This is a genomic window from Sphingomonas kyeonggiensis (assembly GCF_030812785.1).
Taxonomy (GTDB): Bacteria; Pseudomonadota; Alphaproteobacteria; order Sphingomonadales; family Sphingomonadaceae; genus Sphingomonas; species Sphingomonas kyeonggiensis_B.
Window position 1 is genome coordinate 560,712 of sequence record NZ_JAUSTJ010000002.1, and the last position, 110,193, is coordinate 670,904.

The 110,193-nt window shown below is 67.1% G+C and carries 112 protein-coding genes and 3 tRNA genes (2 of these 115 running past the window's edge); 55 read left to right on the forward strand and 60 right to left on the reverse strand.

Translation table 11 applies throughout. The features are described from left to right. On the forward strand, positions 1-321 hold the 3' portion of the coding sequence (locus J2W22_RS12005) for a class I SAM-dependent methyltransferase (protein WP_307118489.1). 318 nt of this gene lie to the left of the window's left edge; only the last 321 of its 639 coding nucleotides appear in the window; its start codon lies beyond the left edge, outside the window; it ends in the stop codon at positions 319-321. Positions 322-461: 140 nt separating this feature from the next. On the opposite strand, the gene J2W22_RS12010 is transcribed toward J2W22_RS12005, so the two are convergent. From J2W22_RS12010 to J2W22_RS12020, 3 genes are all read right to left on the reverse strand, one after another. After that, on the reverse strand, positions 462-2,345 hold the full coding sequence (locus J2W22_RS12010; RefSeq protein ID WP_307118490.1) for a M1 family metallopeptidase: 1,884 nt from the start codon (positions 2,343-2,345) through the stop codon (positions 462-464). Between the two features lie 91 nt (positions 2,346-2,436). Next, positions 2,437-4,452, reverse strand: coding sequence for a hybrid sensor histidine kinase/response regulator (locus J2W22_RS12015; protein ID WP_307118491.1), 2,016 nt, complete (start codon positions 4,450-4,452; stop codon positions 2,437-2,439). 108 nt (positions 4,453-4,560) lie between these two features. After that, positions 4,561-5,421, reverse strand: a complete 861-nt coding sequence (locus J2W22_RS12020; RefSeq protein WP_307118492.1) for a LytTR family DNA-binding domain-containing protein — start codon at positions 5,419-5,421, stop codon at positions 4,561-4,563. Between the two features lie 144 nt (positions 5,422-5,565). Between J2W22_RS12020 and J2W22_RS12025 the strand changes: the two genes are divergently transcribed. Continuing rightward, complete coding sequence (locus J2W22_RS12025) at positions 5,566-7,500, forward strand: TonB-dependent receptor domain-containing protein (protein WP_307118493.1); 1,935 nt, start codon at positions 5,566-5,568, stop codon at positions 7,498-7,500. Positions 7,501-7,623: 123 nt separating this feature from the next. Here J2W22_RS12025 and aroB read toward each other — a convergent pair whose 3' ends face one another. Then, entirely contained in the window at positions 7,624-8,712 is a 1,089-nt protein-coding gene (gene aroB, locus J2W22_RS12030) for a 3-dehydroquinate synthase (RefSeq protein WP_307118494.1), read from the reverse strand. Continuing rightward, complete coding sequence (locus tag J2W22_RS12035; protein ID WP_307118495.1) at positions 8,709-9,248, reverse strand: shikimate kinase; 540 nt, start codon at positions 9,246-9,248, stop codon at positions 8,709-8,711. The genes aroB and J2W22_RS12035 overlap by 4 nt, the downstream gene beginning before the upstream one ends. Before the next feature lie 75 nt (positions 9,249-9,323). Between J2W22_RS12035 and J2W22_RS12040 the strand changes: the two genes are divergently transcribed. The 4 genes from J2W22_RS12040 (at position 9,324) to J2W22_RS12055 (ending at position 13,321) form a co-directional block, all read left to right on the forward strand. Then, a complete protein-coding gene (locus tag J2W22_RS12040) occupies positions 9,324-9,461 on the forward strand; it encodes a hypothetical protein (RefSeq protein WP_183994400.1) in 138 nt (45 codons plus the stop codon). Then, complete coding sequence (locus J2W22_RS12045; protein ID WP_307118496.1) at positions 9,442-11,259, forward strand: hypothetical protein; 1,818 nt, start codon at positions 9,442-9,444, stop codon at positions 11,257-11,259. Before J2W22_RS12040 ends, J2W22_RS12045 begins: the two co-directional genes overlap by 20 nt. After that, positions 11,256-12,191 carry a tyrosine-type recombinase/integrase gene (locus tag J2W22_RS12050; protein WP_307118497.1) on the forward strand — a complete coding sequence of 312 codons (936 nt, stop codon included), beginning with the start codon at positions 11,256-11,258 and terminating at the stop codon, positions 12,189-12,191. The genes J2W22_RS12045 and J2W22_RS12050 overlap by 4 nt, the downstream gene beginning before the upstream one ends. A gap of 182 nt (positions 12,192-12,373) precedes the next feature. Further along, on the forward strand, positions 12,374-13,321 hold the full coding sequence (locus J2W22_RS12055) for an acetyl-CoA carboxylase carboxyltransferase subunit alpha (protein ID WP_307118498.1): 948 nt from the start codon (positions 12,374-12,376) through the stop codon (positions 13,319-13,321). 60 nt (positions 13,322-13,381) lie between these two features. On the opposite strand, the gene J2W22_RS12060 is transcribed toward J2W22_RS12055, so the two are convergent. The 3 genes from J2W22_RS12060 to J2W22_RS12070 form a co-directional block, all read right to left on the reverse strand. After that, a complete protein-coding gene (locus J2W22_RS12060) occupies positions 13,382-13,534 on the reverse strand; it encodes a hypothetical protein (protein WP_307118499.1) in 153 nt (50 codons plus the stop codon). Between the two features lie 173 nt (positions 13,535-13,707). After that, a complete protein-coding gene (locus J2W22_RS12065) occupies positions 13,708-13,875 on the reverse strand; it encodes a Flp family type IVb pilin (protein WP_444875416.1) in 168 nt (55 codons plus the stop codon). Positions 13,876-14,007: 132 nt separating this feature from the next. Then, positions 14,008-14,199, reverse strand: a complete 192-nt coding sequence (locus tag J2W22_RS12070) for a Flp family type IVb pilin (RefSeq protein WP_307119572.1) — start codon at positions 14,197-14,199, stop codon at positions 14,008-14,010. A 61-nt stretch (positions 14,200-14,260) separates the two neighbouring features. Here J2W22_RS12070 and J2W22_RS12075 point away from each other — a divergent pair, with 61 nt between their 5' ends. Beyond that, entirely contained in the window at positions 14,261-14,668 is a 408-nt protein-coding gene (locus tag J2W22_RS12075; protein WP_307118500.1) for a (deoxy)nucleoside triphosphate pyrophosphohydrolase, read from the forward strand. A gap of 22 nt (positions 14,669-14,690) precedes the next feature. Here J2W22_RS12075 and J2W22_RS12080 read toward each other — a convergent pair whose 3' ends face one another. From J2W22_RS12080 to J2W22_RS12095, 4 genes are all read right to left on the reverse strand, one after another. After that, a complete protein-coding gene (locus J2W22_RS12080) occupies positions 14,691-14,948 on the reverse strand; it encodes a hypothetical protein (protein ID WP_307118501.1) in 258 nt (85 codons plus the stop codon). A 108-nt stretch (positions 14,949-15,056) separates the two neighbouring features. After that, positions 15,057-15,395, reverse strand: coding sequence for a hypothetical protein (locus tag J2W22_RS12085; protein ID WP_307118502.1), 339 nt, complete (start codon positions 15,393-15,395; stop codon positions 15,057-15,059). Further along, entirely contained in the window at positions 15,392-16,321 is a 930-nt protein-coding gene (locus J2W22_RS12090; protein ID WP_307118503.1) for a hypothetical protein, read from the reverse strand. Before J2W22_RS12090 ends, J2W22_RS12085 begins: the two co-directional genes overlap by 4 nt. A gap of 299 nt (positions 16,322-16,620) precedes the next feature. After that, complete coding sequence (locus J2W22_RS12095) at positions 16,621-17,466, reverse strand: methyltransferase domain-containing protein (protein ID WP_307118504.1); 846 nt, start codon at positions 17,464-17,466, stop codon at positions 16,621-16,623. Positions 17,467-17,508: 42 nt separating this feature from the next. Here J2W22_RS12095 and J2W22_RS12100 point away from each other — a divergent pair, with 42 nt between their 5' ends. The 4 genes from J2W22_RS12100 (at position 17,509) to J2W22_RS12115 (ending at position 19,710) form a co-directional block, all read left to right on the forward strand. Further along, the gene (locus J2W22_RS12100) at positions 17,509-18,279 is read left to right on the forward strand and encodes a ComF family protein (RefSeq protein ID WP_307119573.1); all 771 of its coding nucleotides are present in this window, start codon (positions 17,509-17,511) and stop codon (positions 18,277-18,279) included. Between the two features lie 34 nt (positions 18,280-18,313). Continuing rightward, complete coding sequence (gene grxC / locus J2W22_RS12105; RefSeq protein ID WP_307118505.1) at positions 18,314-18,571, forward strand: glutaredoxin 3; 258 nt, start codon at positions 18,314-18,316, stop codon at positions 18,569-18,571. 16 nt (positions 18,572-18,587) lie between these two features. Then, positions 18,588-19,049 carry a DUF1178 family protein gene (locus J2W22_RS12110; protein ID WP_307118506.1) on the forward strand — a complete coding sequence of 154 codons (462 nt, stop codon included), beginning with the start codon at positions 18,588-18,590 and terminating at the stop codon, positions 19,047-19,049. A gap of 106 nt (positions 19,050-19,155) precedes the next feature. Then, complete coding sequence (locus tag J2W22_RS12115; protein WP_307118507.1) at positions 19,156-19,710, forward strand: hypothetical protein; 555 nt, start codon at positions 19,156-19,158, stop codon at positions 19,708-19,710. Between the two features lie 35 nt (positions 19,711-19,745). Here J2W22_RS12115 and J2W22_RS12120 read toward each other — a convergent pair whose 3' ends face one another. The 3 genes from J2W22_RS12120 to J2W22_RS12130 form a co-directional block, all read right to left on the reverse strand. Further along, positions 19,746-20,102, reverse strand: coding sequence for a hypothetical protein (locus J2W22_RS12120; protein WP_307118508.1), 357 nt, complete (start codon positions 20,100-20,102; stop codon positions 19,746-19,748). Continuing rightward, on the reverse strand, positions 20,099-24,370 hold the full coding sequence (locus J2W22_RS12125; protein WP_307118509.1) for an RHS repeat domain-containing protein: 4,272 nt from the start codon (positions 24,368-24,370) through the stop codon (positions 20,099-20,101). Before J2W22_RS12125 ends, J2W22_RS12120 begins: the two co-directional genes overlap by 4 nt. A 65-nt stretch (positions 24,371-24,435) precedes the next feature. After that, positions 24,436-24,585, reverse strand: a complete 150-nt coding sequence (locus J2W22_RS12130; RefSeq protein WP_307118510.1) for a hypothetical protein — start codon at positions 24,583-24,585, stop codon at positions 24,436-24,438. A gap of 295 nt (positions 24,586-24,880) precedes the next feature. Here J2W22_RS12130 and J2W22_RS12135 point away from each other — a divergent pair. From J2W22_RS12135 to J2W22_RS12145, 3 genes are all read left to right on the forward strand, one after another. Further along, positions 24,881-24,957, forward strand: a tRNA-Arg gene (locus J2W22_RS12135). A gap of 125 nt (positions 24,958-25,082) precedes the next feature. Next, positions 25,083-26,183, forward strand: a complete 1,101-nt coding sequence (locus J2W22_RS12140) for a DUF47 family protein (protein ID WP_307118511.1) — start codon at positions 25,083-25,085, stop codon at positions 26,181-26,183. A gap of 15 nt (positions 26,184-26,198) precedes the next feature. After that, positions 26,199-27,212 (forward strand): inorganic phosphate transporter, encoded by a 1,014-nt coding sequence (locus J2W22_RS12145; RefSeq protein ID WP_307118512.1) that lies wholly within the window; start codon positions 26,199-26,201, stop codon positions 27,210-27,212. A 146-nt stretch (positions 27,213-27,358) separates the two neighbouring features. Here the strand turns inward: J2W22_RS12145 and J2W22_RS12150 are convergent, their stop codons facing one another. After that, positions 27,359-27,937, reverse strand: a complete 579-nt coding sequence (locus J2W22_RS12150; RefSeq protein WP_307118513.1) for a TetR/AcrR family transcriptional regulator — start codon at positions 27,935-27,937, stop codon at positions 27,359-27,361. 94 nt (positions 27,938-28,031) lie between these two features. Here J2W22_RS12150 and J2W22_RS12155 point away from each other — a divergent pair, with 94 nt between their 5' ends. After that, a complete protein-coding gene (locus tag J2W22_RS12155; protein ID WP_307118514.1) occupies positions 28,032-28,613 on the forward strand; it encodes a DUF308 domain-containing protein in 582 nt (193 codons plus the stop codon). An 18-nt stretch (positions 28,614-28,631) separates the two neighbouring features. Here the strand turns inward: J2W22_RS12155 and arsC are convergent, their stop codons facing one another. The 9 genes from arsC to J2W22_RS12200 form a co-directional block, all read right to left on the reverse strand. Continuing rightward, the gene (gene arsC, locus J2W22_RS12160; RefSeq protein WP_307118515.1) at positions 28,632-29,048 is read right to left on the reverse strand and encodes an arsenate reductase (glutaredoxin); all 417 of its coding nucleotides are present in this window, start codon (positions 29,046-29,048) and stop codon (positions 28,632-28,634) included. Next, entirely contained in the window at positions 29,045-29,704 is a 660-nt protein-coding gene (locus J2W22_RS12165; RefSeq protein ID WP_307118516.1) for an MIP/aquaporin family protein, read from the reverse strand. Before J2W22_RS12165 ends, arsC begins: the two co-directional genes overlap by 4 nt. Beyond that, positions 29,701-30,042, reverse strand: coding sequence for an ArsR/SmtB family transcription factor (locus J2W22_RS12170; RefSeq protein ID WP_307118517.1), 342 nt, complete (start codon positions 30,040-30,042; stop codon positions 29,701-29,703). The genes J2W22_RS12165 and J2W22_RS12170 overlap by 4 nt, the downstream gene beginning before the upstream one ends. Further along, complete coding sequence (locus tag J2W22_RS12175) at positions 30,042-30,488, reverse strand: ArsI/CadI family heavy metal resistance metalloenzyme (protein ID WP_307118518.1); 447 nt, start codon at positions 30,486-30,488, stop codon at positions 30,042-30,044. The genes J2W22_RS12170 and J2W22_RS12175 overlap by 1 nt, the downstream gene beginning before the upstream one ends. A 120-nt stretch (positions 30,489-30,608) precedes the next feature. Then, positions 30,609-31,670 carry a glycosyltransferase family 2 protein gene (locus tag J2W22_RS12180; protein ID WP_307118519.1) on the reverse strand — a complete coding sequence of 354 codons (1,062 nt, stop codon included), beginning with the start codon at positions 31,668-31,670 and terminating at the stop codon, positions 30,609-30,611. Beyond that, the gene (locus tag J2W22_RS12185) at positions 31,667-34,129 is read right to left on the reverse strand and encodes an aminotransferase class I/II-fold pyridoxal phosphate-dependent enzyme (RefSeq protein WP_307118520.1); all 2,463 of its coding nucleotides are present in this window, start codon (positions 34,127-34,129) and stop codon (positions 31,667-31,669) included. Before J2W22_RS12185 ends, J2W22_RS12180 begins: the two co-directional genes overlap by 4 nt. 58 nt (positions 34,130-34,187) lie before the next feature. After that, entirely contained in the window at positions 34,188-34,637 is a 450-nt protein-coding gene (locus tag J2W22_RS12190; protein WP_307118521.1) for a YaiI/YqxD family protein, read from the reverse strand. Continuing rightward, positions 34,634-36,361: a DEAD/DEAH box helicase gene (locus tag J2W22_RS12195; protein WP_307118522.1), complete on the reverse strand. Its 1,728-nt coding sequence runs from the start codon at positions 36,359-36,361 to the stop codon at positions 34,634-34,636. Before J2W22_RS12195 ends, J2W22_RS12190 begins: the two co-directional genes overlap by 4 nt. 353 nt (positions 36,362-36,714) lie before the next feature. Next, positions 36,715-37,554, reverse strand: a complete 840-nt coding sequence (locus J2W22_RS12200) for an SDR family oxidoreductase (protein ID WP_307118523.1) — start codon at positions 37,552-37,554, stop codon at positions 36,715-36,717. A gap of 80 nt (positions 37,555-37,634) precedes the next feature. On the opposite strand from J2W22_RS12200, the gene J2W22_RS12205 reads away from it, so the two are divergent. Continuing rightward, on the forward strand, positions 37,635-38,027 hold the full coding sequence (locus J2W22_RS12205) for a winged helix-turn-helix transcriptional regulator (RefSeq protein WP_307118524.1): 393 nt from the start codon (positions 37,635-37,637) through the stop codon (positions 38,025-38,027). A 237-nt stretch (positions 38,028-38,264) separates the two neighbouring features. On the opposite strand, the gene J2W22_RS12210 is transcribed toward J2W22_RS12205, so the two are convergent. Together J2W22_RS12210 and J2W22_RS12215 are read right to left on the reverse strand one after the other, a co-directional pair. Beyond that, on the reverse strand, positions 38,265-39,653 hold the full coding sequence (locus J2W22_RS12210; RefSeq protein WP_307118525.1) for a methyl-accepting chemotaxis protein: 1,389 nt from the start codon (positions 39,651-39,653) through the stop codon (positions 38,265-38,267). 232 nt (positions 39,654-39,885) lie between these two features. Continuing rightward, positions 39,886-41,049 carry an NAD(P)/FAD-dependent oxidoreductase gene (locus J2W22_RS12215; protein ID WP_307118526.1) on the reverse strand — a complete coding sequence of 388 codons (1,164 nt, stop codon included), beginning with the start codon at positions 41,047-41,049 and terminating at the stop codon, positions 39,886-39,888. 76 nt (positions 41,050-41,125) lie between these two features. Here J2W22_RS12215 and J2W22_RS12220 point away from each other — a divergent pair, with 76 nt between their 5' ends. Further along, positions 41,126-41,533, forward strand: coding sequence for a hypothetical protein (locus J2W22_RS12220; RefSeq protein ID WP_307118527.1), 408 nt, complete (start codon positions 41,126-41,128; stop codon positions 41,531-41,533). On the opposite strand, the gene J2W22_RS12225 is transcribed toward J2W22_RS12220, so the two are convergent. Then, positions 41,530-41,709: a hypothetical protein gene (locus J2W22_RS12225; protein WP_116840469.1), complete on the reverse strand. Its 180-nt coding sequence runs from the start codon at positions 41,707-41,709 to the stop codon at positions 41,530-41,532. The two genes, J2W22_RS12220 and J2W22_RS12225, sit on opposite strands and share 4 nt — an antisense overlap. An 86-nt stretch (positions 41,710-41,795) precedes the next feature. Then, complete coding sequence (locus J2W22_RS12230; protein WP_184167796.1) at positions 41,796-42,053, reverse strand: SWIB/MDM2 domain-containing protein; 258 nt, start codon at positions 42,051-42,053, stop codon at positions 41,796-41,798. A 284-nt stretch (positions 42,054-42,337) separates the two neighbouring features. On the opposite strand from J2W22_RS12230, the gene J2W22_RS12235 reads away from it, so the two are divergent. From J2W22_RS12235 to J2W22_RS12245, 3 genes are all read left to right on the forward strand, one after another. Then, positions 42,338-42,571, forward strand: coding sequence for a hypothetical protein (locus J2W22_RS12235; protein ID WP_307118528.1), 234 nt, complete (start codon positions 42,338-42,340; stop codon positions 42,569-42,571). Between the two features lie 163 nt (positions 42,572-42,734). Continuing rightward, positions 42,735-44,393, forward strand: coding sequence for a 2-isopropylmalate synthase (gene leuA / locus J2W22_RS12240; RefSeq protein ID WP_307118529.1), 1,659 nt, complete (start codon positions 42,735-42,737; stop codon positions 44,391-44,393). A gap of 17 nt (positions 44,394-44,410) precedes the next feature. Next, positions 44,411-45,496, forward strand: a complete 1,086-nt coding sequence (locus tag J2W22_RS12245; protein WP_307118530.1) for a site-2 protease family protein — start codon at positions 44,411-44,413, stop codon at positions 45,494-45,496. Here J2W22_RS12245 and J2W22_RS12250 read toward each other — a convergent pair. Beyond that, positions 45,493-46,620, reverse strand: coding sequence for a zinc-binding dehydrogenase (locus tag J2W22_RS12250; protein ID WP_307118531.1), 1,128 nt, complete (start codon positions 46,618-46,620; stop codon positions 45,493-45,495). The genes J2W22_RS12245 and J2W22_RS12250 overlap by 4 nt on opposite strands. A gap of 164 nt (positions 46,621-46,784) precedes the next feature. On the opposite strand from J2W22_RS12250, the gene J2W22_RS12255 reads away from it, so the two are divergent. After that, positions 46,785-47,939: a GGDEF domain-containing protein gene (locus J2W22_RS12255; RefSeq protein ID WP_307118532.1), complete on the forward strand. Its 1,155-nt coding sequence runs from the start codon at positions 46,785-46,787 to the stop codon at positions 47,937-47,939. Here J2W22_RS12255 and J2W22_RS12260 read toward each other — a convergent pair. Genes J2W22_RS12260 through folE form a run of 3 tightly spaced genes read right to left on the reverse strand, consistent with a single transcriptional unit; the run spans position 47,936 to position 49,663 of the window. Beyond that, a complete protein-coding gene (locus tag J2W22_RS12260; protein ID WP_307118533.1) occupies positions 47,936-48,286 on the reverse strand; it encodes a dihydroneopterin aldolase in 351 nt (116 codons plus the stop codon). The genes J2W22_RS12255 and J2W22_RS12260 overlap by 4 nt on opposite strands. Continuing rightward, complete coding sequence (locus J2W22_RS12265) at positions 48,279-49,043, reverse strand: SDR family oxidoreductase (protein WP_307118534.1); 765 nt, start codon at positions 49,041-49,043, stop codon at positions 48,279-48,281. The genes J2W22_RS12260 and J2W22_RS12265 overlap by 8 nt, the downstream gene beginning before the upstream one ends. Then, positions 49,043-49,663 carry a GTP cyclohydrolase I FolE gene (folE, locus tag J2W22_RS12270; protein WP_307118535.1) on the reverse strand — a complete coding sequence of 207 codons (621 nt, stop codon included), beginning with the start codon at positions 49,661-49,663 and terminating at the stop codon, positions 49,043-49,045. The genes J2W22_RS12265 and folE overlap by 1 nt, the downstream gene beginning before the upstream one ends. A 232-nt stretch (positions 49,664-49,895) precedes the next feature. Here folE and J2W22_RS12275 point away from each other — a divergent pair, with 232 nt between their 5' ends. Next, the gene (locus tag J2W22_RS12275; RefSeq protein ID WP_307118536.1) at positions 49,896-52,574 is read left to right on the forward strand and encodes a TonB-dependent receptor; all 2,679 of its coding nucleotides are present in this window, start codon (positions 49,896-49,898) and stop codon (positions 52,572-52,574) included. 234 nt (positions 52,575-52,808) lie between these two features. Here the strand turns inward: J2W22_RS12275 and J2W22_RS12280 are convergent, their stop codons facing one another. From J2W22_RS12280 to miaA, 7 genes are all read right to left on the reverse strand, one after another. Next, complete coding sequence (locus J2W22_RS12280; protein ID WP_307118537.1) at positions 52,809-53,105, reverse strand: GIY-YIG nuclease family protein; 297 nt, start codon at positions 53,103-53,105, stop codon at positions 52,809-52,811. 59 nt (positions 53,106-53,164) lie between these two features. Further along, on the reverse strand, positions 53,165-53,767 hold the full coding sequence (locus J2W22_RS12285; protein WP_307118538.1) for a TMEM175 family protein: 603 nt from the start codon (positions 53,765-53,767) through the stop codon (positions 53,165-53,167). 69 nt (positions 53,768-53,836) lie between these two features. After that, positions 53,837-54,451 carry a YceI family protein gene (locus J2W22_RS12290; protein ID WP_307118539.1) on the reverse strand — a complete coding sequence of 205 codons (615 nt, stop codon included), beginning with the start codon at positions 54,449-54,451 and terminating at the stop codon, positions 53,837-53,839. A gap of 343 nt (positions 54,452-54,794) precedes the next feature. Next, positions 54,795-55,814 (reverse strand): ketol-acid reductoisomerase, encoded by a 1,020-nt coding sequence (gene ilvC, locus J2W22_RS12295; protein WP_307118540.1) that lies wholly within the window; start codon positions 55,812-55,814, stop codon positions 54,795-54,797. 77 nt (positions 55,815-55,891) lie between these two features. Further along, entirely contained in the window at positions 55,892-56,407 is a 516-nt protein-coding gene (ilvN, locus tag J2W22_RS12300; protein WP_307118541.1) for an acetolactate synthase small subunit, read from the reverse strand. Positions 56,408-56,411: 4 nt separating this feature from the next. Next, complete coding sequence (locus J2W22_RS12305) at positions 56,412-58,160, reverse strand: acetolactate synthase 3 large subunit (protein ID WP_307118542.1); 1,749 nt, start codon at positions 58,158-58,160, stop codon at positions 56,412-56,414. Between the two features lie 81 nt (positions 58,161-58,241). Then, complete coding sequence (miaA, locus tag J2W22_RS12310) at positions 58,242-59,171, reverse strand: tRNA (adenosine(37)-N6)-dimethylallyltransferase MiaA (RefSeq protein ID WP_307118543.1); 930 nt, start codon at positions 59,169-59,171, stop codon at positions 58,242-58,244. Between miaA and serB the strand changes: the two genes are divergently transcribed. Continuing rightward, on the forward strand, positions 59,164-60,042 hold the full coding sequence (gene serB / locus J2W22_RS12315) for a phosphoserine phosphatase SerB (RefSeq protein ID WP_307118544.1): 879 nt from the start codon (positions 59,164-59,166) through the stop codon (positions 60,040-60,042). The two genes, miaA and serB, sit on opposite strands and share 8 nt — an antisense overlap. 161 nt (positions 60,043-60,203) lie before the next feature. Continuing rightward, positions 60,204-60,608, forward strand: coding sequence for an endonuclease domain-containing protein (locus J2W22_RS12320; protein ID WP_307118545.1), 405 nt, complete (start codon positions 60,204-60,206; stop codon positions 60,606-60,608). Positions 60,609-60,706: 98 nt separating this feature from the next. Here the strand turns inward: J2W22_RS12320 and J2W22_RS12325 are convergent, their stop codons facing one another. The 3 genes from J2W22_RS12325 to J2W22_RS12335 all read right to left on the reverse strand — a co-directional run bounded on the left by J2W22_RS12325 (position 60,707) and on the right by J2W22_RS12335 (position 63,238). Further along, the gene (locus J2W22_RS12325; protein WP_307118546.1) at positions 60,707-61,402 is read right to left on the reverse strand and encodes a DUF4336 domain-containing protein; all 696 of its coding nucleotides are present in this window, start codon (positions 61,400-61,402) and stop codon (positions 60,707-60,709) included. Positions 61,403-61,430: 28 nt separating this feature from the next. Continuing rightward, positions 61,431-62,222 (reverse strand): MipA/OmpV family protein, encoded by a 792-nt coding sequence (locus J2W22_RS12330; RefSeq protein ID WP_307118547.1) that lies wholly within the window; start codon positions 62,220-62,222, stop codon positions 61,431-61,433. A 68-nt stretch (positions 62,223-62,290) separates the two neighbouring features. Continuing rightward, the gene (locus tag J2W22_RS12335; RefSeq protein WP_307118548.1) at positions 62,291-63,238 is read right to left on the reverse strand and encodes an SPOR domain-containing protein; all 948 of its coding nucleotides are present in this window, start codon (positions 63,236-63,238) and stop codon (positions 62,291-62,293) included. A gap of 176 nt (positions 63,239-63,414) precedes the next feature. On the opposite strand from J2W22_RS12335, the gene J2W22_RS12340 reads away from it, so the two are divergent. The 5 genes from J2W22_RS12340 (at position 63,415) to J2W22_RS12360 (ending at position 66,792) form a co-directional block, all read left to right on the forward strand. After that, complete coding sequence (locus tag J2W22_RS12340; RefSeq protein ID WP_307118549.1) at positions 63,415-64,128, forward strand: ParA family protein; 714 nt, start codon at positions 63,415-63,417, stop codon at positions 64,126-64,128. Further along, positions 64,128-64,691, forward strand: a complete 564-nt coding sequence (locus J2W22_RS12345; RefSeq protein WP_307118550.1) for a hypothetical protein — start codon at positions 64,128-64,130, stop codon at positions 64,689-64,691. Before J2W22_RS12340 ends, J2W22_RS12345 begins: the two co-directional genes overlap by 1 nt. Before the next feature lie 11 nt (positions 64,692-64,702). Continuing rightward, a complete protein-coding gene (locus J2W22_RS12350) occupies positions 64,703-66,079 on the forward strand; it encodes an SPOR domain-containing protein (protein WP_307118551.1) in 1,377 nt (458 codons plus the stop codon). Positions 66,080-66,220: 141 nt separating this feature from the next. Beyond that, positions 66,221-66,406, forward strand: a complete 186-nt coding sequence (locus tag J2W22_RS12355; RefSeq protein WP_307118552.1) for a hypothetical protein — start codon at positions 66,221-66,223, stop codon at positions 66,404-66,406. Further along, positions 66,403-66,792, forward strand: a complete 390-nt coding sequence (locus J2W22_RS12360) for a DUF1801 domain-containing protein (protein ID WP_307118553.1) — start codon at positions 66,403-66,405, stop codon at positions 66,790-66,792. The genes J2W22_RS12355 and J2W22_RS12360 overlap by 4 nt, the downstream gene beginning before the upstream one ends. A gap of 162 nt (positions 66,793-66,954) precedes the next feature. Here the strand turns inward: J2W22_RS12360 and J2W22_RS12365 are convergent, their stop codons facing one another. After that, complete coding sequence (locus tag J2W22_RS12365) at positions 66,955-67,353, reverse strand: hypothetical protein (RefSeq protein WP_307118554.1); 399 nt, start codon at positions 67,351-67,353, stop codon at positions 66,955-66,957. Positions 67,354-67,440: 87 nt separating this feature from the next. On the opposite strand from J2W22_RS12365, the gene J2W22_RS12370 reads away from it, so the two are divergent. After that, positions 67,441-68,061: a DJ-1/PfpI family protein gene (locus J2W22_RS12370; RefSeq protein WP_307118555.1), complete on the forward strand. Its 621-nt coding sequence runs from the start codon at positions 67,441-67,443 to the stop codon at positions 68,059-68,061. A 90-nt stretch (positions 68,062-68,151) separates the two neighbouring features. On the opposite strand, the gene J2W22_RS12375 is transcribed toward J2W22_RS12370, so the two are convergent. Both J2W22_RS12375 and J2W22_RS12380 read right to left on the reverse strand, forming a co-directional pair. Further along, positions 68,152-69,345 (reverse strand): dihydroorotase, encoded by a 1,194-nt coding sequence (locus J2W22_RS12375; protein ID WP_307118556.1) that lies wholly within the window; start codon positions 69,343-69,345, stop codon positions 68,152-68,154. Between the two features lie 142 nt (positions 69,346-69,487). Further along, positions 69,488-70,477, reverse strand: coding sequence for an aspartate carbamoyltransferase catalytic subunit (locus tag J2W22_RS12380; RefSeq protein ID WP_307118557.1), 990 nt, complete (start codon positions 70,475-70,477; stop codon positions 69,488-69,490). Positions 70,478-70,582: 105 nt separating this feature from the next. Here J2W22_RS12380 and J2W22_RS12385 point away from each other — a divergent pair, with 105 nt between their 5' ends. Both J2W22_RS12385 and J2W22_RS12390 read left to right on the forward strand, forming a co-directional pair. Then, a complete protein-coding gene (locus J2W22_RS12385) occupies positions 70,583-71,404 on the forward strand; it encodes a hypothetical protein (protein ID WP_307118558.1) in 822 nt (273 codons plus the stop codon). A gap of 41 nt (positions 71,405-71,445) precedes the next feature. Then, entirely contained in the window at positions 71,446-72,021 is a 576-nt protein-coding gene (locus J2W22_RS12390) for a hypothetical protein (RefSeq protein WP_307118559.1), read from the forward strand. On the opposite strand, the gene ruvX is transcribed toward J2W22_RS12390, so the two are convergent. Beyond that, positions 72,011-72,472, reverse strand: a complete 462-nt coding sequence (gene ruvX, locus J2W22_RS12395; RefSeq protein ID WP_307118560.1) for a Holliday junction resolvase RuvX — start codon at positions 72,470-72,472, stop codon at positions 72,011-72,013. The genes J2W22_RS12390 and ruvX overlap by 11 nt on opposite strands. After that, positions 72,472-73,581: a DUF3089 domain-containing protein gene (locus J2W22_RS12400; protein ID WP_307118561.1), complete on the reverse strand. Its 1,110-nt coding sequence runs from the start codon at positions 73,579-73,581 to the stop codon at positions 72,472-72,474. Before J2W22_RS12400 ends, ruvX begins: the two co-directional genes overlap by 1 nt. Positions 73,582-73,753: 172 nt before the next feature. Between J2W22_RS12400 and J2W22_RS12405 the strand changes: the two genes are divergently transcribed. The 5 genes from J2W22_RS12405 to gatB are packed head-to-tail and all read left to right on the forward strand — an operon-like array spanning position 73,754 to position 79,060. Continuing rightward, on the forward strand, positions 73,754-75,547 hold the full coding sequence (locus tag J2W22_RS12405) for a DUF4153 domain-containing protein (RefSeq protein ID WP_307118562.1): 1,794 nt from the start codon (positions 73,754-73,756) through the stop codon (positions 75,545-75,547). A gap of 42 nt (positions 75,548-75,589) precedes the next feature. Next, positions 75,590-75,877 carry an Asp-tRNA(Asn)/Glu-tRNA(Gln) amidotransferase subunit GatC gene (gene gatC / locus J2W22_RS12410; protein ID WP_183994508.1) on the forward strand — a complete coding sequence of 96 codons (288 nt, stop codon included), beginning with the start codon at positions 75,590-75,592 and terminating at the stop codon, positions 75,875-75,877. After that, positions 75,874-77,358 (forward strand): Asp-tRNA(Asn)/Glu-tRNA(Gln) amidotransferase subunit GatA, encoded by a 1,485-nt coding sequence (gatA, locus tag J2W22_RS12415; RefSeq protein WP_307118563.1) that lies wholly within the window; start codon positions 75,874-75,876, stop codon positions 77,356-77,358. Before gatC ends, gatA begins: the two co-directional genes overlap by 4 nt. Further along, positions 77,349-77,537, forward strand: a complete 189-nt coding sequence (locus J2W22_RS12420) for a hypothetical protein (RefSeq protein WP_307118564.1) — start codon at positions 77,349-77,351, stop codon at positions 77,535-77,537. The genes gatA and J2W22_RS12420 overlap by 10 nt, the downstream gene beginning before the upstream one ends. A gap of 17 nt (positions 77,538-77,554) precedes the next feature. After that, positions 77,555-79,060, forward strand: coding sequence for an Asp-tRNA(Asn)/Glu-tRNA(Gln) amidotransferase subunit GatB (gene gatB, locus J2W22_RS12425; RefSeq protein WP_307118565.1), 1,506 nt, complete (start codon positions 77,555-77,557; stop codon positions 79,058-79,060). 29 nt (positions 79,061-79,089) lie between these two features. Here the strand turns inward: gatB and J2W22_RS12430 are convergent, their stop codons facing one another. Next, on the reverse strand, positions 79,090-79,995 hold the full coding sequence (locus J2W22_RS12430) for an acyl-CoA desaturase (RefSeq protein WP_307118566.1): 906 nt from the start codon (positions 79,993-79,995) through the stop codon (positions 79,090-79,092). Between the two features lie 85 nt (positions 79,996-80,080). On the opposite strand from J2W22_RS12430, the gene J2W22_RS12435 reads away from it, so the two are divergent. Further along, positions 80,081-80,407, forward strand: coding sequence for a metalloregulator ArsR/SmtB family transcription factor (locus tag J2W22_RS12435; RefSeq protein ID WP_307118567.1), 327 nt, complete (start codon positions 80,081-80,083; stop codon positions 80,405-80,407). Position 80,408: 1 nt separating this feature from the next. Continuing rightward, a complete protein-coding gene (locus J2W22_RS12440) occupies positions 80,409-81,029 on the forward strand; it encodes a peptidylprolyl isomerase (protein WP_307118568.1) in 621 nt (206 codons plus the stop codon). 16 nt (positions 81,030-81,045) lie between these two features. On the opposite strand, the gene J2W22_RS12445 is transcribed toward J2W22_RS12440, so the two are convergent. Genes J2W22_RS12445 through J2W22_RS12455 form a run of 3 tightly spaced genes read right to left on the reverse strand, consistent with a single transcriptional unit; the run spans position 81,046 to position 82,156 of the window. Beyond that, entirely contained in the window at positions 81,046-81,750 is a 705-nt protein-coding gene (locus tag J2W22_RS12445) for a Crp/Fnr family transcriptional regulator (RefSeq protein WP_307118569.1), read from the reverse strand. A gap of 28 nt (positions 81,751-81,778) precedes the next feature. Next, on the reverse strand, positions 81,779-81,961 hold the full coding sequence (locus J2W22_RS12450; RefSeq protein WP_307118570.1) for a hypothetical protein: 183 nt from the start codon (positions 81,959-81,961) through the stop codon (positions 81,779-81,781). A 15-nt stretch (positions 81,962-81,976) separates the two neighbouring features. Then, positions 81,977-82,156: a hypothetical protein gene (locus J2W22_RS12455; RefSeq protein ID WP_307118571.1), complete on the reverse strand. Its 180-nt coding sequence runs from the start codon at positions 82,154-82,156 to the stop codon at positions 81,977-81,979. Between the two features lie 112 nt (positions 82,157-82,268). Between J2W22_RS12455 and J2W22_RS12460 the strand changes: the two genes are divergently transcribed. Further along, positions 82,269-82,353 (forward strand) — tRNA-Leu (locus J2W22_RS12460). A gap of 73 nt (positions 82,354-82,426) precedes the next feature. After that, entirely contained in the window at positions 82,427-84,019 is a 1,593-nt protein-coding gene (tig, locus tag J2W22_RS12465) for a trigger factor (RefSeq protein ID WP_307118572.1), read from the forward strand. A 69-nt stretch (positions 84,020-84,088) separates the two neighbouring features. Here tig and J2W22_RS12470 read toward each other — a convergent pair whose 3' ends face one another. After that, positions 84,089-84,676: a DUF4328 domain-containing protein gene (locus J2W22_RS12470; protein WP_307118573.1), complete on the reverse strand. Its 588-nt coding sequence runs from the start codon at positions 84,674-84,676 to the stop codon at positions 84,089-84,091. Between the two features lie 96 nt (positions 84,677-84,772). Between J2W22_RS12470 and J2W22_RS12475 the strand changes: the two genes are divergently transcribed. Further along, positions 84,773-85,699, forward strand: coding sequence for a glycosyltransferase family 2 protein (locus J2W22_RS12475; protein ID WP_307118574.1), 927 nt, complete (start codon positions 84,773-84,775; stop codon positions 85,697-85,699). A gap of 294 nt (positions 85,700-85,993) precedes the next feature. Next, positions 85,994-88,615, forward strand: coding sequence for a TonB-dependent receptor (locus J2W22_RS12480; protein WP_307118575.1), 2,622 nt, complete (start codon positions 85,994-85,996; stop codon positions 88,613-88,615). Positions 88,616-88,817: 202 nt separating this feature from the next. Here the strand turns inward: J2W22_RS12480 and J2W22_RS12485 are convergent, their stop codons facing one another. From J2W22_RS12485 to J2W22_RS12500, 4 genes are all read right to left on the reverse strand, one after another. Continuing rightward, positions 88,818-90,155 carry a sensor histidine kinase gene (locus J2W22_RS12485; RefSeq protein WP_307118576.1) on the reverse strand — a complete coding sequence of 446 codons (1,338 nt, stop codon included), beginning with the start codon at positions 90,153-90,155 and terminating at the stop codon, positions 88,818-88,820. A gap of 3 nt (positions 90,156-90,158) precedes the next feature. Beyond that, positions 90,159-90,833 carry a response regulator transcription factor gene (locus J2W22_RS12490; RefSeq protein ID WP_307118577.1) on the reverse strand — a complete coding sequence of 225 codons (675 nt, stop codon included), beginning with the start codon at positions 90,831-90,833 and terminating at the stop codon, positions 90,159-90,161. Positions 90,834-90,931: 98 nt separating this feature from the next. After that, on the reverse strand, positions 90,932-91,969 hold the full coding sequence (locus J2W22_RS12495; RefSeq protein WP_307118578.1) for an SDR family oxidoreductase: 1,038 nt from the start codon (positions 91,967-91,969) through the stop codon (positions 90,932-90,934). After that, positions 91,966-93,261, reverse strand: coding sequence for a hypothetical protein (locus J2W22_RS12500; protein WP_307118579.1), 1,296 nt, complete (start codon positions 93,259-93,261; stop codon positions 91,966-91,968). Before J2W22_RS12500 ends, J2W22_RS12495 begins: the two co-directional genes overlap by 4 nt. Before the next feature lie 139 nt (positions 93,262-93,400). Here J2W22_RS12500 and J2W22_RS12505 point away from each other — a divergent pair, with 139 nt between their 5' ends. From J2W22_RS12505 to J2W22_RS12515, 3 genes are all read left to right on the forward strand, one after another. Beyond that, positions 93,401-94,057, forward strand: coding sequence for an ATP-dependent Clp protease proteolytic subunit (locus tag J2W22_RS12505; protein ID WP_307118580.1), 657 nt, complete (start codon positions 93,401-93,403; stop codon positions 94,055-94,057). Between the two features lie 120 nt (positions 94,058-94,177). Next, positions 94,178-95,434: an ATP-dependent Clp protease ATP-binding subunit ClpX gene (gene clpX / locus J2W22_RS12510; RefSeq protein ID WP_307118581.1), complete on the forward strand. Its 1,257-nt coding sequence runs from the start codon at positions 94,178-94,180 to the stop codon at positions 95,432-95,434. A gap of 218 nt (positions 95,435-95,652) precedes the next feature. Continuing rightward, the gene (locus tag J2W22_RS12515) at positions 95,653-96,330 is read left to right on the forward strand and encodes a hypothetical protein (RefSeq protein WP_307118582.1); all 678 of its coding nucleotides are present in this window, start codon (positions 95,653-95,655) and stop codon (positions 96,328-96,330) included. On the opposite strand, the gene J2W22_RS12520 is transcribed toward J2W22_RS12515, so the two are convergent. After that, positions 96,299-97,756 carry an NCS1 family nucleobase:cation symporter-1 gene (locus J2W22_RS12520; protein ID WP_307118583.1) on the reverse strand — a complete coding sequence of 486 codons (1,458 nt, stop codon included), beginning with the start codon at positions 97,754-97,756 and terminating at the stop codon, positions 96,299-96,301. The genes J2W22_RS12515 and J2W22_RS12520 overlap by 32 nt on opposite strands. 135 nt (positions 97,757-97,891) lie before the next feature. Here J2W22_RS12520 and J2W22_RS12525 point away from each other — a divergent pair, with 135 nt between their 5' ends. Beyond that, on the forward strand, positions 97,892-98,512 hold the full coding sequence (locus tag J2W22_RS12525; protein WP_307118584.1) for a hypothetical protein: 621 nt from the start codon (positions 97,892-97,894) through the stop codon (positions 98,510-98,512). A gap of 74 nt (positions 98,513-98,586) precedes the next feature. On the opposite strand, the gene J2W22_RS12530 is transcribed toward J2W22_RS12525, so the two are convergent. Further along, positions 98,587-100,305 (reverse strand): M1 family metallopeptidase, encoded by a 1,719-nt coding sequence (locus J2W22_RS12530; protein ID WP_373422989.1) that lies wholly within the window; start codon positions 100,303-100,305, stop codon positions 98,587-98,589. Between the two features lie 274 nt (positions 100,306-100,579). Here J2W22_RS12530 and lon point away from each other — a divergent pair, with 274 nt between their 5' ends. The 6 genes from lon (at position 100,580) to J2W22_RS12560 (ending at position 106,968) form a co-directional block, all read left to right on the forward strand. Beyond that, positions 100,580-102,976, forward strand: a complete 2,397-nt coding sequence (gene lon / locus J2W22_RS12535; RefSeq protein ID WP_307118585.1) for an endopeptidase La — start codon at positions 100,580-100,582, stop codon at positions 102,974-102,976. A 167-nt stretch (positions 102,977-103,143) separates the two neighbouring features. Further along, complete coding sequence (locus tag J2W22_RS12540; RefSeq protein ID WP_307118586.1) at positions 103,144-103,416, forward strand: HU family DNA-binding protein; 273 nt, start codon at positions 103,144-103,146, stop codon at positions 103,414-103,416. Between the two features lie 100 nt (positions 103,417-103,516). Beyond that, a tRNA-Val gene (locus J2W22_RS12545) sits at positions 103,517-103,591 on the forward strand. A 140-nt stretch (positions 103,592-103,731) separates the two neighbouring features. Further along, entirely contained in the window at positions 103,732-104,109 is a 378-nt protein-coding gene (locus tag J2W22_RS12550; protein ID WP_307118587.1) for a hypothetical protein, read from the forward strand. An 88-nt stretch (positions 104,110-104,197) separates the two neighbouring features. Then, complete coding sequence (locus J2W22_RS12555; protein ID WP_444875417.1) at positions 104,198-106,270, forward strand: M13 family metallopeptidase; 2,073 nt, start codon at positions 104,198-104,200, stop codon at positions 106,268-106,270. Between the two features lie 158 nt (positions 106,271-106,428). Next, positions 106,429-106,968: a hypothetical protein gene (locus J2W22_RS12560; RefSeq protein WP_307118588.1), complete on the forward strand. Its 540-nt coding sequence runs from the start codon at positions 106,429-106,431 to the stop codon at positions 106,966-106,968. Between the two features lie 161 nt (positions 106,969-107,129). On the opposite strand, the gene bla is transcribed toward J2W22_RS12560, so the two are convergent. Beyond that, a complete protein-coding gene (bla, locus tag J2W22_RS12565; RefSeq protein WP_307118589.1) occupies positions 107,130-108,026 on the reverse strand; it encodes a subclass B3 metallo-beta-lactamase in 897 nt (298 codons plus the stop codon). 196 nt (positions 108,027-108,222) lie between these two features. On the opposite strand from bla, the gene J2W22_RS12570 reads away from it, so the two are divergent. Further along, positions 108,223-109,107, forward strand: a complete 885-nt coding sequence (locus J2W22_RS12570; protein ID WP_307118590.1) for an EamA family transporter — start codon at positions 108,223-108,225, stop codon at positions 109,105-109,107. A 166-nt stretch (positions 109,108-109,273) separates the two neighbouring features. Further along, positions 109,274-110,193, forward strand: the 5' portion of a protein-coding gene (locus tag J2W22_RS12575) for a metal-dependent hydrolase family protein (RefSeq protein ID WP_307118591.1). The gene runs 340 nt beyond the window's last position; 920 of the gene's 1,260 nt are visible here — the first part of the coding sequence; it begins with the start codon at positions 109,274-109,276; its stop codon lies off the right edge, out of view.

Sequence of the window (110,193 nt, forward strand, 5' to 3'; positions counted from 1 at the left end):
GATCCTTATGCGGTGGTGGCGACGCAGGTGAATGCGGCGGCGAATGGCGTGGCGGTCGAGGCGCTGCATGCCGACCTGACCGAGGGGCCGGTGCCGGAGGTCGACCTGATCCTGGCGGGGGACGTGTTCTACGATCCCGAGCCGGCCGCGCGGGTCACGCCGTTCCTGGCGCGCTGCCGGGCGGCGGGGATCGAGGTGCTGGCCGGCGATCCGCGGCGGGCGCCGTTGCCGGTGGCGCGGTTGCGAGGGCTGGCGGAATATCGGTTTGCCGAGACGGATAGCGGGGTGATGCGGGTCAGCGAGGTTTTTGCGTTCGACTGAACCTGTTCGTCATCCCGGCCTTGTGCCGGGATCCACCGTGCGGCGAGTCATGGACAAGAGGCTGGATGTCAGTCGGTGCGGAACCGTGGACCCCGGCACAAGGCCGGGGTGACGGTTGGGATTGGGTTGAGGAAAGGGCGTCAGTCGTTCGCTCCCACGATCTTCGCCACGCCCGCCGCTGCATTCGGGTGGTAGCCCACCTTGGCGCCCTCGTAGAACCGCAGCGCGATCGGCTTGCCCCAATCCCCTTGCGCCATCAGGTCCTTGTAGATCGGGTAGATCAGCAGGCCGCGGCCGACATGCTTCACGAACGCCTCGATGCTCGGCAGCGCCGGCTCATAGCGGTTGGCGATGGCCAGCTGGGCCCAGGCCGAGCGGACATAGGCGTTGTTCGAGGCCGACAGGCCGAGCGTCTCGTCCAGCTCCTTGAGGCGGGCCGGGGTCTGCTGGCGGGGCAGGCCGTTGAGGAAGCGCAGCCATTGCTGGGTCGCCCAGCCGGTCGGCTGCACCGCGCTTGCCGGGCCGCCGGCATTGAACGCGGCCAGCTTCGCATCGACCGCGGCGAGCGTTGCCGAAGTGATATGCACCGCATTGTCGGGCAGGCCGGCCTGATAGGCCCAGCGATCGAGCTCGAGCTTCGCCTCCAGCGCCTTGTCGCCCTTGATCAGATTGGCGCGCATGTCCGCCAGGAAGCCTGCGGTGGTCTGCGGCTGGAAGGCGTGGCGATCGAAATAGGAGCGCAGATAGGCGTCCCACTTCGCCCGGCCCACCGCTGCCTCGATCGTGCGCAGGAAGGTCGAGCCCTTGAAATAGTCGAGCTGGCCGAAGGTCGCGCCCGGATCGCCGTGCAGGCGGGTGGTCGCCGCGTCATTGCCGCCGGCGTCCTTGATGTCCTTCTGCAGCCCGTCCCAATCGAGATCGGCGTACATGGCGGCGCGCTCCTTGCCATAGACCGCCTCCATGATCCGGTTCTCGAAATAGGTGGTGAAGCCCTCGTTGAGCCACGAGTCCGACCAGGTCGCGTTGGTGACGAGATTGCCCGACCAGCTGTGCGCCAGCTCATGCGCGACGACGTCGGTGTTCGAGCGATCGCCGGTGATGATCGTCGGCGTCAGGAAGGTGAGGGTGGGGTTCTCCATGCCGCCATAGGGGAAGCTCGGCGGCAGGACGAGCATGTCGTAGCGGCCCCAGCGATAGGGGCCGTAGAGCGCCTGGGCGGCGTCGATCATCTTCTCGACATCGGCGACTTCGTGCGCGGCGGCATCGAGCTGGCTCGGCTCGGCCCAGACGCCGGAGCGCGGACCCGTCGCCTTGAAAGCGAGGTCGCCGACGGCGAAGGCGATGAGGTAGGGCGGCACCGGCCGGTCCATCTTGAAGCGGAACTGGCGCTTCTGGTGCGGGACCAGCGTGCCGGTGGCACCGTCGAGCCGGTCGCCGCTCATGACCGCGACGAAGCCGTCGGGCACGGTGAGCGTCGCGGACCAGGTCTGGCGGATGCCGGGGCTGTCCTGGGTGGGGATCCAGCTGCGGTTGTTGATCGGCTGGCCCTGGCTGAACAGATAGGGCTTCTGCTTGCCGGCGGTCAGCTCGGGGGCGAGCCAGCCGAGCGCGCTCGCGCCGGGCCTGGTCTTGTAGCGGATCAGGATCTGCTTGTTGCCGTCGAGCTGGACGGTCAGCGCCGAGCCGAGGCCGATCTCGGTCTCGCGCGGGCCGATCTTGTAGGGGAGGGGCTTGCCCTTGGGGCAGGTGACACTCTCGATCACCAGGTCATCGACGTCGAGAACGATGTCGGTTGCGCCCCTTGCCGCCAGCACATCGAGCGTGGCGACACCCGAGAGCGTCTTGCTGGCGAAATCGACGTCGAGGTTGAGGTCGACATGGGTGACGCGTGCCGCCTCGGGCTCGGCATGGGTCCACACATCCTTGGCCTCGGGCGTGGTGAGGATCGGGGCGGGCTTGCCGGTCTGGGCGGCGGCGGGCGCGGCGATCACGATCGCGGCGGCAAGGGCGGGGAGGATGCGCATGATGGCGTGCTAAGCGGATCGGCGATGAACGGCAACTGAGTGGTGACGACGCCGGCCTTGCGCGAGACGAAGGCGGTCGGAGCCTGCCCGCTCACCCGTCGAGCATGTCCCGTACCTTCGCCGCCAGGTCGGTATAGGTGAAGGGCTTGGGAAGCAGCTGCACGCCGGGATCGAGCCTGCCGTGATGGACGATCGCGTTGCGGGCATAGCCGGTAGTGAAGAGGACCTTCATGTCGGGCCGCCGGGCCTGGGCCTCGGCGGCGAGCACCGCGCCGGTCATGCCGCGGGGGAGGACGACATCGGTGAACAGCAGGTCGATCCTGCCCGGCTCGGCATCGAGCGCCGCGAGGGTGGCGGGGCCGTCGCCCGCCTCGATCACCCGGTAGCCGAGCTCGCGCAGCACTTCGACCGTATAGGCGCGGACATTCTCGTCGTCCTCGCACACCAGGATCGTCTCATGGACGCTGCCCTGGGGCGCCAGCTCGGCCGGGGCATGGGGCGCTGCCGTGCCGATCGTGCCACGGAAGCGGGGCAGGTAGATCTTCACGCTCGTGCCGTGATCGGGCTCCGAATAGATGCGGACATGCCCGCCCGACTGCTTGATGAAGCCATAGACCATCGACAGGCCGAGCCCGGTGCCACGGCCGACATCCTTGGTGGTGAAGAAGGGCTCGAAGGCATGGGCGAGCGTGTCCGCATCCATGCCGTTGCCGGTGTCGGAGACGCTGATCAGGACATATTGGCCGGGCGTCACTTCGATGTCGCGCGCGGTGTAATGGCTGTCGAGATGCGTGTTGGCGGTCTCGATCGTCAGCTTGCCGCCCTCGGGCATCGCATCGCGCGCGTTGATCGCGAGGTTGAGCAGCGCGTTCTCGAGCTGGTTGGCATCGACTTCGACCGGCCAGACGCGTCCGGCCTGGACGATCTCGACCTCGATCGTCTCGCCCAGGCTGCGGTGGAGCAGGTCGGACATGCCGGCGATCAGCCGGTTGGGATCGACGCGCTCGGGTGCGAGCGGCTGGCGGCGCGAGAAGGCGAGCAGGCGCTGGGTGAGCACCGCCGCGCGCTGCGCCCCGTTCATCGCCGCCCCCGCCGCGCGCGCCAGCCGGGGCTGATCCCCGGGCAGGTTGCGCTGGAGGATGTCGAGATTGCCGGTGACGATCTGGAGCAGATTGTTGAAGTCGTGCGCGACGCCGCCGGTGAGCTGGCCGACCGTCTCCATCTTCTGCGATTGGCGCAGCGCTTCCTCGGCGGTCTCCAGCGCCTCCGCCGCCTCGCGCTCGGCGGTGATGTCGCGCGCGACGCAGTAGAGCAGATTGCCCTCGGGCACCGTCGTCCAGCTGAACCAGCGATAGCTGCCGTCCCGCGCGCGCAGGCGGTTCTCGAAGCGCCAGGTCGGCTCGCCCTGCTGGAGCTTCTCGAGCTCGGCGCGGGTGCGCTGCCTGTCGTCGGGATGCTCGATCCATTCGGAGCTGCGGCCGACCAGCTCGGCCTCGCTCCAGCCGAGGATATCGGTCCAGGCCGGGCTGGCGTTGCGCCAGATGCCCTGCGTGTCGGCGATCAGGAAGGGATCGCGGGCGAGCGTCCACAGCCGGGTGCGATCGGCCAGCGCCTCGCGCGCAGCAAGGACCTTGAGCGTGGTCTCGCTGACGATGCACAGCACGCCGCCGACCGATCCGTCGTCATCGAACACCGGCGAATAGCTGATGTCGAAATAGACCGTCTCGCCTCGGCCCTGGTCGCGCTCGATATAGAAGGGGCGGTCCTTGGCCCAGAAGGGCTCGCCGGTATCGCGAACGCTCTGAAGCAGGGGCCCCAGATCGTCCCACAGCTCGCCCCACCAGATGCTTGCCGGCTGGCCGAGGGCGCGGGGGTGCTTGTCGCCGATCGTGGGAGCATAGGTCTCGTTGTAGAGCGCGCAGAATTGCGGGCCCCAGAACATCACGATCTCGGCATGCGAGGGCAGCATCAGGCGCACCGCGGCGGTGAGCGCGTTCGAGCAGTCGCAGACGGGGCCGAGCGGCGAGCCCTCCCCGATCGCGGACGTCAGCCGGCCCAGTTCGCCAAAGGCGTCGAACGTGGCGGCTGGTGCGATCGCAGTGGCCATGCGGTTCCCGAATGAGTCTCTATCGTTGCGCAGGCGAAATCGAACCCGCTGGATGCATCAACGCGGGGCGCGTCGTTCTGCTCCCGGGAGGCAGCGGAAATCGGTGGATCAGTGGCCGAAGGCGGCGAGCGCAGTGCGATAGCTGCGGCCGAGCGGGACGATCGTGCCGCAACGCAGCTGGACGGCGGGTCGGCCGCCAGCCTCGCGATAGATTTGCGAGACATGGCCCCGGTTCACCACCACCTGGCGATGCACCCGGACGAAGCCGAGCGCGGCGAAGCGCTCGGCCAGCTCGGACAGCGGCGCGCGGACCAGATGGACGCGGCCATGGGCGAGGATCTCGCTGTAGTTCCCCGCCGAGCGGATCTGCGCGACGTCGCAGGCGCGCACGCGCAGGAACGGCGCCTCAGGCAGGTCGAGCCATTGCTCGCCGTCCGACCGGGCATTGGCCGGGGGCAGCAGGATCGGCAGCGGCTCGTAATAGTCGTCCGGATCCTGGGCGCGGCGGCGATCGGCCAGGTGGCGGCCCCAGGCCATCAGCGTCAGCAGCGCCGTGGAGCCGAGGATCGCCGAGCGGGGCAGGAAGCTGATCAGCGACGGGGGCAGGGCAGGGCCGTCCGGTCCGCACAGCTCATAGGGCAGGATGGCGAAGGCGAAGCGCGAGCTGGCCAGCTCGGCGAGCGTCACCGGCACGAAGGCGAGCGCGCCGAGCAGCAGGGGTGACTGCCGGGGGGATTGCAGCATCTCCTGCACCGGCTTGCGGCTGGCCCAGGCGATGGTGAGCATCGCGCCCCAGACGAGCAGGCGGGCGAGCCGCGCCTCGTCCGGATGCTGGGTGGCGAAACTGTCGGCGCCTGCCTGCATCCCGCCCATGCCGAAGCCGAGCAGGAACGCGAACAGCGCCAGCGCCGCCGCTGCACTCAGCGGGACCCGAATGTCCCAGATCGACTCGTTCGCCGCCCTCTCCATGCACGCAGGATAACCCGCGAACGCGCGCGCGCGAACTGCCGTTCGTCACACCGGTCGCCCGTTCGTCCCAGTCCGCTCCACCCGGCCCTCCGCACGGCGGCAAATCCGCGCCGACAGGGGGTGTCAGGGATGAGGGTTCCAGTCATGCGTCATTCGGTATTCTGCCTATCGCTGCTCGCGGTGCCCGTCGCGCATGCGCAAAACGTCCGGGCGCCCCAGCCGCCCGCCAATGGCGATGTGGTGCGCGCCGCCGACGATGCCTTTGGCCGGCGGGTCGGGATCGAGGAGGTCGGGCTCTATTCCGAGAGCGAGGTGCGCGGCTTCGACCTGCAGGCGGCGGGGAACTACCGGATCGAGGACCATTATTATGTCCGCGTCGCCGGGATGCTCCAGCCGCTCAACGGGGGCACTGCGATCCGGGTCGGCGCCAATGGCCTGCGCACCGATTTCGCCGCGCCTTCGGGCGTGGTGCAGTACACGCTGCCGAGCGGCGGCGCGGGTGCGCGGGCCTCGCTCGAGGCGGGCTGGTGGGGCGGTTCGGGCCCGGTGGCGATGCTGCGCGGCGCGGCGGGCACGCCGGACGGCAAGCTCTCGCTTGCGGGCGGGCTCCAGCTCAGCCTGGGCCAGCAATATACCGACGGGACGACCGGCGACTTCACCGCCGTCGGCCTAGTGCCGCGCTGGTCGCCGGCGCCGGGGGTGCAGATCGCGGGCCTGTGGAGCCACAACTGGTTCCCGCGCGAAGGCGATACCTTCTTCGCCAACCCCGCAGGGGCGCCGCGCGAAGTGAAGCGCTGGACCGAGCGCACGCAGAGCTGGATGGGCAACAAGAACGGATCGGACCTGATCGGCGCCTTTGCCGATGTCGACGCGGGTGCGGGCTGGCGGTTCGGCGCCTCGGTCTTCCGCAATGCGCTGCCCTATGACTATAGCGCCTTCAACCTGCTGCGCTTCACCGGCAACGGCGCCGAGGTGGCGCAGAGCGGCTTGCTGTTCGGCCCGGAGAATCGCTGGGCGGTGTCGAGCGAGGTGACCGCCGCCAAGCAGTTCACCACCGGCAATCTCACCCATCGCATCCTCGCCATGGCGCGGCGGCGCGATTCGACGGTGATCGCCGATCCGGGTGTGGCCTATTCCGCCGGCACCTATGCCGATGTGAACCACATCCCCGAAGTCGCGGCGCCGGCGGTCTCGCGCGGCTCGGCACGGATGCGCGACGATGTCGGTCAATGGACCGGCGGGCTCGGCTATCGCCTGTCGATCGGCGCACTGGCCGAGCTGCGGCTCGATGCGCAGCGGGTGGAATATGCCAAGCGGGTGCGCGCGGCGGACGGGCGGGTGACCGAGCAGACCACGCGGCCCTGGCTCTATGGCGGGGCGTTGTCCGTGGCGATCAGCGACCGGCTGACCGGTTTCGCCAGCTATGCGCGCGGGCTGGAGGAAGCGGGCGTCGCTCCTGCCAACGCGACCAATCGCGGCACGGTGCTGCCCGCCGCCATCTCGCGCCAGGCCGAGCTGGGGGTGAAGTACCGGTTCGGGGGCGGGCCGACGCTGATCGCCGGGGTGTTCGACCTTTCCAAGCCGACGCCGGGGATGGACGCGAGCGGGGCGTTCGATTTCGTCGGCACGGTGCGGCACCGCGGGGTGGAGCTGTCGCTGGCGGGGCCGCTCACGCCGCGGCTGAGCGCGGTGCTGGGCGCGACCTATCTCGATGCGAAGATCGAGGGCGAACTGGTCGACCGGGGGGTGATCGGCACGCGGCCTATCGGCCGGCCCGAGGTGACGGCGCTGGCCAATCTCACCTGGCGGGTGCCGGGCGTGGAAGGGCTGACGGTGGACGGCGGGGTGAATGTGCGCGGCGAGCGCTATGCGGATCGCGAGAACCGGGTCTCGCTGCCGGGCTATGCTTTGTTCAATCTGGGCCTGCGCCAGGCCTTCGAGCTGGACGGCCATCCGGTGACGCTGCGCGCGCGGGTGACCAACCTGACCGACAGGTTCGCCTGGAACCCGACCAATTCCGGGCTGATCATGCCGATCTCGCCGCGGACGCTTACCCTGACGCTGACGGGGGAGATCTAGGTCAGCTTTTCCCCGGCGAAGGCCGGGGTCCAGACTAGGCAGTGCGCGGCGCAGACGCGCCAAGGCGCGTCACTTTCAAACCTGGGCCCCGGCCTTCGCCGGGGAAAGAAGAGAGGGAAGGTCTTACCTAGGCTGCGCGTCCAGGAACGCCGCCACCTCGGCAAGGTCGACCGTCTTGTCGAGATAGGTCTGCCCGATCCCGCGGGCGAGGAGGAAGGGCAGGGTGCCCGCACTCATCTTCTTGTCGTGGAGCATGTGCTCCACGAGCCGCGCACCGGAGGCGGTGATCCCCGCCGCCTTCAGCCCGTTGGGCAGGCCGACAGCAGCCAGGTGCGCGGCAACCCTTTCGGCGTCCTGGCCGGGGCAGATGCCCTTGGCCGCCGAGAAGCCGAACGCCAGCGCCATGCCGGCGGCGACGCCCTCGCCGTGGAGCAGCCTGTCGGAGAAGCCGGTCTCGGCCTCCAGCGCATGGCCGAAGGTGTGGCCGAGGTTGAGCAGCGCGCGGGTGCCGGTGGTCTCGCGCTCGTCGGCCGCGACGATGCGGGCCTTGGCGCCGACCGAATGGGCGATGGCATGTTCGCGCGCTGCCGGGTCGCCGGCCATCAGCGCGGCGGCATTGGCCTCGCACCATTCGAAAAAGGCGAAATCGTCGATCAGCCCGTATTTCACCACTTCGGCATAGCCGGCGCGGAGATCGCGGGCAGGCAGCGTGTCGAGCACCTGCGGGTCGATCAGCACGACGCTCGGCTGGTGGAAGGCGCCGACCAGGTTCTTGCCGGCGCGCGTGTTGATCGCGGTCTTGCCGCCGACCGAGCTGTCGACCTGGGCGAGCAGGGTGGTGGGCACCTGGACGAAGTTGCAGCCGCGCTTGAGCAACGAGGTGGCGAAGCCGACCAGGTCGCCGATCACGCCGCCGCCCAGCGCGATGACATGGTCGCTGCGCTCCACGCCCAGCTCGAGCAGCTTGTCGAGCAGCGCCTCGAGCTGGCCCCAGCTCTTGGTGCCTTCGCCAGGCTTGAGCACGATCGCCTCGCTCGGGCCGAGGCTGGCCTGCAGCGTGGCGAGGTGGGGCAGGACATTCTCGTCGGTGACGATCACCCAGCGCCGGCCCTTGTCGAAAGGCGCGAGCGCCTCGCCTGCGCGGGCGAGGAGGCCGGCTTCGATGCGGACGTCATAGCTGCGGTCGCCAAGGGCGACGGGAACGATTGTCACGGGTGCAGGGCCTTCAGGATCGCGTCGACGGTGGTGTCGTGCGGCGCTGCTATGCTGGGCACCCGGATCGGCGCAAGCGCGTAATAGGGATTGCGGACCGCGGCGAGCTCGGAGAGCACCGCTTCAGGATCGCGTCCGCGCAGCAGCGGGCGGGTATCGCGGCGGCGGACCCGGTCGGCCAGCACCGCCGGCTCGGCATCGAGCCACACCGCAATGGCATGCTCGAGGATCAGCTTGCGGGTATGCTCGTTCATGAAGGCGCCGCCACCGGTGGCGATGATCTTGGGCGCGCCATCGACCAGCCGGGCGATCACCCGGCGTTCGCCGTCGCGGAAATGCGCCTCGCCGAACCGCTCGAAGATATCGGCAACGGTCATCCCCGCCGCCGCCTCGATCTCATGGTCCGCATCGACGAAGGGCAGCCGCATGCGCTGCGCGAGGCGCCGCCCGACCGTGGTCTTGCCCGCACCCATCAGGCCGATCAGCACGATCGCCTTGCCCGTCCATGCGGTATTCGCTGCCTGTGTTTGTAACATGTTCGGAAGGGCTATACAGCGAGGTCGGTCGTCGGGCAAAAGGCCCGCGAACTCACAATTTCCGGACCGGTTTTCATGTCCCGCTTGATCGTTGCGTTGATCGTCATTCTCGTCGTCCTGGTCGGCGGCCTGTTCTTCCTCGCGGGCCGCGAGACGAAGAAGGAGCCGGTGCGCATGGAGAAGGTGGTCCCGCTTGAAAATCTCGCGAAGTAAGGGTCGCCACCTCGCCCTTGGCGCGCTGCTGCTCGCCGGGGCGGCGGTGCCCGCGCTGGGGCAGCAGGACAAGCCCGAATCGCTGCTGCCGCCGGGCTTCGACCAGCCCGAGCAGACGCCGGCCCCCGCGCCGCGTCCCGCGCCCGCGCCGGCTGCGACCGCGCCTGCATCGAGCCCGGCGCCCGGTGCCGTGCCGATCCCCAGCGTGCCGGTGCTGGGCGGCGACTCCGCGCTCTCGAACACCGCTTCGGCCGAAGAGACCCTGCCCACCGGCCCGGTCGACCTGTCGCGCTACGAGCTGCCCGATTTCGCCAAGCACTCGCTGAATCGCACCGGCGTGCTCGCCGCGGGCAATGCGCCGTTCCCGGCCAAGGCGTTCGGTGCCACCGATGGCCGCACCCTCGGCGTGCTGATGCAGAGGCTGAGCGCCCCGGTCGCCTCGCGCTGGGTGTCGATCGCGCTGCGCCGCGCGCTGATGTCGCCGCTCGACACGCCGAAGCACATCAACGGTGCCGATTTCGCCGCCGAGCGCGCCTGGCTGCTGCTGCGCATGGGCGAGGCCAATGCCGCCCGCGCGGTGATCAACGATATCGACGTCGACAATTACACCACGCGCCTGCTCCAGGTGGCGATGCAGTCCTCGCTCGCCTCGGCCGATCCGGGCGGGCTGTGCGGGATCGCCGAGCGCGGCAACCAATATGTCCACCAGCGTGGCTGGGCGCTCGCCCGGGCGATGTGCGCGGGACTGGCCGGCAAGCCCAACGAGGCGGGCCAGCTGCTCGACCAGGCGCGCGGCGGCACGCCCGCCAGCGACATCGACAATCTGCTGGCCGAGAAGGTGCTCGGCACCGGCGCGCAGGGCCGCCGCGCGGTCACGCTCGAATGGAGCGGGATCAGCCGGCTGAATGCGTGGCGCTGGGGCCTGGCCACCGCGACCGGACAGGAAGTGCCGGCGTCGCTCTACAACACCGCCGGCCCGCAGGTCCGCTACTGGCAGGCGCTCGCCCCGCAGCTGACGCCGCGCGCCCGCGCCGCCGCCGCCGAGCTCGCCGCCACTGCCGGGGTCTTCTCCAGCGCCGGACTGGTCGACCTCTACAGCGAGATCGCCGAGAGCGAGGACGCGAACAGCACCGAGGGCGGCGTCGCCCGCGACCTGCGCACCGCCTATGTCGATGTCCAGGTTTCCGACCGGCTCAAGGCGATCCAGACGCTGTGGAGCGAGGCGACGACGCCGCGCACCCAATATGCCCGGCTTATCCTCACCGCGCGCGCCGCCTCCTGGATCCCGGCCGATGCCAAGATCGAGGAGCCCGAGAAGCTGATCGCCTCGATGCTCTCCGCCGGCTACGAGGCCAAGGCGATGGAATGGCGCAACGTGGTGCCGCGCGGCAGCGTCGGCTGGGCGCTGCTCGCGCTCGGCGATCCGGTGGCGCAGGGGCCGGTGGCATACGGCGATTTCGACGCGTTCAAGGATGCTGCCGGCCAGCGCCGCGCGCAGCTCGCCTTTGCCGGGCTCGCCGGGCTCGGCCGCTTCGAATCGAGCGATGCGCAGCGCGGTGCCCAGGCGCTGAACGTGGCGATCGGCGCACAGAACGACTGGACCCGCGCGATCGACGCGGCCGGCCGGCGCGGCGATTCGGGCATGGTCGCGCTGCTCGCCGCGGTCGGCATGCAGTCGCGCGTCTGGGACAATGTCGCGCCCGAGGCGCTGTTCCACATCGTGGCGGCGATGCGCGCGGCGGGGATGACCAGCTATGCGCGGATGATCGCCGTGGAGGCGGTCACGCGGTCGGCTTGAGCGCGCTTGGCGGTAGTGCCTCGCAGGGCTCGGCGGGCGACGACCGCGCGCTGATCGAGCGCTTCCTCGAGATGATGCGGGCGGAGGCGGGTGCCGCCGCCAACACCATCGCCGCCTATCAGACCGACCTGCGCCTTGCCTCCGAGTTCCTTGGCGGCGGGCTCGGCGGGGCGGGGCGGTCGGAGCTGGAGCGGCTGGGCGGCGAATGGCAGGCGCTGTCGCGCGCCACCGTCGCGCGCAAGTCGGCGGCGCTGCGGCGCTTCTTCGCCTTTCTTGCCGACGAGAAACTGCGCGCCGACGATCCCAGCGCCGCCCTGCCGCGCCCCGGCACGGCCCGCGCGCTGCCCAAGGTGCTCAGCGTCGAGGATGTCGACCGGATGTTCGCGGCGATTGCCGACCGGATCGCGCGGGTGCCGGCCGATCCCAATGACTTGCGGCTCCAGGCGCTGATCGAGCTGCTTTATGGCTCGGGCCTGCGCGCGACCGAGCTGGTCTCGCTGCCCCGCAACGCCGTGGCACCCGACCGGCCTTACCTGATCCTCAAGGGCAAGGGCGGGCGCGAGCGGCTGGTGCCGATCTCGGACCGCGCGCGCGCCGCCGTCTCCGCCTGGCGCGCGCATGTCGATTCGGGGCGGCCCTTCCTCTTCCCCTCGGGCAAGGGGCATCTCTCGCGTGTGCGGCTCTACCAGCTGGTTCGCGCGCTGGCCGGGGAGGCGGGCATACCGCCCGACCGGGTGAGCCCGCACGTGCTGCGCCACGCCTTCGCCACCCACCTGCTCGAGGGCGGCGCCGACCTGCGCACGCTCCAGGCGATGCTGGGCCATGCCGATATCGCGACGACAGAGATCTACACGCATGTGGACAGCCGCCGCCTGGTCGAGCTGGTCAACCAGCGGCACCCGCTGGGCGAGGCGCTGGGGAAGCATCGGTAACCGTCACCCCCGCGAAAGCGGGGGCCCATCTCCTGCGCGATCGGCAAGCGCGCCGGAGCGATTTTGGGATGGTTCGGGAGATGGGTCCCCGCTTTCGCGGGGATGACGAAGGGGGGAGTCGGGATCGCCCGAACCCACCCGCTCGTTGACGTAGCCCCACGGCAAGGTTAGCCCCCGCACCGATGACCACTTTCCTCGACTTCGAGAAGCCGATCGCCGAGCTTCAGACCCGCATCGACGAGCTGCGCCAGACCGCCGAGGGCGGCGCCGTCGACATCGACGCGGAGATCGCCCCGCTCCAGGCCAAGGCGGAAAAGCTCCTGCGCGACACCTATGCCAAGCTCACGCCCTGGCAGAAGACCCAGGTCGCGCGCCATCCCGAGCGCCCGCACTTCAAGCATTATGTCGCCGGGCTGATCGAGGAGTTCATGCCGCTGGGCGGCGACCGCGCCTTTGCCGACGACAACGCCATCCAGGGCGGCCTGGGCCGTTTCCGCGGGCGCCGCGTCATGGTGATCGGCCATGAGAAGGGCGACGACACCGCCAGCCGCCTCAAGCATAACTTCGGCATGGGCAAGCCCGAGGGCTATCGCAAGGCGATCCGCCTGATGCAGCTCGCCAACAAGTTCAACCTGCCGGTGATCACTTTGGTCGACACCTCGGGCGCCTTCCCGGGCGTGCAGGCCGAGGAGCGCGGCCAGGCCGAGGCGATCGCGCGCTCGACCGAGGCATGCCTCAACCTGGGCGTGCCGCTGGTCGCCTCGATCCTCGGCGAGGGCGGCTCGGGCGGCGCGGTGGCGCTCGCGGCGGGCAACACCGTGCTGATGATGGAGCATGCGGTCTATTCGGTGATCTCGCCCGAAGGCTGCGCCTCGATCCTGTGGCGCACCGCCGACAAGGCGGCCGATGCGGCGGAGGCGATGAAGGTCACCGCGCAGCATCTCAAGGAACTGAAGGTGATCGACCGGATCGTGAGCGAGCCGCTGGGCGGCGCGCACCGCGACCAGGGCGCCGCGGTCCATGCGCTGGGCGATGCGATCGAGGAATCGCTGCGGAAGCTCGACGGCATGTCGCCCGAGAGCCTGCGCCAGGCCCGCCGCGCCAAGTTCCTGGCGATGGGGCGTATCTGAAGGAAGTCGGGGGAACGCGCGGAAGGGCGCTTTCCCGGCCGTAAAGCCCTGGGCCCGCGCTTAGCGGATCGGGGCGCTGTGCTCGGACGCGGCGATGCTCGCACCGAGCATGCCCAGGCCCTGCACGACCGCGAGCACCGCGCAAAGCGCGAGGAATGCGACCACCGCGATCTCGATCGGCGTCACCGCCTTCTTGGAGGATAGCTGCTTCATCCTGTCCTTATAGGACGCAAGGTCTGTACGCCGGCTTAAGCGGGCGGTCCGGCGCGGTTCAGGAAAAATACGAGGTCGTGGATTTCCGGGGGGCGATCCCGGGAGCCCAGGCAAGAAAAAGGGCGGCGGGAACCTGTCCCGCCGCCCGATCTCGTTCGCTTCGTCGGAAGGTCTTAGACCTTCATGCTCGACGAAACGTTGGTGAAGGTCGACTTCAGCGAGTTGCCGAGGCCCTGCATGGCGGCAATCGCGGCGACGGCGATCAGAGCGGCGATCAGGCCGTACTCGATCGCGGTGGCGCCCTTGGAATTCTTCAGGAAGTTGCGGATCTTCATGATCATAACCGGTCTCCAGTGTTCAAAAAACAGCTTCATTCACCCGGCCTCCCCGGAAGACTCCGGTTCGGCGAGTCGAAACTACGATCTGGAAGTAAAGAAACGGCTAAGGGCGAGCGTTACGGCGCCGTAACCAAATCATGACTGAGTCGAGGCCGCCTGCACCTTGTTGGTGACGTTGCCCCACATGCTGGTGGTCTGGTTGGCCACGCTCATCAGGCTGACCATCATCGCGATGACGATGAGGGCGAGGATGAAGCCATATTCCACCGCGGTCGCGGCGCGGCGGTCGTGCATCACTTCACGGATCGCTCGTACAAAGGCTCGCATCTCGGGCACTTCTTCTCCAATGGTGCCCTGAATTTAGCCAAAGAGGCTTAACGAAAAGCTGATGGATGCGTCTGACATGTTGCTCGTGGTCGCTGCCGCACTGATCGACGGGGAGGGCCGCGTGCTCCTCCAGCAGCGCCCGCCGGGCAAGCCGATGGCGGGGCTGTGGGAGTTCCCCGGCGGCAAGATCGAGCCCGGCGAAAGCCCCGAATCCGCCCTGGCGCGCGAGCTGCACGAGGAACTGGGAATAACCCTTAGCGGTGAAGACCTGAGGCCGATCGCCTTTGCCAGCGAGCCCCTGGCCGGCCGCCACCTGCTGCTCCTGCTCTACACGCTGCGCGCCTGGCAGGGCGAACCCCAGGCCCATCACGCGACCGAACTGCGCTGGGTGACCCCGGCCGCGATGCGCGACCTGCCGATGCCGCCGGCGGATGTGCCGCTGGTGGAGGCGCTGGTGGGGGTGGGGTGACGAGAATTGTACCGGCTGGGAGCTAGTCCAGGTCTTCGTCTTCAAGACCGAAGTCTTCAGGCATGCTCTCCACGGCTTTGCGGAAATCCCCATCGTATTCCGGGGCAATCCTGCGGAAAGCATCGCTCAGCATTTTGCGCGTTTCTGGGTCCAGGGCCTGCATATCCGCGCCCATGATCTCTTGAATCCTTACAATTTCATCCGAGTCTATGCTATCTCCGGAGTAGTCTAGTGCAAGGCTGACGTTGGCCAGAACCCGTGCGATTTGATCGATCATCATGGCCGTGACCTTTCTTAAATATTAACATGTATTTAATTATGCGAAACTTCATTAATAATTATAAAGATATTAAATTAAAGATGTAAATATATTATTGAATTTAATTATTTATATTAATAACTTTCCGATAAGCTCTTCAATCTGAAAAAGTATCGTTCGGCCTTCGTCTGTTTTTCCATTCGAATCATTTTGGTCATGTTCAAAAAGAACTTTGGCTCGTAGGGAGAGGTTGGTGAGGACGTTGTAGTGGTCTTCGCCAATTTTTGTTCTCACAGCGTCGAATCCCAATGTTAGTTGCAGGAATCGGTTATTAAGATCTCGATTCGGAAAAGATGGGTCGGTGAATGTGGGAGCCGAAAGTACCATTGACCCCAGTAGATCATAAATTTCACCTAGGGTTCCGGGAACATAGAGGTCAGAGGCATTCTCCAAATTAGAATTGTTCATCTTTTGTTCTCCATGCGAGGGATTGCATAGGTATGCCCTCGGCCAAGTTGGCTTGGTCGAAGGATGATTACTAATGTTGGGCGAAAATCAGTTGCAAAGAAACCTTTCACCTGAGGGGTTGCTGGGCCTTTTGCGGTCAGACTGGTGTCGATGACAAGATCATAGATTCTGACATCGGGAATGCGGTAGGTTCGATCGGTGCCGGAATTATCGTATTCCCGCGAATTTACGCGGACAGGTCCCTTGCCATTCCAATTGATACCCAGAACGTTATAACGTTCCCGCAATGCCTCGCGCACTTCCCGATCGACATAATTTCCGAGAGCCTCTTGAGAAGAAAGTTGGCGCGGTAATTTGCCTGCCTGTAATAGTCTCATTCCTTGGTTATAAGCACGATCAGCTCGCTCCTGCATAAAGCGTAATGTTTCTACTTGGAGGGGCCTGGGGTCACCTTTTATGCGTAGATATGTTTCGGCGCGTTTCATTCTAAGGAAGTTTAATTGATAAATCTGGCCTTCGAAAGTAGTTGCTAGCCCAGAATCTTGGAATTGATAATTTGGATCAAGGGATTTTATCTGGGATATATAAGTATTTAGCCACCTTCCAGCTAGTTCGGTCGTTACTTGCTGGCCTGGCCCGAGAAGGTTGAAGAAGTTATCGGCAACGGCGATGATCGCACCTCCAGGCTTATTCCAGATTCCTGGGAAAATCTGCTGAATCGTCATTGGGTCGTAGAATGCGCGTATGTTACTCCCGCGCCCACCACCACCGCGAGATGGTCCTCCCTTGCCAATAAATTGGTGGCTGCTCGTCGCAGTTAATTCGATAGTCCTGCTAATGTGGGTATTTTCTGCGGTCGCACCGGCCGCGTCAGATTCGGGTTTAGTGTTATTGGTCGCGCTATATGTGGTGAATGCGCGATCCAAATTTACTCTTGCGGCCTTGCCCGCTTGACGAGGGCCTCCAGGCGCAAATGTGAATTGCCCGTTCCGAGGATCGTGCCACGGATTGAACTTTACCTCGACGCTTTGGGCGACTTCGGCGCGCGGCCATCGCCCGGTCCGTAGCCAAACCGAAAACGCCGTCCGTCGATCCTTCGTTGGAGTGTTCATTGCGTCGCCCTTCGTCAATGCGACGGGAACATTTCAAGAACATTTTCCAACAATACAAGTGCAGTTCGCTCCGAACCGGAGCTAGATCTCGTGCGGAAAGTCGCGACTGGTCTTCACTGCTTCCCCCGCAAAGCCTCCGCCAGCGACACCGTAGCGCTCCCGCGCCGCGCCGGCCGGGGCTGCGACTCGTCCGGTGCCCACCCCGTCAGGTAGACGATCTCGAAGCGCTCGGCGGTCTTGCCGTCCGGGTCGGCGCGCTCGGCAAAGCCCTCCGCTGCCCGGGCCAGGGTGCCGCGGGTCAGGGGCGGGGTGCCCGGCAGCAGGTTGGTCGCCGCCATGCCGCGCAGGTCGCTCAGCAGCGAGAAGATGCTCGAATAGCGCACGGTCAGCGGATCGACATCGGCCACCGGCAGCGCGAAGCCGGCGCGGCTGAGCAGGTCGCCGGCGGCGCGCACGTCGATCTGGGGGTGGAAGCGCGCCACCGGGCGCTCGCCCTCGGCCTTGAGGAACACGCTGCGCAGGGTCGCCAGCGTGCCCGCGCCGAGGAAGGCGCCGAGGAACAGCCCGTCGGGGCGCAGCGCGCGGCGGGCCAGGGCGAGGGCGCCCGGCACGTCGTTGACCTGGTCGAGCACGCCGATGCTCACCACCAGGTCAAAGCTCGCCTCGGGGAAGGGGTGGCGGTCCTCGTCGGCATGGACGCCGCCGGCCTGCGCCGCGAAGGCCGCGCCCGCGTCGATCCGGGTGATGGCGGTGCCGGGCAGGTCGAAGCCGCCGCCGAAGCTGCCCAGGTCGAGCACGTCGCGGAAGTCGCGCTTCACGCCGACCAGCCGGTCGTGGATCCCCTCGAGCATGTGCTCGCGGACAAAGCCCTCGTAGCGGCGGGCGGCGCGGTCGCGACGCTTGCGGCGCAGCGCGCGGTCGAAGATCTCGGCGGAATCACTCGGTCCATTCTGGGGCATGGCGCGCTTGTGCGCCCGCGTGCCGCCGGGGACAAGGCGGGGATGGCGTGGAATCTGCCCCTTGCGCGTCCGCTGGCATGGCCGGTTGCCCGGCCGCTCGGGCGAATCGCCGACCTGGCGCTGCCGCCGCGCTGCCCGGGCTGCGGCGCGATCACGCCCGCCGACCATCGCTTCTGCGCCGCCTGCTGGGGGAGCCTGGCGTTCCTCGGCCCGCCCTGGTGCGCGGCCTGCCATGTGCCGTTCGGGCATGACCGGGGGGAGGGCGCGTGCTGCGCCGCCTGCATCGCCGCGCCGCCGCCGCATGACGGGATCCGCGCCGCGGTGGCCTATGGCGAAGTGGCGCGCGGGGTGGCGCTCAAGCTCAAATATGCCGGGCGGCTCGCCTGTGCCGAGACGATGGCGCGGGCGATGGCGCGGCTGATGCCGGCGGAGGCGGAGCTGCTGGTGCCGGTGCCGCTGTATCGCTGGCGGCTGTGGTCGCGCGGGTTCAACCAGTCGGTGCTGATCGGCGCGGCGCTGTCGCGGGCGCACGGCGTGCCGCTCGAGGCGGAGCTGCTGCGCCGGGTGAAGGCGACGCCGGTGCTGCGCGGGCTCGGCGCGCGAGCGCGGGCCAGGGCGGTGGCGGGCGCCTTCGCGCTGGCGCCGGGTGGGCGGGAGAGACTGGCGGGGCGGACGGTGGTGCTGGTCGACGACGTCCATACCAGCGGCGCGACCGGGGATGCCTGCGCGCGGCTGCTCAAGCGGGGCGGGGCGGCGAAAGTGATCCTTCTGTGCTGGGCGCGCGTTCTGGACAGCGAGGAAAGCCCGGATTGACAAGCGACCCGGGCGACCACAGGTGTACGCTGCAATGCCCAAGATCGAAATCTACACCAAGGCGTTCTGCCCCTATTGCTACCGCGCCAAGGCGCTGCTCGACGGCAAGCACGCCGAATATGAGGAGATCGACATCTCGATGGGCGGCCCGCGCCGCGCCGAGATGATCGACCGTGCGCATGGCCGCACCACGGTTCCCCAGGTCTTCATCGCCGGCAAGCATATCGGCGGGTCCGACGATCTCGCGGCGCTCGATGCCCGCGGCGGGCTCGATCCGCTGCTCGCCGCCTGAGGGCGGGTCCGGTGCGATGATCGTCTTCGACCTCAAATGCGGCCAGGGCCATGTCTTCGAGGCATGGTTCGGATCGAGCGCGGCCTGGGAAGGCCAGCGTGCGGCCGGGCTGGTCGCCTGCCCGATGTGCGGCAGCGCCGAGGTGGAGAAGGCGGTGATGGCGCCGAATGTCGGGGCGAAGGGCAACCAGGCCCCAGCCGTGGCGACCCCTGCTGCTTCGGGCGACGCACCGGTTCCGCCGGAAGCGATCAAGGCCGCCATCGCCGCGCTCGCCGCCGCCCAGGCCCGGGCGCTGGAGGGCTCGCAATGGGTCGGCACCGGCTTTGCCGACAAGGCACGGGCGATGCACCTGGGCGAGGCGCCCGCCGCCCCGATCCATGGCCAGACCAGCGCGGCCGAGGCAAAGGCGCTGATCGAGGAAGGCGTACCCGTCGCGCCGCTGCCCCTGCCGGTGGTGCCGCCCGAGGCGTGCAACTGAGCAGCCACCCCTAACTTACGTTCATTGCGCGGACATTCCGGCAGCGTAATCATGCGCCAGCCGGATACGCGTCATTGCGGGTCCGGGGATGAAGAGGGGACCATCCATGACGCCGTTGCACCTGATCCTGCCCGTCGCCGCGCTGCTCTCGGCCTCCGCCGTGCCGATGCAGCAGAGCTGGCAGCGCTACACGCAGCCGACCAATCTCTCCGCCGAACTGCCCGGCGAGCCCGAGCGCGTCGATGTCCGCAACGAGGCGATCAAGAGCCGGGTGATCCAGCTCAACCATACCGGCCGCGACGCGAACGGCGACTTCCGGTCCTTCTATTTCCTCCAGGTGGTGATCGCCGACCAGCCGTTCGACGTCGACGCGAAGATCGCCGGGGACATTGCCGAGGCGAAGGGCGGCGGCGATGCGGCGGTGGGCAAGACCTTCGTCAGCCAGCGCGCGCTCAAGCCGTCCGAGATGCCGCTGCCCGGCATGCGCGGCACCGAGCTGGTCTACACCTATAGCGGCTTCGGCTCGGACGGGAACCAGATCGAGACCTCGCGCAACATGTATGTCGGCAACAAATGGCTGTCGGTCTCGGTCCGCCATTTCGAGAAGGACAAGAGCTGGCCGAAGGAGCGCTTCTTCAATTCGGTTACCTGGCGGCCTTGAGGGGTGGGGTGCCCTCAATGATTGAAACTGGTACGCTAAATCTTCCTGTATCTAACAATATACTTTGAATCCATATCGGGGATGTCAAATGATGGTATGTTATTGCTGTCAAGGACAAATATATATATCGGCTGATCCATGATCTGAACTTTACAATCACCGTGAGATGAAATTCTTATATCTTTTTCGGCATATATTGTGGGCTGAAGTTTAATGCGGATATATTTATATTTGACCTCTTCGTCTCCGGCTATGATCTTGTCGGTTTTAATTCTTATATTTGGGCATCCTTTTGATGCATAGATACCTTGAATGTTGCTACTGTCCAGGGCGGTAGGGGAGCAGCTGACTAGGAGCCATGGGGAGGCAATCGCAGCGACGACCCTGATCATCTCCGACCTCTTTTGCACCAAAAGATCGTAGTATCGCTGAATGTCGCTGAAAAGCCTCCTTTCAGCCAGACGGGCCCGACCGATGCCGAAGCACTTCCGCCCGTAATATTTCCATCCAAGCCAACGCTAACCGAACCAGATGGACCACCGAAGTTGCCCTGGTTTGGGAGGGAGATACTGACGCCATCAGCCCACCCTACAAAAGCTGCCAATGAAGAATATCGTCCATAGGCAGGGGCTACGCCGACGTCGACACCTGCGCTGAAGCCCCCGGTTACGAAATAGCCCGTATCTCCGGATCTAAGATTCTTAAAGAAGCCCACACTTCCATTTAACCCGAGCGCAACCGCCATCGATGCATTTACGCTCCCCGTTTCGATTTCTCCAGGCTGTCGGACTACATCCCAGCAGGGGTCGGAGACTTCAGTTTTTTGAGGCTCCTCGGGTGCGCTAGCTCCCTTCCCAGGCCCTCTGCCACCGCCGCCCGTGCTGCCCAAAGAGGCAAAGGGGCTCCGGCGGGCATCGGGCTGACAATAATAGTGCTGATAAGGTGTGCCCTCGGCGGTGACTCTGCGAGTCGTTCTTGGTGGGCATTTGACAACGGTTGCAACGATGGTTGCATCCTGTAAGCCAAAAAAATCAAAAAAGTTTATGGGATCATTGCCAACGTAATTGTACCAATTCATCCCATATTCATATCCTATGGGATCAGATTGAAAAAATCTTCCAAGAGTTGGTGAATATGTTCGGGATTTGTAATTATATGCTCCAACATCACTAAGCCAAGTCTGGCCAGTGTATTGGAATCTTCCGGTATTATTGATTCCCGGTATTCCAAATTCATCATAGGTATTGATACTGGTTGCGCCTGTCCCATTGGTCCGCGCAATGATCGAACCACGCTCGTCGGAGGTCAGCCAAGTCTTGCTACCGGCAGAGTCATATTCAACCAAGGGTTCATCGGCTGCAGGGCCAAAGATGTAGCGCTTCTGCAGCACTCCCGAGGCGTTAACCTCCGCCGCGAGTTGCACGCCGTCATAATACATGCGCGTCGCACCGCTCACGCCATACTGCGCCAGGCGGCCCAGCGCGTCATAGTTGAACGACACGCCGCCTGGGGCGGTCTTCATCAGGTTGTCCGGCCAATAGCTGTAGCTCGACCCACCCGACGTCGCGAGGTTGCCGCGGGCGTCATAGGTGAAGGCGGTGCTGCCGGCGCTGTTATACTGGTTCAGGCCGTTGGATACGTGCCCGCGATTGACATTGGTCGCGCCATTCCATGCATAGGCGTCGTTCGAGCGCGTCGTCGAAGTGATCTGGTTCGCGGCGTTATAGATATAACCAAGCGTGACGTTGGCGCTTGAGCCCGCCAGGGTCAGCGAGGTCAGCCTCGAGATATTGTCATAGCCATAGGTGGTCGAGGTGCCGTTGCCGCGCGACAGCGTGTTGCGCCGGCCGAGCGAGTCATAGGTGTAGGTCACCAGCGCCGTCCCGCCATTCTCGCGGATCGCGTTCACCTCGCCCGTCGCCGAATAGTCGTAGGTGACGTAGAAGCTGTCCGGCCAGGTCGCCCTGGTCCGGCGTCCGGCCAGGTCATATTGGTAGTTCATCGTGCCATAGGGCTGCGCGTCCTGGGTCCGGCGGCCCAGCGCGTCATAGGTGAAGCTCGTGTTGAACCCGCCCGATCGCGTCGCCTGGGTCAGGCGCCCGAGCAGGTCGTAGCTGTATCCCTGGTCCGCGTCGCTGCCCGGCGCGTCCTCGGAAACCAGGCGGGCGAGGCCGTCATAGCCGAACTGCACGACCTGGGTGCTGTCCGCCGCATAGCCCCGCAGGCGGCGCTGGGTGAGGTCGCCCTGCGCGTTGTAGACCAGTTCCTCATAGTCGGTGGTCGAGCTGGTCGCCGCGCCCTTGGTCGCGACCGGGTAGCGGGTCTTCACCAGCCGGTCGAAACCGTCATATTGATAGGTCGTCCGGTTGGACTCCCCGTCGGTGACCGTCTCGACCTGGCCATTATTGGTATAGGTGGCAGCCACATCCGTGGCGACACCCGTGGTGCCATAGCCGCTCTGCACGCTCGTGACCTGCCCGGCATAGTCGTAATTGTTCTTGGTGATCCGATCGGGCCCGTCGGCGGTCATGGTTGCCGGCGTGCAGGCGGACGCGGGATTCGACGCCAGGTTCGCGGCGTTCATGCGGATGGCGGTGCAGTCGAGGCGCCCGGCGATGTCGTAGGAATATTGGGTCACGGCGCGGCGGGCGGGGCCGCCGTGCACATCCTCCTGGGTGGGCCTTCCATAGACATCGAAGGTAGTCGAGGTCGACTGGCTCGGGGAGAAGGCAGCCCAGGCGGCATCCGTCTGGCCGTTGACCGTGCCCAGCTGGACACTGGAGGTCTGGCCATCGGCCGAATAGACATAGCGCACCGCGCGGTTGGGCAATGCGCCGGCGCCGTCGGGATCCGGCGAAATCACGCCGACGAGCTGCTGCTCCGCATCATAGCGATAGCGCGTCGTGTCCGCGCTGCCCGGCAGCGGGCCGTCCACGGTCTCGACATTGCCGAAAACGTCATAGGTCACCGCGCTGGTCGCGGTCAGCGAGCCGTTGCCGGCGCCTTGCGAGACCGATGTGGCGAGCAGGTTGTTGGCCACGCCCGGCGTGCCATAGGTGACCGTGGTCAGGACCTCGTCGGCGGTGCCGGCACAGGTGGAACCGGTCTGGCAGGTCGAGCTGCCGGTCTGGCGATAGACCGCGCTCGGCGCCGCGGTGAGCGTGCCGGCGGTGTTCTTGTAATAGGCCGTCAGCGCCGTGTAGCTGTTGCGCACTTGGGGACGGGGCGCGCCCGAAGTCGGCGCCGGGGCGGTGGCGGTCAGCAGGCCGCCATGGGTCGCGTCATAGGTATAGTCGGTGACCCCGCCGCGAATGTCCGTGGTCGAATTGGGCTGGTTGCAGGTCTTCGGGTTGCTGCAGGTCGCATCATAGCTGGCGGAGCTGGTGAGGTTGGCAAGGCCGGACCCCGACTTCGCGACCTGTACCGTCTGGGTGACGTTGCCGCGTCCGTCATAGGTCAGCTGGGTATAGTTGCCCTCGGGCATCGTGACGCGCTCGACGCGGCCGAGCCCGGCTGCGTCATAGGTATAGCTGGTGGTGCGACCGAGCTCGTTGGTGAAGGAGAGCACCCGCTTGATGTTGAGGTCCGAGACATAGGTCTTCGATCCGCCCAGCGGCTGGGTCACCACGGTGGTGCGCTGCGAGCCGCTGTCGGAATAGGTATATCCCCAGCTGCCGCCGCCACGGCTCAGCGTCATTACCCGGCCGTTGCCGTCATAGGACACCGAGAAATCCGGGTTGGTCACGCCCGGCCGCTGCACGCTGATCACGCCCGATGCGCCCGAGGTGATGGTCGTGGTGTTCGACAGGCGATCGATGATGGTGCTAGTCTGGATCCCGCCGCTGGTCGTCGTGCCGAGCGTCAGCTCGGGCCAGGACTGGGTGAGGGAGGCGCACGCATTGGCTGCGGGGTCGCAGCTGTCGACCGTGTTGTTGATCGCCGTCACCTTGATCAGGCGCGTCCAGTCGTCGTTCGGCGTGCCGTTGGTGTTCCAGGTGTTGCTCGCGTAGGTGGCCTTGAGCGTGTAGCCGAGGTTGCTCGTGATGCCCTGCACGCGTCCGGCGCCCAGGACCTGGACGCAATTGAGCTGGGGGTCGCACTGGAAGCGCCCGTTGTTGCGCAGCCAGGAATAGGTCAGGATCTCGCCATCGGGCTTGGTGATCGTGCTGACCCGCGCCGTGACGGTGGGAATCGTATTTCCGAGTGCCTTCGAGAACACCATCTCGGTGCCGTCGCGTCCGGTATATTTGTAGATGTTGGTTGCGCTGTCGAAGGTGAAGAAGGAGCCGTCGCCGTCGGTGGACTCCCACCGGTTCGCGATGGAGGCGTTCGGCGTGAAGCGCTTCAGATTGCCGAAGAGCACCATGTTGATGTTGGAGCCCGACAAGGTGAACTGCACGGTGAAGGCGTCATAATATTCGCCGCCGGCCCAGCCCGATGCATAGGTCAGCCCGCCTTCTCCCGGACGGCCGGCCGTGATCGACACGACCGGCGCGTTCATCTTGCCGCTGATCACGTCCACGCCGTTTTCGTCCGGCGCCTGGCGCTCCTTGTTTCCAAGCAGCAGCTGGGCATGCGCCGCAGGAACGGACAGGGCGGCGACGGAGGTGGCGGTGATGAGGGCGCGCAACAGGGCGGCGCGCGTCGAAGAGGTGCGCATCGGGAATCTCCGGATGAACCGAGGAAATGGGGAAGGGGCCCGGGTGGGGCCGGAAGCGACGGTGCTTAGGGAGCGCCCGTCACGTTGACGTTCACCCGGTTGTCCGCCTTGTCGTAGCTGTAGTTGGCGACAACATTGTTGTTGACGCTTCCCGAATGCTCGACCTTCACGAGCCTGCCGTGCACATCATAGCTGTAGTTCACGGTCTCGTTCATCACGGGCGGAGACGCCGTTGCCGAGAGCGCAGCCAGGCCAAGGACAATGGCTGCGGCGGGTAAAGCCAATTGTTTCAGATAACGCACTGGTCCCCCTTTGACCTTCCCCGGCTGCGACCAACGGGCAGGGGGTCGGAAGATCGAAGAGATGATTATTCCAATTTGTTTCTCAATCATGTCCAGACTCGGGTGAAGATCGGAATGGTTCAAATAAACCGCGAAGGGATGCGGGCTTGCCGCTTCGCTTGTTCGCGATTGACCGGAAAGGCGCGGAAACCTAGGGCTTCCACCGAGTGCCTCCGTAGCTCAGCAGGATAGAGCGACGGTTTCCTAAACCGCAGGTCGTGAGTTCGAATCTCGCCGGGGGCACCATTTTAGGCCATCCCGCCCGCCATCGCGCCGCATTTCGCGATCAGCGCCCTTGCGGCTGCATGTCATAAACCTGTAACGCGCACCCCTGTCCCGACGGAGCCGTTGCCATTCGCCAGATTGCCGCCTTGCCCTATCGTACCGAGGGCACCACGATCGATGCGCCCGTGCGCGTCCTGCTGGTGACCTCGCGCGAGACGGGCCGATGGGTGATTCCCAAGGGCAATCCGCCCAGCGGCATCACCCTGCACAGCGCCGCCGCGCTCGAGGCGAAGGAGGAGGCGGGCGTGCTCGGCCTCGTCTGCCCGACGCCGCTCGGCACCTATCGCTATCGCAAGAAGCGCCCCAACGGCGCCTCGCTGATGTTCGATGTCGAGGTCTTTCCCCTCGCGGTCAGCGCCGAGCTGTCGTCGTGGAAGGAGCAGTCGCAGCGTGAGCGCCGCTGGTTCAGCCTCGCCGAGGCCGCCGACGCGGTCGACGAGGAGGATTTGCGCGACCTCATCCGTTCCTTCGGCCCGTCCGAGTTCAAGGCAGCCACCCAGCGCATCGGCATCCTCGCCGCTGTCGCCGAAAAATCGAAAGTGAAATCCATGTTCGCCTGGTTCCAGCGCCTCCTGCCCAAGACGGGCAATTTCTTCGAATTGTTCGAGGCGCATGCAGTCACCGTCGCGGCGGGCGCCGAGGCGCTGTCCCGCCTGGTGCAGGACGGCAACCGCGACCATGTCCTCGAAGTGATCGAGCGCGAGCATGATGCCGACGAGATCATCCGCGAGATGCTGCGCACCGTGCGCGAGACCTTCCTGACGCCGTTCGACCGCGGCGCGATCACCTCGCTGATCGGCTCGATGGACGATGCGATCGACGAGATGCAGGCCGCCGTCCAGGCGATCGACCTGTACGAGGTCGCCAAGTTCGAGCGCGAGATGCAGGACATGGTGGCGATCATCGTCGATGCCTCGCGCCTCGTCGTCGAGGCGATGCCGCTGCTGCGCGACGTCGGCCGCAACGCCGCGCGCCTGCACGAGCTCACCGAGCGGCTGGTCCGCATGGAAAGCCATGCCGACGAGATCCACCGCGACGGCCTGAAGCGCGCCTTCAAGGAGCTCGGCCCGGTCGACGCGCTCAGCTTCTCGGTCCAGCGCGAGATCTACAAGCATCTCGAGCGGATCGTCGATGCGTTCGAGGATGTCGCGAACGAGATCGATGGCATCGTCATCGACCACGCCTGATCGAGGCCCAGAGCGATGCACGAACTCGCCCTCCCGCTGCTCATCGGCCTGATCATCGTCGCGCTGGCGTTCGATTTCCTCAACGGCCTGCATGACGCCGCCAACTCGATCGCCACCGTGGTGGCGACGCGGCTGCTCAAGCCGGTCCACGCCGTCGCCTTCGCGGCGGTGTTCAACTTCGCCGCCTATTTCCTCACCATCGCCTTCCCGGCGCTGCACAAGGTGGCGGACACGATCGGCCAGGGGCTGATCGACAAGAACTTCGTCACCCCCGCGGTCGTGTTCGGCGCGCTGATCGGCGCGATGTTCTGGAACGTCGTCACCTGGCTCAAGGGCATTCCGTCCTCGTCCAGCCACGCGCTCGTCGGCGGAATGATCGGATCGGGCGTCGCGCATGCCGGGCTCACCGGCGTGAAATGGACCGGCCTCAACAAGACGCTGATCGCCATCGTGCTTTCCCCGACGATCGGCATGATCCTGGCGATGCTGGTGATGCTGGTCACCTCCTGGCTGTTCATGCGCGCCAATTCGCGCACCGCCGAGCGCAGCTTCCGCACCCTGCACCTGATCTCCTCGGGCGCCTATTCGCTGAGCCACGGCCTCAACGATGCGCAGAAGACGATGGGGATCATCACCGTGCTGCTCTATTCGACCGGCTATCTGCACGGCGAGTTCCACGTGCCGCACTGGGTGGCGATCTCCTGCTACATCGCGATCGCCTTGGGCACGCTGAGCGGCGGCTGGAAGATCATCGAGACGATGGGCAGCCGCATCACCAAGCTCTCGCAGCACCAGGGCTTCAGCGCCTCGCTGGCCGGCTCGATCGTGCTGTTCACCGCCTCGGCGCTCGGCATCCCGGTCTCGACCACCCATACCATCACCGGCGCGGTGATCGGCGCGGGCACGGCGCGGCGCGCCTCGGCGGTGCGCTGGGGCGTGGCGGGCAACGTCATCACCGCCTGGATCATCACCATCCCCGCCTCGGCGGCGGTGGGGGCCTTGTTCTACGCATTGACCCTGTTGTTCTGATTTGCACCAACTAGACCGTCATCCCCGCGAAGGCGGGGATCCAGGGTGGCAGAGCGATGTCCCTTGTGGCTCTGGATCCCCGCCTTCGCGGGGATGACGAAGGAAAGCTTTTCCGGGGCGATGCAGAGGGCAGGGCGCCCTCCGCCTCAATGCAGCGCGAGCGTGCGCGACAGCAGCGTCTCGGTGATCACGCCGAACCGGGCCGGCTCGCCGAATGCGCGGGCGGACAGCATCGCGCCATAGACCGCCGACATGAACGCGTCCGCCTCTTCCGCTGGTGAGCGGACCAGCGTCACGCTGCCCTGGCGCACGCCCAGCGCGAGCAATTGCGCCAGCCAGCTCGTCAGCTCGGCGAAATGCGCGCGCACCGACACCGCGACATCCTCGGGCAGGCTTGGCAGCTCGGCGGCGAGCATCGCGGCGACGCAGAAGGGCGCGCTGTTGTCGAGGATGCAGCGCTCCCAATAGAGCGCATAGGCGCGCAGCTGCGCGCTAGCATCGGGCTCGGCCTGGGCCAGCGCCTCCACCTGTGCGTGGATCAGCGAGCGCGAATGGTCCACCACCGCCTTGGCCAGGTCGCTCTTGCCGGCGAAATGGTGATGGATGCTCGCCTTTCGGATGCCGATCGCCTCGGCGATGTCGGCATAGCTGAACCCGTTATACCCGCGCGTCATGATCAGGTGCCGCGCCTGGTCGATGATCTGCTCGGCCGTGCTTCGTGTCATTTTCCTACCTTCCAATAGGTAGGTATTCGCTTGCGGCGTGCGCGGCAAGGGGCTACCAGCCTACCAACTGGAAGGTAGATTGAAGGATTCGCAAATGTCCCATGTCATCGAGCAGGGTGCCGCCACCGCCGCGCCGCAGGTTTCCGCGGGCGAGGCCATCCGGCTCCGCAACTATTATCTGCTGCGCGCGCTCGTCTCGGCGGTGTGGGTGGCTGCCGCCTTCACCGTCGGCAAGGATCTCGGCTGGGTCGCCGCGCTGCTCCTGATCGTCTATCCGGCCTGGGACGCGTTCGCGAACCTGATCGACGCGGCCGGCAGCGGCGGGCTGGCGCGCAACCGCACCCAGGCGCTCAACACCCTGGTCAGCCTCGCCACCGCGCTGGCGGTCGCCGTGCGGATCGGCGACATGCACGCAGTCCTCGCCATCTATGGCGGCTGGGCGATCTTCGCCGGCCTGCTCCAGCTCGGCACCGGGGTGCGGCGCTGGAAGGCTTACGGCGCGCAATGGGCAATGGTGCTGAGCGGCGCGCAATCGGCGCTGGCCGGCGGCTTCTTCATCTCGCGCTCGCTGGGATCGCATTTGCCGGGCATCACCGACATCGCGCCCTATGCCGCATTCGGCGCCTTCTATTTCCTGGTCTCGACGCTCTGGCTGACCTTCAGCCGCAAGGGCTAAGCCGAAAGGGGCGAGGCGTCAGGGCGTGAGCCGGACGACCTCGCCATCTTCCTTGGTGAACTGCTCCGGCTGGCGCTCGAGCAGCGACAGCACCACCTCGGACGGGCGGCACAGCTTCGCCCCCTTCGGCGTCACCACGATGGGGCGGTTCACCAGGATCGGATGCGCCAGCATCGCCTCGACGATCTCCGCGTCCGGCGTTGCGGGATCGAGCAGGCCCAGCTCCGCTGCGGGCGTGCCCTTCTCGCGCAACAGGTCGCGGGGGGCGACGCCCAGCGCAGCCAGCAGCTCCTGCAGCAGCGCGCGTGTCCATCCCGCCTTGCGATATTCGACGATGGTGGGCGCGTAACCGGCGGCTTCGATAATTGCCAGCGCGTTGCGCGAGGTTCCGCAGTCCGGATTGTGATAGATGGTGATCGGAAAATCGTCGGTCATTCCGAGGCTTCCTTGCTGAACAGCCAGCCGAAGAACGCGACGGCCGTGACGGTGCCGGCGATCTGCCCGGCGATGAAGAGCGGGACGGAGGCCGGTGCGATGCCGGCAAAGGTATTGGAAAGGCTGCGCGCCACCGTCGCCGCCGGATTGGCGAAGGAGGTCGAGGCAGTGAACCAATAGGCGGCGGTAATGTACAGGCCGACCGCGACGGGCGTGAATTCGGGGCGGGATCGCTGCGTGCCCAATATCGTCCCGATCAGGCCGAAGGTCGCGACGAACTCCGCGAAGCCCTGGGACGGCCCGTCGCGCAATTTGGTCGAGACCTGCAGCAGCGTCTCGGCGAACATGAGATGCGCGGCCCATATGCCGGTCACCGCGCCAAGGAACTGCGCGCCAGCATAGCGGATCGCGGCGGGGCGCTCGATCTCGCCGCGCATCCAGAAGGCCAGGGTCACCGCCGGGTTGAAATGCGCGCCGGATACCGGACCGAACATGTGGATCAGCACGACCAGCCCCGCGCCGGTCGCGATCGTGTTGCCGAGCAGGGCAATCGCGTCGTTTCCGGCGGCGAGGCGCTCGCCCATGATGCCGGATCCCACGACGATGGCGAGCAGGAGCGCCGATCCCATGGTCTCGGCGACGAGGCGGCGCATCATGGCTGCGGGCAGCAGCCCTGCGCGATCTCGGCGAGCGGCGCGCAGATTTCCGGTTGTCCCGCGCAGCAATCGGCGACGAGGAAGCCGAGCAGGTCGCGCATGCCGTCATAATCGGCGGAGTAGCGGACCGAGCGGCCTTCGCGCCGCGATCGGATCAGTCCGGCATGGCCCAGGATGGTGAGGTGCGTCGAAAGCGTATTGGGCAATACGCCGATCTCCCGCGCGATCTCGCCGGCCGGCACGCCGTCTGCACCCGCTCGCACCAGCAGGCGGAAAACGGCGAGCCGATGGCCATGGGCGAGGGCGGACAGCGCCTCGACGGCAGCCGGAATCTGCATCAGCAGCACGCCTTGGCGGGCGCGGGAGTGGGGCAGCAGGCGCCGGCGCTGGGCTCGGGCAGCACTTCGTCCTCGCCATAGGCGGTCGAATCGCCATGGGTGAAGAAGGTTTCCCAGCGGACGCCCGCCGTGTCGGTCACCCAGGACTTGTCCGATCGCGCATAGCAGCAGGTCGTGGCGTCCTGGTCGAACGTCGCCGACCCGGCCGCCTTCAATCGCGTCGCAAGCGCGGTGAGGTCGCCCACATTGTCCACCTGCACGCCGACATGGTCGATACCGGTGGCGCGGGCGCGCGAGGAGATGGCCAGGTTCACGCGCGGATCGTCCAGCATCCATTTCGCGTAATCGTCCTTCACCACCACGGGCGGCGCGTCGAAGAGCGTGCTGTAGAAGGCGATGGCATCCTCGATCGAGGGGACGCTGATGTGAAGATGTAGCCGCTTCATCCCGGACCTCCTTGCTTCGATATTTCGAATATCGTCGAAATATCGATTCGGCAAGGCGGGATGGGTGTGGGTGCCTTGGGCTCGAAAACCGGCTTTTGGCGTGTACTTCGTGTACTTTGGCTAGAGCGCCACACCGAAGCCGCGCCCGATCGCTCTTACCCGGCCGATCAGCGGCGAGATCAGGCGGTCCGGGTCGTTGGCGGGCAGGTGCACGCTCTCGGGCAGCACCGCCATCGCCTCGCGCATCGTTACGGCGCCCTGGCGCAAGGCGGGGCGGGCGACCAGCCACCACAGCCGGGCATGCTCGCCGTCCACCTCGATCCGCTCCTGCGCCGTGAGGGGCGTGCGGGCGACATGGTCTGCGTGGAGCGCGGCCAGGATGCGCGACAGGCGGCCGAGCGTCTCGAGGTCGGGCGCCGGGTCACGCTGCATGAAATAGCGCACGACCAGCTCGGCATTGCCCTGGCTCTCGTCGCCGAACAGCGGCTGGTAGCGCTCGCTCAGCACCCGCGCGGCGCTGGCCGCCATGGTCTCGGCGAACTTCTTCGAGGCGCCGCCGGGATGGCAGCGATAGAGGAGATGCGCCTCGTCGAGCCGGGCGATCCGCCCGAAGCGGCTGAGGCGGTGATAGAGGTCGAAATCCTCGGCATAGCGCACCTGCGGGCGCTCGAACGGGTCGAGCAGCCGGGCGGCCTCGGCGCGGAACATGACGGTCGACCAGACCAGCGGGTTCTGGGTGAGGATCAGCCAGTCGATCGTCGCCGGGGTGAGCGGGCGGTCGCCCGGCCAGGGCGTGGCATGGCCGTTCTCGAGCAGTTCGGCGGCGGTGGCGACGAGCACGCTGCCGGGATTGGCCTCGAGATACGCGACCTGCGCGGCGAAGCGGCCGGGCTTGCAGAGGTCGTCCTGGTCGAGCCCGGCGATGTAGCGCCCGCGCGCCGCCGCGAAGCCGATGTTGCGGGCGACGACCGGGCCACCGTTCATCTCGGCATGGAGGACGGTGATGCGCGGATCGGTCAGCGTGGCGAGCAGGGCGCGGGTGTCGTCGGTCGAGCAATCGTCGACAATCACCATCTCCCAGTCGGTGAAGTCCTGGGCGAGGACCGAGTCGATCGTCGCGCCGATCCAGGCCGCGCCGTTATAGGCCGGCATGATGACGGAGACCGTGGGCGCGGCGCTCATGCGGCGAGGCTCACGCTCTGGCCGAGCAGCTGGTCGACGATCAGTTGGCCGACATCGTTCTGCCACTGCCACAGGCCGTTGGCCTTGCCCTTGAAGCTCTTTTCGCCGCCGAGCCGGCCTTCCGGGACGAAGCCCGCGGCCAGGCCGATGCCATAGGCGCCCGGGATCGGCTGGCCTTCCGCATCGGTGACGCGGCAGAGCTGGTCCGCCAGCCGCGGACGGCCCGGGGCATGCGCGCTGAGCACGATGCGGTGGCCGGCGGCGTCGAGCAGGGGCAGGGCATGCGGACGATAGCCGAGCGCGGCGACGACCACATCGGCTTCGGAGAGGATGCGGCTGGTCTCCAGATCGGGACCGTCCAGCTGGTGGAGCCGAACCCGCGGGTCCGGCGTCCGCCCGCCGATGCGGAGCATGCGCAGCACCAGCTCGCGCGCTTCGAGCCGGAAGCCGGCCAGGCGATAGACGAAGCCCGAGAGCAGGCAGATGTCGTCGGGGCCGAAGTCGGTGAAGCCGTCGGCACGCGCGGCCTCGGCATTGGGGTACCAGGGCCGCAGCGCCTCGCGGTGGAGCAGGGTCAGGCTCTCGGCACCGAACGGGATGTCGGACTTGAGAAGCAGCACGGCCGAGGCGATGGCGGAGGTGGAGGCGCCGATGATCGCGATGCGCGGCGCGCGGTTGCCGGCGATCCTCTCTCGCAGCCGCTCCATGCCGTCGGTCCGCAGCATGTCGTCGCACAGCATCAGCCGTTCGCCGACCTGCTCGCCGAGCGGCTTGCCGGCGACGGAGGCTGCGGTGACGTCGCTCGCCGACTGGTAGCCGCCGGTGGCGATGACGATGTTCTCCGAGAGCAGGTCCTGCTCGGTGCCGGTGGCGATATTGCGGACTCGGGTCTGCCACAGGCCGGCGGGGGTGCGGCGGGAGTCGATCACCTCATGGCCGGTCAGCACGCTACCCCCCGCATCGGTGACGACTGCACCGACGCGCTGGCCCATCACCTCGAGGAAGGGACCGGTGCGGTAGAGCGGCACGCCGAGCTTGCCGACATATTGGGCGATCTCGCGGGCGGCGGGGTGCTCCATCAGCGCGGCGATGCCGGGCTCGGGATTGTCCTTCACCGCGCTGAGGAAGGTCTCGGCCGTGCTGTCCGAGGTGATCGCATAGCCGGGCAGCTCGCCCGCGCCGAGGCTCGGCCGGCGCTCGACCACGGCGAGGCTGGCGCCGAGTTCGCGCAGCTTGCCCTTCTTGCTCGCCGAGATGAGGAAGGCGACGCCCGCCGGTCCGCCGCCGATCAGGACGGTGGAGAGGATCTTTTGTGGCGCGGCCGGTACCACGATCCGCGGCTTGCGCAGTGCGGCGTGGAGCGTGTCGCAGATGGTGGTGACGTCGCGCTCGGTCATCGCGTCGGTGACGGGCAGAGAGAGCATCCGGGCGGCGAGATCGTCGGCCACCGGGGTCGGGGTGAGCAGGCACTCGCGTTGGAAATAGGGCTGCTGGGCGAGGTGTGGCGCGAAATAATGGCCGGCACCGATGCCCTGTGCGGCCAGCTCGGCCATCACCGCGGCACGGTCGCTGCCCTGGGGGAGCAGCATGGGCATGAACTGGGCGACCTGGCGCCGGGCCTTGGTCGCCTGGAAGGTGACGGTGTCGCCCAGGCCGGTGCGATAGGCCCTGTCGAGTGCGGCGCGATGCTCGGCGACCGTGTCGATCTCATCGAGCTTGGCGAGGGCGAGCAGGCCAAGGACCTCGGGCAGCTTGGCATTGGTGCCGGGCTCGGTAGCCGAGCGGGGGGCACCGAAGCCGAAGTTGTGCATGCGGCGCAACGCCTCCACCTGCTCGATGTCGGCGCTGTAGATCAACCCGCCTTCCGCCGTGGCGAAGGTCTTGGTGGCGTGCATCGAGAAGACGCTGGCTAAACCGGCGCCGGTACCGAAGCCATTGCCGCCGGCGTCGAGGCTGCCGAGCGACGCGGCGGCGTCGACCACCACGCCGACATCGTGCTGCTCGGAGAGGCGGGTATAGCGGGTCAGATCGATGCAGGTGCCGAAGGTGTCGTAAGGCACCAGCACCGCGACTTCGCCGGCATGGCGGGCGAGGGCGGCTTCCTCGGCCTCGGCGCTGGCGGCCCAGTCATTGGGGTCGCTGTCGACCAGGATGGGCGTCAACCCGGCCCAGATCGCGGCATGGGCGGTGGCGGCGAAGGTGAAGCTGGGGACCAGGGCGTACTTGCCCTTGCGGCCCTGGGCGGCCTGGCGGATCGCCAGGATCAGGCCGATGGTGGCGTTGTTGACCGCCAGCGCCGCACCTACGCCACCGAAAAGCTCGGCGACGACCCGGGCCTCGAACTCGCGGACGACCGGGCCGCCATTGCTGTAGACGCCGCGTGCCTCGATGGCCTGCAGTGCCTCGGTCATTTCGCTCAGGCGCGGCGGTTGCGGCGCGATCAGCGGTAGATTGTGCATGTCCCCGGCAACGTCCCTCATCCCCGTTGCCGAGCTTATGCCTGCACGTCTCCTAAGATTAGGTAAGCCGCTTCAACGCCACCAACTCGCGGTCCAGCGCCTGGAGGAACGCCGAGCGGTCCGCCGCCGAGAAGGGTCTGGGGCCGCCGATCTGGTCGCCGCCGGCGCGCAGGTCGGCCATGATCGCCCGGGTGGCGATCGCGCCGCCGATCGAGCTGGTCGTGAACGGCTTGCCGGTCGGGGCCAGCACCTTCGCCCCGGCCTTCAAGGCCCGGTCGGCGAGCAGGATGTCGGCGGTGATGACCACCGTATCCGCGCCGGCCTGCTCGGCGATCCAGTCATCGGCGGCATCGAAGCCGTCGCTGACCACCTGCCGGCTGACCAAGGGATGCTGCGGCACCCGGAGCCAGCTGTTGCTCACGATCACCACCGGCACCTCGTGCCGCCAGGCGACCTTGTAGATCTCGTCCTTCACCGGGCAGGCGTCGGCGTCGACGAGGATCCTCACCGGTGCGACGGGCCCCGGGGCGGCGGCGCCTTGCGATAGGGCTTGGCCTGGTGCCGCGGTGCGCCGGGACCGCCCGCCGGACGGTTCGGGCCGCCGCGCTGCGGACGAGGCCCCTGGCCCTGGGCCGGCGGTGCGTCGGACTGCTCGATGCGGACGTCCTCCTCACCCTCGGTGGTGCGGGCGACGGCGGCAATGAACTTGCTCGCCAGCGCGCGCGGGATCTGGAAGGCGGTCTCGTTCGGCCCGATGCGGATCGCGCCGACTTCGTTCTTGGTGATGTGGCCGCGGCGGCAGATCAGCGGCAGGACCCAGCGGGGATCGGCGTTCTGGCGGCGGCCGATGTCCATGCGGAACCAGACGACGTCGTCGAAGCCCGGACGGTGCTGGCCGGCCTGGCGCTCCTCGCGGCGATCGCCCTGGCTGCTGAGCTCCTCCGGCGCCGGCATCGCGGAACGATGCGCGCGGACCAGAGCGGCGGCAATCTCCTGCGGCGTGCGCTCGGCGAGCAGGCGCTCGGCGATGGCGGCATCTTCCTCATCGACTTCGACCGGGGCGAGCAGCGCGGTGATCAGGCGCTCGCGGTCCTGCTCGCGGATCGCCTCGGCGCTGGGCACATCGGTCCACTCGACAGGGATGCGCGCGCCCTTGAGCATCATCTCGACGCGGCGACGGCGCTGATAAGGGACGATGAGCACCGCCGTGCCCTTCTTGCCCGCACGGCCGGTGCGGCCCGAGCGGTGCTGGAGCGTCTCGGCGTCGCGCGGCAACTCGACATGGACGACCAGAGTGAGCGTCGGCAGGTCGATGCCGCGGGCGGCCACGTCGGTGGCGACGCAGACCCGGGCGCGCTGGTCGCGCAGCGCCTGGAGGGCGTGGTTGCGCTCGTTCTGGCTGTGCTCGCCCGACAGTGCCACTGCCGAGAAGCCGCGCTCGACCAGCGTGGCGTGGAGATGGCGGACATTGTCGCGGGTCGCGCAGAACAGGATCGCCGTCTCCGCCTCGTGGAAGCGCAGCAGGTTGATCACCGCATGCTCGATGTCCGACGGGCTGACGGTGACGGCCTGGTAGCTGATGTCGCCGTGCCCGCGGTCTTCGCCGACGGTCGAGATGCGCAGCGCGTCATTCTGGTAGCGCTTGGCCAGCGCCACGATCGGCTTGGGCATGGTCGCCGAGAAGAGCAGGGTGCGGCGGGTGTCGGGCGCGCCGTCGAGGATCGCCTCGAGATCGTCGCGGAAGCCCATGTCGAGCATCTCGTCGGCCTCGTCGAGTACGACGGCGCGCAGCGCGGTGAGGTCGAGCGCGCCGCGCTCGAGATGGTCGCGCAGACGGCCGGGCGTGCCGACGACGATGTGCGCGCCGTAATTGAGCTGGCGGCGCTCCTTGGCGGCGTCCATGCCGCCGACACAGGTGGCGATGCGCGCGCCGGTAGGGCCGTAGAGCCAGATCAGCTCGCGGCTGACCTGCAGGGCGAGCTCGCGGGTGGGGGCGATGATCAGCGCGTGCGGTTCGCGAGTCGGCGCGATCTTGCCATCCTCGCCGAGCAGCTCGGGATGCATGGCCAGGCCAAAGGCCACGGTCTTGCCCGAGCCGGTCTGGGCGGAGACGATGAGGTCGCGGCCCGTGGCTTCGGGGGCGATGACGGCGGCCTGGACGGCCGTGGGCGCGGCGTAACCACGCGCTGCGAGCGCTTCGGCGAGAAGCGCAGGGAGTTCAGCAAATGACATGAGACCCCGCACATGGGCTCGAAGGGGCCTTACCGCAAGGGAAAAGAGGGTTGATGGCCCTCGGCGTCGCTTTGTGTCGCGCGGCCGGGTGGTTGAGCAACTAAATGGCGGATTTCGGCGGTTTTCGGTTGTCGCTTGTAAATTCTTTACAAGGGAAATGTTGAATCCCTTGAATCCCATGCATGCGTGCGCGGCGAGAAATGGGGTGCTGGAGTCGGGATGGTGCCGCATCCGGCAGGGTAGATCAGGTGAAATCCTATTTTGCCACTGCTTTCCCCGGCGAAGGCCGGGGCCCAGTCTCAGCGTTGCAACGTTCAAGTCTGGGCCCCGGCCTTCGCCGGGGAAAAGTCTGGCTAGCCGACCAGCGCCTTGACGCCGTCCGCCAGGCTGGTCGTCGGGTGGCCGATCAGCTTCGACAGCGCCTTGCCATCGTCGAACAGCGCGCCGTTGGCGGTGTCCACGTCCCAGCCAGCGAGCAGCTCGGCGAAGGGGGCGGGGACGCCGGCGCCGGTGAGCGCGGCGGCGTAATCGCCCTGGGGCAGGTTGGTGTAGGGGATATCGCGGCCGGTCTGGCGGGAGAGCTCGGCGGCGAGGTCGGCGAGGGTGAAGGCGGTGTCGCCGGCCAACTCGTAGATCTTGCCGTCATGGCCGGTGCCGGTCAGCACGGCGACTGCGGCATCGGCATAGTCGGCGCGGGCGGCGGCGGCGATGCGGCCCTGTCGGGCGGCGCCGATCAATGCGCCGTGCGCAAGCGCGCCCGCGACGCCGGCGGCGTAATTCTCGATGTACCAGCCGTTGCGCAGGATCGTGTGGGGGAGGCCCGAGGCGACAAGCGCGCGCTCGGTGGCGCTGTGCTCGACGCCGAGGCTGATCGGCGTGGTGTCGGCGCGCAGCAGGCTGGTATAGACGATGCAGCCGATACCGGCCTGCTTCGCGGCGGCGATCACCGCTTCATGCTGGGGCACGCGCTTGCCGACTTCGCTGCCCGAGATCAGCAGCAGCGTTTCCACGCCGGCGAGCGCGGCGGCATCGGGACGGTCATAATCGAAGGCGCGGACTTCCACGCCGAGATCGGCGGCCTTTTCGGGGCTGCGGGCGAGCGCCACGATCCGGTCGGCGGGCAGCTTGCCCTTGAGCTTGTCGATGACGAGGCGGCCGAGCTGGCCGGTGGCTCCGGTGATGGCGATGGTCATTGTCCGTTCCTTCTGGCTGGTGACGGACATCCAGATATTGACCTTGCTTACTATTCGTAAGTACATACATTGAAGTAAGTATGGAAAAAGATTCCGAACCCTTCTCGACCCGCGTGCGCCGCGGCGCGGTGCTGGAGCGCAACTGCCCGTCGCGCGAGGTGCTGAAGCACGTCACCAGCCAATGGGGCGTGCTGATCCTGATCGTGCTGGAGGGCGGCACCCACCGCTTCAGCGAATTGCGCCGCAAGGTGGACGGGGTGAGCGAGCGGATGCTCGCCCAGACGCTGCAATGGCTGGAAGGCGACGGGCTGGTCGAGCGGATCGCCTATCCGGTGGTGCCGCCGCACGTGGAATACAGCCTGACCCCGATCGGGCGCGAGGCAGCGGGGCATATCCGCGCGCTGGCCGACTGGATCGAGGTAAGGCTGCCGGGTATTTGCGATGCGCAGGCGGCGAAGGCGACGGCGGAGTAGGCGCTATTCCTGCTTCTACGTGCCATCCCGGCATGCGAGGGATTGCGGGAAGCGAGCGCTTCCTTCCCGCTCCCCTCCCTGCAAGGGAGGGGATGGGGGGTGGGTTGCGAGCGTAGCGAGCCCAACGAGCGGTAGCCTTAAACAGAAAAGGCCGGGCATCGAGCCCGACCTTTCCTAACCCACCCCTAGCCCCTCCCTTGCAGGGAGGGGAATCTCAGGGGGCAGGCTTTAGTAAATTCAGAACGTTGCCCATTCCTCGGTCGTGGCCCGGACCACCGGCCTGGCCGTGGCGAGCGGCTTGACCGGGGAGACATAGCCGCGCGGCTTGCCCGGCTTTTGCGGGCGCGAGGGCAGGCTGGTGCGGGCGGTGGTGCCCACCTCGAACTTCGCGGCCTGCTCGCCGAGCGCGGCGACTTCGCTGGCCAGGCTGCGCGCGGCGGCGGCGGATTCCTCGACCATCGCGGCATTGTGCTGGGTCGACTGGTCCATCGTGCCGATCGCGGTGCTGATCTGGGTGATCGCAGTCGCCTGGGCCTGGTTGTCGGTCGCCATCTCGCTGAGCAGCGCATGGACCTCGCCGACATCGCCCGAGATGCCCGCGAACGCGCCGTCGACCTTCTGGACCATCTCGACCGCGGTGATGATATCGGCCTGGGTATGGGTGAGCTGGTCGCGGGCGCGGCCGGCCTCTTCCTCGGCACGCATCGCCAGCGCGCTGACCAGGTCGGCGACGACCGCGAAGCCGCGGCCCGCCTCGCCGGCGCGGCCGGCCTCGACGGCGGCGTTCATCGCGAGGACGCGGGTCTGGAAGGCGATCTTGTCGAGACCCTCGATGACCGAGTCGATGCCCTTGGCGCTGTCGGCCACGCGGGTCATCGCCTCTACCGCCTCCTCGGCGATCACTCGGCCGCCGGCGACGGTGGCAATGGCGCCATCGGCACGCTCGACGGTACGGCTGGCCGCTGCGGCGGTAGCCTTGAGGCGATTGTCGATCTGGGCGACCGCGGCGCTGGTTTCCTCGATGCTCGCGGCATTGGCTTCGGTGCGGCGCGACAGGTCCTCCGATGCCTCGGCGATCGCGCCCGAGCCGGTCTGGATCGCGGCGGTGCTCTCCATCACCGCGCCGATCAGCCCGCGCAGCGCGACCAGCGTGGCGTTGAAGTTGGTGCGCAGCTCGGCATAGCCATCTGGGAAGTCGCTGCCGATCTCGGCGGTCAGGTCGCCCTGCGAAAGGCGCGAGAGGCTGGTGCCGAGATGGGTGACGGCGTGCGCCTGCTCCTTCGCCTGGCGCTGCTGCTCGACCGCATTGTCGCGGAAGGTGTGCATCGCCTTGGTCATGCGGCCGACACAGTCCCGATAGTCGGTGAACTGGATCGGGCTGTCCAGGTCGCCGGCGGCGAGCGCCTCCATGCGGACAACGGTGGCGACATAGGGATCGGCGATCGCGGCGCGATAGCGGACGCACTGGACCGCCGCGCCACCGATCAGCAGCGCTACCAGCGGCAGGGCGATCATGGTCGGTGCCAGCAAGGCGACCAGCGCGACCAGCGTCATGACGCCGATCAGCGAGCCGAAGGCGACGTAGAGCTTGAGGCGGATAGGCGCGGTGGCCTGGAACCAGTGCATCGAAAAATCCTCCTGAGCGGCCCCCGGGAGATACGCGCCCGGCAAGCCTTGGCGCCGGCGGGCAGGCCCGTCGGACAAGCCCTTTTTAGGAGGCCCAGACGCGAAACGTTCGCAGCTGCACCAAATTCACTACGGGAATTTACGGAAGCAATTGCTTCGAAATGGTGCAAGTGCATGGAAATGCAGGAAAACGGGAAAGCAACGGCTTGGCGCCTGTTCCTGCGATATCCGACTAGAGCGCCAGCCCGGCGGCGCGGCCGCTCGCCCAGGCCCATTGGAAATTATAGCCGCCGAGCCAGCCGGTGACGTCCACTGCCTCGCCGATCGCGTAGAGGCTGGGGAGTTTCCGCGCTTCCATCGTCTGCGAGCTGAGCTCGGCGGTGCTGATCCCGCCGATCGTGACTTCGGCCTTGGCATAGCCTTCGGTGCCATTGGGCAGGAACGGCCAGTCGGCGAGGCGGCGGGCGGCCTCTTCGAGCTTGCGGTCGGGGGTGTTGGCGAGTTCGGTGGGGAGGGCTAGCTTCTCGGCCAGCGCATCGGCGAGGCGATCGGGCAGGGCTTCGCCGAGCAGCTTGCGCAGCGTGACGCGGGGGCGGGCGCGCTTGGCGGCGAGCAGCCAACCGGGTTCGGCCTTGGGCAGGAAGTCGATGCCGATGCGCTCGCCGTGGCGCCAATAGCTCGAGACCTGGAGGATGGCGGGGCCGGAGAGGCCGCGGTGGGTGAAGAGCGCGGCTTCGCGGAAGCTCGCCTTGCCGGCGCGGGCGATGACGTCGGTCGAGACGCCGGACAGCTCGCGGAACAGCGCTTCCTCGCCGCTGAGGGTGAGGGGGACGAGGGCGGGGCGGGGCTCGACCACCTTGAGGCCGAAGCGGCGGGCGAAGTCATAGGCGAAGCCGGTCGCGCCCATCTTGGGGATCGAGGGGCCGCCGGTGGCGAGAACCAGTGCTTTGGCTTCGGCGGTGCGGGGGCCGAAGGTCAGGCGCCAGCGGGCATCCGCATGCTCGAGCTGGGGAGTATGACCGAGCCAGATCTCGACCGTCCCCTGCGCGCACTCGTCGAGCAGCATGTCGACGATCTGGCGGGCCGAGCCGTCGCAGAAGAGCTGGCCGAGCGTCTTCTCGTGCCAGGCGATATGGTGGCGCTCGACCAGGTCGAGGAAATCCTGCGCGGTGTAGCGGCCGAGCGCGGACTTCATGAAATGGGGGTTCTGCGAGAGGTAGCGGTCGGGCGCGGCGCCGATATTGGTGAAGTTGCAGCGCCCGCCGCCCGAGATCAGGATCTTCTTGCCGGGCGCATCGGCATGGTCGACGAGCAGCACGCGCTTGCCCCGCTGGCCGGCGGTGAGCGCGCACATCAGCCCCGCGGCGCCGGCTCCCAGGATGATCGCGTCGTACATCGGCCTGCGCCTAGCAGTTGTTCAGGCTGCGGCAAGCGGGTGTGACGGACGTTGCGGGTCCGGAAGGAGATTGGGGATGCATCTTGTGCTTGGCCTTGCGCTGCTGGCCGCGCCCGTTGTCGAGGACGATCCGATCTGCGCGGACCTGCGGCGGCTGTCCGCGGCGGTGGCCGAGCCGGAGGCGTACAGGGCGCTGTACCGATCGGACTTCGCGCCGCGGCTGTTGCGGGGGTGCTTCCGCAGTGACGGCTATTTCTGCAGCCAGACCATGCTGCCGCCCGAGATCACCCACGAGACCATGGCGAAGCGGATTGCGGCATGCCTGCCGGGCGCGACGATCGCGCCGGGCGAGCCCTGGCCGGGGCTCAAGCGCAGCGTGGTCAGCGGCGGCGGGCTTGTGTTCAGGCTGGAGGAAAGCGGCAGCGAGCGCGCCCATGTCGGGCGGATCCTGCGGATCGAGATCGGGCCGAAGCCCGAGCTCTAGTGCAGCTTGGCGATGCTGAGCCCGTCGAGCTTGGCGCGGTCCTTCACTGACTCCTCGCTGCGGGTGAGCGCTTTCGCGATCGCCTTGAGCGCCATGCCCTTCTTGGCGAGTGTGTGGAGCTTCTGGATCTCGTCGGCGCGCCAAGGCTGGCGGTGGCGTTCGAACTTCTCGGCCATGTCGGTCTCCTAAAGCAAAAGGGCGGGCCCCGTGGGGAACCCGCCCTTCGCGTTTTCAGCGGCGGGGCGCATCGCCCCGGCCCGGCTTACTTGACGTGCTTCGCGATGTGCTTGTTCATCTCGAACATCGTCACCTTGTCGGCGCCGAAGATCGGACGCAGCACGTCGTCGGCGAGGATCTCGCGCTTGTTCGCCGGGTTCTGCAGGTTGTTCTTCTTGATGTATTCCCACAGCTTGCTGACGATCTCGCTGCGCGGAAGATCCGCGGTGCCGACGATCTTAGCCAGCTCGGGCGAAGGGGTCACCGGCTTGGCGATGCCGCCGCGTGCTTTGGTCTCGGCCATAATGTTTCTCCTGTTCCTGCCCTTGGACGGGCTATGCCTTCGTTAGCGCCAGCGGCGTGTGCGAACCCTTCCGCCGCCTTTCGCGCCTACGATGTACCGCGGTGAGAGCGTTACTCCTCACCTGCACACCCTTTGATCGTCACAAATCGCGTCTGTCTAGAGAGCAGATGCGCCGAGACGCCCCCAGAGAGCGACATTTTGGGGATAAGTCGGGTTAAACGGCCGGTAGGAGAGGGGAAAAGGCCATGCTAAGGGGGATTTTCACGGCAAAAGGGGAGAGCGGGATGCGCGTTCTGGTGCTCGGCGGACTGGTGATTCTGGCCGGATGCGGTGGCGGGACGACCGGCACCAACTATTCCGACCCGCCGCCCATGGCCGAGATCGTCGCCACGCCCAGCCCCAGGGCGAGCGAGACGCCCGAGGCGGACGCCGCCGCGGTCAATGCGGCGGAGGCAGCGAGCGAAGCCGACGACACGCTCACCAATAGCGACGCTACGGCAGCCACAAACACAATGTGAGTGGACAAGGCGGCGCGGGCCTGTCTAAAGGCATGCCCAACATGATGACCCGCGCACTTCTCGGTCTGCGACTTATCCGCCCTTAGGGGCCGGACGCACATGCGCACGCCCCTAAGGGCACTTCACGATTGAAATCGAAGTCTCGAGCCGAGAGAGAGCTGTCATGTTGCGCGATCCGTCCATCAAGTACCGTCCCTTCCCCCAGGTAAACCTGCCCGGCCGCCAATGGCCGAGCCGCACCATCACCAAGGCGCCCCGCTGGCTGTCGACCGACATGCGCGACGGCAACCAGGCGCTGATCGATCCGATGGACGCGGAGAAGAAGACCCGCTTCTTCGAGCTGCTCTGCAAGGTGGGCGTGAAGGAAATCGAAGTCGGCTTCCCGAGCGCGGGCGCCACCGAGTTCGATTTCATCTCGGGCCTCGTCCAGCAGGACAAGATCCCCGACGACGTGATCGTCCAGGTGCTGACCCAGTCGCGCCAGGACCTGATCGAGACCAGCTTCCAGTCGCTCAAGGGCGCGAAGAAGGCGATCGTCCACCTCTACAACGCCGTATCGCCGGCATGGCGCCGCATCGTGTTCGGCATGAGCCGCGAGGAGATCAAGCAGATCGCCATCGCCGGCGCCAAGGTGCTGCGCGACGAGGCCGCCAAGCAGCCCGACACCGACTGGCATTTCGAGTACAGCCCCGAGACCTTCTCGACCGCCGAGCTCGATTTCTCGGTCGAGGTCTGCGAGGCGGTGATGGACATCCTGCGTCCTACCACCGACAAGCCGCTGATCCTCAACCTGCCGGCGACGGTGGAGGCGGCGACGCCCAATATCTATGCCGACCAGATCGAGTGGTTCTGCCGCAACATCCGCAGCCGCGACACGGTGGTGATCAGCCTGCACACGCATAACGACCGTGGCACCGGCGTCGCTGCGTCGGAGCTGGGCCTGCTGGCCGGCGCGGACCGCGTCGAGGGCTGCCTGTTCGGCAATGGCGAGCGCACCGGCAATGTCGACCTGGTCACGCTGGCGCTCAACATGTACACGCAAGGCGTTGATCCGGGCCTGGATTTCTCGAACATCGACGAGGTGATCCAGACGGTCGAGTACTGTAACCAGATCCCCGTCCACCCGCGCCACCCCTATGCCGGCGACCTGGTGTTCACCGCTTTCTCGGGCAGCCACCAGGACGCGATCAAGAAGGGCTTCGCGGCGCAGGAAGCGCGCAACGACGACTTCTGGGACGTGCCGTACCTGCCGATCGACCCCAAGGACCTGGGCCGCGATTACGAGGCGGTGATCCGCGTCAACTCGCAGTCGGGCAAGGGCGGCGTCGCCTGGGTGATCGAGCAGGACAAGGGCCTGAAGCTGCCCAAGCGCATGCAGGCCGACTTCTCGCGCCATGTGCAGGCGCTGGCCGACGAGACCAGCCGCGAGCTCAACGCCGCGGACATCTGGGGTCGTTTCGAGCAGACCTATCTGCCGGGCGACAAGGACCGCTTCGTGCTCGAGGATTATGAGGAGACCGGTGCTGCCGGGCAGCGCGTGTTCGTCGGCCGCATCGCGGTGGACGGCGAGACACGCTCGATCTCCGGGCGCGGCAACGGCCTGATCTCGGGCGTGATCGACGCGCTTGCCGGGACGACCGGCCCGGCGCTCGACGTGGTCGATTACAGCGAGCACGCGATCGGGCACGGCGCCGATGCGCAGGCGGCCGCCTATGTCGAATGCCGCACCGCCGATGGGCGCACCGTGTTCGGTGTCGGCATCGACGCCGATATCGCGACTGCTTCGGTGCGCGCGGTGCTCAGCGCAGCGAACCGGGTCTGATCGGGAACCGGCGCGGGATGCTCTCCGGTATCCTGCGCTGGTCCAGGCTCGCTGCGCTGATCTGGTGGGCCGGTACCTTTTGGGCCTTCATGCTCTACGGGCTTGCCTTTGTGGCGTACCCCACGCTGTGGGTGCCGATATCGTGCACGATCGCTGGCATGGTCTTCGTGATCCTGATCCACGAGACCGGCCACGCCGCGGCGGCGATCGCCTGCGGCTGGCGGGTGCTGGTCTTCGCGGTCTGCCCTTTCGGGCTGCACCTGCCGACCCGCACGATCACGTTCCTGCCGCGCGGTTACAGGGAAGACGCTGGCGGTTTTGTCGCCAGTGTACCGCGCAGTCAGGCGCGCGGGACGCGCGCGCGCAGGTTCATCATCGTCGCGAGTGGGCCGGCTGCGTGTTTTGTGCTTGCCGCCGCCGCGTTGGTCGTGCGTGAACTGTGGCTGCGCGGGATCGACACGCGGCTGTTGGTCGCAAGCAATTTCGGCCTGGCCATCGCCGTCCAGGCATGCGTGTCGGGGCTGATTTCGCTGCTTCCCTATGACGGGAGCGATGGGGAAAAACTGCTTGTGCTGGCACGGCCCGATCCGGAACGGCTCTTGCACGCTCCCTGCGGTTGGATGGCGACCCAGCTCCACTACAATGTCCGGCTGCGCGACCTTCCCGAATGGCTGATCGCGGCGCAGCGGGCGGTGCCGCATCCCGGGGCCGAGCCCGACCGGCATGGAGAAGGGATCGACATCAGGCGGATACTCGATGCCGATCGACCCGACTTCGCCCGTGCCCGCGAACGGATCGATGCCTATCGGACCCGCTACGGCGGTAGCGCATGGCTCGATTCCTGCGATGCCTATCTCGCGGCAATCGGGGAGGGCGATGCCGCGAGCGCCGCCGCGCGCCTATGGAAGGGCGAGCCCGATCCGGGGGCACAGTCGATGGAGCATGCCGCCAAGGCCTCGGTGCTTGCCGTTCAGGGTCACGAAGCGGGCATGCAGGCCGAACTGCGCGCAATGCGCAAGGCCGTCCGCGCCCGCTCGCCCTATCGCAACGCCACCTTCCGCGACATCGAGCGCCGGATCCGCGCCGCGCTGCGCCCGGCCTAGCGGCTCGGATCGATCAGGTATTTCTCTCCCGTCGCCTTCTTCGCATAGGCTTCCACCACCTTCGGATCGAGCGCTTCGGCGAGCGAGATCGTGTTGGTGTAGTGGCTGGCGAAGGTCGTCGTCAGCTCGGCGACGACGCGGGCGCGCAGGCGTAGCGTGCCTTCGAGGCCGAGCTTCATCAGGAACGGCGTGACCAGGAAGCCGCTGACGCCCCAGGCGAGGCCATAGCCGCGGTCGAGCTCCATCGGCGACGTGTCGAGCATGCCGTAGACATAGACCTGCTTCCAGGTTGCCGAGCCATAGCGGCTATAGGCGGTGGCGGTGCGATTGATCGCGGCTTCCATCGCGTGGAGGATCGTGTTGACGATCCTGCCGCCGCCGATCGCGTCGAAGGCGAGGGTGGCGCCGGTCTCGGTGATCGCGTCGGTCAGCTTCTCGCGGAAATCGGGCGCGCTGCTGTCGACGATGTACTTGGCGCCGATCTCGCGCAGGATCGCCGCCTGGGCCTCGCTGCGCACGATGTTCACCAGCGGCACATTGTCGGCGATGCAGATGCGGTTGAGCATCTGGCCGAGGTTCGAGGCGGCGGCGGTGTGGACCAGCGCCTTGTGTCCCTCCATCCGCAGCGTCTCGACCATCGACAGAGCGGTGAGCGGATTGACGAACATCGAGGCGCCGTCGGCCGCGGTTGCGCCTTCGGGCAGCACGATGCAGTCGCGCGCGGCGATCTTGCGATACTGGGCGTACATCGAACCGCCGAGCATGCCGACCTTCTTGCCGAGCAGTTCGGCGACATTCTCGCCTGCCAGGACGACGGTGCCGGCGCCTTCGTTGCCGACCGCCATCGACTGGTCGAGCCGCGGCTTCATCGCCGGCATACGCGCGGCCGGGATCGCGGCGGTGAGCGTCGGGTGGTCGGCGGTGCCGCCGGTCTTGAGCGTCGCCATGTCGGCGGGGCCGAGCAGCAGGCCGAGATCGGACGGATTGAGCGGCGCCGCCTCGACCCGAACGATGACTTCGTCGGGGCCGGGCGCGGCCAGCGTTACCGGTTCCAGCGAGAGGGTGAGATTGCCGTCGCTCGAGATGGTCGAGCGTAGCTCGAGACCGGTCAGCGGGTTCGCCATTGCACTCTCCTCTTGGCCATGTTGCGTCGCCGCCCCGGGCGCGCGTCCTGCCCTTAGATATCGCGCCCGCCTGCGGCGTCCAGCGCTTCCCGGGGAAAATACGTAGCTGGTAAGGCTGGTGTTAACGCCTTTCCCGCCAAGGTCGCGCCATCGGGGGAAGTGGATTGTTCGTCAGTCTCACAGCGGTGCATGCATGCGTCTTCGCGACGCTGGCCCTGCTCGTGGGCGCGATCCGCATCGGCATGCGCAAGGAATCTGCGCTGTCCTGGATGGTCGCGGCTTTGCTCTGCGGCACCACGGAGATGCTCGTCCTCGCGCTGGCGCGGCACGGACGGGGCGAGTTGCTCGCCGCGATGCTGCTCGTGCCGCCGGCCTATCTCTGCTTCGGCCAGGCGCTGCGCATATCGACCGGCGGCAGGCAGAACTGGGGGCTGATCGGCACGAGCATCGGGCTGGTCCTCTGCGCGCTGGCGCTGATGGCGGCGGGCGCGCCCTTCGTGCTGATGACGATACCCTTCCAGCTGGGATGCGCGCTGGCACTGGCCGACGGGATCACGCATCTGGGGCGCCGGCCCGAGGGGATCATCGATCGCGCGCTGCTCGGCTGCCTCTGCCTGCTCGCGACACTCTTCCTGATCCGCATCCCGCTCTATCCGGCGCTGTTCGGCGTCGATGTCCATTATGCCGCGGTCATGCCGTCGGCGTTCGAGCGGAGCCTGCTGCTTGTCTCGGCGCTGCTGACGCCGCCCTCGATCTTCCTGCTGCTCGCCAAGATCATCATGGGCATCATCGCGCGCTACCGGCTGCGGGCCGAGCGCGATCACCTGACCGGGGTGCTCAACCGCCAGGCCTTCGAGCAGGCGGTGCGGGCCGAGCCGCTGCGCGGCGGTTCGGTGATCTTCTGCGACATCGACCGGTTCAAGCGGGTCAATGATCGCTATGGCCATCATGTCGGCGATGAAGTGATCCGGCTGTTCGCCGACATCCTTGCCGCCACTGGCTTTCGGGTGGGGCGGCTGGGTGGCGAGGAGTTCGCGATCTTCCTGCCGGGCAACAGCGCCAGCGATGCAGCAGGGCTGGCCGAGGTGCTGCGGATGCATTTCCACAACAGCACGCATGACGCGCTGACCTCCGATCACCGGCTGAGCGCCAGCTTCGGGGTGGCCGATTATGCGCAGAACGAGGCGCCGGCGGAGGCGCTGATCCGCGCCGACGTCGCACTGTACCGGGCCAAGGGCGAGGGACGGAACCGGGTTGCCGTGTTCCACGCCTGGAGCCTGGTGCCGGTGGTTCAGGAACCGCCGCGCGCCGCGGCCTAGCGGCTGCGGACGACCTCGCAGCCGATGCGGGCGTCCGGGTAGATGTCGAGCTTCATCGAGCGGACGGTGACGCGCTGGACGCGTTCGTCGGCCAGGGCAAGCGCCGCGACCTGCTCGCAAAGCGTCTCCTGCAGCTCGAAATGGCGCGATTCGACCAGCTTGCGGATGCCGGTTCGCAGGAAGTCGTAATCGACCACCGCGTCGATCCGGTCCTCGGGCGCGCTGGCGTAGCGGCAGGTCATCGCGACGTGCAGCGTCACGCGCTGGGGCGCGGCGCGCTCCTCCGGGTGGATGCCCAGGCCCATCGCCACCTCGAGCCCGTCGAGCAGGATCGTATACTCAGCCATGCGGGCGCTCCCGGCCTTCGAACATCACGTCGCCGTCGCGCTGCAGGAAGCGCTGACCGCAATCGACGAAGATGTTCTGCCCGGTGATGCTGGGGGTGACGAGCAGCATCTCGACCGTGGCGGCGATGTCGGCCAGCGCGACGGGGCGCTGGAGCAGGTTCTGCCGGGCGTGCTCGGCGAATTCCTCGGCGGTCTGGTCGAGGCTGGGGAGGGTGAGGCCGGGCGAGACGGCGTTGACCCGGATGCGCGGCGCGAGGCCGCGGGCGAGCAGCTCGGTGGCGGTGGCGAGCGCGGCCTTGCTCAGCGTGTAGGTGAGGAAGTCCGGATTGAGATTGGCGAGCTTCTGGTCGAGCAGATTGACCACGGCACCCTGGTCGAGGTCGTCCTGCGCGGCCAGGGCAGAGGCGAGGGCGACGGGGGCGCCGCAATTCACCCGCATGTGCCGGTCGAGCAGCGCGAAATCGGTGAGGGGCAGGGCGTCCCAAGCAAATTGCGAGGCATTGTTGACCAACCCCTCGATCGGGCCGCCGAGCCCCTCGCGCGCGGCCTCTAACAGGGCAGGAGCGGTCCCGGCCTCGGCCAGCTCGCCGGTCACCACGCAGGCGGTGCCGCCTTCCGCGGCGATCTGGGCGGCGAGGGCCTCTGCATCCTGGGGCGCGTGGTGGTGGTGGATCGCCACCTGGTGGCCGCGCAGCGCGAGGCGGCGGGCGATGCCCGCGCCGATCCGCCGCGCGCCGCCAGTCACGAGAACCCGCATCAATAGCCCATCAGCTTGAGCACTTCCTGGCGGCTGCGCTCGTCGTCGCGGAACACGCCCATCATGCGGCTGGTGACCATGCCGACGCCGGGGGTACGCACGCCGCGCGCGGTCATGCAGCCATGCGTCGCCTCGATCACCACAGCGACGCCCTGGGGCTTCAGGCGCTCCCAGATGCAGTCGGCGACCTGGGCGGTGAGGCGCTCCTGGACCTGGAGCCGGCTGGCGAAGCCGTGGAGGACGCGGGCGAGCTTGGAGATACCGACGACGCGGTCCTTGGGCAGATAGGCGATCGAGGCCTTGCCGGTGATCGGCGCCATGTGGTGCTCGCAGTGCGACTGGAATGGGATGCCGTTCAGCAGGACGATGTCGTCATAGCCACCGACTTCCTCGAACACCCGGCTGAGATGGTGCGCGGGATCCTCGTCATAGCCCTGGCAATATTCCTTCCAGGCGCGGGCGACGCGCTCGGGCGTGTCGAGCAGGCCTTCGCGGCCGGGATCGTCGCCAGCCCAGCGGATCAGGGTGCGGATCGCGTCCGAAACCTCGGCGGGGACCGGAATCTTGGGCGACGGCGCAACGATGTCACCATCTTCGGGGCCGTCCTGATCATGCACCATTTTCGTCTCTTCCTAACCGCTTCCGGGCTTTACGCTACGGCAACTGCGTTTCTTGCAGAAACCGGGTGTGGCCCAACTGTATCTCCCCGGGAAAAATGGCCGGAAACCGCAGAGTTCCGGCGCTTATCCCCGTTGACGGGCTGAAAAATGCAGCGTTAGTTTCGCTGGCGATAAAAGCAACGCCGTGACCGGTAACAACCGGCGCCGGCACCCAGAGGAGGGGATGCACCAGATGAAGAAGCTCGACCTGCTCGCGGCAACCGCGATCACGCTGTTCCTCGCGACGCCAGCCTTTGCCCAGCAGACTACGCCGACGCCGGCACCCGCGGACGACGGCCAGGAATATCAGTCCTCGAACGAGATCATCGTGACGGCGACCCGCCGTAACGAGACCGTGCAGGACGTGCCGATCGCGATCACCGCCATCGGCGCGCAGGAGCTGCAGAATGCCGGCGTGGACAATGTCCGCGACCTCGAGCAGCTCGCCCCCTCGATCCAGAGCTCGACCGGCCAGTCCTCGGCGACCGGCACCACCATCTATCTGCGCGGCATCACCACCGGCGGCGACAATCCCGGCTTCGAGCCGGCGGTCGGCGTGTTCATCGACGGCGTGTTCCGCGCCCGCGCCGGCGTCGCCATCTCCGAGCTTCCCGAGCTGGAGCGCGTCGAAGTGCTGCGCGGCCCGCAGGGCACGCTGTTCGGCCGCAACACCTCGGCCGGCGCGCTGAGCATCTACACCGCGCTGCCGCAGTTCGAGACGCATGGCTATGTCGAGGGCAGCTACGGCAACTACAATGCCTATGGCGTCAAGGGCGCCATCACCGGGCCGGTCAGCGAGTCGATCGCGCTGCGCCTCGACGGCAGCTACCGGAAGCGCGACGGCTATATCAAGGATGCCAACAGCAGCCGTCGCTTCAACGATGTCGACCGCTGGGCGCTGCGCGGCCAGGCACTGCTCGACAAGGGCGACATCACCTTCCGCCTGATCGGCGACTATTACCAGACCGACGAAGTCTGCTGTGCCACCGTGTCGGTGGTGCGCGGCCCGCTCGCGCCGGTGATCCAGAGCATCGCCGCCTCGCAGGGCCGCACCGGCATCTACACCGGTCCGGGCAGCGATCGCATCCAGGCCGCCTCGCCCAACCGCAACTATGGCGAGAAGGTGAAGGACTGGGGCTTCTCGGGCGAGCTCAACTGGGATCTGGGCGACGTCAAGCTGACCTCGATCACCGCCTATCGCGACTGGCGCGCGCTGCGCAGCCAGGACATCGACTTCTCGGGCATCGATCGCGCCTATCGTGACGGCTATCGCACCGAGCTGAAGGACTTCACCCAGGAAATCCGCCTCCAGGGCTCGGCGCTCAACGGCAAGCTCGACTGGCTGATCGGCGGCTTCTACCTGAACGAGAAGAACGACCTGACCGACACGGTGCGCTTCGGTGCTGATGCCAACCGCTATGTCGACACGATCTTCGCCGGCCAGCTCGGCGCCGCCTTCGGCACGCCGCTGCAGTTCTACGGCTCGCTCGGGCCGACGGTACCGACGCTCGGCGCCGCGCTGCTCAACCCGGCGGTGCCGAACAGCCTGCCGGCGCTGCAGGCAGTCTATGGCCAGCTCGCGCCGCTGGTCGGCTGCTTCCGCGCCCAGGCGGGCACGGCGCCGGCCGGCCTCTGCGTGATCCCGGGCTATCCATCGACGCCGATCCCGGGTCTCGCGGCGCTGGCGGCCAATCCGCTGCCGGGTGCGACCGCGGGCCAGGGCAACAACAATGACGTGTTCGGCGTGAAGACCGACGCGATCGCGCTGTTCACCCACAACATCGTCAACGTCACCGACAATCTGTCGCTGACCCTCGGCGCGCGCTGGAACCACGAGCGCAAGACGATGAACGCGTCGATCAACAGCAACACCGGCAGCTGCACCTTCTTCAACCAGGTGCGTACCGGCAACGCCGCGGCGGTGGCCTATGCCAATGTCCTCAAGCAGGTGCCGGGGTTGTTCAACAACCTGTTCCTGCTGAGCTGCAACCCGGCGGTGAACAGCGAGTTCAACGGCAACTATACCGACAGCTTCACCGACGACGAGATCACCGGCACCGTCAAGCTGGCGTACAAGTTCTCGCCGAAGTTGATGGTCTATGGCAGCTACGATCACGGCTACAAGTCGGGCGGCTATAATCTCGACCAGGCGACCTTCGACTCGGTGCTGCTCGGCGGCAACGGCGCCCAGGGCCGCGACCTGCGCTTCGGGGCGGAGACCAACGACGCCTTCGAAGTCGGCTTCAAGGCCAGCCCGACCCGGGCGTTCACGCTGAACGTCGCGGCGTTCTACATGAACTTCTACGGCCTGCAGTCGCTCGTCTTCTCGGGCAACAACTTCGTCGTCCAGAATGTCGACAAGAGCGTGTCGAAGGGTGTCGAGGTCGAATCCTCGATCCGGCCGGCGAACAACCTGACCATCCAGCTCGCCTACAGCTATATCGACGCGCAATACGCCAAGTCGAACAACTTCACCGGCACGCCGCTGCAGGGCCAGGAAGGCAAGCAGTTCCAGAACCAGCCCAAGCACACGGTGACGGGCGCGGTGACCTGGGAGCCGCGCGTGTCGAGCAACCTGAAGGGCTTGGTGCACCTCGACTTCCGCTACAACAGCGAAGTCAACATCCCGTCGAGCAACCCCAACCCGGTGACCGGCCGCACCGCGATCCGCAACGAGGGCTATGGTCTGCTCAACGGCGCGATCGGCCTGCAGACCAACGACGGCAAGATCCGGGGCGAGTTCTTCGTCGAGAACATCACCAACACCTTCTACTATATCTCGGGCTTCGCGGTGCCCGAGCAGACCGGCAACTATAACGGCTATCCGGGTTATCCGCGCTTCTACGGCGCGCGGCTGCGCTTCGGCTTCTGATACCGGCCTTCGGGCAGGGAAGGGGCGCCTCCGGGAAACCGGGGCGCCTTTTTCTTGGGAGGCGACGCGTCATTACTCCCTTTTCCCCGGCGAAGGCCGGGGCCCAGACTTGGAATCTGCAATCAAGATAGGCGGCTTCGGAGAATGGGAGCGTCGGACATCCAAGAGTTCGATATGCGCTTTCCAGACTTCAAGTCTGGGGCCCGGCCTTCGCCGGGGAAAGAAGAGAAGACTTCAGGGCCTGGCGATATGGTCGTAGAGATCGTCCCAGTTCGGGTTCATCATCTCAATCTCACGCACCTTCCAGACGCGCTTCCATTCCTTCATCTGCTTTTCGCGCAGCCTTGCCGCCTCGAGGCTCTCGAACGGCTGGTACCAGACGAGCAACTTGCAGCTATATTTCTTGGTGAAGCCTTCGATCACGCTGTTGCGGTGTTCCCATGCGCGTTTGGCCAAGTCGCTGGTGGCGCCGACATAGAGCGTGCCATTCCGGCCGCTTGCCATGATGTAGACATAGCCCTGCAGCTCCATTCTCAGACTCCAAGTCTGGGCCCCGGCCTCCGCCGGGGAAAGAAGGCGTTTCGGCTAGCTCACCCCCCGAACAACCTGTCGATCGGACTCTTCGGCAGGAACCACAGCACCGCCACCAGCGCGGCGCAGGCCAGGCCGGCCCAGGGGGAGGCGAAGGTGAGGGCGATGCCGCTGGCATAGATCGCCGAGCAGACCAAGCCCTTGCGCAGCATGCGCTGGTGATATTCCTCCGCCGCCTCGCCCTGCCGGCCGGTGCGGCGGACCACCGTCTGCAGCCAGACATAGGCGAAGCTGGGCAGCATCATCACGCCCATATAGACCAGCGTCGCGTCGTGGCTGAAATGCTGTTCGCCGAGATAGGCAGTGGCGAAGGGCACCAGCGACAGGGTGAACAGCAGCAGGATGTTCGACCAGACAAGCGCATTGGTGACGCGGGTCGCGAGGCCGATCAGGCGGTGATGATTGACCCAGTAGATCGCGACATAGGCGTAACTGAGCACATAGGCAGTGAAGACCGGCCACAGCGCCCAGATATGCTGGAGGCCATGTTCTTCCGGCGCCTTCATCTCGAGCACCATGATCGTGATGATGATCGCGATCACGCCGTCGGAAAAGGCTTCCACCCGGGTGACGCCGCCACGGCCCTCGTCGGTCTCACTCATTCCAATATCCCTCGCATGCGCTTCCCGCCTTCTTGTCGGGATCGCATGCGAGGGGAAGCCCCGTTCGGGTTATTGGGCGGTGAAGGCCGCGTTGATCTGCAGGGCGACTTCGTCCGAGACGAAGGGGACGTACTTGTCCATGCCGAAGTCGCTGCGCTTGATCGTGGCGGTGGCCGAGAAGCCGAAGTTGAGCTTCTTGCTCATCGGGTTCTCGCCCGCGCCGACGAACCTGGTGTCGAGCACCACCGGGCGGGTGACGCCGTGCAGGGTGAGGTTGCCGGTAATCTTCGCGGTCGTGCCCTTCACGGCAACGCTGGTGGAGACGAAGCGGATGTCCGGATACTTGGCGTTGTCGAAGAAGTCGCCGGTGCCGAGATGCTCATCGAGCGCCTTGACGGTGGTGACGATGCCCGAGGCCGGGATGGTCACGTCGAGCCGGGCGTCGGCGGGCTTCTTGGGGTCGATGGCGAGCGTGCCGGTGGCGCCGCCGGCCTGGCCGGTGAACTTGCTGAAGCCGAAATGGTCGACCGTGTAGCTGACCTGGGTGTGGCCACCGTCAACGGCATAGGTGCCGGCCGCGATACGGGCCGGATCGGCCTGGCCGGGAAGCTGGGCGGCCTGCTGGGCGGCGAAGGCGGCGAGCGGGGTGGCGGCAAGCAAAGCAACTGCGAACAGAACGCGCATGGGAACTCCTCTGTGGGGAAGGAGCGCGTCTTGTGGGGATGCAGGGTTCGCCGGAAAATCCCGAAGACGGCAACGCATGGTTTCCGAAACCAGGCGCGAGCCGCGGAGACAGGGTGAACGGGAAGCTAAAGGCGGGTTCGGGGGAGTTCCGCGCTGGTGCCGACGATGTGCGGGTGAGACGCTCTCCTGACGCTATCGGGAGTCGCGTCATGGGATATTTCTTCCACCTGCCCCAGCCTCGCCAGGAGGCCTCGCACGCCCCGGCAGTGGCGCTTGCCGTACAGGTGGCGGCTGCCGGGAAAAGGGCCGGGGCCGGCGCGCACCGCCGGCCCCGGCAAAGCGATTAGTTCTTGGTCTGATCGACGAGCTTGTTGGCGCCGATCCACGGCATCATCGCGCGCAGCTCGCTGCCGACCTGCTCGATCTGGTGACGCTTGGCGGCGATGCGGCTGGCCTTGAGCTCGGGCTGGCCGGCGCGGTTGTCGAGCACGAAGTCCTTCACGAAGCGGCCCGACTGGATGTCGGCGAGCACGCGCTTCATTTCCTTCTTGGTCTCTTCGGTGATGATGCGTGGGCCGGTCTTGATGTCACCATATTCGGCGGTGTTAGAGATCGAGTAGCGCATGTTGGCGATGCCGCCTTCATACATCAGATCGACGATCAGCTTGAGCTCGTGGAGGCACTCGAAATAGGCCATTTCCGGCGCGTAGCCGGCCTCGACCAGCGTCTCGAAGCCGGCCTGGACGAGCGCGGTGGCGCCGCCGCAGAGCACGGCCTGCTCGCCGAACAGGTCGGTCTCACATTCCTCGCGGAAATTGGTCTCGATGATGCCCGAACGTCCGCCGCCAACGCCCGAGGCATAGGCGAGGGCAATGTCATGCGCGTTGCCCGAGGCGTCCTGGTGGATTGCGATCAGGCAGGGCACGCCGCCGCCACGGGCATATTCGCTGCGCACGGTGTGGCCGGGGCCCTTGGGCGCGATCATGATCACGTCGATGTCGGTGGGGGCCTCGATCAGGCCGAAATGGATGTTGAGGCCGTGGGCGAAGGCGAGGGCGGCGCCGGGGCGCAGGTTGCCCTTGATGTCGTTCTCGTAGATCGCGGCCTGGTGCTCGTCCGGCGCGAGGATCATCAGGATGTCGGCCCAGGCGGCGGCTTCCTTGTTCGGCAGCACCTTGAAGCCGGCACCTTCCGCCTTGGCGGCCGAGGCCGAGCCGGGGCGCAGTGCGATCGCGACTTCCTTGACGCCGCTGTCGCGCAGGTTCTGCGCATGGGCATGGCCCTGCGAGCCATAGCCGAGGATGGCGATCTTCTTGTTCGAGATCAGGTTCAGATCGGCGTCGCGATCGTAGTAAACGCGCATTTGTTCAGTCCCACCTTATGTTGAGCGTGCGCCTGGCGCACGAGACCCCGGCTTTCGCCGGGGTGACGGTTATGATTTCAGGCCGCCTCGGCCCCTCTCGCAATCGCGACGATGCCGGTGCGGGCGACCTCGACCAGGCCGAGATCGCGCATCAGCTCGACGAACTTGTCCAGCTTCTCCACGCCGCCGGTGACTTCGAAGACGAAGCTCGAGGTGGTCGCGTCAACGACGCGGGCGCGGTAGACTTCGGCGAGGCGCAGCGCCTCGATCCGGTGCTCGCCGGTGCCCGACACCTTCACCAGCGCGAGCTCGCGCTCGACATGCGGGCCGAAGGCGGTGAGGTCGGTGACCTTGTGCACCGGCACCAGCCGCTCGAGCTGGGCGATGATCTGCTCCATCACCGGCGCCGAGGCGTGGGTGACGATGGTGATCCGGCTGATCAGGTCGTCGTCGCTGATCTCGGACACGGTGAGCGACGAGATGTTGTAGCCGCGCGCGGTGAACAGGCCGGCGATCCGGGCGAGGATGCCCGGCTCGTTGTCGACGATGACGGCGAGCGTGTGCCGCTCGACTGCTTCTTCCTTGATATGCATGGGTTCAGACCAGCGCCTTGGCTTCGTCGTCCATCTCGCCCGAGACTTCGGCCGATTGGAGCAGCATTTCGGTATGGGCGGCGCCCGACGGGATCATCGGGAAGCAGTTGGCGAGCTTGGCCACGCGGCAATCGACCACCACCGGCCCGTCATAGGCGAGCATCTCGGCGATGCCGGCGTCGAGCTGGTCGCGCGTCTCGATGCGGATGCCCTTCCAGCCATAGGCCTCGCCCAGCTTGACGAAGTCGGGAAGGGCGTCGCTGTAGCTCTCCGAATAGCGCGACTGGTAGGTCAGCTCCTGCCACTGGCGGACCATGCCCATATATTCGTTGTTCAAAATGAAGATCTTGACCGGCAGCCGGTACTGGGTCGCCGTGGCCAGCTCCTGGATGTTCATCTGGATCGAGGCTTCGCCGGCGATGTCGATGACCAGCCGGTCCGGATGGCCCAGCTGCGCGCCGATCGCGGCGGGAAGGCCATAGCCCATCGTCCCCAGGCCGCCCGAGGTGAGCCACTTGTTGGGGTCGTCGAAATGGAAGTGCTGGGCGGCCCACATCTGGTGCTGGCCGACCTCGGTGGTGATGATCGGGGCCTGGTCTTTCGTCGCTTCCCACAGCGCGCGGATGGCACGCTGGGGCATGATGACCTGGGGATCGCTCTCCTGGAAATCGAGGCAGCCGACATGGCGCCAGCCCTGGATGCGGTTCCACCATTCGGACAGGTCCGGACGGGGATGCCTGCGAAGTTGATACGCATCGATCATCGCCTGGATCGCCCGGCCGACGTCCGCCACGATGGGCAGATCGACGCGAACGTTCTTGTTGATGCTCGAGCGGTCGATATCGACGTGGATCTTTGCACTGTTGGGCGAGAAGGCATCGAGCCGGCCGGTGACGCGGTCGTCGAAACGGGCACCCAAAGCGATGATCAGGTCGGCCTGGTTCATCGCCATATTGGCTTCGTAGGTGCCGTGCATCCCCAGCATTCCCAGCCACTTGTCGTCCGAGGCGGGGAAGGCACCGAGGCCCATCAGCGTCGAGGTGACCGGCGCGCCGGTGAGCTCGGCGAGCTCGCGCAACAGGCGTGACGCTTCGGGACCGGAATTGATGATGCCGCCGCCGGTGTAGAAGATCGGGCGCTCGGCCGCGGCCAGCATGTCGACCGCCTTCTCGATCGCGGCCGCATCGGGCTCGGTCTGCGGGCGATAGGTCTTGTGCGAGATCGGCGTGTTCTCGCCGCGCCGGGCGGTGGCGACCTGGACGTCCTTGGGGATGTCGATCACGACCGGGCCGGGGCGGCCCGAGGTGGCGATGTAGAAGGCCTCGCGGATCGTCGGCTCGAGCCGGGCGGGATCCTTCACCAGGTAATTATGCTTCGAGCAGTGGCGGGTGATGCCGACCGTGTCCGCTTCCTGGAACGCATCGGTGCCGATCAGCGCGGTGGGGACCTGGCCGGTGATGACGACCATCGGGATCGAATCCATCAGCGCATCGGTGATCCCGGTGACCGCATTGGTCGCGCCCGGGCCCGAGGTGACGAGGACGACGCCCGGCTTGCCGGTGGCGCGGGCATAGCCCTCCGCCGCGTGGGTCGCCGCCTGCTCGTGGCGGACCAGGATGTGCTTGATCTTCTCCTGCTTGAAGATCGCATCATAGATCGGAAGCACCGCGCCGCCCGGATAGCCGAACACGACTTCCACACCGAGATCGCTCAGCGTCTCGATCAGGATGTCTGCTCCACTCTTCTCGGTCACAATCGGCCTCCGTTTGTTGCGGTGCAGGAAACACCGCCGAAGGGCGCTGCTACCCGCACGAAAACTACGCGTCAAGCCGTACTATAGTAATTTTGTTTCGAATCCTTCAAGGAGTCTGTTCGTTTGTGTCTCATCCGTGCGCTCCCATTCAGGCGGGGGCTGGCGGCGGAACCAGGTGTACTGTCGCTTGGCGTATTGGCGCGTGGCGAGCGAGCCGGCGAAATGCGCCTCGTCGAGGTTGCTCTCGCCCGAGAGCGCGAGGCCGATCTCGCGCACCCCGATCGCGCGGAGCACGGGCGCGTCGTCGGGCACGTCGGTGCGGGCGAGCAGAGCCTCGACCTCTCCTTGCGCGACCTTGACCATGTGGCGGAAGCGGCGGTCGATCCGGTCGGCGAGCCAGGTCTTGTCGGGCAGCAGGATCGTCGCGGCGATGCGGACCTCGGTGTGGATCCCGCCATGCCGCTCGGCCTGCCACTCGCCGAGCGACTTGCCGGTGGAGCGGACCACCTCGAGCGCGCGCGAGACGCGGGCGGTGTCGGCAGGCTTGAGGCGGGCGGCGGTCGCGGGATCGAGCCGCGACAGCTCGGCATGCGCATCGGCGACCGCAAGCGACCGGACCTCGGCACGGATGATCGAATCGATCTCGGGCACGGGCGCGATGCCCTCGACCAGGGTGCGCAGGTACATGCCGGTGCCGCCGACCAGGATGGGGAGGCGGGAGTCCTTGTGGGCTTCCTGGATAGCCGCTCGGGCCTCGGCCGCCCAGCGCGCGGCGGAATAGGCCTCGGCGCCGTCGACATGGCCGAACAGACGGTGTGGGGCGCGCTTCTCTTCCTCGACCGGGGGGCGGGCGGTGAGGATGCGGAGATCGGCATAGACCTGCATCGAGTCCGCATTGATCACGGTGCCGTTGTGCCTTTCGGCGAGCGCGAGGGCGAGCGCGGACTTGCCGCTCGCGGTCGGCCCTGCGATGAGCGCCACCAAAGGCAGGTCAGGGGATCCGATGTTCATTGCGACGCTTATAGCAGATGGTCTGGCCGCAGGGCAGCTTTCGGAAGCGGGTGACCGGTTGGCTTCGGTGCATTGCGGTCCGGGAAGCAGGCGCTGGATCGACGAGGGGCGCGCGGCGGACCTGGCGTTCGCGATGCATCCGGACGCGGCGCGCGGGGCGCTGGAGGGCGCGTTTCCCTCTATCGATATCGTGGTGCAGCCGGCCGAGGGGCGGGCGAAGAAGCTGCTGGTGGCGGACATGGACTCGACGATGATCACCGTCGAGTGCATCGATGAGCTGGCCGACTATGCCGGTATCAAGGCGCAGATCGCCGAGGTGACCGAGCGGGCGATGCGCGGCGAGCTGGACTTCGGCGCGGCCCTGGATGCGCGGGTGGCGTTGCTGAAGGGGCTGTCCGAAAGCGCGATCGAGCAGTGCCTGGCCGAGCGGGTTCGGCTGATGCCGGGGGCGAAGGCACTGGTGCAGACGATGCGGGCGTGGGGCGCGACCTGCGTGCTGGTCTCGGGCGGGTTCACGCGGTTCGCCGAGCCGGTGGGCGCGGAGATCGGGTTCAACTACGCGATCGCCAATCGGCTGGGCATTGTGGATGGGAAGCTTACGGGATTGGTCAAGAAGCCGATCGTCGATAGCTCGACGAAGGAGAACGTGCTGCGCTCTGAACGGCATGAGTATCGCTTAGCCCATCACGAGACGCTGGCGGTGGGCGACGGCGCCAACGACCTGGCGATGATCCGCGAGGCGGGGCTGGGGGTGGCCTATCACGCGAAACCGATCGTGGCGGCGGCTGCCGGCGCGCGGGTGGACCATGGAGATTTGACCGCGCTGCTCTATGCGCAGGGGATTGCGCGGGGGGATTGGGTAGCTGGGTAGAAGAAGAAGGCCCTCACCCAACCCTCTCCCGCGAAGGCGGGAGAGGGCTTGAGGTGGCGAGGAGAGGATTTCACTACTCGTTGCGGCGCCAGGTGTACGCTGGGGACACAGTCGCCAGCCAAGTCTGTCTCATAGCCCTCTCCCGCTTTCGCGGGAGAGGGTTGGGTGAGGGCACTTCTTCTTGTATCTTCATGGCCATGCAGGGGCCTGTTCGCCGAAAGACGAATCCATATGCAGCCCGCCTTCGCAAGGAGGCGACGGAGGCGGAAAGCCGGCTATGGGCGCATCTGCGCAACCGTCAGCTCGGTGGGTTCAAGTTCCGCTTCCAAGCTTCGATAGGGCCTTACAGCGTCGACTTTCTATGCACGGAGACTGCGCTAGTCGTCGAAGTCGATGGCAGCCAGCACAATGAGGATGTCGATCGTGTACGCACGCGGTTCATCGAAGCGGAGGGGCATCGCGTCCTTCGCTTTTGGAACAATGAGGTCTTTGAGAATCTCGATGGGGTGCTGCTGACGATCAAGGCCGCTTGCGAGGCGCGGACCTGGCGAGAGGTTGAAGAGTAGGAACGAGGGGTTGAAGAGTAAGAAGAAGTGCCCTCACCCAACCCTCTCCCGCAAAAGCGGGAGAGGGCTAGAAAGAAGACAGGGCCGGCCCACCCGCCCTAAACCCCCAGCCATTTAAAGGCGCGGGCGGTCACCGCCTGCGCGTCCCGTGCCACCGGCGCGCCGTGGGCCATCACCAGTTGCTCGGCCGGCCAGTCGAGGATGCGGCGCACCGCGGCGCGGGCGGCGCGGCGGTCGGCGAAGGCGTAGCGGAACTTGCGGGGGACCTGGGGCTCGGCCGCGGTCATTCCGTCGAGCCGGGCGACGAGCGCGCGCCAGCCGGTGAACCAGCCGCGCGGGAAATGCTGGATCAGGTCGGTGAACAACAGGGTGCAGCTCGGGCGGTGGAAGAAGGCCAGCTCGGTCGTGATCCGGTTGCCCGGGATCACGACCTGGCCGATATCGGCGCTCCACGGAAAATCGCTTTCGTCGAGGTCCCGGCCGAAGCGCAATTCGGGATGGCGCCCGGCGAGCCCCGGCGGGGCGTGGAGCCCGGCTTGCGGCCAGGCCCGCTGCCATTCGCCGAGGAACCGATCGTGGAGCGTGTTGGGCGCGACGAGGTAACGCACCTCGCCAAGGGCTTCGACGGCGCTTCGCAGCGCATCCGAAAGCGCGACGGGCGACCAGAGGAACAGCAGATCGCCGGGCAGCCGGATGACGGCCATCCGCGTGGGATAGCGGAAGCCGGCGACTTCCACGACCGGGCCGTCTGCCAGCCAAATCTCCTTGCCGAAGGGAATTAGTGCACTTGCCATCGCTGCACGCTCCCCGGGCTCGAGACCGCTACCGCACGCCCTTGCCGAAAGTGAAGCTGAGCCCCAGCCCGCCGGAGAGCTGGTCGCGGGTGCCGAGCGAACCATGGGTGAGGGGGCTGTCGGCGCCGTCGCCGGTCAGGCGGTCGTAGCGGGCATAGCCGTACAGGCCCCAATGCTTGCTGAACTGCCAGGTGGTGGTGCTGCTCACGCCGAGCGCGCTCACCGCGCTGCCATCGGAGCGGTAGACGGGCAGGCCGGTGCGGGCAGCCGCGCCGGGCGAGACATCGAAATAGGCGCGACGGTATTTGGTGTCGGACAAAGTCACGCGCGGGCCGATCGAGACCAGCCATTTGTCGTCGTCGCGCATCACATAGTCGAGCCCGGCGCTGCCGATCAGGCCCTTGTGGCCGTTGACACCCTTGCGCAGCTCGGTGTGGAGGCGGAGCGACCTGGCCAGCCAATATTGCGCATAGCCGCCGAGCTCGACCGTGGTGCCGACCTCGTCGATCGCGGCGTGCGATTCCCTGCGCTTGCGCGAGCCCTGGAAGTTCGCGGCGGGGCCGAATTCGAACCCGCCGGTCTTGAGCACCGGGAAGCCGAAGCTGTCATCCGCGGCCTCGAAGGCGAAAGGCTCGTCGCCGCGGGCGATCGCGACATCGACCAGCGGGCTGAGCTGGATCTGGTCCGAACCCGGATAATTGGGCGAGACCTGCGGGCCGAGCGAGATGCGATAGCGCTTGGGCGGCTTGCTCTCCTCCTCCTGCGCATGGGCGGGGAAGGCGAGCGCGAGGAGCGGTGCGAGCGCAAGGAAGCGATACATGACGCCCCTAACGCCACGATCCGGGATTTGTTGCAACTGCGATATGACCGGAGTGGGGGGATTTGCGGCTAGTTGCTCACCGGCACGCAGGGGCTGACGCCGCGGCAGGCGCCTGCGGCATCGGCGCGGCTGGCAAACGGGCCGACCAGCACCTTGGTGAGGTTGCCCGACTTCACATAGGCGACCGAGCGGCCCGGGAAGCGGCCGCCGACCTGGCTCCACAGCTTGCGGGCATTGCCGGGATCGCCGAACGCGCCGAGCTGGAGGCGCCAGCCGCCGTCGCGGATCGCAGGGCCGGCCGGGGCAGGGGCAGGACTGGTGCGGACGGGCACGGGGGTCGGGCCCGGCGTGGTGCGGGGCGGGGTGCGGATCGGAGTGGGGCGCGGCGGCTGGGCGCTCGCGACCTCGACCGGCGGGCGGTCGGTGCCGGGCAGCGGCGCGCGGTTGGCCTCCTGCTCATATTTGCGCGCGAGGGTGAGGGCCGCCTGGCGGTCCTGCACGGACATGTACTTGTCCATCTGGGCGAGCGCGCCCGAGGCCTCGGCCAGGCCCGACTGGGAGGAGCGGGTGACCAGCGCATAGGCGCGCACCCAGTCCTTCGGGACGGCATCGCCGTTGAAGTACATCGTGCCGAGCACATACTGGGCGCGGGGATCGCCGCGGCCGGCGGCGCGCTGCAGCCAGGGTGCCGCCTTGTCGCGCCTGCCATTGGCGAAGAGGGCGAGGCCGTAGCTCGCCTCGGCCTGCTCATGGCCCTGGGCGGCGGCCTTGCCATACCAGGCCTCGGCCTGGTCGAGATCGGCGGGCACGCCGCGGCCGAGCTTATAAGCCTGGCCGAGGTTGAACTGGGCGTCGGCATCGCCTTTCAGCGCCGGGCTGCGCCAGCGATCGACGGCAGCCTTGTAGTCGCCGCGCTCCCAGGCCTCGACCCCGGCCTTGACCGGGTTTTCCTGTGCGAGCGCAAGCGGGGCGGCGAGTGCGATCCCCGCAGCAGCGATCAACCCAAGAAGCTTCATGCGACCTTCGACTCCCACCCCGGCAAGATTGGATAAATGCCCGTTTACCATCCTTTGGGAAAGAAATCCTTAGCCCGATGTCCTCAGGGGAATCCCGGGGCGGAACGCCGTTAACGCATTCTTAGACGACCGCATGGCATCTCCACCCTCGGGTAACTGGTATTTCGAGGGGGTTCATGCGCGTTCTCGCGATGGCATCGCAGAAGGGCGGATCCGGCAAGACGACCTTGTCGGGCCATCTGGCCGTTCAGGCGGAAAGGGCCGGCTGTGGCCCGGTCGTGCTGATCGACATCGATCCGCAGGGCTCGCTCGCGGACTGGTGGAACGAGCGCGAGACGGACCTGCCGGCTTTTGCGCAGACCACGGTCGCGCGGCTCGCATCCGATCTCGAAATTCTTCGCCAGCAGGGATTCAAGCTGGCGGTGATCGACACGCCGCCGGCGATCACCATGGCGATCCAGAGCGTGATCGCGGTGGCCGAGCTGATCGTCATCCCGACCCGCCCGAGCCCGCACGACCTGCGCGCCGTGGGCGCCACGGTCGATCTGTGCGAGCGCGCGGGCAAGCCGCTGATCTTCGTGGTCAACGCCGCGACCCCCAAGGCGCGGATCACCAGCGAAGCCGCGGTGGCGCTGTCGCAGCACGGCACCGTCGCGCCGATCACGCTGCATCACCGCACCGATTTCGCCGCCTCGATGATCGATGGCCGCACCGTGATGGAAGTCGATCCCAAGGGCCGCTCGGCCGCCGAGGTCGAGGCGCTGTGGACCTATATCAACGACCGGCTCGAGAAGAACTTCCGCCGCACCGTGTTCGCGGCGCCGACCCCGGTCAACCAGTTCGGCGCGCCGCGCGCCAATGGCGGCTTCGGCCGCAGGGTGGTGAGCTGATGTTCGGCACCCCCAAGCCCACCGCCTCGCTCTCCTCGAGCCTGCTCGCCCGCAAGGGCCAGGCGCGCCCGGCGATGCGCCCCCAGGGTTTCGTCGGGCTCAACCCGGCGACCGCCCAGGAAGATCTCGGCTGGAACGACATGGGCGACGATGCCGCGCATGCCGCGCATGTGCAGCAGTTCGCGCCCGAGCCGCAGCCGATCCAGCACCCGGTGCCCAAGCCGCAGGTGCTGCGCCAGATCGAGCAGCTCGACGAGCGGTTCAGCAAGCCCGAGCCGGTCGCCGCGCCGCAGCCCGAGCCGGCGCCTGCGCCCGCCCCGGTGGCGAAGCGCCAGGCGCTGCCGCCGGTGACTGCCGAGCGGCTCGCCCGGGAAGTGGCCAAGAAATCGAAGGCGGCGTTCACGCTCCGCCTCGACAATGACCGGCATCTGCGCCTGCGCCTCGCATCAGCGGTCACCAATCGTTCGGCGCAGCAGATCGTGACCGAGGCGCTCGACGCCTTTCTCGAATCGCTGACCGAGGTCGAGGCGCTCGCGCGCCAGGTCCCGGCCGGGAACCGTTGAAGGAACGGATGATGAAGACCCGTAGCAAGCTCGTGATCGGCCTGTCGGCACTCTGTGCCGGCGGCACGCTGGCAGCCGGCATCGCCACCCAGGGCTTCGCGCTCTCGGCCTTCGCGACCGACGCGCCCAACGCCAAGAAGGCGGCGCAGGAAGCCGGTGCGGCGCGCAAGGCGATCGCCAAGCGCAAGGCCGGCGACGCGGTCGCCCATGCCGAGGCCGCGGTGGCGAACGATCCGCAGAATGCCGAGTATCGCGCGCTGCTCGGCCAGGCCTATCTGCTCGCCGGCCGCTTCGCCTCGGCGAATCAGGCGCTGGGCGATGCGCTGACGCTCAACCCGGGCGACGGCCGCGTGGCGTTGAACCAGGTGCTCGCCAAGATCGCCGGCGGCGACTGGGCGGGTGCGCGGGCGATGCTTGACAGCCATCAGGATACGATCCCCGCTGCGGATCGCGGCCTGGCCTTCGCGCTGGCCGGCGATCCGGTGAAGGCCGTGGAGATCCTCGGCCCGGCCGCACGCGCCGAGGACGCCACTGCCAAGACCCGCCAGAACCTCGCGCTCGCGCTCGCGCTCTCGGGCCGCTGGGCCGAGGCCAAGCAGGTTGCCTCGGTCGACGTCGCGCCGGACCAGATCAGCGCGCGGATGCTGCAATGGGTGAACTTCGCCCGCCCGACCAACGCCTATGACCAGGTCGCCGCGCTGCTCAACGTCACGCCGGTGCAGGATGCCGGCCAGCCGGTGCGCCTGGCGCTCGCCCAGCAGAACGTGATGCTCGCCGCCGCCGCGACCCAGCCGGTGCAGACCGTGCCGGCGCAGGATGCGGTCGACACCTATATGCCGGGCGTGCCCGCCAATGCCGAGGCGGTTGCCGCCGAGGCGAGCGTCGCGGCGCCCGCCGCCGAAGCCGCTCCGGTCGCCCTGGCCGAAGCCGCGCCGGTGGCCGGCACCAATGCCGGTGTCGTGTTCGGCCCGCGTGCGGAAGTGGTGCAGACCGTCCCGGTCGCCGCGGTCCGCGTGCCCGCAGCCGCCAAGGCTTCGCTGAGCGCCCGCGCGCCTGCCCCGATCGAGAAGGCGGCCACCGCCAAGCCGTCGCGCGGCAATTTCTATGTGCAGCTCGGCGCCTATGTGAGCCCGGCGGTGGCGCGCGATGCGTGGAACCGCATGGACGACCGCGTGCCGGCGCTGGCCAGCCAGACCCCGTACGGCGCCAAGGTCTCGACCAAGGCGGGCAATTTCTATCGCCTGTCGGTCGGCGGCTATGACCGCAGCGGCGCCACCGCGCTGTGCCAGCAGATCAAGGCCAGCGGCCAGACCTGCTTCGTCCGCGCCGGTGCGGGCGACGCGACCGCCGCCTGGGTGAAGCCGGGCGTGCGCATGGCTTCGCGCTGACGAATTTTCCCACTCCCATCGGGAAATAGGAAAGGCCGGGGCGGCGACGCTCCGGCCTTTTTCGTGCGCGCTTGACGAACGCATAACTGGTTGGTTATGGGAATGCATAGCCGAACGGTTATGCATTTGAGGGAGAGTGTCATGCTACGTCAGGTCCACCGCTGGAGCGGCTTCATCTTCAGCATCATGGCGATCGTGAACATCGTCGCGGTGATCCTGCAGGCCAATGCGCAGTGGCTCGGGCTGCTCGCGGTGGCGCCGCTGCTGGTGCTGCTGCCGACGGGGCTCTACATGTTCGCTCGGCCCTATTTCGCGAGGAACGCATGAGCGAGGAAAAGACCGCAGCCGAGCAGATCGACGCCCGCATCGCGGCGCTGGACGACTGGCGCGGCGAGACGCTCGCCCGGGTGCGCGCGATCATCCACGAGGCCGATCCCGAGGTGGCGGAGACGTGGAAGTGGCGCGGCGTGCCGGTGTGGGAGCATGCCGGGATTATCTGCACCGGCGAGACCTACAAGGCGGCAGTGAAGCTGACCTTCGCCAAGGGGGCGGCGCTCAGCGATCCGAGCGGCCTGTTCAATTCGAGCCTGGACGGGAATGTGCGGCGGGCGATCGACATCCATGAGGGCGAGGCGATCGATGCCGAGGCGCTCAAGGCGCTGATCCGCGAGGCGGTGGCGGCGAATCTGGTGAAGCCGGCGCGGGGGAAGTAGGGCCTTCTTCTCCCCTCCCTGCAAGGGAAGGGCCGGGGGTGGGTTGCGAGCGTAGCGAGCCCAACGAGCCGTTGGCCGAAAACAGGAAAGGCCGGGCATCGAGCCCGACCTTTCCTAACCCACCCCTAACCCCTCCCTTGCAGGGAGGGGAATGTAGAGGCTTCACCGCCGCCGCGCTGCGTCTGCCTCGTCATAGGCGGCGCCGATCCGGCGGCGGAATCCTGCGAAGCCGGCCTCGCGGGATGCGCGTTTGATGCAGGCTGCGGCGATCGGTTCGAGGGCGGGGATGTCCTGCCGCGCGATCGCGACGGCCTGGCGTGCCTCCGGCGTCTCGAGCGCGCCTTTCGGTACGCGCTGGCTGTACCAGGAGTTGCCGACGAAGAAGGTGCGACGCTGCTCGGCGGGGGCATTGGTGCGCTCGGCATTCTGGCCGGCAACGCTGAGTGCCGCTGCGCAGTGGAGCTTGTTCTTCGGGTTCAGGCCATCGGCCTGGGCCGAGGTGCAACTCGCCACGAGCAGCGCGCCCATGACCAGTACCGGAATGTTTATAGGAATAGCCATGGCATTGCCTAGGCCGGCGCCGATTAAGGCATGGTTGCGCCGCGCACCGCCTGATAGGGCGGACGACAGGTTCATGGGAGGTTCCAGGTGCAGATCGCGGTGCTGACGTTCGACGGGTTCAACGAGCTCGACAGCTTCGTCGCGGCGGGGATCCTCAACCGGATGAAGGCGAAGGGCTGGGCGGCGTACATCACCTGCCCGAGCGAGCAGGTCACTTCGATGAACGGGGTGACGATCAGCCGGCAGAAGCCGCTCGAATTCGCTGCCGAGGCGGATGCGGTGCTGATCGGCAGCGGCATCCGCACGCGCGAGATCGCCGCCGATGCCGAGCTGCTCGCGCGGATCCGGCTCGATCCGGCGCGCCAGCTGATCGGGGCGCAATGCTCGGGCACCTTGCTGCTGGCGAAGCTGGGGCTGATCGGATCGCTGCCGGCCTGCACGGACCTGACCACCAAGCCCTGGGTGATCGAGGCGGGCGTCGAAGTGATCGACGCGCCGTTCGTGGCGCATGGCAATGTCACGACGGCAGGCGGGTGCCTGGCCTCGCAGTACCTGGCGAGCTGGCTGATCGCGCGCGGGGCGTCGTTGGAGGATGCCCGGGCGGCGATCCATTATGTCGCGCCGGTGGGGGAGAAGGAATTGTACGTCGAGCGGGCGATGGGGGTGATCGGGGCGTTTGTCGGGGCTGGCGAGAGGGCCGCCGCTTAACCGTCATCCCGGCGAAAGCCGGGATCTCGTGCGGCTCATTCCCGCCGCCCGCGCCTTCGCCTGAGATCCCGGCTTTCGCCGGGATGACGATCAGGCCTCGATCTCCCGCCCGCCCTTGAACACGCGGTGGACCTTGCCCTGGACCGGCAGCGTGTCGAATGGGGTGTTGCCCGCGCGGGCCTTCATCTTCGTGGCGTCGATCACCCAGGGCGTGTCGGGCGCGAACAGGATGAAGTCGGCGGGCTTGCCCGGGGCGAGCGTGCCGGCGTCGAGGCCGAGGACGCGCGCCGGGTTGGCGGCGAGCAGCTCGAACAGCCGCTCCATGCCGATCAGCCCCTCGCGGACGAGGCCGAGCGAGAGCGCGAGCAGCGTCTCGGCGCCTGACATGCCTTCATCGGCGTCGATGAAGGGCAGGCGCTTGCCTTCGGGGCCGCGCGGATCATGGCCCGAGGCGATGACGTCGATCGTGCCGTCGGCCAGCGCGGCGCGGACCGCCTGGCGGTCGCTGTCGCTGCGCAGCGGCGGCGAGAGACGGGCATAGGTGCGGTAGTCGCTGATATCGATGTCCGACAGCAGCCAGTGCGCCGGGGTGACGCCGCAGGTGACCCGTACGCCGCGGCGCTTGGCCTGGCGGATCAGGTCGAGGCCGGCGGCAGTAGTGACCTGGCGGAAATGGATGGCCGCGCCGGTATCCTCGGCAAGCATCGTGTCGCGGGCGATCGCCAGCGCCTCGGCGATGGCCGGGGCCGCGGCGAGGCCCAGGAGCGTGGCGGTGAGGCCTTCGGTGGCGACTGCGTCGCGTGCCAGATTGCCGTCCTCGGCATGGGCGATGACGGTGAGGCCGCAGTCCTTGGCATAGGCGAGGACCTTGCGCATCACGCCGGCGTCGGCGATCCAGCGGCGGCCGGTGGCGACGGCCTTGGCGCCGGCCGAGGCGTTGATCGCCATCTCGGCAAGGTCGGTGCCCTGCAGCCCGCGCGTGGCGGCGGCGAGGGGGTGGACCCACAGGTCGGGCTTGCCCATCAGCGCGGCGCGGCGAATGATGCCGGGATCGTCGAGGATCGGCGACTGATCGGGCATCAGCCCGACGCGAGTGATGCCGCCGGCGCGGCAGGCGGCGCGGTCGACCGCGAACACGCCGAGATCGATGATGCCGGGGGCGAGGTGCAGGCCGCCGCCGTCGATGGTCTCGGAGTTCGTGGTGTCGGTGGTGATGGTTTCGCCGGAGAAGGCGAAGCTGGTGGCGCCGCCGAGGACTTTGACGTTTTCAAATAGACGGGTCACTCGGCAATTCCTTCGGCGTTCCAATTACCCTCGTCATCCCCGCGAAGGCGGGGATCCAGGGTTACTGAGGACGTCGCTTTGTTACCCTGGATCCCCGCCTTCGCGGGGATGACGGGGCGGGGTGACGGCGGGAGGAGGTGGTTCATGCCCAGCCCTCCACGCCGCGTTCGGCTCTTGTCAGCACGTCGAGGCAGGCCATGCGGACCGCCACGCCCATCTCGACCTGCTCGGTGATCGCGCTGCGCTCCGGATGGTCGGCGATCGCGCTGTCGATCTCGACGCCGCGGTTCATCGGGCCGGGGTGCATGACCAGGGCATCCTCCCTGGCGCGGGCCAGCCGCTCGGGCGTGAGGCCGTAGCGGGCGTGGAACTCGCGGGTCGACGGGATGAAGCCGCCGGCCATGCGCTCGTTCTGGACGCGGAGCATCATCACGACATCGGCGCCTTCAAGTGCGGCGTCGAAATCGGTGAAGGGGGTGACGTAGAGCCCCTCGATCGCCGGGGGCATCAGCGTGGAGGGCGCGACGACGCGGACCTCGGCGCCGAGTGCGGTGAGCGCCAGCATGTTCGAGCGGGCGACGCGGCTGTGGAGCAGGTCGCCGCAGATCACCACGCGCTGGCCGGCCACCGAGCCGCGACGGCGGCGGATCGTCAGCGCGTCGAGCAGCGCCTGGGTGGGATGCTCGTGCCAGCCGTCGCCGGCGTTGAGCACCGGGCAATCAACCTTGTCGGCGATCAGCTGGACCGCGCCCGAGGCCATGTGGCGGATGACGATCACATCGGCGCGCATGGCGTTGAGCGTCACCGCGGTGTCGATCAGCGTCTCGCCCTTCTTCACCGAGCTTTGCGCGGCATGCATGTTGACCACGTCGGCGCCCAGCCGCTTGCCCGCGATCTCGAAGGAGAGGAGCGTGCGGGTGCTGTTCTCGAAGAACGCGTTGATCTGGGTGATGCCCTCCAGCCGGCGGTCGCTGCGCGCGCGCGTCCGGTTCGCTTCGATCCATTGTTCCGCCTCGTCGAGCAGGAACATGATCTCATGGGGCTGAAGGCCCGCAATGCCGGTGAGGTGCCGGTGCGGGAAGACGGCGCGGCCCTGTATCTGGGCCGCGGGGCGATGATCTGAAGCTTGCATTAAAGCCGTCGCCTAGACCTGCCGAAGCGCGGGCGCAAGGAGTCTCGCGCCTGCCGCAAATCGCAGATAGGAAGTCGGCCGCGTTGCGTTTCGGGGGGAGCGTTCGTGCAGGGCTGGTGGGCATCATTTCTCGGCTGGATGACGCGCGATCCCGCGTGGTGGGCGGCGTTCCAGGCCGGCGCGTTCTTCTTCGCATTGGGGCTCGCGTTGATCGTCGTGCTGCTGCCCTGGTGGCTGGCGCAGGTGGAGCGTGCGCGCTGGCGGCCGATGCGGCACATGCTGGCGCAGGCGGCGCTGCAGGCGCACCGCGATTGCGGCGAGAATGTCGTCGCGCTCTCCCGCCAGTTCTTCCGCGAGAATGAGGGCGCGCCGCTCGAGCGGCTGATCCGCGCGCGGCGGGCGATCGAGCGGCAGGCGGCGGACGGCGCGCGCTTCGGGCGGGTGGTGTCGGTCTATGCTCCGGCGGTCGACGCGCCGCATGCCGCGCTGCTCGCCGATACCGCGGCGCTGGCCGAGCTCGCCGAGCGCACGCTGGCGGCGCTCACCCGGCTCTATCTGGGACAGGCGACGGTGCGGGTCGGCGCTAATGCGGTGCATGGCGACGACGCGCTGGGCTATGCGCCGGCGCAGCTCGTCTCGCTCTCCTATGTCGCCGAGATGGAGGCGCTGGCCGATGGCTTCGCCGATGCCGCGGCGGGGCATCGCGGGCGGATCGAAGGCGCGCTGGGACGCAAGGCGCGCAAGGCGGCGCGGGCGGAGCTCGACCGGGTCGGCGAGGATGTTGCGATGCTGGGCGCGGACGTGCGGCGCTTCTGCGCGCGGCTGCAACCGGCGGATGCGGACGACACGACCTACAAGCGGCGCGAACTGGGCGAACGGGGCAGCCGCTCGCTCGACGCGCTGATCGCGCGGTTCGACCGGCGCTGACGGGACTGGCCAGCCGTATTTTCATGTGACATTGTTACATTATGCGGATCGCGCTCCTGGCCCTGTTGCTGCTCGCGGGTTGCTCCGGATCGGGCTCGCGCGACAATCCGTCGGCCTATCGCAACGCCTGGGACCGCTTCCGCGTGCAGTTCGGGCTGGAGCGCTTCCTCGGCTATGCCTGCAGCCACGAAGAGACCGAACGGGACGGCACGCAGGTGATGCGATCGCTCCCTTACGATCAATGTTATCGCTTCAACGCGTCCGAGCGGATCGAGGGCATCTGGATCGACGAGTTCGAGGGGCAGGAGCTGCTGACGCCCGGCGAATATGCGCGCTATCTGCGCGGCGAGGACCGGGACGCGACGACCCGGCTGGAGATGGAGGCGGTCCGCCGGAAATGGGCACCGGCGGTCAAGCGCGGCGACCCCGAGGCGCTGCGGCTATGGTCGGTCCACGGCAAGTCGGCCGAGGGGGCCTGGCAGCTGACCGGCAAGGCCTATCGCATCCGCTTCGTTGGGCGGCGGGCATCCTATCCGGGGAACTACGGCCATCTAGGGGTGAGCAGTCACCTGGTGCTGGTCGACAAGCTCGAGGCGCTGACGCCGCTCAGCAATTGACCAGCGCGTCGATCGCCGCCTGGAGGATGTGGGCGGCGGCCATGTTGTCGATCATCTCGGCGCGGCGGGCGCGGCTGAAATCCTGCTCGATCAAGGTGCGCTCGACCGCGACGGTGGACCAGCGCTCGTCCCAGAGCAGGATCGGCATGCCGAGATCGTCCATGTTGCGGGCAAAGGCACGGGTGGACTGGGTGCGGGGGCTGTCGGTGCCGTCGAGGTTGAGCGGCAGGCCGATGACGAGCCCTTTGACCTGTTGCGCGGTGATCAGCGCCTGAAGCGCGGCCTTGTCCTTGGAGAATTTGGTGCGGCGGACCAGCTCGGCGGGGCTGGCGAAGCTCCAGCCGGCGTCGCACAGCGCGGTGCCGATCGTCTTGGTGCCGACGTCGAGGCCGATCAGGCGGCCGCCGGCGGGTAGCGCGGCGCGGAAGTCTGCGGGGGCGGTGGTGATCATCAGAAAGGCCAGAATTTCCGCCGCGCCTTGAGCCGGCGTTCGGCATCGGCGCGGACGTTCGCCCAGAACAGGCTGTAGTCGAACACGTGGTAATTGTTGCCCGGCAGCACATAGGGGCCGAGGTCGGGCGGGGTGGTGCCGATCATCAGGAAGCCGCGGCCGTCGCAGCGGGCGGGGACGAGGTTCTTGCGGAGCACCGCGCTGGTCAGGTCTCGGCTCGGCATCAGGCCGCCGAGATTGGCCTCGGCCGGGGCGCTGTCGTTCGGCTTGCCTGTGATCGGGTTGGTGCAGACCATCGGCGTGCCCTTGCGGGGCTGGCCGGTGAAGCCGTGGGTCTGGTCGAACGTGTCGACGATCAGCGACGGATCGGCAGGCTCGGCGAAGCTCTGCCAGGAGAGGATGCAGCCGCTGTCGTCGGGGCCGGTGCAGGCGGGCAGGCCCATCTTCGGCAGGTCGGCAGTGATCGAGACCGGCCAGCCGACGACATAGGCAGCGACGATCCGCTTCGCGAGCGGCTTGCCGGCGACGCGGTCGACGAGCAGGCGGGTGAGGTGGAGCGCGCCTTGCGAATGGCCGGCGAGGATGATCGGGCGGTTGCCGGCCTCCTTGAGGAACTGGTCGAACGCCGCGGCGACGTCGCGATAGGCGAAGTCGAGCGCCTGCTGGGCCTGGGACTTGCTGGTCAGGAAGGCGCCGAAGGTCGCCTGGCGGTAGCGCGGCGCCCAGACCAGGCCGGAGGAATTGAACGCGCTGGCCTGGCCGCGCAGGAACAGCTCGGCCCGGGCATTGGCGGTCACGTCGTTCAGCGGGGCATTCCACTGGGTGCGGTCGAGGAACGAGGTGGGGTGGACGAAGAACACCGCGGCGGGCGGGTTCTCGGCCGGCTGGAAGCCCTCTGGCGTCCAGAGCGCCGGGTTGCCGGGCCTGTCGGGGCGGGCGAGCCAGAGCTCCGGCTTCGAATAGTCGCCGGGGGGCGACAGCCGGGCCACCTCGGTCGTCGGGACGAGCGCCTGGCGGAGCAGCTCGGCGCCCCAGAAGCGGAAGGCGAAAGTGGCGGCTGTTGCGAGCACGATGAGTCCTACGATGACGTAGAGGAATTTACGGGCCAAGCCCCACTCTCCATTGTGCAATGCAGCATAGTGCCGCTTTGTTGCAATCGCATTCCCATCGGGCACGATTTCTCCGGATGCAACCGCGATTGCGCTTCCGGCCTTCTGCACCGGAAATCCACTTTACCGCCCGTGCCCGATGCGAGAGCATCGCCGGCGAGGGGAGATTTTCATGGACGAAACCGAAACCGCGCCGTCGGGCGAGGCGGTGCGCTGGACCTGGCGCCCGCTGCTGCTCGCCGGCCTGGGGCTGGCGACGGGGATCGTCGTCCACCTGATCCTGGGCAGGGCCCAGATCTATTACAACGGCCTGGGCGTGATCCGGGCGGGGCTGACCCTGGGCATCACCCTTGCCGCGGTGCTGATCGGCTTCACGATCGAGCGGCGGCTATGGTGGACCGCCCTGCTGTTCGGCGGCGTGATGGGCATTGTCGGATTCCTCGTCACGCTGGGCAATGGCACGCCGGGAGGCTGGGGATCGGTCGAGGGCTGGCGGACGATGAGCCTGGCGCTCGCGATCACGATCGCCGCGCCGCTTTTCCAGGCCGCGCGCGACGAGGGGGCGCTACGTCCTTCCTATATCGGCGTGCATGACCATGTCTGGGCCAATGTCGTGCTGTGGTGCGCGAGCTGGGCGTTCGTGGGCCTGGTCTGGTTGATGGCGATCCTGCTCGCCAGCCTGTTCCATCTGATCAAGATCGACTTCGTCCAGCAGCTGCTGGCCAAGGACTGGTTCGCCCGCGCGATGACCGGACTGGCGTTCGGCGCAGCGCTGGGATTGCTGCGCGAGCATGACGCGGTGGTACGGACGCTTCAGCGCGTGGTGGCGATCGTGCTCGCGGTGCTCGCGCCGGTTCTGGCGATCGGGCTCGGCCTTTTCCTGATCGCGCTGCCCTTCACCGGCGTGCAGGCATTGTGGGACGCGACCTCTGAGACCACTCCGCTACTGCTTGCCTGCGCGGCGGGTGCGCTGATCCTCGCCAATGTGGTGATCGGCCGGGAAGATGCGGACGAGCGCCGCAATCCGCTGCTCCGTTACAGCGCAATGGTGCTGGCCGCCGTGATCCTGCCGCTGGCGGTGCTGGCCGCGGTGGCGACCGGGCTGCGAATCGGCCAATATGGCTATACGCCGGAGCGGCTCTGGGGCGTCGTCTTCGTCGGCGTCGCGCTGTGCTGGGGCCTCATCTATTTCGCGACGCTGGCGTTGCGGCGGCTCGGCTGGACGCGACTGGTGCGCCCAGCCAATCTGGCGCTGGCCTCCCTGGTCTGTGCGTTGGGCTTCGTGCTGGCGACGCCACTGATCAGCTTCAACGCGATCTCGACTGCCGATCAGGTCGCGCGGCTCGAATCGGGGAAGATCGCCCCGGACAAGTTCGACTGGCCCGCACTTGCCTTCGAGTTCGGCAAGCCGGGCCGGGAGGCGCTGGCGCGGCTCAAGCGCTCGGTCAACGCCGCGATCCGGGCGAAGGCGGCGGAAACCGAGAAGGCTGAAAGTCCCTATACGCTGGAACTGCGCGAGCAGCAGAAACCGTTCGCCGGCGGCTATGAGGTGCGCCCGGGCGGTACGGCGCTGCCCGATGGACTGAAGACGATCGTGCTCCGCGAAAGGGCGTGCGAGTTAGATCATCTCTGCCGCGTCTATCTGCACGACGCGAAAACGGCGACGGTGATCGACGATGGCTGCGCCAAGCTGCCGCCCGAAAGGCAGAACGATCCCACGAACAAGTGCGCGATGAGGGTCCATATCTATCTGCTGACGGCGGACGGCTGGAAGGACGTGGACGATTTGCCTGACCCGACCAATCCCGAGGTAAAGGAATCGCCCAGGAATATGCCGGCCGACCAGGAACGTGCGCTTCTGGAGCGGGAATATGCAGCGATCACCGGCAACGGCGTCACCGTGCGCAAGGTCGAGATGCGGCAGGTGTTCATCGGCGACAAGCCACAGGGACGGCCTTTCAAGTAACCGGTGCTTGAAGGCGGGAGGCGCCCCTGTTAGGCGCCTCCCATGTCCGTCGATACCGCAACCGTGAAGAAGGTGGCGAGCCTGGCCCGCATCGCGATCAGCGATGCCGATGCCGAGCGTCTCGCGCCCGAGCTCAACAACATCCTGGGCTGGATCGAGCAGCTCGGCGAGGTCGATACCTCGTCGGTCGAGCCGATGACCGCCGTGATCCCCAACAAGCTGCGCCTCCGCGAGGACGTGGTGACCGAGGGCAACCAGCGCGACGCCGTGCTGCAGAACGCGCCGCAGGGCGAGCACGGGTTCTTCACCGTGCCGAAGGTGGTCGAATGAGCGACATCACCGAACTGGGCGTCGCCGAGCTGCGCGACGGCATCCGCACGGGCAAGTTCTCCGCGCGCGAAGTGGCCGATGCGTTCATCGTCAAGGTGAGCCAGGGCAAGGCGCTCAACGCCTTCATCGTCGAGACTCCCGAGCATGCGCTTGCCGCCGCCAAGGCCGCGGACGAGGCGATCGCCAAGGGCGAGCCGCTCAAGCCGCTTTCGGGCGTGCCGCTGGGCATGAAGGACCTGTTCGCCACCAAGGGCGTGCAGACCACCGCCGCCAGCCACATGCTGGAGGGCTTCAAGCCGGTCTATGAATCGACCGTCTCGCAGAAGCTGTGGGACGCCGGTGCCGGCATGCTCGGCAAGCTCAACCTCGACCAGTTCGCGATGGGCTCCTCGAACGAGACGTCGTACTTCGGCAATGTGATCTCGCCCTGGCGGCGCGGTGGCGGCGACAATGCCCCGCTGGCGCCGGGCGGCTCGTCGGGCGGCAGTTCGTCGGCGATCTCGGCGCGGCTGGTGCCGGGTGCCACCGGCACCGACACCGGCGGCTCGATCCGCCAGCCCGCGGCCTTCACCGGCATCGCCGGCATCAAGCCGACCTATGGCCGCTGCTCGCGCTACGGCATCGTCGCCTTCGCCTCGAGCCTCGACCAGGCCGGGCCGATGGCGCGCGACGTGCGCGACTGCGCGATCCTGCTCGAGAACATGGCGGGTTTCGACCCGAAGGACTCGACCTCGCTCAACCTGCCGGTGCCGAATTGGGAAGAGGCGCTTTCGGGCGATCTGACCGGCAAGAAGATCGGCATCCCGGCCGAGTATCTGATCGACGGCACGCCGACCGAGATCGCCAAGCTGTGGGAAGCGGGCATCGCCTGGGTGAAGGACGCCGGCGCCGAGGTGATCGAGGTGTCGCTGCCGCACACCAAATATGCGCTGCCGACCTATTACATCATCGCGCCGGCCGAGGCTTCGTCGAACCTCGCCCGCTATGACGGCGTGCGTTATGGCCTGCGTGAGCTGGCCGACGGACAGAACCTGCAGGACATGTATGCGGCGACGCGCGCGGCGGGCTTCGGTCCCGAAGTGCAGCGCCGCATCCTGATCGGCACCTATGTGCTGTCGGCGGGCTTCTACGATGCCTATTTCACCAAGGCGCAGAAGGTGCGCACGCTGATCGCGCAGGATTTCGAGAATGCCTTCTCGATGTGCGACCTGCTGCTGACCCCGACCGCGCCGTCCTCGGCATTTGCGCTGGGCGAGAAGTCGGCCGATCCGCTGGCGATGTACCTCAACGACGTGTTCACCGTGCCCGCCAGCCTAGCCGGCCTGCCGGCGATGAGCGTGCCTGCGGGGCTGGACGCGGGCGGCCTGCCGCTCGGCCTGCAGATCATCGGGCGTCCGCTCGATGAGCAGGGCGTGCTCAATGCCGGCTTGGCGATCGAGCAGCGCGCGGGCTTCGCGGCGCGGCCGGAGCAATGGTGGTGATTGAGAAGGCCGGCGTCGATCATATCGAGGTTGGCCGGAAGGCGCACGAATTGGAGGTGCGTCATGGCGATGGGGCTTACCGCTATGCGCAGCGGCTTTCGGAAGAAGCCGGTGCGAAGGAAGACCCGGACGATCATCGATTTTGGAGTGCAGTCGCAGCGATGCTGAGGCCGCGCTAAGCTTGAGAAGAAGCAAAATGACCGAGTCCACCTACCGCATCCAGGGCGAAACCGGCGAATGGGAGGTCGTGATCGGCCTCGAAGTCCATGCCCAGGTCACTTCCAATGCCAAGCTCTTCTCGGGCGCGGCCACGGCGTTCGGCGCGGAGCCGAACAGCCAGGTTAGCCTGATCGACGCGGCGATGCCGGGCATGCTGCCCACGCCGAACCAGGAGTGCATCCGCCAGGCGGTGCGCACCGGCATGGCGATCGGCGCGGTGATCAACAAATGGTCGCGCTTCGACCGCAAGAACTATTTCTACGCCGATTTGCCGCAGGGCTATCAGATCAGCCAGCTCTTCCACCCGCTGGTGGGCGAGGGGCAGATCGACATCAGCCTGGACGACAAGGATCCCGAAGCCAACGTCAAGACGATCGGCATCGAGCGCATCCATGTCGAGCAGGACGCCGGCAAGCTGATGCACGACCAGCATCCGACGCGCTCCTATGTCGATCTCAACCGTGCCGGCGTGGCGCTGATGGAGATCGTGTCGAAGCCCGACATGCGCTCGCCGCAGGAGGCCGGGGCCTATCTGAGCAAGCTGCGCGCGATCCTGCGCTATGTCGGTTCGTGCGACGGCAACATGGACCAGGGCTCGATGCGCGCCGACGTGAACGTCTCGGTCCGCAAGCCGGGCGCCGAGTTCGGCACCCGCACCGAGACCAAGAACGTCAACTCGGTCCGCTTCGTCATGCAGACGGTGGAGATCGAGGCGCGGCGCCAGGTCGAAGTGCTCGAGGCCGGCGGCAAGATCGTCCAGGAAACGCGCCTGTTCGATCCGGACAAGGGCGAGACCCGGTCGATGCGCTCGAAGGAAGATGCGCACGACTATCGCTACTTCCCCGATCCCGACCTGCTGCCGCTCGAGCTGGACGATGCCTTCCTCGAGGAATGCCGCGCCAGCCTGCCCGAGCTGCCGGATGCCAAGCGCCGTCGCTACGAGCAGGAGCTGGGGCTCTCTGCCTATAACGCCGCGACGCTGACCGCCGATGCGGACACCGCTCGCTGGTTCGAGGCGTTGCTCGCCGAGGGCGCGCGCATCCAGAAGAAGGGCGAGAACGAAGTCGCCCGCGCCTCGGCCAATTGGCTGCTGTCGGACCTGTACGGCGCGCTCAACCGCCTGGGCAAGGATCTCGATACTTCGCCGGTAAGCCCGGAGCAGGGCGCCGAGCTGCTCGCGCTGGCGGCCGACGGCACGCTGTCGGGCCCGCTCGCCAAGCAGGTGTTCGAGATCATGCTCGAGACCGGCGATGCCGCGGGCAAGATCGTCGAGGAGCGCGGGCTCAAGCAGACCAGCGACACCGGCGCGATCGAAGCGGTGATCGCCGAGGTCCTGGCCAAGAATCCGGGTCAGCTCGAACAGTATCGCGGCGGCAAGGAAGCGCTGTTCGGCTTCTTCGTCGGCCAGACGATGAAGGCGATGGCGGGCAAGGCTAATCCGGCGGTGGTCAACGAGCTGCTGAAGAAGGCGCTGGCGGGTTAAAGCATCTCAGCCGGCGGGCGTGCGCTATCCTAACGTGCCTCGACCGCGTGCAGGCTCGCGCGTGCGGGCAGGGTACCCGGCGTGCGGATGTCCCAGGCCAGCCCTAGCCGCTCCAGCAGCCGGATGAGGACGAAGCCCAGGTCGCTCTGGCCCGGATAGAGCCCTATCTTCGCCGAGCCGGGGAAGGCGTGGTGATTGTTGTGCCAGGCCTCGCCCATGGTGATCAGCCCGGCCCAGGGCACGTCGTGCGCCTGGACGCCGGCGTCCGCGACGATCCAGCTCTGCGGCCCGCGATTATGGGCGAGGTGACCGACTAGCCAATGGCCGTGCACGCAGGCGAACATGCGCGCGCAGACGCCCCAGACCACGAAGCTCCAGCCGCCGGCCCAGAAGAGCAGGGCGGCGATCGGCAGCTGCTGCACCATCCAGCTTGCCTCGAGGAAGCGGTAGAAGCGGTCGCGGCCGATACGGCCCAGGTCGAAGCGGGGCGGACTGTCGAGCTCCAGCCGGCAATGGAGCTGCCACCAGGCGTCCTTGGCCCAGTGGTTGGCATGGCTGAGATAGGGGTGGCAGTCTGCGCGGCGCTGCGCCCAGTCGCGCAGGTCATGGGTGCGGATGATCGCGAAGGGGCCGCTAAGGCCCGCCTGCGCGCCGAACCAGACCAGCACGCGCTCCAGCCAGAGCGGGCAGCCGAAGCTGTTGTGGATCAGCCGGCGATGATAGCCGACCGAATGGCCGAGCAGCAGCGTGGCCCCGGTCGTGCCCAGGAACAGCGCGAGGGCGGCGGGGGAGAAGGTGAGGGGTCCCAGGATCAGCGTCGCCGCCGCCATGCTGCCGTTCCAGAGCGATTGCACAGGGGCCCAGCGCACCGTCCCGCGGACGGGATCGGCACCGGGGGTCTCGACCAGGTGGTTCACGGCATGCGGATCGTTCATGGCGCGACTCATAGGTAGTTAAGGAATTACCTAATTACTCTCTTTGCACTGGCGGGCAATGAAGAAATTGCTTAAATACCTTTTCATGCAACGCGTCTTCGAAGCCCTGTCGTCCACGGTCCGCCGCAAGATTCTGGCCTATCTCGCCCATGCCGAGCTGACCGCGGGCGAGATCGCCGCGCGGTTCGACATCTCCAAGCCGGCGGTGTCGCAGCATCTCGCGGTGCTGGAGAATGCGGGGCTGGTCACCAGCGAGAAGCGCGGACAATATGTCCATTACCGGCTGGTGCGCGAGCATCTGGCCAATGTGCTGAACGACTATGTGCAGGAAGTCTGCCCGGTCTCGCGCCCGCTCAAGCGGGAGAGCGCGGCGCTGGGGGATGCGCCTGCCGCCGAGGGGGAGAAGGAATAGCATGCGCTGGTTTGCCGCTCTTGTGCCGAGCCTGTTCGCGCTGCCCGCGCTCGCCCAGACCGCCGCACCCGCGCCGACTCCCGCCGTTGCCCTGCCGCGCGTCGCGCTGGTCACCTCGGCGGGGACGATCACCGTGGAGGTGGACAATGTCCATGCGCCGATCACCGGCAACAACTTCCTGCGCTATGTCGACCAGAAGCGGCTCGACGGCGTGACCTTCTACCGGGTGGTGAAGGTGATCGACCATTTCGGCTTCGTGCAGTTCGGCGTGCAGAACGCGCGGGCCAAGGTCCTGCCGCCGATCAAGCACGAGCCGACCACCCAGACCGGCATCAAGCATCTCGACTTCACCCTGTCGCAGCCGCGCAACAAGCCGGGCTCGGCCCAGGGCGAGTTCACCATCATGCTGGGCGACCAGACCCCGTCGATGGATGCCGATCCGAGCAAGCCGGGCGACAATCTGGGCTATGCCGCCTTCGCGCATGTCGTCGACGGCAAGGACGTGGTGGTGAAGATCTTCGACGCGCCCAATTCCCCTACCGCCACGCTGAGCGGCACCTTCAAGGGCGAGATTCCGGCGGCGCCGGTGAAGATCCTGAGCGCGCGCCGGGTCAAGCCCTAGGGTTCGCTCGACCGCGTCAATTCGCCGGGCGATCGAGGTACAGATAGAGCGGGTCGAACTCGGCCAGCGCCTCCAGCCCCGGCCGGTCGTGGATCGTCACCCGGCCGCCGCGGAAATCGGCGAGTCCCGCCTCGCGCAGCTCCCGTAGCACGCGGTTCACGTGCACGCCGGTCAGGCCCAGGCACTCGGCGAACTGGTTCTGGGTGATCGGCAGGCGGAAGCTGTCGCCCTCCGCCGCCCCGACCACGAGCAGCCGCGACTGGATCTCGCACAGCAGGTGCGCGGCCCGCTCGATGGCGTTGCGCCGGCCGAGCGAGACTTCCCATTCGCGGTGGATGCTCGCGTCGAGATTGGTCGAGAACCAGAAGGCGCGGGTGAGGTGCGGGAAGCGGTTGGTGATTGCCAGCAATCCCGTGTGCGGCGCGCGGGCGATACGGCAGGGGGTGAGGGTGATCAGATTGTGATCGAGATACCCGAGCGTATAGCCGTGCAGGTCGGCGAAATCGCCGGGCACATGGATGTGGGTGATCTGGCGCTGGCCGTTGCTCAGATCCTTGTACCGCGCGAGCAGGCCCTCGAGCAGCAGGATCGAGCTGTTCAGCCGCTCGCCGCGCCGCACGATCACCTGTTCGGCCTGGTGGTCGAACGGACCCTGGAGCACGGCGCGCAGCGCCTCTTCCTCCGACGCACTGACTTCGCAGCGCAGCCGGAGCTTTTTCATATGTTTGTCGATCATGGGCGGCCGGGCGTTACTGCGCGTCCGAATCCTGGTTCTTCACGTCGCCAGCTGTGCCGCCGACGCCGTCCGAGGCGCCTGGGTCCTCGAGCGGCGAATGGCCGCTGCCGCCTTCGCCGCGCTTGACGGCATCGGCGCGCGCTTCGACGATCTGCTGGAGATCGGAGCGCGGGTCTTCACGGTTGTCGTCGTTCATCCTCTCTTCTCCTTGTCACGCGATGGGCTGACCCGGCGCCGGGACGCTCGGCGTGGCCGGCTGGGGCGCGGGCACGTCGATGTCCGGGGCGGGCGGATCGAGCTCGGGGGGCGGGCTCGTCGGCTGGCCGGGCTGCGGCGCCGGCGGTAGCTCGGCGGGCGGCACGGTCGGCTGTACGGGCGGCTCAACGGGCACGATCAGTCTCCTTGTTTCGCCTGACCAACGCTTCGTGTTGCGATGAAGTTTCTTGCGCCCTTGCGATGAAGCACCCGACTGCTATAGAGCCCGCCGACCGGCGGTGCCCTGTGCGGGCGTGGCGGAACTGGTAGACGCGCCAGATTTAGGTTCTGGTATCGAAAGGTGTGGGGGTTCGAGTCCCTTCGCCCGCACCAGCATCGCCGCTCGTTTCCCGCGTCACCGGACGCCTGCCAATTCCTTTTCTTGAAGTTTGGAAGCCTGAGAAAAATGCAGACTGTCGAGACGTTGAACGAGGGCCTGAAGCGCGCCTACACGCTCAAGATCACTGCCAAGGACATCGACAAGAAGGTCGATGCCGAGGTCAAGCGGGTCGCCCCGCAAGTGCGCATGCCGGGCTTCCGCCCGGGCAAGGTGCCGGCCAATCTGGTCCGCAAGATGCACGGCGATGCGATCGCGCAGGACGCGCTCAACAACTCGATCCAGGAAGGCGTGCAGAAGCTGATCGCCGACCACAAGCTGCGCCCGGCCGTGTCGCCGTCGGTGAGCCTGGAAGGCGAATATGCGCCGGGTGGCGACGCCGAGATCAAGGTCGAGCTGGAAGTGCTCCCCGAGGTTCCGACTCCGTCGATCGACGGCCTGAAGCTCGAGCGCCTGACCGTTCCGGTCAGCGACGACGAGGTCAACACCCAGCTCAAGCAGCTCGCCGGCCAGCAGAAGGCCTGGACCGATGCACCGGCCAAGCACAAGGCCGCCGAGGGTGACCAGGTGACGATGGACTTCGTCGGCACCGTCGACGGCGTCGCCTTTGACGGCGGCACCGGCGAGGGCATGTCGGTCGAGATCGGTACCGGCCGCCTGATCCCGGGCTTCGAGGACCAGCTCGTCGGCGTGAAGACCGGCGACGAGAAGACGATCGACGTCACCTTCCCGGCCGATTACGGCGTTGCCGACCTGGCCGACAAGCCGGCGCAGTTCGCGCTCAAGATCACCGCGGTGAAGACCGCCGGCGAGACCGAGATCAACGACGACTTCGCCAAGACGCTGGGCCTGCAGAGCCTCGAGCAGCTCACCGGCCTGCTCAAGGGCCAGCTCGAGCAGCAGCTCAACGGCCTGACCCGCACCTATATGAAGCGCAAGCTGCTCGACCAGTTGGCCGCCGGCCATGACTTCGAGGTTCCGCCCTCGATGGTCGAAGCCGAGTTCGACCAGATCTGGCACCAGCTCCAGCACGAAGCCGAGCATGAGGCCGATCCGGCCGCTGCCAAGGCCGAGCTGGACGCCGAGCGCGAAGACTATGTGAAGATCGCCGAGCGCCGCGTGCGCCTGGGCCTGCTCCTTTCGGAGATCGGCACCGCCAATGGCGTCGAGGTCAGCTCGAACGAGATGAACCAGCTGATCGCCCAGGCCGCTGCCCAGTACAGCCCGAACGATCGCGAGCGCTTCTACCAGTATGTCCGCAACGAGCCGATGGCCGCCGCCCAGCTGCGCGCGCCGCTGTTCGAGGACAAGGTGGTCGATTTCCTGTTCGACAAGGCCGAGATTTCGGATCGCGAAGTGACCCGCGAAGAGCTGGAAGCTGCGATCGAGAGCGATGACGGATTCGAAACCGGCACGCACACGCACGATCACGACAACCACAAGCCGCGCAAGTCGAAGAAGGCTGAGGACGGCGAGGCCAAGGCCGAGAAGAAGCCGGCCAAGGCCAAGAAGGCCGATGCCGAGCCCGCCGCGGAAGCCGAGGCCGAGCCGGCCAAGAAGCCTGCTGCCAAGAAGGCCGCCGCCAAGAAGGCGGACGACGCCGAGGGCGAGGCCGAAGCCAAGCCCGCCAAGAAGGCGCCGGCGAAGAAGAAGGCCGACTAAGGCTTTCTCCTTCGGGAAAAGTTCAGGCCCTCGCTCCTTGTGGAGCGGGGGCCTTTGCTTTGTGTGAGGTCAGGCGAAGACTTCGCTGAGCTGCGGCCCACGCAGCGCCGCCTGGGCATGGGAGATGCCACGCAGCAACTGGATTACGACAAAGGCGAGAGCCAGATCGATACCCCCCTGTATCCAGAGCGCAGTCATTTCCCCGGCACCGATCATGATGTTCAGGACTAGGGCCAGGAAGCCATTGGCCAGCCACAGCCCCCACCAGATCGCGATGAGCGGCACCGTCTCGTCATATTGTTCTTTGCCGTGACTCGCGTTCCACAGCTCGCGCATGCCGAGATAGGGCTGGACAAGATTGGCGAAAGGTATGGCGAACCACCAGACGCGTGAGGCGGGCGAGAAGGACAGGTCTTCATAGCCCATTGCGACGAGGTTGCTGCCCGCGCGGACGATCCACCAGGCGAAGAGGACCATTGTCGCGAGCTTGAATATCTGGGTGCCGGCATCGATTTCGTTGGCAATCGGCGATACCGCGGTCGTGAAGAACGCGGGCGCCAGCTGTACCAGCATGGCGATCGCGGGAACGCCTAGCGCGTCGATCACGACCATCGTGATCACGACGTACGTCAAGAGCTTGAGATTGCGTGGTTCCATCTTTCCCCCCTTTTAAGGGGAGGGTCTGTCAGCAAGATGCGTAGGCGCAAAGACAAAATAGTCGAAACGCAGCCGTTTCGGCCCTATGGCTGGCGCATGACCATGCCCAAAGTCGCCGTTCTCCTGCCCTGCTACAATGAAGAAGCCGCGATCGCGCAGACGATTGCCGCCTTCCGCGCCGCGCTGCCGGACGCGACCATCTATGTCTATGACAACAACAGCCGCGACCGTACGATCGAAGTCGCCCGCGCGGCCGGCGCCGTGGTCCGCAGCGAGCGGATGCAGGGCAAGGGCAATGTCGTCCGCCGGATGTTCGCCGATATCGAGGCCGACATCTATGTGATGGCCGACGGCGACGCGACCTATGACGCGACCTCGGCGCCGGCGATGGTCGCGCGGGTGGCGGAGGAGGGGCTCGACATGATCGTCGGCACCCGCGTGCACGAGGCGGCGGAGGCCTATCGCCGCGGCCATGTCCTCGGCAACCGAATGATGACCGGCATCCTCGCCAGCCTGTTCGGACGCAGCTTCACCGACATCTTCTCGGGCTACCGCGTCTTCTCGCGCCGCTTCGTGAAGAGCTTTCCGGTGCTTTCCGCCGGGTTCGAGATCGAAACCGAGATCAGCGTCCATGCGCTCGAGCTCAAGATGCCGGTCGGGGAAGTCGAGACCCGCTATTTCGCCCGGCTCGAGGGCTCCGAATCGAAGCTCAACACCTATCGCGACGGCTGGCGCATCCTGAAGACGATCGCGGTGCTCTACCGGATCGAGCGGCCGATGCTGTTCTTCGGCTGGATCGCCGCGGTCTTCGCCCTGCTGGCGATCGGGATGAGCATCCCGCTGGCGGTCACCTGGTTCGAGACCGGGCTGGTGCCGCGTTTCCCGACCGCGATCCTGGCGACCGGGCTGATGATCCTTGCCTTCCTCAACCTGTTCACCGGGTTGATCCTCGACACGGTGGTGCGCGGGCGGCGCGAGGTGCGGCGGCTTGCCTATCTGGCCCAGCCCGGACCGCTCAAATAATCCATTCCAAGGTAGGCGGGTGTAAGCGGATCCGATGGGGCTTGCTTTATCGGATGAGGTTGCGCGTAAGTTCCAGTCATTCCGAATTTGGATCAATTTCGGCTGAGGAGATTTATAATTTTCCGGCGGTGGTATTTCGAAGTTAACTGCAGAATTACTTTTGAATATTGCCACATGAAACGAAAATGAAGCAGACATTACTGTAGCGCTACTGCGAGCGTAACAATAGTGCCAACAACAATGCGTAGGGGCGGCCCCGATCAGGAATAAACCTGAGCTTCAGGGATACCCCAAATGCCAAATCTCTCCCGCTTCCGTCTGTCGCTGCTCGCGGGCACGACGCTGCTCGCTCTGTCTGCGACGCCCGCGCTGGCGCAGGACCAGGCGGCGACGTCCACCGTTGCCCCGGCTTCCGACAATGACCAGGGCGGCCTGACCGAGATCGTCGTCACGGCGCAGCGGCGCGAGACCAACCTGCAGGAAACCCCGATCTCGATCTCGGTGCTGAACACCGAGAACCTGCAAGATCGTCACGTCCAGAGCCTGTTCAACCTCGCCGACGGTTCGGTGCCGTCGCTGCGCGTCGCGACCTTCGAGGCGCGCCAGTCGGCGCTGACCATCGGCATCCGCGGCATCGTTCCCTATGACCAGAACCAGACGGCGCGCGATGCGGGCGTGGGCGTCTATATCGACGGCGTCGCGCTCGGTAAGACCCAGGGCCTCAACGCCGCGCTGTTCGACATCGAGCGCATCGAAGTGCTGAAGGGCCCGCAGGGCACGCTGTTCGGCCGCAACACCGAAGGCGGCGCGCTCTCGCTGGTCACCAAGGCGCCGACCGGCGTGTTCGACGGCCGCGTCACCGCTGGCGTCGGCAACTATGGCAGCCGCAGCGCAGAGGCGCATCTCGACCTGCCGGCCTTTGCGAACATCGCGCTGAAGTTCGACGGCGTGTACCAGCACCAGGATCCGACCGTGAAGGACCCGCTCGCGGGCTCGACGGGCTGGAACTATTACGACCGCAAGGGCGGCCGCGTCGCTGCGCGCTGGACCCCGGTCGACGGCCTGACCGCGGACTTCTCCTATGACTATGCCAAGGACGACAACACCCCGCAGTACAGCCAGCTGATCAACTACAACCCGAACGGCTACGCCGTCGGCACCTATACCAACCCGGCTACCGGCGTTGTCGGCACCCAGCTGTATCTGCCGAGCACCACCGGCGTCGCCATCGCTTGCGGCGGCACCATTGCCGTCGGCGCCACCACTCCGGTCTGCATCGCGCCGCGCGCGCCGATCGTCGGCGTGCATCCGGACCGCCAGACGGTTGCCGATGTCGGTGTGCCGCAGCAGCCCAGCGTCGACATCACCCACGGCTTCACCTCGAACCTGAAGTACAAGGTCTCGCCGAACATCGAGCTGCGCTCGATCACCGCATGGCGCGGCGTCAGCACCGACCAGTGGGACAATTCGGGCGGCCCGGAGCGCAGCAGCTTCGCGCCGAACACCAACGGCACCAACGGCTTCTTCAGCCGCTACAGCCTGTCGTTCCTCGACCAGCACCAGTTCAGCCAGGAATTCCAGGCAGTCGGCAGCTTCGATCAGTTCGATTTCGTCGTCGGCGCCTATTACTACACCGAGCATGCGAGCGAATATGCCGCGACCCCGCTGAGCAACCAGTGGAACGCGGACGGCACCGCCTACACGATCCGCAGCCCGATCTTCGTCGGCACGGTGAACTCGGGCAACAATTCGAGCTATCAGCCCTATGCGGCTTCGTGCAACAACCTGCTGGCGACCACGGTTCCGCAGTTCGCCAACAGCTGCCAGTTCATTACCCGCGCCAGCGAAGCCTGGGATCACAACTATTCGGCGTTCGGTAACCTGACCTTCTCGCCGGAAGGCACTGGCCTGCACCTCACCGCCGGCGGCCGCTTCACCAAGGACAAGCGCCACGGCAGCCTGTTCGTGGTGAACAACAACTACATCACGGTCGGTGGCGTCAGCACCTTCCAGCCGGGCTTCGTGCCGTTCCAGTTCGAGAACAGCATCAGCCGCTTCGATCCGATGCTCAACATCGCGTTCGACGCGAGCCAGGACATCCACTTCTACGCCAAATACTCGACCGGCTTCCGCGCCGGTGGTGCGAACGACCGTTCGCAGCAGTTCAACGCCTTCGGTCCGGAGTCGGTGAAGTCGTATGAAATCGGTGCGAAGATGGACTTCTTCGATCACCACGCCCGCCTGAACCTTGCCGGTTACATCATGAACCGCAAGAACACGCAGTTCGACTTCGACCTGTTCGACACTGCCGGCGGCAGCCCGACCCAGGGCAGCCATATCGAGCAGACCCAGAATGCCGGTGACACCAAGATCCGCGGCATCGAAGCGGATCTGACGGTGAAGCCGACCTCGGCACTCACGCTGTCGGCCTCCTATGCCTATACCTATTGGAAGGCACCGGCGGCGGTGAACCCGATCACCGGCGGCGCACCGCAGCAGCTCTACATCGTCTACACGCCGAAGAACGCCGCTTCGGGCGCGATCGACTATGTGCTGCCGCTCACCCTGGCGGGCGGTGCGAACGTGCGCCTGCACCTCGACGGCAACTATGCGAGCAGCCAGTACAGCTTCCAGCTCGAGCCGACCAAGACCGATGCGAGCTTCGTGGTGAACGGCCGCATCGCGCTGGCGGACATCAAGATGAACGACACGAGCTCGGTGACGCTGTCGCTGTGGGCGCGCAACCTGCTCGACAACACTTATATCTACCGCCGGTCGAACGCGAACTCGTCGCCGGTTTCCAACTACGGTGCCAATGGCGCGCTGGTGTCGACTGCCTATGGCGGCATCCTGGGCGACTATGCCAACTTCAACCCGCCCCGCACCTTCGGCGCGGAAGCCAGCGTCAAGTTCTGACGCCTGGTTCGAAGGGAAATGCGAGCGGCCCGGATGGCGACATCCGGGCCGTTTCGTTTTTGGTGGCGCTTCCGGGTCCATGTTTTTCCCCGGCGAAGGCCGGGGCCCAGGCTAGGCGTGCGCGGCGAAGACGCGCCAAGGCGCGTGACTTTCAAGGCTGGCCCCCGGCCTTCGCCGGGGAAAGAAGAGGTAGAAGGCCGGGTCAGTGCGCCAGCGGCAGTCTGATGCGGACGGCCAGTCCCGGTGCGGCGTTCGCCAGCTCCAGTGTCCCGCGATGCAGCGCGGTGATCGCCTGGACCAGGGGCAGGCCGAGCCCGTGGCCGGGCCGGTTGCGGCTGGCTTCGAGCCGGCCGAAGCGGAGCAGCGCTCGCGCCTGCTCGTCCGGTGCGATGCCCGGGCCATTGTCCGCCACCGTCAGCACCGCGGCATCGCCGTCGCGCGCCACCGAGACCGTGATGGTCGAGCCGGCGGGGGTGTGGTTGACCGCATTCTCGACGAGGTTGACCACGAGCTGGGTGAGCAGCCGCTCGTCGCCGTCGATCGGGGCGGCTTCCCAGGGGCCGAGGCGCAGCGCCTGGGCCTTGTCGTCGGCCAGGGCCTCGATCGCTTCGGCGGCATTCTGGGCAACGCCGCTCAGGTCGAGCCGGCGGAACATCGCCCGGCGATCGCCGCCCTCGACTTCGGTGATGCGCAGGATCGCGGCGAACATCGCCAATATCTCCTCGCTCTGCGCCAGCGCTTCCTCGACCTGCGGACGCAGCGCATCGGCAGTGGGTTCGGCGGCGAGGCGGGAGAGCTGGCCGTGCAGGCGGGCGAGCGGAGTGCGAAGATCGTGCGCGACGTCGTTCGAGATCTGCGAGAGGCTGGTCATCAGCGCCTCGATCCGGTCGAGCATATGGTTGAAGGCCTGGGCCTGGCGCCCGAACGCGGTGCCCGCACCCTCGACCGGCACGCGGGCGCGCAGGTCTCCGTCGACGATCGCCTCCGCCGCGCTGCGCACCGCTTCGATGTTGCGGCGGATCGCCAGGCTGAGCGCGAAGATACCGAGGCCGACGAGGAGCAAGATCGCGCCGAAGCCCGAAGCGAGGATCAGCAGGCGCTGCGCATCATGATCGTCGATCGGCTCGCTTTCCGCGGCCAGCGCCAGCGTCATGCCCTCGGGCAGGGCGTGGACCAGCGCCCTGCCGCGGGTGAGCCCGGGGATCCCGGCGCTTTGGTCGATCGTCGAAAGGCCGGGGGGAAAGCCGTGCGCCGGCGTCATGTTGCCGGCCAGGTGCCTGCCGTTCCGGTCGGTCAGCAGGAAGCCGATATCGCCGCTGTCGCGCCGTCGCGTCTCCTCCATGATCCGCTGCATGAGCAGGGTCTGGTCCGGACCGTCGGCGAGGAGCTCGGCTGCCTCGCCGTGCAGCCGCTTGTCGATCTGGCGGTCGATCGTGGCCAGCAGTGCCAGATAGACGGCGAGGCAGGTGAGCACCGTCGCCAACGCGATGGCGGTGAGGAAGGCGAATGCGATCGCCCGGAGCGAGCGCAGCGGCGCCATGGCTCAGACGCGGAACATGTAGCCGACCCCGCGCACGGTCACGATCGGATCGGGCAGGCCAGGCAGTTCGAGCCGCTGGCGCAGGCGGCGGATATAGGCATCGACGATGTTGGTGGTGGGGACGAAATCATAGCCCCAGACGCGCTCGAGCAGCAGCGGCCGGCTGAGCACCGTGCCCGCCTCGCGGACCAGCTCGGCGAGCAGTCGGATCTCGGTCTTGTGCATCTCGACCGGCTGGCCGGCGCGGGTGACGCGGTGGCGGGCGACGCTCACCGTTACGTCGCCGGCGCTCACCGTGGCGCTGTCGGCGCTGCTTGCCTGACGGCGGCGGAGCAGGGCGCGGATACGGGCGTGCAGCTCGTCGATCTCGAACGGCTTGACTACATAGTCGTCGGCACCCGCCTCGAGCCCTTCGACCCGCTCGGGCAGGCGGCCGAGCGCGGTCAGCAGGATCACCGGGGTCATCACTTCCTGCTCGCGCAGCCAGCGCAGCACGTCGACGCCATCGACAAAGGGAAGCATCCGGTCGAGGATGACGATGTCGAACGGATCGCCGCCGACCGCGGCGATCGCGGCGCGCCCGTCGCCGACCGACTGGACCTCGTAGCCAAGTTGCTTCAGTTGCTCGCCGAGCAGGCGGCGCAGCGGCTCGTCATCCTCCACTAGCAGGAGGCGCATGGGTTCTTCGGGAGTGGGTTGGCTGCTCAAGGTTCGCATCCGCGCGGAGTTCGCCCCCGCTGTAGAGAGCGGCCGCCCAAAGGTCGATGCGAAAGCGCTCAGCCGCGTGCTTCGATCAGTCCGAGATCGATCAGGCTGTGCGCGGTGGCGAGGATCGCCTCCTCGTTGCTGCGCGGCTGCCAGTCGAGCAGCTCGCGCGCCTTGGCGTTGCTGGCGCTGGAGCGGATGCCGAGCCGCGGCGCCGCCTCGCGTGCCATCGGGTTGAACAGCGCCATGATTCGCACGGCCCAGCTCGGTACGCGACGGCGGGTGATCCGGGCACCGGCGGGCCCGAGGCCGGTGCGCAGCACGTCCGCCATCTCGGGGATCGACATCGCCTTGCCCGCCACGGCGAGGAAGCGCTCGCCGGCTGCCTTCCCATGCGTCATCGCGTCGACCTGCAGGCTGGCCACGTCGCGGACATCGACCACGCCGAACCACAGGTCGGGCAGGCCGGGCATTTTGCCCTCGATCATCGACTTGACCAGCCAGATCGAGGTGGAGAGATCGTCGTTGAGCGCCGGGCCGAAGATGCCGACCGGGTTGATCACCGCCAGCTCCATGCCGTTGCCCTCCGCCGCGACGAAGTCCCAGGCGGCACGCTCGGCCAGCGTCTTGGACTTCATGTAGGGTTGCACGGCCGGGCCGTTCACATCGGTCCAGTCGGCCTCGGTATAGTCGCTGTGGCGCTGGCCATGGCCATAGCCGATCGCCGCGAAGCTGGAGGTGAGGACGACGCGCTTCACCCCGGCATCGCGCGCGGCGCGCAGGACGCGCAGCGTGCCGTTCATCGCCGGGCGGATCAGCTCCTGCTCGTCCTCGGGCTGGCTCTGGGGGAAGGGGGAGGCGACGTGCTGGACATAGTCGCAGCCGGCCACCGCCTCGGCCCAGCCCTCGTCCTTCTCCAGATCGGCGGCGAAGAAGTGTAGCCGGCTGGTGTCGGCGTCGGCCCTCTCCAGCGTGGCGCGCACCTGGGGCTCGCGGGCGAGGCTGCGGACGGTGGTGCGCACGTCGTGCCCCGCCGCCAGCAGCTGGAGGATGACATGGCTGCCCACGAAGCCGGAGCCGCCGGTGACCAGGACCGTGTGCGTCGTCATTGCGTCATCATGCGGCGGCGTTGTTGCACCCGCAAGGCCGCGAAGGCGTCGGCCAGCAGCCGTGCGGCCAGGAAGGCGAGCAGCGGCCAGACGACATAGGCATAGCGCGGGATCGGCAGGACGAGTGCATAGGGCAGGCCGGCCAGCGCGATGTAGAGCGCGAGCAGCCCGTAATGGCGCCGCCGCTGGACCAGGCCGATCAGCAGGCCGAGCAGGCCGAGCGCCGCAATGGCACGGATCGCCTCGATACGGAGCGTCGGGAAGGCCTGCCAGTTGGTCAGCGCACCCTGCCAGCGATCGGGGAAGTAGAATTGGCGATAGTGGCGCAGCGCCAGCCGGGCGAAGTCGAGCGGGTGCGTGCGGATCCATGCCCAGGCCTCGCGGCCCAGCCCCTGCGCATAGGCGACCTCGCCGCCCGCTGCGCGGAGCCGGGAGAGTGCCTCTGGATTCTGATAGGGATGTATCGCCCGCATCCGCGCTTGGGATTCGGCATGCGGATCCGCGGGGTCCAGCGCGCCGGGGTAATTGGCGAGTGCGGTCTCCAGCCCGAAATTGTCGCGCAGCAGGATCGGCTTTCCCATCACCTGGGCATTGCGGAGCACCCAGGGGGCGAGGACCAGGGCGAGCGCCGCCGCGGCGGTGGCGGCGAAGGCGACGACCTGGCGGGAGGGCAGACGGCGCAGCGCCAGCCAGGCCCAGCAGGCATCCACCGCCAGCCCGGTGGTGGGGCTGACGAAGAAGGTGGCAGCCGACAGCGCCGCACCGAGCAGCAGCGGCTGCCACTCGATCGACGCCCGCCGGTCGAGCGTGACGATCAGCCAGAGATTGGTGAGGGCAAGCAGGGTGGCGAGCCCGCCTTCCCAGACGCGGAAGTCGGCGGCCTCCTGCGAGATATGGGCAGGGATCAGGCAGAGCAGCGCCAGCCCGCCGATCAGCGCGGCGCGATTCCATCCCGCGCCGGCGAACAGGGCGCGGGCGAGCAGCCAGATCGCCGCGAGCTGGGTGAGCGTCCACAGGCTCAGCAGCAGGTTGCCGAGCGCCGAATCCGCGCCGAACACGCGCTGCACCGCGCCTACGATCACCACGACCACCGGCATCAGATGCGCGGTCGGGCCGGTGCCGGGACCGAAGGCATCGGCAAGGGTGCCGGTGCGGGCCAGCGCCGCGGCTGCCTGGCTCGCCTCGCCGAGCTGGAGTGGGTGGACCAGAGCCCCCACCAGGGCGAGCCAGGCGATGCGCAGGATCAGCCCGGCCAGCACCAGCCGCACCGCCACCCTCTGCGTCGCCTTCAACAACTGCCCCGATTCGTCCCCGGCGATGACGCCCTCCCGCAAAACCCCTTGTCGAGGCTAACCATAACCAAGGCTTGAACTCCGAACGTCAAGCGCCGATGTTGGCCTGGGCAAAACAGACATAACGAGATTTTCACCCATGCATCCGCTTTCCGATCAGATGACCATTGATCCCGTCACCGGCGGCCTCGTGCCCATCGTGATCGAACAGTCGAGCCGCGGCGAGCGCAGCTTCGACATCTATTCGCGCCTGCTGCGCGAGCGAATCGTGTTCGTGACCGGCCCGGTCGAAGACCATATGGCCTCGCTGATCACCGCCCAGCTGCTCTTCCTCGAGTCCGAGAACCCGAAGAAGGATATCTGGATGTACATCAACTCGCCGGGTGGCGTGGTGACCGCCGGCATGGCGATCCACGACACCATGCAGTATATCCGTCCGCGCGTCGGCACGGTCTGCATCGGCCAGGCCGCCTCGATGGGCTCGTTCCTGCTCGCCGCCGGTGAGCCGGGCCTGCGCGTGGCGCTCACCAATGCCCGCATCATGCTCCACCAGCCCTCGGGCGGCGCGCAGGGCATGGCGTCGGACATCGAGATCCAGGCCAAGGAGATCCTGCGCATCCGCAAGCGGATGAACGATCTCTATGCGAAGTATACGGGCCAGCCGCTCGATCGAATCGAGCAGGTCATGGACCGCGACAGCTTCTTCGAGGCCGACGAAGCCAAGGCGTTCGGCGTGGTCGATGAAGTCTATGAAAAGCGGCCGGTTCCGACCGACGGCGAGGCTGCTGCAGCCTGATCGGCAGGACCTATTTAAGGAGTCTGGCGTAATAGCCAGATTCCGGTTTGCCGGAATATCGCCCGCGTGTAGGATGGCGGGTGGCGTAACGTGCGCGCGACGCACGAAGGATGGAAGTGAATGACCAAGCTCAGCGGCGGTGACTCGAAGAGCACGCTCTATTGTTCGTTCTGCGGCAAGTCGCAGCACGAAGTGCGCAAGCTCATCGCGGGCCCGACCGTGTTCATCTGCGACGAGTGCGTCGAGCTCTGCAACGATATCATTCGGGAAGAGACCAAGTCGGCGCTCGTCAGCAAGAAGGACGGCGGGGTTCCGACGCCGCAGGAAATCTGCGACGTCCTCGATGACTATGTGATCGGCCAGAAGCGCGCAAAGCGCGTGCTGTCGGTGGCGGTGCACAACCACTACAAGCGGCTGAACCACGGCGCCAAGGGCGCGGACGTCGAGCTGTCCAAGTCGAACATCCTGCTCGTCGGCCCGACCGGCTGCGGCAAGACCCTGCTCGCCCAGACGCTCGCGCGCATCCTCGACGTGCCCTTCACCATGGCGGACGCGACCACGCTGACCGAAGCCGGCTATGTCGGCGAGGACGTGGAGAACATCATCCTCAAGCTGCTCCAGGCCTCCGACTACAACGTCGAGCGGGCGCAGCGCGGCATCGTGTACATCGACGAGATCGACAAGATCAGCCGCAAGGCCGAGAACCCGTCGATCACCCGCGACGTGTCGGGCGAGGGCGTGCAGCAGGCACTGCTCAAGCTCATGGAAGGCACGACCGCTTCGGTTCCGCCGCAGGGCGGCCGCAAGCACCCGCAGCAGGAATTCCTGCAGGTGGACACGACCAACATCCTGTTCATCTGCGGCGGCGCCTTCTCGGGCCTCGAGAAGATCATCGGCGATCGCCTGCAGGGCAAGTCGATCGGCTTCGGCGCGCATGTCGCCGCGCCGGACGAGCGCCGCACGGGCGAGACGTTGAAGCAGGTCGAGCCGGAGGATCTCCTCAAGTTCGGCCTGATCCCCGAGTTCGTCGGCCGCCTGCCGGTCATCGCGACGCTCGAGGACCTCGATGTCGAGGCGCTGGTGAAGATTCTCACCGAGCCGAAGAACGCGCTGGTCAAGCAGTATCAGAAGCTGTTCGACATGGAGGGCGTGAAGCTCGGCTTCAACGATGACGCGCTCACCGCCGTCTCGAAGAAGGCGATCGAGCGCAAGACCGGCGCGCGTGGCCTCCGCTCGATCCTGGAGGGCATCCTGCTGGATACGATGTTCGACCTCCCGTCGATGGACGGGGTGGACGAGGTCGTAGTCGACAAGGACGTGGTCGCCGGCTCGAAGGACCCGGTCCGCGTCTATGCCAAGAAGGAAAAGGCGGGCTGAGGCTCGGGCTTTACCGATAGCATTTTGGAAGGCCCTTCCCGGAAGCGGGGAGGGCCTTTCCGTTTAGAGCAAACCGTCATCCCGGCGAAAGCCGGGATCTCGTGCGGTTCCTTCCCGCGCCATCGCCTGAGATCCCGGCTTTCGCCGGGATGACGGAAAGGGGGCACGCCTTTCTGTCTGGCGCTTGTTCCGCCGTATTCCTCTGCCATCATGCCCCCATGCGGCGGGGGCTGAACAGAACCGACGAACTCGCCGTCCGGCAGGCGCGACGCCGCAATGTCCGCTTCCGGCATGCGTTCGTCTGGCTGCTGATCGGCGCGGTCCTCTATGCGATCGCGCTGGCGATCGCGGTCCTGCTCTATCCCGATCCCAAGGACGTGCTGGCACCGGTGATCGGGCCCAGCCTCTATCTGACGCCCCTGTTCGGGCTGCCGTACCTGTTTGCCAGCATACGCCAGCGCGGATGGGCACAGCGGCTGGTCTATTTCGAGGCGGCGTTGCCGGTCGCGCATGTCGCGGCCAATTATCTCGCCTGGCGGCATGCGATGCTGAGCTTCCCGCTCGAGCCCGATCCCCAGGCCTATCTGCGCGATCTCGGCACCGGTGCGGTGGGCGGCCTTGCGGGCGGGACGCTGGCGCTGATGCTGCTCGTGCCGCTGCGCTTGGCCCCGCTGGGTGCCGGCAGCCGCGCGATCATCCTGCTCGGCATCGCCGCGCTCACCCTTCTCGGCGCGATGGGCATGGCGCAGGGGCTGCTCCTCACCAACGCGCTCGAATATCCCCTCCGGTCGGCGCGCTTCCTCTTCTGGCTGGAGTGCGTGCATTTGCCCTGGCAGGCGTGCCTGGCGTTCTTCCTCGCCTGGCTCATGCGGCTAGGGCGAAGGCCTGGGGCTTGAGGCGCATCAGCCCGGTGTAGACGATGAGCGCGATGGCCAGGCCGACGAACCAGGCCCAGCTATAGATCGCCGCCCAGATCGGCCCGACGGAAAAGGCCGAGGGCGCGGCGGTGGCGAGGAAGCCCGGCAGATTGGGCAGCACGCCGGCCGCGAAGGCGATCAGCGCCGCCGGGTTCCAGCCCGAGCGATAGCGATAGGCGCCGTCCGTCCGGTAGAGGTCCGCGACCTGCAGCCGGGTGCGGCGGATCAGCCAATAGTCGGCGATCAATATGCCGGCGATCGGGCCGAGCAGCGCCGAATAGCCGGCGAGCCAGACGAAGATGTACCCGCCGGTCGAGGCAAGCAGTTTCCAGGGCATCATCAGGATCGCGATGGTGGCGGTGATCATCCCGCCGGTGCGGTAGCTGATCCGCTTCGGCGCGACCGAGGAGAAGTCGTAGGAGGCGGAAACCAGGTTCGCGGCGATGTTGCACGAAATGGTGTCGACGCTGATCACGACCAGTCCAAGCAGCACCAGCGGCCCCTCGAACCGGCCGGACAGCGCGACCGGGTCCCAGATCGCCTCGCCATAGATCACCACGGTGGCGCTGGTGGTGATGACGCTGGCCAGCGCGATCAGCCCCATCATCGGCGGCAGACCGATCGACTGGCCGATCACCTGGTCGCGCTGCGAGCGGGCGAAGCGGGTGAAGTCGGGGATGTTGAGCGCGAGCGTCGCCCAATAGCCGATCATCGCGGTGAGCGCGGGCCAGAACACCACCCAGAACTGACCCTCCCGGGCGCCGCCGGGCACGAAGGCCGAGGGGGCGTTGAAGATCGGGCCGAACCCGCCTGCCGTCTGCACCGCCCACCAGACCAGCGCGATGCAGACCAGGATCTTGACCGGCGCGGTCCAGGTCTCGAGCCGGCGGATGGTCAGCAGCCCCTTGCGGACGAAGAAGAGCTGGAGCGACCAGAAGGCGAGGAAGGCGGCCAGCTGGCCGATCCCGATGCCGAGCAGGGGCAGGGGCGTGCCGCGCAGGTCGGTCTTCAGCAGCACGCCGAGCAGGGTGAGCAGCGCCTCGCCGCCGATCCAGGTCTGGATGCCGTACCAGCCACAGGCGACCAGCGCGCGGGCGAGGGCGGGAAGCCGCGCGCCGGTGGTGCCGAACGAGGCGCGGACCAGCACCGCATAGGGAATGCCGTGGCGGGCGCCGGCATGGCCGATCAGCAGCATCGGCACCAGGACGACGAGGTTGCCGAGCAGCACGGTGAGCGCAGCCTGTCCGGCCGACATGCCCTGCTCGACCAGCCCCGCGGCGAGCATCCAGGCGGGCACCGCGACGATCATCCCGATCCACAGCGCGGCATAGTGGTACCAGGCCCAGCTGCGCTGCTCCGGGCCCGTCGGTGCGAGGTCGGTATTCCAGAGCGTTTCGTCCGCCATGCTTCCCCCCGAAATGCAGGCTCCAACGCGCTGGAATGTCGCGCGATCTACGCTGCGCTGCAAGATCGACTTTTGTTGACGCGACTCAAGTTGAGGCGCACCTTCGCTGTATTAGCCGGATAAAGGAGTCGTCCTATGTCTGATGCTGCAATCCTCGCGGACGAAGATCCCCGCGAGTATCACTCGTCGTTCAATCTTGCCCTCGATTCCGCCGCGGGCACGGCTTTCAAGTGGCTGGTCCTCGGCCACCTGCTCTTCATTGCTGGGTTGTGCGTGCTCACCCTGGCGAATGTCGCCAACGGGGCGGTATGGCTTACCCCGCTTCTTACCTTGCCCCTGGTCTGGGCAGGGCGGAGCCACAAGCTGGCGATGAAGGTCGCAGTGCTGATCGTCGGCCTCACCTTCGCACACTGGGTGGCGGCCCAGCTGGCGAGCCAGGTCAACGCGGCCGCCACGCCGATGCTGCCGGGCCTTGTCGGCGGCGCGGTAGGCGCAGGCCTCGGGCTGCTGTTCGTGCTGGGCAGCGGGCTGGGCCGGCACGGGCTGGCGACGGCGATCTTCGCCGTGTTCGGCACGGCGATGCTGGCGGGCCTCGGCGCGCTGGTCGTCTATCTCTACATGACGACCGGTGCAGGCAATCAGGGCTTCCCGGGCAACTGGCTCCAGCTGCTCAAGATCTATGTGCCCTGGCAGATCGGCTTCGGCTTCGTGCTGGCCAAGGTGCTGCGGCCGGACGGCGGGCTGATCGAGGACTAGGCTGCCCGCCGGCGAGGGATATTGCCCCTCTCCCGACCCTCTCCCCATAGGGGAGAGGGAGAAGGGGCCTTGCCCTATCGCCGGTACGCGTAGCGCTGAAAGGCCTCGACGGCCGCCGAATATTTGAGGATCCGCGAGTCCGGATCGACGATCACATGCGCGTCGGCCGGCACCTTCAACGTCGCGGTGCCGCCCGGCATCTCGATCTTCTGCACCTTGCCATCGATCGAGACCTCCACCGGCAGCGGGAAGGGCTTGTCGTTCGGCACCTTCCAGCGCAGCACCAGCGCGTCGCCTTGGCGCGTCTCTACCAGCTCGGGCAGCGGCGCCTGGTAAAGATAGACGTCGAAGAACCATTGCAGGTCCTTGCCGGTCACCTTGTTCACATCGGCGATGAACTCGGGCGTGGCGGCGAAGCGCGGGGTGAAGTTGCCCGGCTTCGGATCGGTCCGGCCATAGACGAGCAGGCGGGTGGCCTCGAAGAACTTCTCGTCGCCGATCAAATTGCGCAGCGTGTGGAGGATCCAGGCGCCCTTGACGTAGATGTCCTGGCCCGGCCCGCCATTCTCCTCCTCATAGACCTGTTCCTCGGTGCGAATCTGGCCCGAGACGATCGGGGCGTGATTGGTGATCTGGAGCCGGAACTCGTCCATCATGATCGCATAGCGCGCCTCGCCCTCGCGCCAGCGACCGTAGAGCGGCTGCATGTACTGGGCGAAGCCTTCGTGCAGCCAGTAATCGTCCCAGTTGCCCGCCGACATCTGGTTGCCGAACCACTCATGGCCGAGCTCGTGCTGGAAGATCTCGTCGAAGCCCGAGGGGTATTGCTTGTAATTGTTGCCATACGCATTGATCGTCTGGTGCTCCATGCCGAGGTGCGGCGTCTCGGCCACGCCCACCTTCTCGTCGCCGAACGGATAGGGGCCGATCAGGCTCTCGTAGAAGTCGAGCGTCGGCGCGAACTCGGCGAACAGTTTCTTCGCCTTTTCGTCGCGGCCCGGCAGATACCAATATTGCATCGGGATCATGTTGCCGAAGCGGCTCTTATAGTCCGCCTCGATCAGCTTGTAGGGCGCGATCTGGAGGGTGACCGAATAGGGGTTCGGGCTGCGCGTGCGCCAGTTCCAGGTGGTGCGGCCATCGGCAAGCGTATCGGTGCCGATCAGCTTGCCGTTGCCGGCGACCTTCAGGTCCTTGGGCACGGTGATGTGCATGTCGACCGTGTCCGGCTCGCCGCGCGGGAAGTCGAGGCAGGGCCAGAACAGGTCGCAGCCATAGCCTTCGGCAGTGGTGGCGATCCAGGGCTGGCGGTCGGTCCCCGGCGTCTTTGCCCAGACCATGCCGTCGTCCCAGGGCGCCCGCACCGCGACATGCGGCGTGCCGCCATAGCTGATCTTCACCTCCGCCTTGCCGCCGGCCTTGAGCGGGCGGGGCAGGGTGATCATCAGCCGGCCTTCGGGATTGGCCCATTCCTGCGGCGTGAGCGCCTTGCCGTCGATGCTCACCGCGGTGACCGGCAGGTTCCGGTCGAGATCGATCTGCAGGACCTTCTGGGCGATCGCGCTGGTGATCGTCAGCGTCGCCACGCCGGCGATGCGCTGGGTCGCCGGGAACACCTCGATCGCCAGGTCTGCATGGTCGAGATGGAGCGCGGCGCGCTCGGGGCTGATCGGGCCGCCCGATTCCTGCGTGGTCGGCGTGATCGGCGGCTCGCCGGGCTTTACCGTCTGCGCGGTGGCGGGAAGAGCGGCGAGCGCCAGGGCCGAGGCGGCGAGGAGCAGGGACGTGCGGATGGGAGCCTCCTTCAGGCGGGAATCACGGTATACTTGTCGAGAGTGATGCGGAAACGGAACGGGCCCGGCAATGGCCCGATCGAATCAGGAGCGATTTCGGGGGCCTGATCATGCCGCATTGGGCGCGCGCTTGTCCGTTCCAGACGGAAAAATGCTTGCCCCTGCCGCTACGGCAAGCAACACTCCACAGCCTAAGAGCGTTCGCAGATTGATGCGGGCTCCGCGACCCCCATATAATGGAGGAGAGGAGCCCTGTGCGGGCTCAGGAGTATTCATGAAGCAGTCCTACCCCGTTCTTCCCCTTCGGGACATCGTCGTCTTCCCGCACATGATCGTGCCGCTGTTCGTCGGCCGCGACAAGTCGGTTGCCGCGCTCGAGGCCGCCATGGCCGACGACAAGGAGATCTTCCTGGTCGCGCAGCTCGATCCTGCCGAGGACGATCCCGGCCGCGAAGACCTGTACGATACCGGCGTCTCCGCCGAAGTCCTTCAGCTGCTCAAGCTGCCCGACGGCACCGTCCGCGTGCTCGTCGCCGGCAAGGAGCGCGGTGCGCTGGTCACTATGGAGGAGGGCGGCGCCTTCCTCACCGCGAGCGTCAAGCCGATCGATGACGATGCCGTCGAAGGCACCGAGATCCAGGCGCTGATGCGCTCGGTCGTCGATCAGTTCGAGAATTACGCCAAGCTCAACCGCAAGCTGCCGGCCGAGACCGCCGTCCAGCTCGCCGAGCTCGAGGACGCCTCGCGCCTCGCCGATGCGGTTGCCGCCAACATAGCCGTCAAGGTCGCCGAGAAGCAGTCGCTGCTCGTCGAGACCAATCCGATGAAGCGCCTCGAGATGGTGTTCGCCTTCATGGAGGGCGAGCTCGGCGTGCTGCAGGTCGAGAAGAAGATCCGCAGCCGCGTGAAGCGTCAGATGGAGAAGACGCAGCGCGAATATTACCTCAACGAGCAGCTCAAGGCGATCCAGCGCGAGCTGGGCAATGAGGGCGAGGAAGGCGATGGCGACGAAGTCGCCGAGCTGACCCAGAAGATCGCCACGCTCAAGCTGTCGAAGGAAGCGCGCACCAAGGCCCAGTCGGAGCTCAAGAAGCTCAAGACCATGGCGCCGATGAGCGCCGAGGCGACGGTGGTGCGCAACTATCTCGACGTGCTGCTGGGCCTGCCCTGGGGCAAGAAGTCGAAGCTCAAGAAGGACATCGCCGAGGCGCAGGGCGTGCTCGACGAGGATCATTACGCGCTCGAGAAGGTCAAGGACCGGATCGTCGAGTATCTCGCGGTCCAGGCGCGCACCAACAAGCTGAAGGGGCCGATCCTGTGCCTCGTCGGCCCGCCGGGCGTCGGCAAGACTTCGCTGGGCAAGAGCATCGCCAAGGCGACCGGCCGCGAGTTCATCCGCCAGTCGCTGGGCGGCGTGCGCGACGAGGCCGAGATTCGCGGCCACCGCCGCACCTATATCGGCTCGCTGCCGGGCAAGATCGTGTCGAACCTCAAGAAGGCCGGCACCTCGAACCCGCTGTTCCTGCTCGACGAGATCGACAAGCTCGGCCAGGACTTCCGCGGTGATCCCGCCTCGGCGCTGCTCGAGGTGCTCGACCCGGAGCAGAACAACAAGTTCAACGATCACTATCTGGAGATCGACATCGATCTCTCGGACGTGATGTTCGTCTGCACCGCGAACTCGCTGAACCTGCCGCAGCCGCTGCTCGACCGCATGGAGATCATCCGGCTCGAGGGCTATACCGAGGACGAGAAGGTCGAGATCGCCGAGCGGCACCTGATCGAGAAGCAGATCGAGGCGCACGGCCTGAAGGAGGGCGAGTTCGTCCTCACCCAGGAAGGGCTGCGCAAGCTGATCCAGCAGTACACCCGCGAGGCGGGCGTGCGCACCCTGGAGCGCGAGATCGCCAAGCTCGCCCGCAAGGCGCTGCGCAAAATCCTGGAAGGCAAGGCCGAGAGCGTGACGATCACGCCCGAGAACCTCCACGAGTTCGCCGGGGTGCAGAAGTATCGCCACGGCCTTGGCGAGGAAGAGAACCAGATCGGCGCGGTCACCGGCCTGGCCTGGACCGAGGTGGGGGGCGAGCTGCTGACCATCGAGAGCGTCACCGTGCCCGGCAAGGGCATGATCAAGACGACCGGCAAGCTGGGCGACGTGATGAAGGAATCGGTCGAGGCCGCGTTCAGCTTCGTCAAGGCGCGCAGCCCCGCCTATGGCATCAAGCCGAGCCTGCTCCAGCGCAAGGACATCCATGTCCACCTGCCGGAGGGCGCGGTGCCCAAGGACGGTCCGTCGGCGGGCATCGGCTTGGTGACGGCGATCGTCTCGACGTTGACCGGCGTCTCGGTCCGCAAGGACATCGCGATGACCGGCGAAGTCACGCTGCGTGGCCGCGTGCTGCCGATCGGCGGGCTCAAGGAGAAGCTGCTCGCGGCGCTCCGTGGTGGTATCAAGACGGTGCTGATTCCGGAGGAGAACCAGAAGGACCTCGCCGAGATTCCGCAGAACATCCGCGACGGTCTCGAGATCGTGCCGGTCAAGCATGTCGACGAGGTGCTGCGCCTGGCGCTCACCGAGCCGCTCGTGTCGATCGACTGGAGCGAGGCGGACGAGCTGGCGGCCCAGCCGACGGTCGGCACGGCCGGCATTGGAGACGCCGTGCACCACTGATCCAGGTTAGGCCTGACCGTTCGGACACCGTAACCTTTTCGTCATTTGGAGGGAAAAGCGGGCCGAAACGTTTTGACAGCCCCAGCGGCGGCGTGCTGACGTGATCGCTCGGCCTGCCGCCGCGACTCGCGTATTTCTGCGTAATTCATGAGGGGGAACGTCACAAAATGAACAAGCAAGAGCTTATCGGACAGGTCGCCGATACCTCGGGCCTCGGGAAGGGCGATGCGAGCAAGGCTGTGGAAGCCGTGTTCGATGCCATCCAGACGGCGCTCAAGAAGGGCGACGAAGTTCGCCTGGTCGGCTTTGGCACCTTCTCGGTCAGCAAGCGCAAGGCATCGACGGGCCGCAACCCGCGCACCCGCGAGCCGATGACCATCAAGGCGTCGAACCAGCCGAAGTTCAAGGCGGGCAAGGGCCTCAAGGACGCGGTCAACTAAGACCGCACAAATGCGGGTTTTGGGGCTGGACAGCTGGGGCTGCGCCGCCTAAAGGCCCGCTTCCCATTTCGGCCGCCGAGGGTTTTCGGACCTGGCCAATGGGCGCGTAGCTCAGTGGTAGAGCACACCCTTCACACGGGTGGGGTCGTAGGTTCAATCCCTACCGCGCCCACCATTTCAAAGCCCGTCGGTGATCCGGCGGGCTTTTTTGGTTTGGCGAGACCGAATGCGGACGCCCTCTGCATCACGCCTGCACCTGTCCGCGGCATGCCTTGCCCGCGAAGGGAGAAGCACATGGTATTTCGCAGGCTCGCCATGACGATTGCGCTGTCCGTGCCGCTTGCCGCCTGTGGCGATGGCTGTGGGAATTACGTCGCCTCCAGGGCCGATGCGCCGGGTGGCGCCATGAGCGCGGTGATGTTCCAGCGGGACTGCGGCGCGACAACCGGCTTCACGACCCAGGTCTCGATTCTTCGGCCCGGCGAGTTACCCAACGGCAAGGGCAATGCCTTCATCGCGGACGACGATCATGGTGCAGCAAGGGCGGGCGATTGGGGCGGGCCCTGGGCGGAGATCCAATGGCTCGGTCCGGACCGTCTCCGCATTCGCTACGCATCGGGCACGCGCATCTTCCTCCGGCGCGAGGAAGAGGCCGGCGTGCGGATTACCTATCAGCAGGTGAACGAAGGATAGCGGCTCGCGCAAGGATGTTGCGCGGTCCCCGACAGCATGACAGTCTGTTCCCAGACGCGCCTAACGTCTCAATTTCGGGGGACCTCCATTGAAGAAGATTCTGCTGCTCGCCTCGGCCATGGCCGTGCTCGCGGTGCCTGCCATCGGTTTCAGCCAGCAGTCCGCCGCGCCTGTCGCCGCGGGTGCCACCGCTGATGCCGGCGCAACCCGCTACGGCGCCTGGGGCTTCGACCTCACCGGCATGGACAAGAGCGTGAAGCCGGGCGACGACTGGTACCGGTTCGTCAACGGCGCCTGGGTCGATCGCACGACGATCCCCGCCGATCGCTCGTCCTTCGGCGCCTTTGCCGTGCTGCGCGACCTGTCCGAAGTGCGCATGCGCAGCCTGATCTCGGGCTATAGCGCCACCGACACCGCGCATCCGGACCGGATGAAGGCGGCGATCCTGTACAATGGCTTCATGGACGAGGCGACGGCCGAGAAGCTCGACGCCCAGCCGCTCGCCGAGCGGCTGGCGCCGGTCAAGGCTGCGGCGAGCAAGGACGACCTGGCGAAGCTGATGGGTGCCTCGACCGGCGGCTTCGGCGGTAGCTTCTTCGGTATCGGTGTGAACGACGATGCCAAGAACCCGGACGTCTATGCCCTGTACCTTCGCCAGTCGGGCCTGGGTCTCGGCGACCGCGACCTCTATCTCGATGCCAAGTTCGCGCCGCAGGTCGCACGCTACCAGCAATATGTCGCGCAGCTGCTCGGCATGGCGGGCTGGGCGGATGCCGATGCGGCGGCGGCCAAGGTGGTCGCGATGGAGACCCAGATCGCCAAGGCGCACTGGACCCGCGCGCAGAGCCGCGACCGCGACAAGACCTACAACCCGACCAGCGTCGCCGAGCTCAAGGCATCGGCGCCGGGCTTCGGCTGGGACAGCTTCTGGGCGGCGGCCGGACTCACCAGGGCGGATCGGGTGATCGTCGCGCAGAACAGCGCGATCCCGCTGCTCGCCAAGGTCTTCGCCGATACCGATCTCGACACGCTCAAGGCCTGGCAGGCCTTCCGCACCGCCGATGATATCGCGCCTTTGCTGTCGAAGCGCTTCGTCGATGCGCAGTTCGAGTTCCGCTCGAAGTTCATGAACGGCCAGCCGCAGCAGCGCGACCGCTGGAAGCGCGCGGTGGCGTTCACCGAGCGCGGCGTCGGCGAGGGTGTGGGCCGCGACTATGTCGCGCTCTATTTCCCGCCGGCTTCCAAGGCAAAGATGGACACGCTGGTCAGCAACCTGCGCGTCGCGCTTGCGGGCCGGATCAACGGCCTCGCCTGGATGAGCCCGGCGACGAAGGAGCAGGCCCAGGCCAAGCTCAAGGGCTTCACCGTCAAGATCGGCTATCCCGACAAGTGGCGCGATTATTCGGCGCTCGAGGTCAAGGCGGGCGATCTGGTCGGCAATGCCGAGCGCGCCGGCCGCTTCGAATGGGACTATCGCCGCAACCGGCTGGGCGGGCAGGTCGACAAGGCCGAGTGGGGCATGACGCCGCAGACGGTGAACGCCTACTATAACTCGGTGAAGAACGAGATCGTCTTCCCGGCCGCGATCCTGCAGCCGCCCTTCTTCGATCCCCAGGCCGATGACGCGGTCAACTATGGCGGCATCGGCGGCGTGATCGGCCACGAGATCAGCCACGGCTTCGACGACCAGGGCCGCAAGTCCGACGGCAACGGCGTGCTGCGCGACTGGTGGACGGCGGAGGACGCGGCCAAGTTCGAGGCTCAGGCCTCGATCCTCGGCGCCCAGTATGAGGCCTATACCTTTGAGGGCCTGCCCGGCGTCCACATCAACGGCCGCGCCTCGATGGGCGAGAATATCGGCGATCTCGGCGGCGTGCTGATCTCGCTCGACGCCTATCACCAGTCGCTGAAGGGCAAGAAGGCCAAGGTGATCGACGGCTATACCGGCGACCAGCGCTTCTTCCTCGGCTGGGGCCAGGTGTGGCGCACGCTGTTCCGCACCGAGGCGCTGCGCCAGCAGCTGGTCGGCGATCCGCACTCGCCGGGCCAGATCCGCGCGATCAACCCGCTGCGCAATGTCGATGCCTGGTATGCGGCCTGGAAGATCACGCCGGACCAGAAGCAATATGTCGCGCCGGACAAGCGCGTCCGCATCTGGTGAGCTGATCCTCTCGAGTTGAACGAGCCCGCCGGTGGAAGCGCCGGCGGGCTTTTTCGTGCCGCGCCTGCACAGCCTCTGCACAGGCTTTCCTCCGAAAGCTGGTTGGCGCTTTCCGCCGCGGAAGCGCACAGCTTGAACGTCAACAAAGGGAGGCAGGCATGGCAGCGCAGACGATGAACCACCCGCACACCGGCAACCGGCTGCGGATCGCGGCGTGGAGCGTGGCGGCGGGACTGCTGCTGCTGCCGGCGGTCGCGATGCAGTTCACCCGCGAAGTCGTCTGGGGGCCACTAGATTTCCTCGTCGCCGGCGCGCTGATCGGCGGCGTCGGCCTGACCTTCGAGCTCGCCGTCCGCACGCACCAGAGCACCGCCTATCGCGCCGGCGCGGCGGTGGCGCTGCTCACCGCCTTCCTCACTGTCTGGGTCAACCTCGCCGTCGGGATGATCGGCGACGAGGACAATCCGATCAACCTGGTCTTTGCCGGGGTGCTGGCCGTGGCGGCGCTCGGCAGCCTGGTCGCCCGCTTCCGCCCGGCCGGCATGGCCTGGGCGATGCTGGCGACGGCGGCGGCGCAGGCCGCCACCATCCTCCCCGCGCTCGCCCAGGAGCCGCGCACCGCGCCGCTGATCGTGGCCTTTACCTTGCCCTGGCTGCTCTCGGCCGCGCTGTTCCGCGCTGCCGCTCGCGAAGGTTAGGTCATATCGACATTCAGCCTGAAACTCGAAATGCGCCTTTCCCCGGCGCAGGCCGGGGCCCAGACTAAGCAGTGCGCGGCGAAGACGCGCCAGGGCGCGCCACTTTCAAGTCTGGGCCCCGGCCTTCGCCGGGGAAAGAAGGGATAGAATGTCAGCGCGACCTACTTCGCCTTGCCCGCCTTCTCGTCCGCCAGCCGCTTCGCCAGCGCCGTCGCCGACCGATCGGCATAGGCCCGGCAGGCGCCCGGATCGACATAGGGGTTCGGCCGCACGCCCTTGGTGAAGCGCGCATATTTCTCCGGGCCGCCCGAATTGTCGGGATGCGCGCTGAACAGGATGTCGCAGGGCATGGCGCGCACCCTGGCCTGGGTCGAGCGGAAGCTCGCCACCGCCTCCGGATGCCGGGTGAAGCGATAGCCGTTCGCCGCCACCGGATTGAGGCTCGAGGCGAACACCATCGTACGGCACACCCGCCCCTCGCAGCTCCGCCAGGTCCAGCTCATGCTGCCCGGCGTATGCCCGGGCGTCGCCCGTGCGGTGACCGCGACATTGCCGAGCCGGATCACCTCGCCATCCTTCACCGCGCGCAGGCGCGAGACGGCGGGGAAGGGGACCAGCCAGGCCGCCTGGGGATCGTCCGGCGTGCTCATCCCCTGCTTCAGCGCGGTCACCGACCAGGCGCCGGCCAGCACCGTCGCGCCGCTGTCGCGCACCAGCGCGGCGAGCCCGCCGGCATGGTCGAAATGCGGCTCGGTGCTGAGGATCAGCTTCACGTCCTGGATGCGATAGCCGAGCTTCTGCAGGTTCGCCTCGACCGAGCGGACCGATTGCGGCACCGCGCCGTCGATCAGGATCAGCCCCTTGCCGCTGTCGATCAGCCCGACGTTCATGCCCTCGAAGCCGACCAGATAGCTGTTGCCGAACACCCGGATCGGTGCCTGCGGGCCGATCCACTTGGCGGCGGCCTCGGGCTCGATCGGGCGGGTGAGCGGATCGTCCTGCTGCGCCGTGGCGGCACTGGTGAGCAGGGCGAGGGCGGCGAGGTGGATCGACTTCATCCGGGGTTCCTTGGTTGCTGCCCGGGTGGAATGGTCGATCCGGTCGGCCCCGCACAAACCACCATTTCTCGGAAGAGCCATTAGCTGGATTGATGGCTCCTTTCCTGAGCCCTTGTTCCATCATCGTCATCTCAGCCTTCGCGGGGATGACGGAAGCGGTTATGGCCCGCGAATCAATGCGGTGGGAGTAAACGGCGTGCTTTGGGCAGTGGCGACGGTGGCGGCGGCGGGGTTCCAGGTGGGGCGCAACGCGCTGCAGCGGGGCATGATGTCCAACACCGGCCCCTGGGGCGCCACTTTGGTGCGCTTCCTGTTCGGCCTGCCTTTCTCGATCGTCTTCACCGCGATCGCCTTTGCGCTCAGCCCGCATCTCGATCCGCAGTTCGGCTGGGCGTTCTGGTGGCCGGCACTCACCGGCGCGGTGGCGCAGGTGCTGGCGACGGCGGCGCTGCTGCTCGCCATGCATCATGCCGGCTTCGCGGTGGGCACGGCGCTCCAGCAAAGCTCGGTGCCGCTCGCCGCCACCGTCGGCCTGGTCGTGTTCGGCGACAATCTCTCGGTGCTCGGCTGGACGGGCGTGGCGGTGACCACCCTCGGGCTCGCCCTGCTGGTCTGGCCGAAGAGGATCGAAGGCGCGCATCATCCGGTGCTGGGCGTCACCTATGGCGTCCTTTCCGGCCTGCTGTTCGGCTTCGCGCTCAACGCCTTCCGCCATGCCGGGCTGCGGCTCGAGCCGCATCATCCGGTCTTCTCGGCGATGGCCTGCGTCGCGATCGTCCAGGCGGTGCAGTCCGCCGGACTGGGGCTCTACCTTGCCGTGCGCGACCGTGCGGCGCTGGTCGCGGTGGCGAAGGGCTGGCGCCAGTCGCTGGGGGCAGGGCTGTTCGGGGCGCTGGCTTCCTCGGGCTGGTTCCTCGCGCTCAACCTTGCCCCCGCCGCGGCCGTGCGCGCGCTGGGCGTGATCGAGATGCCGATCGCCGCCGCGGCCGGCCACCGGCTGTTCCGCGAGAAGTTGAGCGTGAAGCAGATAATCGGCGTGCTGGTGATCACGGCCGGCGTGGCGATGACGGCGATGTACTGACAACATCGTCATCTCGACGAGTTAGCCGTTATCCCGGCGGAAGCCGGGATCTCAGGCGATGGCGGGAAAAGAGCCGCACGAGATCCCGACTTTCGTCGGGATGACGGTAGGGGGCGGGATGAAGGTAGGGGTGGCGTCGGCGCCTTCGCTTTGTCAGTCTTGCTGCATGACAAAGCTCCGCGCCTTCATCGCCCTTGCCGCGTTTCTCCTTCCCGGCACCGCGCTGGCGCAGAAGGCGCCGGTGCTGCTCGTGCCGGACCGCGTCTTCACTGCGACCGATCGCGCCGTCCATCCCGGCTGGAAGGTGCTCGTCGCCGACGGCAGGATCGTCGCGGTCGGCCCGGATGTCGCCGCGCCCGCCGGCGCCGATACGCTGGCGCTGCCCGGCACCACGCTGCTGCCCGGGCTGATCGACCTCCATGTCCATCTCTTCCTCCACCCGTACAACGAGACCAGCTGGAACGATCAGGTGATGAAGGAGCCGCTGGCGCTCCGTACCGCCCGCGCGGTCGCGCATGCGCGCGCGACGCTGCTCGCCGGCTTCACCACCGTCCGCGATCTCGGCACCGAAGGGGCGGGGGATGCCGACGCCGGGCTCAAGACTGCGATCCAGCAGGGCATCGTGCCGGGGCCGCGCCTGCTCATCGCCAGCCGCGCGCTGGTCGCCACCGGTGCCTATGGCCCCAAGGGTTATGCGTTCGACGTGCCCCAGGGGGCCGAGGAAGTGAGCGGAGAGGGGATCGTCGCCGCCGTGCGCCGCCAGATCGCGCACGGCGCGGACTGGGTGAAATTCTACGCCGATTATCGCTGGGGTCCGGGCGAGCCGAGCCGGGCGACCTTCAGCCTCGACGAGCTGAAGGCCGGCGTGGCCGCGGCGCATGATGCCGGGCGCAGGGTCGCGGTCCATGCCAGCACGCCCGAGGGGATGCGCCGGGCGATCCTGGCCGGTGCCGACACGATCGAGCATGGCAATGACGCGACGGGCGAAGTCTTCGCGCTGATGAAGGCGCATGATGTCGCCTTCTGCCCCACGCTCGCTGCCACCGACGCGATCACCCGCTATGGCGGCTGGAACGGCGCGGCGCC

Excerpts from the sequence above, each read along its gene's own strand:
- J2W22_RS12205 (WP_307118524.1), top strand. The coding sequence starts at position 37,635 with ATGGAAAAAGATTCCGAACCCTTCTCGACCCGCGTGCGCCGCGGCGCG.
- J2W22_RS12280 (WP_307118537.1), bottom strand. The coding sequence starts at position 53,105 with ATGGAGCTGCAGGGCTATGTCTACATCATGGCAAGCGGCCGGAATGGC.
- J2W22_RS12505 (WP_307118580.1), top strand. The coding sequence starts at position 93,401 with ATGCATCCGCTTTCCGATCAGATGACCATTGATCCCGTCACCGGCGGC.
- J2W22_RS12245 (WP_307118530.1), top strand. The coding sequence starts at position 44,411 with ATGCTCTCCGGTATCCTGCGCTGGTCCAGGCTCGCTGCGCTGATCTGG.
- J2W22_RS12480 (WP_307118575.1), top strand. The coding sequence starts at position 85,994 with ATGCCAAATCTCTCCCGCTTCCGTCTGTCGCTGCTCGCGGGCACGACG.
- J2W22_RS12525 (WP_307118584.1), top strand. The coding sequence starts at position 97,892 with ATGTCTGATGCTGCAATCCTCGCGGACGAAGATCCCCGCGAGTATCAC.
- J2W22_RS12250 (WP_307118531.1), bottom strand. The coding sequence starts at position 46,620 with ATGGCGAACCCGCTGACCGGTCTCGAGCTACGCTCGACCATCTCGAGC.
- J2W22_RS12100 (WP_307119573.1), top strand. The coding sequence starts at position 17,509 with ATGGCGTGGAATCTGCCCCTTGCGCGTCCGCTGGCATGGCCGGTTGCC.
- J2W22_RS12115 (WP_307118507.1), top strand. The coding sequence starts at position 19,156 with ATGACGCCGTTGCACCTGATCCTGCCCGTCGCCGCGCTGCTCTCGGCC.
- arsC (WP_307118515.1), bottom strand. The coding sequence starts at position 29,048 with ATGACCGACGATTTTCCGATCACCATCTATCACAATCCGGACTGCGGA.
- J2W22_RS12075 (WP_307118500.1), top strand. The coding sequence starts at position 14,261 with ATGGATGCGTCTGACATGTTGCTCGTGGTCGCTGCCGCACTGATCGAC.
- ruvX (WP_307118560.1), bottom strand. The coding sequence starts at position 72,472 with ATGATCACCACCGCCCCCGCAGACTTCCGCGCCGCGCTACCCGCCGGC.
- J2W22_RS12335 (WP_307118548.1), bottom strand. The coding sequence starts at position 63,238 with ATGAAGCTTCTTGGGTTGATCGCTGCTGCGGGGATCGCACTCGCCGCC.
- ilvC (WP_307118540.1), bottom strand. The coding sequence starts at position 55,814 with ATGCGCGTTTACTACGATCGCGACGCCGATCTGAACCTGATCTCGAAC.
- J2W22_RS12330 (WP_307118547.1), bottom strand. The coding sequence starts at position 62,222 with ATGTATCGCTTCCTTGCGCTCGCACCGCTCCTCGCGCTCGCCTTCCCC.
- J2W22_RS12055 (WP_307118498.1), top strand. The coding sequence starts at position 12,374 with ATGACCACTTTCCTCGACTTCGAGAAGCCGATCGCCGAGCTTCAGACC.
- J2W22_RS12025 (WP_307118493.1), top strand. The coding sequence starts at position 5,566 with ATGCGTCATTCGGTATTCTGCCTATCGCTGCTCGCGGTGCCCGTCGCG.
- J2W22_RS12550 (WP_307118587.1), top strand. The coding sequence starts at position 103,732 with ATGACGATTGCGCTGTCCGTGCCGCTTGCCGCCTGTGGCGATGGCTGT.
- J2W22_RS12430 (WP_307118566.1), bottom strand. The coding sequence starts at position 79,995 with ATGAACGATCCGCATGCCGTGAACCACCTGGTCGAGACCCCCGGTGCC.
- J2W22_RS12275 (WP_307118536.1), top strand. The coding sequence starts at position 49,896 with ATGAAGAAGCTCGACCTGCTCGCGGCAACCGCGATCACGCTGTTCCTC.
- bla (WP_307118589.1), bottom strand. The coding sequence starts at position 108,026 with ATGAAGTCGATCCACCTCGCCGCCCTCGCCCTGCTCACCAGTGCCGCC.
- J2W22_RS12340 (WP_307118549.1), top strand. The coding sequence starts at position 63,415 with ATGCGCGTTCTCGCGATGGCATCGCAGAAGGGCGGATCCGGCAAGACG.
- J2W22_RS12235 (WP_307118528.1), top strand. The coding sequence starts at position 42,338 with ATGCGCGTTCTGGTGCTCGGCGGACTGGTGATTCTGGCCGGATGCGGT.
- J2W22_RS12230 (WP_184167796.1), bottom strand. The coding sequence starts at position 42,053 with ATGGCCGAGACCAAAGCACGCGGCGGCATCGCCAAGCCGGTGACCCCT.
- J2W22_RS12490 (WP_307118577.1), bottom strand. The coding sequence starts at position 90,833 with ATGCGCCTCCTGCTAGTGGAGGATGACGAGCCGCTGCGCCGCCTGCTC.
- J2W22_RS12150 (WP_307118513.1), bottom strand. The coding sequence starts at position 27,937 with ATGACACGAAGCACGGCCGAGCAGATCATCGACCAGGCGCGGCACCTG.
- J2W22_RS12020 (WP_307118492.1), bottom strand. The coding sequence starts at position 5,421 with ATGGAGAGGGCGGCGAACGAGTCGATCTGGGACATTCGGGTCCCGCTG.
- J2W22_RS12040 (WP_183994400.1), top strand. The coding sequence starts at position 9,324 with ATGTCCCGCTTGATCGTTGCGTTGATCGTCATTCTCGTCGTCCTGGTC.
- J2W22_RS12380 (WP_307118557.1), bottom strand. The coding sequence starts at position 70,477 with ATGCAAGCTTCAGATCATCGCCCCGCGGCCCAGATACAGGGCCGCGCC.
- J2W22_RS12170 (WP_307118517.1), bottom strand. The coding sequence starts at position 30,042 with ATGCAGATTCCGGCTGCCGTCGAGGCGCTGTCCGCCCTCGCCCATGGC.
- J2W22_RS12120 (WP_307118508.1), bottom strand. The coding sequence starts at position 20,102 with ATGATCAGGGTCGTCGCTGCGATTGCCTCCCCATGGCTCCTAGTCAGC.
- J2W22_RS12085 (WP_307118502.1), bottom strand. The coding sequence starts at position 15,395 with ATGAACAATTCTAATTTGGAGAATGCCTCTGACCTCTATGTTCCCGGA.
- J2W22_RS12540 (WP_307118586.1), top strand. The coding sequence starts at position 103,144 with ATGAACAAGCAAGAGCTTATCGGACAGGTCGCCGATACCTCGGGCCTC.
- J2W22_RS12495 (WP_307118578.1), bottom strand. The coding sequence starts at position 91,969 with ATGACGACGCACACGGTCCTGGTCACCGGCGGCTCCGGCTTCGTGGGC.
- J2W22_RS12070 (WP_307119572.1), bottom strand. The coding sequence starts at position 14,199 with ATGCGAGCCTTTGTACGAGCGATCCGTGAAGTGATGCACGACCGCCGC.
- gatA (WP_307118563.1), top strand. The coding sequence starts at position 75,874 with ATGAGCGACATCACCGAACTGGGCGTCGCCGAGCTGCGCGACGGCATC.
- J2W22_RS12195 (WP_307118522.1), bottom strand. The coding sequence starts at position 36,361 with ATGTCATTTGCTGAACTCCCTGCGCTTCTCGCCGAAGCGCTCGCAGCG.
- J2W22_RS12175 (WP_307118518.1), bottom strand. The coding sequence starts at position 30,488 with ATGAAGCGGCTACATCTTCACATCAGCGTCCCCTCGATCGAGGATGCC.
- J2W22_RS12350 (WP_307118551.1), top strand. The coding sequence starts at position 64,703 with ATGAAGACCCGTAGCAAGCTCGTGATCGGCCTGTCGGCACTCTGTGCC.
- J2W22_RS12220 (WP_307118527.1), top strand. The coding sequence starts at position 41,126 with ATGCATCTTGTGCTTGGCCTTGCGCTGCTGGCCGCGCCCGTTGTCGAG.
- J2W22_RS12260 (WP_307118533.1), bottom strand. The coding sequence starts at position 48,286 with ATGGCTGAGTATACGATCCTGCTCGACGGGCTCGAGGTGGCGATGGGC.
- gatB (WP_307118565.1), top strand. The coding sequence starts at position 77,555 with ATGACCGAGTCCACCTACCGCATCCAGGGCGAAACCGGCGAATGGGAG.
- J2W22_RS12360 (WP_307118553.1), top strand. The coding sequence starts at position 66,403 with ATGAGCGAGGAAAAGACCGCAGCCGAGCAGATCGACGCCCGCATCGCG.
- serB (WP_307118544.1), top strand. The coding sequence starts at position 59,164 with ATGTTCATTGCGACGCTTATAGCAGATGGTCTGGCCGCAGGGCAGCTT.
- J2W22_RS12440 (WP_307118568.1), top strand. The coding sequence starts at position 80,409 with ATGCGCTGGTTTGCCGCTCTTGTGCCGAGCCTGTTCGCGCTGCCCGCG.
- J2W22_RS12180 (WP_307118519.1), bottom strand. The coding sequence starts at position 31,670 with ATGAGCGCCGCGCCCACGGTCTCCGTCATCATGCCGGCCTATAACGGC.
- J2W22_RS12325 (WP_307118546.1), bottom strand. The coding sequence starts at position 61,402 with ATGGCAAGTGCACTAATTCCCTTCGGCAAGGAGATTTGGCTGGCAGAC.
- J2W22_RS12485 (WP_307118576.1), bottom strand. The coding sequence starts at position 90,155 with ATGGCGCCGCTGCGCTCGCTCCGGGCGATCGCATTCGCCTTCCTCACC.
- J2W22_RS12155 (WP_307118514.1), top strand. The coding sequence starts at position 28,032 with ATGTCCCATGTCATCGAGCAGGGTGCCGCCACCGCCGCGCCGCAGGTT.
- J2W22_RS12450 (WP_307118570.1), bottom strand. The coding sequence starts at position 81,961 with ATGAACGACGACAACCGTGAAGACCCGCGCTCCGATCTCCAGCAGATC.
- J2W22_RS12015 (WP_307118491.1), bottom strand. The coding sequence starts at position 4,452 with ATGGCCACTGCGATCGCACCAGCCGCCACGTTCGACGCCTTTGGCGAA.
- J2W22_RS12060 (WP_307118499.1), bottom strand. The coding sequence starts at position 13,534 with ATGAAGCAGCTATCCTCCAAGAAGGCGGTGACGCCGATCGAGATCGCG.
- J2W22_RS12110 (WP_307118506.1), top strand. The coding sequence starts at position 18,588 with ATGATCGTCTTCGACCTCAAATGCGGCCAGGGCCATGTCTTCGAGGCA.
- J2W22_RS12355 (WP_307118552.1), top strand. The coding sequence starts at position 66,221 with ATGCTACGTCAGGTCCACCGCTGGAGCGGCTTCATCTTCAGCATCATG.
- J2W22_RS12130 (WP_307118510.1), bottom strand. The coding sequence starts at position 24,585 with ATGAACGAGACCGTGAACTACAGCTATGATGTGCACGGCAGGCTCGTG.
- J2W22_RS12125 (WP_307118509.1), bottom strand. The coding sequence starts at position 24,370 with ATGCGCACCTCTTCGACGCGCGCCGCCCTGTTGCGCGCCCTCATCACC.
- miaA (WP_307118543.1), bottom strand. The coding sequence starts at position 59,171 with ATGAACATCGGATCCCCTGACCTGCCTTTGGTGGCGCTCATCGCAGGG.
- J2W22_RS12405 (WP_307118562.1), top strand. The coding sequence starts at position 73,754 with ATGGACGAAACCGAAACCGCGCCGTCGGGCGAGGCGGTGCGCTGGACC.
- J2W22_RS12390 (WP_307118559.1), top strand. The coding sequence starts at position 71,446 with ATGCGGATCGCGCTCCTGGCCCTGTTGCTGCTCGCGGGTTGCTCCGGA.
- J2W22_RS12445 (WP_307118569.1), bottom strand. The coding sequence starts at position 81,750 with ATGAAAAAGCTCCGGCTGCGCTGCGAAGTCAGTGCGTCGGAGGAAGAG.
- clpX (WP_307118581.1), top strand. The coding sequence starts at position 94,178 with ATGACCAAGCTCAGCGGCGGTGACTCGAAGAGCACGCTCTATTGTTCG.
- J2W22_RS12285 (WP_307118538.1), bottom strand. The coding sequence starts at position 53,767 with ATGAGTGAGACCGACGAGGGCCGTGGCGGCGTCACCCGGGTGGAAGCC.
- J2W22_RS12420 (WP_307118564.1), top strand. The coding sequence starts at position 77,349 with ATGGTGGTGATTGAGAAGGCCGGCGTCGATCATATCGAGGTTGGCCGG.
- tig (WP_307118572.1), top strand. The coding sequence starts at position 82,427 with ATGCAGACTGTCGAGACGTTGAACGAGGGCCTGAAGCGCGCCTACACG.
- J2W22_RS12365 (WP_307118554.1), bottom strand. The coding sequence starts at position 67,353 with ATGGCTATTCCTATAAACATTCCGGTACTGGTCATGGGCGCGCTGCTC.
- J2W22_RS12475 (WP_307118574.1), top strand. The coding sequence starts at position 84,773 with ATGACCATGCCCAAAGTCGCCGTTCTCCTGCCCTGCTACAATGAAGAA.
- J2W22_RS12515 (WP_307118582.1), top strand. The coding sequence starts at position 95,653 with ATGCGGCGGGGGCTGAACAGAACCGACGAACTCGCCGTCCGGCAGGCG.
- J2W22_RS12520 (WP_307118583.1), bottom strand. The coding sequence starts at position 97,756 with ATGGCGGACGAAACGCTCTGGAATACCGACCTCGCACCGACGGGCCCG.
- J2W22_RS12035 (WP_307118495.1), bottom strand. The coding sequence starts at position 9,248 with ATGTTACAAACACAGGCAGCGAATACCGCATGGACGGGCAAGGCGATC.
- J2W22_RS12145 (WP_307118512.1), top strand. The coding sequence starts at position 26,199 with ATGCACGAACTCGCCCTCCCGCTGCTCATCGGCCTGATCATCGTCGCG.
- J2W22_RS12095 (WP_307118504.1), bottom strand. The coding sequence starts at position 17,466 with ATGCCCCAGAATGGACCGAGTGATTCCGCCGAGATCTTCGACCGCGCG.
- J2W22_RS12225 (WP_116840469.1), bottom strand. The coding sequence starts at position 41,709 with ATGGCCGAGAAGTTCGAACGCCACCGCCAGCCTTGGCGCGCCGACGAG.
- J2W22_RS12265 (WP_307118534.1), bottom strand. The coding sequence starts at position 49,043 with ATGCGGGTTCTCGTGACTGGCGGCGCGCGGCGGATCGGCGCGGGCATC.
- gatC (WP_183994508.1), top strand. The coding sequence starts at position 75,590 with ATGTCCGTCGATACCGCAACCGTGAAGAAGGTGGCGAGCCTGGCCCGC.
- ilvN (WP_307118541.1), bottom strand. The coding sequence starts at position 56,407 with ATGCATATCAAGGAAGAAGCAGTCGAGCGGCACACGCTCGCCGTCATC.
- J2W22_RS12165 (WP_307118516.1), bottom strand. The coding sequence starts at position 29,704 with ATGATGCGCCGCCTCGTCGCCGAGACCATGGGATCGGCGCTCCTGCTC.
- grxC (WP_307118505.1), top strand. The coding sequence starts at position 18,314 with ATGCCCAAGATCGAAATCTACACCAAGGCGTTCTGCCCCTATTGCTAC.
- J2W22_RS12560 (WP_307118588.1), top strand. The coding sequence starts at position 106,429 with ATGGCAGCGCAGACGATGAACCACCCGCACACCGGCAACCGGCTGCGG.
- J2W22_RS12435 (WP_307118567.1), top strand. The coding sequence starts at position 80,081 with ATGCAACGCGTCTTCGAAGCCCTGTCGTCCACGGTCCGCCGCAAGATT.
- leuA (WP_307118529.1), top strand. The coding sequence starts at position 42,735 with ATGTTGCGCGATCCGTCCATCAAGTACCGTCCCTTCCCCCAGGTAAAC.
- J2W22_RS12215 (WP_307118526.1), bottom strand. The coding sequence starts at position 41,049 with ATGTACGACGCGATCATCCTGGGAGCCGGCGCCGCGGGGCTGATGTGC.
- J2W22_RS12065 (WP_444875416.1), bottom strand. The coding sequence starts at position 13,875 with ATGATCATGAAGATCCGCAACTTCCTGAAGAATTCCAAGGGCGCCACC.
- J2W22_RS12470 (WP_307118573.1), bottom strand. The coding sequence starts at position 84,676 with ATGGAACCACGCAATCTCAAGCTCTTGACGTACGTCGTGATCACGATG.
- lon (WP_307118585.1), top strand. The coding sequence starts at position 100,580 with ATGAAGCAGTCCTACCCCGTTCTTCCCCTTCGGGACATCGTCGTCTTC.
- folE (WP_307118535.1), bottom strand. The coding sequence starts at position 49,663 with ATGGTGCATGATCAGGACGGCCCCGAAGATGGTGACATCGTTGCGCCG.
- J2W22_RS12010 (WP_307118490.1), bottom strand. The coding sequence starts at position 2,345 with ATGCGCATCCTCCCCGCCCTTGCCGCCGCGATCGTGATCGCCGCGCCC.
- J2W22_RS12200 (WP_307118523.1), bottom strand. The coding sequence starts at position 37,554 with ATGACCATCGCCATCACCGGAGCCACCGGCCAGCTCGGCCGCCTCGTC.
- J2W22_RS12290 (WP_307118539.1), bottom strand. The coding sequence starts at position 54,451 with ATGCGCGTTCTGTTCGCAGTTGCTTTGCTTGCCGCCACCCCGCTCGCC.
- J2W22_RS12345 (WP_307118550.1), top strand. The coding sequence starts at position 64,128 with ATGTTCGGCACCCCCAAGCCCACCGCCTCGCTCTCCTCGAGCCTGCTC.
- J2W22_RS12080 (WP_307118501.1), bottom strand. The coding sequence starts at position 14,948 with ATGATGATCGATCAAATCGCACGGGTTCTGGCCAACGTCAGCCTTGCA.
- J2W22_RS12210 (WP_307118525.1), bottom strand. The coding sequence starts at position 39,653 with ATGCACTGGTTCCAGGCCACCGCGCCTATCCGCCTCAAGCTCTACGTC.
- J2W22_RS12185 (WP_307118520.1), bottom strand. The coding sequence starts at position 34,129 with ATGCACAATCTACCGCTGATCGCGCCGCAACCGCCGCGCCTGAGCGAA.